103 protein-coding genes, 1 tRNA gene, 1 other RNA gene and 1 pseudogene (1 of these 106 running past the window's edge) are annotated in these 115343 nt (G+C 46.9%); 15 read left to right on the top strand and 91 right to left on the bottom strand.

Annotated features, from left to right (window positions below; translation table 11 throughout):
* The 19 genes from D3P08_RS00530 to D3P08_RS00435 form a co-directional block, all read right to left on the bottom strand.
* Positions 1-1427, bottom strand: the 5' portion of a protein-coding gene (locus tag D3P08_RS00530; protein ID WP_119597486.1) for an ABC transporter permease. It extends 922 nt beyond the left edge of the window; 1427 of the gene's 2349 nt are visible here — the first part of the coding sequence; its start codon is at positions 1425-1427; the stop codon falls past the left edge of the window.
* A 2-nt stretch (positions 1428-1429) separates the two neighbouring features.
* Entirely contained in the window at positions 1430-2194 is a 765-nt protein-coding gene (locus tag D3P08_RS00525; protein ID WP_119597485.1) for an ABC transporter ATP-binding protein, read from the bottom strand.
* Between the two features lie 128 nt (positions 2195-2322).
* Positions 2323-3588, bottom strand: coding sequence for a HAMP domain-containing sensor histidine kinase (locus D3P08_RS00520; RefSeq protein WP_119597484.1), 1266 nt, complete (start codon positions 3586-3588; stop codon positions 2323-2325).
* A complete protein-coding gene (locus tag D3P08_RS00515) occupies positions 3585-4280 on the bottom strand; it encodes a response regulator transcription factor (protein ID WP_119597483.1) in 696 nt (231 codons plus the stop codon). The genes D3P08_RS00520 and D3P08_RS00515 overlap by 4 nt, the downstream gene beginning before the upstream one ends.
* Before the next feature lie 741 nt (positions 4281-5021).
* A complete protein-coding gene (locus tag D3P08_RS00510; protein WP_240647172.1) occupies positions 5022-5870 on the bottom strand; it encodes an HNH endonuclease in 849 nt (282 codons plus the stop codon).
* Positions 5857-7485 carry an ATP-binding protein gene (locus D3P08_RS00505; protein ID WP_119597482.1) on the bottom strand — a complete coding sequence of 543 codons (1629 nt, stop codon included), beginning with the start codon at positions 7483-7485 and terminating at the stop codon, positions 5857-5859. The genes D3P08_RS00510 and D3P08_RS00505 overlap by 14 nt, the downstream gene beginning before the upstream one ends.
* On the bottom strand, positions 7482-7925 hold the full coding sequence (locus tag D3P08_RS00500; RefSeq protein ID WP_119597481.1) for an EcoRII N-terminal effector-binding domain-containing protein: 444 nt from the start codon (positions 7923-7925) through the stop codon (positions 7482-7484). The genes D3P08_RS00505 and D3P08_RS00500 overlap by 4 nt, the downstream gene beginning before the upstream one ends.
* The gene (locus D3P08_RS00495) at positions 7925-9817 is read right to left on the bottom strand and encodes a DEAD/DEAH box helicase (RefSeq protein WP_119597480.1); all 1893 of its coding nucleotides are present in this window, start codon (positions 9815-9817) and stop codon (positions 7925-7927) included. The genes D3P08_RS00500 and D3P08_RS00495 overlap by 1 nt, the downstream gene beginning before the upstream one ends.
* A gap of 171 nt (positions 9818-9988) precedes the next feature.
* A complete protein-coding gene (gene dcm / locus D3P08_RS00490; RefSeq protein WP_119597479.1) occupies positions 9989-11122 on the bottom strand; it encodes a DNA (cytosine-5-)-methyltransferase in 1134 nt (377 codons plus the stop codon).
* 509 nt (positions 11123-11631) lie between these two features.
* Positions 11632-11772 (bottom strand): very short patch repair endonuclease, encoded by a 141-nt coding sequence (locus tag D3P08_RS27565; protein ID WP_240647235.1) that lies wholly within the window; start codon positions 11770-11772, stop codon positions 11632-11634.
* Between the two features lie 92 nt (positions 11773-11864).
* The gene (locus D3P08_RS00480; protein ID WP_119597478.1) at positions 11865-13022 is read right to left on the bottom strand and encodes a type II restriction endonuclease; all 1158 of its coding nucleotides are present in this window, start codon (positions 13020-13022) and stop codon (positions 11865-11867) included.
* A 98-nt stretch (positions 13023-13120) separates the two neighbouring features.
* Positions 13121-15568 (bottom strand): DEAD/DEAH box helicase family protein, encoded by a 2448-nt coding sequence (locus D3P08_RS00475; RefSeq protein ID WP_119597477.1) that lies wholly within the window; start codon positions 15566-15568, stop codon positions 13121-13123.
* Positions 15549-15878: a nucleoside triphosphate pyrophosphohydrolase gene (locus tag D3P08_RS00470; protein WP_119597476.1), complete on the bottom strand. Its 330-nt coding sequence runs from the start codon at positions 15876-15878 to the stop codon at positions 15549-15551. The genes D3P08_RS00475 and D3P08_RS00470 overlap by 20 nt, the downstream gene beginning before the upstream one ends.
* 63 nt (positions 15879-15941) lie before the next feature.
* On the bottom strand, positions 15942-16205 hold the full coding sequence (locus D3P08_RS00465) for a hypothetical protein (RefSeq protein ID WP_240647170.1): 264 nt from the start codon (positions 16203-16205) through the stop codon (positions 15942-15944).
* 566 nt (positions 16206-16771) lie between these two features.
* A complete protein-coding gene (locus D3P08_RS00455) occupies positions 16772-17230 on the bottom strand; it encodes a hypothetical protein (RefSeq protein ID WP_119597474.1) in 459 nt (152 codons plus the stop codon).
* A gap of 92 nt (positions 17231-17322) precedes the next feature.
* Positions 17323-17739, bottom strand: coding sequence for a hypothetical protein (locus D3P08_RS00450; protein ID WP_119597473.1), 417 nt, complete (start codon positions 17737-17739; stop codon positions 17323-17325).
* 305 nt (positions 17740-18044) lie between these two features.
* On the bottom strand, positions 18045-18602 hold the full coding sequence (locus D3P08_RS00445) for a VUT family protein (RefSeq protein ID WP_119597472.1): 558 nt from the start codon (positions 18600-18602) through the stop codon (positions 18045-18047).
* A gap of 72 nt (positions 18603-18674) precedes the next feature.
* Positions 18675-19523 carry a DUF1444 domain-containing protein gene (locus tag D3P08_RS00440; protein ID WP_119597471.1) on the bottom strand — a complete coding sequence of 283 codons (849 nt, stop codon included), beginning with the start codon at positions 19521-19523 and terminating at the stop codon, positions 18675-18677.
* A gap of 149 nt (positions 19524-19672) precedes the next feature.
* On the bottom strand, positions 19673-21385 hold the full coding sequence (locus D3P08_RS00435; protein WP_162848309.1) for a methyl-accepting chemotaxis protein: 1713 nt from the start codon (positions 21383-21385) through the stop codon (positions 19673-19675).
* A gap of 192 nt (positions 21386-21577) precedes the next feature.
* Here D3P08_RS00435 and D3P08_RS00430 point away from each other — a divergent pair, with 192 nt between their 5' ends.
* The 3 genes from D3P08_RS00430 to arsC are packed head-to-tail and all read left to right on the top strand — an operon-like array spanning position 21578 to position 23641.
* Entirely contained in the window at positions 21578-21892 is a 315-nt protein-coding gene (locus D3P08_RS00430; protein WP_119597469.1) for an ArsR/SmtB family transcription factor, read from the top strand.
* 12 nt (positions 21893-21904) lie between these two features.
* Positions 21905-23200 (top strand): arsenic transporter, encoded by a 1296-nt coding sequence (locus D3P08_RS00425; protein WP_119597468.1) that lies wholly within the window; start codon positions 21905-21907, stop codon positions 23198-23200.
* A 15-nt stretch (positions 23201-23215) separates the two neighbouring features.
* Positions 23216-23641, top strand: a complete 426-nt coding sequence (arsC, locus tag D3P08_RS00420; protein WP_119597467.1) for an arsenate reductase (thioredoxin) — start codon at positions 23216-23218, stop codon at positions 23639-23641.
* Between the two features lie 71 nt (positions 23642-23712).
* On the opposite strand, the gene D3P08_RS00415 is transcribed toward arsC, so the two are convergent.
* From D3P08_RS00415 to D3P08_RS00395, 6 genes are all read right to left on the bottom strand, one after another.
* Entirely contained in the window at positions 23713-24228 is a 516-nt protein-coding gene (locus tag D3P08_RS00415) for a hypothetical protein (RefSeq protein ID WP_119597466.1), read from the bottom strand.
* A gap of 15 nt (positions 24229-24243) precedes the next feature.
* A complete protein-coding gene (locus D3P08_RS00410; RefSeq protein WP_119597465.1) occupies positions 24244-24696 on the bottom strand; it encodes a hypothetical protein in 453 nt (150 codons plus the stop codon).
* Between the two features lie 120 nt (positions 24697-24816).
* The gene (locus D3P08_RS27150; protein ID WP_162848308.1) at positions 24817-24969 is read right to left on the bottom strand and encodes a hypothetical protein; all 153 of its coding nucleotides are present in this window, start codon (positions 24967-24969) and stop codon (positions 24817-24819) included.
* A 21-nt stretch (positions 24970-24990) separates the two neighbouring features.
* The gene (locus D3P08_RS00405; RefSeq protein WP_119597464.1) at positions 24991-29934 is read right to left on the bottom strand and encodes an OmpL47-type beta-barrel domain-containing protein; all 4944 of its coding nucleotides are present in this window, start codon (positions 29932-29934) and stop codon (positions 24991-24993) included.
* A 263-nt stretch (positions 29935-30197) separates the two neighbouring features.
* Positions 30198-31451 carry an RICIN domain-containing protein gene (locus D3P08_RS00400; RefSeq protein ID WP_119597463.1) on the bottom strand — a complete coding sequence of 418 codons (1254 nt, stop codon included), beginning with the start codon at positions 31449-31451 and terminating at the stop codon, positions 30198-30200.
* A 274-nt stretch (positions 31452-31725) separates the two neighbouring features.
* Positions 31726-34512: a glycoside hydrolase family 3 C-terminal domain-containing protein gene (locus D3P08_RS00395; RefSeq protein WP_119597462.1), complete on the bottom strand. Its 2787-nt coding sequence runs from the start codon at positions 34510-34512 to the stop codon at positions 31726-31728.
* Positions 34513-34682: 170 nt separating this feature from the next.
* Between D3P08_RS00395 and D3P08_RS27480 the strand changes: the two genes are divergently transcribed.
* Positions 34683-34982: a hypothetical protein gene (locus D3P08_RS27480; RefSeq protein ID WP_206098902.1), complete on the top strand. Its 300-nt coding sequence runs from the start codon at positions 34683-34685 to the stop codon at positions 34980-34982.
* 89 nt (positions 34983-35071) lie between these two features.
* On the opposite strand, the gene D3P08_RS00385 is transcribed toward D3P08_RS27480, so the two are convergent.
* Positions 35072-35791 carry an S-layer homology domain-containing protein gene (locus tag D3P08_RS00385; protein WP_119597461.1) on the bottom strand — a complete coding sequence of 240 codons (720 nt, stop codon included), beginning with the start codon at positions 35789-35791 and terminating at the stop codon, positions 35072-35074.
* A gap of 90 nt (positions 35792-35881) precedes the next feature.
* A complete protein-coding gene (locus tag D3P08_RS00380) occupies positions 35882-38356 on the bottom strand; it encodes a sensor domain-containing protein (protein ID WP_119597460.1) in 2475 nt (824 codons plus the stop codon).
* 182 nt (positions 38357-38538) lie between these two features.
* Between D3P08_RS00380 and D3P08_RS00375 the strand changes: the two genes are divergently transcribed.
* From D3P08_RS00375 to D3P08_RS00365, 3 genes are all read left to right on the top strand, one after another.
* A complete protein-coding gene (locus D3P08_RS00375; protein ID WP_119597459.1) occupies positions 38539-39012 on the top strand; it encodes a hypothetical protein in 474 nt (157 codons plus the stop codon).
* On the top strand, positions 39012-39527 hold the full coding sequence (locus D3P08_RS00370; RefSeq protein WP_119597458.1) for a hypothetical protein: 516 nt from the start codon (positions 39012-39014) through the stop codon (positions 39525-39527). The genes D3P08_RS00375 and D3P08_RS00370 overlap by 1 nt, the downstream gene beginning before the upstream one ends.
* Before the next feature lie 161 nt (positions 39528-39688).
* The gene (locus tag D3P08_RS00365) at positions 39689-41065 is read left to right on the top strand and encodes a S41 family peptidase (RefSeq protein WP_119597457.1); all 1377 of its coding nucleotides are present in this window, start codon (positions 39689-39691) and stop codon (positions 41063-41065) included.
* A gap of 196 nt (positions 41066-41261) precedes the next feature.
* Here D3P08_RS00365 and D3P08_RS00360 read toward each other — a convergent pair whose 3' ends face one another.
* From D3P08_RS00360 to D3P08_RS00320, 9 genes are all read right to left on the bottom strand, one after another.
* A complete protein-coding gene (locus D3P08_RS00360) occupies positions 41262-41801 on the bottom strand; it encodes a hypothetical protein (protein WP_119597456.1) in 540 nt (179 codons plus the stop codon).
* A 222-nt stretch (positions 41802-42023) separates the two neighbouring features.
* The gene (locus tag D3P08_RS00355) at positions 42024-43442 is read right to left on the bottom strand and encodes an RtcB family protein (RefSeq protein WP_119597455.1); all 1419 of its coding nucleotides are present in this window, start codon (positions 43440-43442) and stop codon (positions 42024-42026) included.
* 343 nt (positions 43443-43785) lie between these two features.
* On the bottom strand, positions 43786-44562 hold the full coding sequence (locus tag D3P08_RS00350; RefSeq protein WP_119597454.1) for an IucA/IucC family C-terminal-domain containing protein: 777 nt from the start codon (positions 44560-44562) through the stop codon (positions 43786-43788).
* Between the two features lie 21 nt (positions 44563-44583).
* Positions 44584-45630 (bottom strand): FecCD family ABC transporter permease, encoded by a 1047-nt coding sequence (locus D3P08_RS00345; RefSeq protein ID WP_119597453.1) that lies wholly within the window; start codon positions 45628-45630, stop codon positions 44584-44586.
* Entirely contained in the window at positions 45627-46640 is a 1014-nt protein-coding gene (locus D3P08_RS00340; RefSeq protein ID WP_119597452.1) for a FecCD family ABC transporter permease, read from the bottom strand. The genes D3P08_RS00345 and D3P08_RS00340 overlap by 4 nt, the downstream gene beginning before the upstream one ends.
* Before the next feature lie 2 nt (positions 46641-46642).
* Positions 46643-47689: an ABC transporter substrate-binding protein gene (locus tag D3P08_RS00335; protein WP_119597451.1), complete on the bottom strand. Its 1047-nt coding sequence runs from the start codon at positions 47687-47689 to the stop codon at positions 46643-46645.
* Between the two features lie 232 nt (positions 47690-47921).
* Positions 47922-48254: a DMT family transporter gene (locus D3P08_RS00330; RefSeq protein ID WP_119597450.1), complete on the bottom strand. Its 333-nt coding sequence runs from the start codon at positions 48252-48254 to the stop codon at positions 47922-47924.
* 19 nt (positions 48255-48273) lie between these two features.
* The gene (locus tag D3P08_RS00325; RefSeq protein ID WP_119597449.1) at positions 48274-48828 is read right to left on the bottom strand and encodes a TetR/AcrR family transcriptional regulator; all 555 of its coding nucleotides are present in this window, start codon (positions 48826-48828) and stop codon (positions 48274-48276) included.
* 19 nt (positions 48829-48847) lie between these two features.
* Positions 48848-49222, bottom strand: a complete 375-nt coding sequence (locus D3P08_RS00320) for a DUF5360 family protein (protein WP_206098910.1) — start codon at positions 49220-49222, stop codon at positions 48848-48850.
* 206 nt (positions 49223-49428) lie between these two features.
* On the opposite strand from D3P08_RS00320, the gene D3P08_RS00315 reads away from it, so the two are divergent.
* Positions 49429-49977 carry a CBO0543 family protein gene (locus tag D3P08_RS00315; RefSeq protein WP_119597447.1) on the top strand — a complete coding sequence of 183 codons (549 nt, stop codon included), beginning with the start codon at positions 49429-49431 and terminating at the stop codon, positions 49975-49977.
* Between the two features lie 67 nt (positions 49978-50044).
* Here the strand turns inward: D3P08_RS00315 and D3P08_RS00310 are convergent, their stop codons facing one another.
* The 9 genes and pseudogenes from D3P08_RS00310 to D3P08_RS28120 all read right to left on the bottom strand — a co-directional run.
* Positions 50045-50593, bottom strand: coding sequence for a DUF3231 family protein (locus D3P08_RS00310; protein WP_119597963.1), 549 nt, complete (start codon positions 50591-50593; stop codon positions 50045-50047).
* Between the two features lie 60 nt (positions 50594-50653).
* A complete protein-coding gene (locus tag D3P08_RS00305) occupies positions 50654-52360 on the bottom strand; it encodes a GMC family oxidoreductase N-terminal domain-containing protein (RefSeq protein WP_119597446.1) in 1707 nt (568 codons plus the stop codon).
* Entirely contained in the window at positions 52353-53012 is a 660-nt protein-coding gene (locus tag D3P08_RS00300; RefSeq protein ID WP_240647168.1) for a hypothetical protein, read from the bottom strand. Before D3P08_RS00300 ends, D3P08_RS00305 begins: the two co-directional genes overlap by 8 nt.
* 220 nt (positions 53013-53232) lie before the next feature.
* A complete protein-coding gene (locus D3P08_RS00295) occupies positions 53233-54120 on the bottom strand; it encodes a carbohydrate ABC transporter permease (protein WP_119597444.1) in 888 nt (295 codons plus the stop codon).
* 14 nt (positions 54121-54134) lie between these two features.
* On the bottom strand, positions 54135-55025 hold the full coding sequence (locus D3P08_RS00290; RefSeq protein ID WP_119597443.1) for an ABC transporter permease: 891 nt from the start codon (positions 55023-55025) through the stop codon (positions 54135-54137).
* Positions 55026-55103: 78 nt separating this feature from the next.
* The gene (locus tag D3P08_RS00285; protein WP_119597442.1) at positions 55104-56822 is read right to left on the bottom strand and encodes an extracellular solute-binding protein; all 1719 of its coding nucleotides are present in this window, start codon (positions 56820-56822) and stop codon (positions 55104-55106) included.
* A 166-nt stretch (positions 56823-56988) separates the two neighbouring features.
* Positions 56989-58068, bottom strand: coding sequence for a response regulator (locus tag D3P08_RS00280; RefSeq protein WP_119597441.1), 1080 nt, complete (start codon positions 58066-58068; stop codon positions 56989-56991).
* Positions 58065-59708, bottom strand: coding sequence for a sensor histidine kinase (locus tag D3P08_RS00275; RefSeq protein WP_162848307.1), 1644 nt, complete (start codon positions 59706-59708; stop codon positions 58065-58067). Before D3P08_RS00275 ends, D3P08_RS00280 begins: the two co-directional genes overlap by 4 nt.
* Positions 59709-59970: 262 nt before the next feature.
* Positions 59971-60078 (bottom strand): annotated as a pseudogene (locus tag D3P08_RS28120) (helix-turn-helix transcriptional regulator); the annotation flags it as partial.
* 331 nt (positions 60079-60409) lie between these two features.
* Here D3P08_RS28120 and D3P08_RS00270 point away from each other — a divergent pair.
* A complete protein-coding gene (locus D3P08_RS00270; protein ID WP_240647166.1) occupies positions 60410-62170 on the top strand; it encodes a stalk domain-containing protein in 1761 nt (586 codons plus the stop codon).
* A gap of 111 nt (positions 62171-62281) precedes the next feature.
* On the opposite strand, the gene D3P08_RS00265 is transcribed toward D3P08_RS00270, so the two are convergent.
* From D3P08_RS00265 to D3P08_RS00195, 14 genes are all read right to left on the bottom strand, one after another.
* Positions 62282-63013: a CPBP family intramembrane glutamic endopeptidase gene (locus D3P08_RS00265; protein ID WP_162848306.1), complete on the bottom strand. Its 732-nt coding sequence runs from the start codon at positions 63011-63013 to the stop codon at positions 62282-62284.
* A gap of 283 nt (positions 63014-63296) precedes the next feature.
* Positions 63297-63572, bottom strand: coding sequence for a cold-shock protein (locus D3P08_RS00260; RefSeq protein WP_240647163.1), 276 nt, complete (start codon positions 63570-63572; stop codon positions 63297-63299).
* 93 nt (positions 63573-63665) lie between these two features.
* Positions 63666-63866, bottom strand: a complete 201-nt coding sequence (locus D3P08_RS00255; protein ID WP_119597437.1) for a cold-shock protein — start codon at positions 63864-63866, stop codon at positions 63666-63668.
* 239 nt (positions 63867-64105) lie between these two features.
* Positions 64106-64528, bottom strand: a complete 423-nt coding sequence (locus D3P08_RS00250) for a DUF3995 domain-containing protein (protein WP_119597436.1) — start codon at positions 64526-64528, stop codon at positions 64106-64108.
* A gap of 12 nt (positions 64529-64540) precedes the next feature.
* Positions 64541-65095: a TetR/AcrR family transcriptional regulator gene (locus D3P08_RS00245; RefSeq protein WP_119597435.1), complete on the bottom strand. Its 555-nt coding sequence runs from the start codon at positions 65093-65095 to the stop codon at positions 64541-64543.
* Between the two features lie 309 nt (positions 65096-65404).
* A complete protein-coding gene (locus tag D3P08_RS00240) occupies positions 65405-65971 on the bottom strand; it encodes a VanZ family protein (protein ID WP_119597434.1) in 567 nt (188 codons plus the stop codon).
* Positions 65972-66177: 206 nt separating this feature from the next.
* The gene (locus D3P08_RS00235) at positions 66178-66612 is read right to left on the bottom strand and encodes an HNH endonuclease (RefSeq protein WP_119597433.1); all 435 of its coding nucleotides are present in this window, start codon (positions 66610-66612) and stop codon (positions 66178-66180) included.
* A gap of 511 nt (positions 66613-67123) precedes the next feature.
* Positions 67124-68005, bottom strand: a complete 882-nt coding sequence (locus D3P08_RS00230) for a hypothetical protein (protein WP_119597432.1) — start codon at positions 68003-68005, stop codon at positions 67124-67126.
* A 2-nt stretch (positions 68006-68007) separates the two neighbouring features.
* Entirely contained in the window at positions 68008-68673 is a 666-nt protein-coding gene (locus D3P08_RS00225) for a TauD/TfdA family dioxygenase (RefSeq protein WP_119597431.1), read from the bottom strand.
* A gap of 143 nt (positions 68674-68816) precedes the next feature.
* The gene (locus tag D3P08_RS00220; RefSeq protein WP_119597430.1) at positions 68817-70715 is read right to left on the bottom strand and encodes an ATP-dependent nuclease; all 1899 of its coding nucleotides are present in this window, start codon (positions 70713-70715) and stop codon (positions 68817-68819) included.
* Between the two features lie 422 nt (positions 70716-71137).
* Positions 71138-72919 carry a helix-turn-helix domain-containing protein gene (locus D3P08_RS00215; RefSeq protein ID WP_119597429.1) on the bottom strand — a complete coding sequence of 594 codons (1782 nt, stop codon included), beginning with the start codon at positions 72917-72919 and terminating at the stop codon, positions 71138-71140.
* 225 nt (positions 72920-73144) lie between these two features.
* A complete protein-coding gene (locus D3P08_RS00210) occupies positions 73145-73414 on the bottom strand; it encodes a hypothetical protein (RefSeq protein ID WP_119597428.1) in 270 nt (89 codons plus the stop codon).
* 753 nt (positions 73415-74167) lie between these two features.
* The gene (locus tag D3P08_RS28000; RefSeq protein ID WP_420819008.1) at positions 74168-74452 is read right to left on the bottom strand and encodes a YgiT-type zinc finger protein; all 285 of its coding nucleotides are present in this window, start codon (positions 74450-74452) and stop codon (positions 74168-74170) included.
* 122 nt (positions 74453-74574) lie between these two features.
* On the bottom strand, positions 74575-74832 hold the full coding sequence (locus D3P08_RS00195) for a hypothetical protein (protein WP_119597425.1): 258 nt from the start codon (positions 74830-74832) through the stop codon (positions 74575-74577).
* 428 nt (positions 74833-75260) lie between these two features.
* Between D3P08_RS00195 and D3P08_RS00190 the strand changes: the two genes are divergently transcribed.
* Positions 75261-75443, top strand: a complete 183-nt coding sequence (locus D3P08_RS00190) for a hypothetical protein (RefSeq protein ID WP_240647161.1) — start codon at positions 75261-75263, stop codon at positions 75441-75443.
* Between the two features lie 51 nt (positions 75444-75494).
* Here D3P08_RS00190 and D3P08_RS00185 read toward each other — a convergent pair whose 3' ends face one another.
* The 3 genes from D3P08_RS00185 to D3P08_RS00175 all read right to left on the bottom strand — a co-directional run bounded on the left by D3P08_RS00185 (position 75495) and on the right by D3P08_RS00175 (position 77946).
* The gene (locus D3P08_RS00185) at positions 75495-76340 is read right to left on the bottom strand and encodes a hypothetical protein (RefSeq protein WP_119597424.1); all 846 of its coding nucleotides are present in this window, start codon (positions 76338-76340) and stop codon (positions 75495-75497) included.
* Positions 76341-76351: 11 nt separating this feature from the next.
* Positions 76352-76789, bottom strand: a complete 438-nt coding sequence (locus tag D3P08_RS00180; protein ID WP_119597423.1) for a hypothetical protein — start codon at positions 76787-76789, stop codon at positions 76352-76354.
* 104 nt (positions 76790-76893) lie between these two features.
* Positions 76894-77946 (bottom strand): hypothetical protein, encoded by a 1053-nt coding sequence (locus D3P08_RS00175; RefSeq protein ID WP_119597422.1) that lies wholly within the window; start codon positions 77944-77946, stop codon positions 76894-76896.
* Between the two features lie 85 nt (positions 77947-78031).
* Between D3P08_RS00175 and D3P08_RS00170 the strand changes: the two genes are divergently transcribed.
* The gene (locus D3P08_RS00170; protein ID WP_119597421.1) at positions 78032-78754 is read left to right on the top strand and encodes a hypothetical protein; all 723 of its coding nucleotides are present in this window, start codon (positions 78032-78034) and stop codon (positions 78752-78754) included.
* Positions 78755-78788: 34 nt separating this feature from the next.
* Here D3P08_RS00170 and D3P08_RS00165 read toward each other — a convergent pair whose 3' ends face one another.
* The 8 genes from D3P08_RS00165 to D3P08_RS00130 all read right to left on the bottom strand — a co-directional run bounded on the left by D3P08_RS00165 (position 78789) and on the right by D3P08_RS00130 (position 84738).
* Positions 78789-79943: a hypothetical protein gene (locus tag D3P08_RS00165; protein WP_119597420.1), complete on the bottom strand. Its 1155-nt coding sequence runs from the start codon at positions 79941-79943 to the stop codon at positions 78789-78791.
* 16 nt (positions 79944-79959) lie between these two features.
* A complete protein-coding gene (locus tag D3P08_RS00160; protein ID WP_119597419.1) occupies positions 79960-80562 on the bottom strand; it encodes a hypothetical protein in 603 nt (200 codons plus the stop codon).
* A 79-nt stretch (positions 80563-80641) separates the two neighbouring features.
* The gene (locus tag D3P08_RS00155) at positions 80642-80995 is read right to left on the bottom strand and encodes a hypothetical protein (protein ID WP_119597418.1); all 354 of its coding nucleotides are present in this window, start codon (positions 80993-80995) and stop codon (positions 80642-80644) included.
* Between the two features lie 280 nt (positions 80996-81275).
* Positions 81276-81842 (bottom strand): hypothetical protein, encoded by a 567-nt coding sequence (locus tag D3P08_RS00150; RefSeq protein ID WP_119597417.1) that lies wholly within the window; start codon positions 81840-81842, stop codon positions 81276-81278.
* 153 nt (positions 81843-81995) lie between these two features.
* On the bottom strand, positions 81996-82781 hold the full coding sequence (locus tag D3P08_RS00145; RefSeq protein WP_119597416.1) for a ParA family protein: 786 nt from the start codon (positions 82779-82781) through the stop codon (positions 81996-81998).
* Positions 82782-83107: 326 nt separating this feature from the next.
* Positions 83108-83464, bottom strand: a complete 357-nt coding sequence (locus D3P08_RS00140) for a hypothetical protein (protein WP_119597415.1) — start codon at positions 83462-83464, stop codon at positions 83108-83110.
* Positions 83465-83753: 289 nt separating this feature from the next.
* Positions 83754-83927 carry a hypothetical protein gene (locus tag D3P08_RS27145; protein WP_162848305.1) on the bottom strand — a complete coding sequence of 58 codons (174 nt, stop codon included), beginning with the start codon at positions 83925-83927 and terminating at the stop codon, positions 83754-83756.
* 127 nt (positions 83928-84054) lie between these two features.
* Complete coding sequence (locus tag D3P08_RS00130; protein WP_119597413.1) at positions 84055-84738, bottom strand: Fic family protein; 684 nt, start codon at positions 84736-84738, stop codon at positions 84055-84057.
* A gap of 218 nt (positions 84739-84956) precedes the next feature.
* Between D3P08_RS00130 and D3P08_RS00125 the strand changes: the two genes are divergently transcribed.
* Positions 84957-85286, top strand: a complete 330-nt coding sequence (locus tag D3P08_RS00125) for a toxin-antitoxin system TumE family protein (protein ID WP_240647159.1) — start codon at positions 84957-84959, stop codon at positions 85284-85286.
* 113 nt (positions 85287-85399) lie between these two features.
* On the opposite strand, the gene D3P08_RS00120 is transcribed toward D3P08_RS00125, so the two are convergent.
* The 7 genes from D3P08_RS00120 to D3P08_RS00090 all read right to left on the bottom strand — a co-directional run bounded on the left by D3P08_RS00120 (position 85400) and on the right by D3P08_RS00090 (position 95842).
* Positions 85400-86125: a M48 family metallopeptidase gene (locus D3P08_RS00120; protein ID WP_119597412.1), complete on the bottom strand. Its 726-nt coding sequence runs from the start codon at positions 86123-86125 to the stop codon at positions 85400-85402.
* Positions 86126-86137: 12 nt separating this feature from the next.
* Complete coding sequence (locus tag D3P08_RS00115) at positions 86138-89230, bottom strand: type I restriction endonuclease subunit R (RefSeq protein WP_119597411.1); 3093 nt, start codon at positions 89228-89230, stop codon at positions 86138-86140.
* A 42-nt stretch (positions 89231-89272) separates the two neighbouring features.
* The gene (locus D3P08_RS00110) at positions 89273-90514 is read right to left on the bottom strand and encodes a restriction endonuclease subunit S (RefSeq protein ID WP_119597410.1); all 1242 of its coding nucleotides are present in this window, start codon (positions 90512-90514) and stop codon (positions 89273-89275) included.
* A gap of 8 nt (positions 90515-90522) precedes the next feature.
* Positions 90523-92052 carry a type I restriction-modification system subunit M gene (locus D3P08_RS00105; RefSeq protein ID WP_119597409.1) on the bottom strand — a complete coding sequence of 510 codons (1530 nt, stop codon included), beginning with the start codon at positions 92050-92052 and terminating at the stop codon, positions 90523-90525.
* A gap of 786 nt (positions 92053-92838) precedes the next feature.
* On the bottom strand, positions 92839-93708 hold the full coding sequence (locus tag D3P08_RS00100; RefSeq protein WP_119597408.1) for a restriction endonuclease: 870 nt from the start codon (positions 93706-93708) through the stop codon (positions 92839-92841).
* Between the two features lie 113 nt (positions 93709-93821).
* Positions 93822-95081, bottom strand: a complete 1260-nt coding sequence (locus tag D3P08_RS00095) for an STAS-like domain-containing protein (protein ID WP_119597407.1) — start codon at positions 95079-95081, stop codon at positions 93822-93824.
* A gap of 20 nt (positions 95082-95101) precedes the next feature.
* Positions 95102-95842: a hypothetical protein gene (locus D3P08_RS00090; protein WP_119597406.1), complete on the bottom strand. Its 741-nt coding sequence runs from the start codon at positions 95840-95842 to the stop codon at positions 95102-95104.
* A 409-nt stretch (positions 95843-96251) separates the two neighbouring features.
* On the opposite strand from D3P08_RS00090, the gene D3P08_RS00085 reads away from it, so the two are divergent.
* The gene (locus D3P08_RS00085; protein ID WP_119597405.1) at positions 96252-96431 is read left to right on the top strand and encodes a helix-turn-helix domain-containing protein; all 180 of its coding nucleotides are present in this window, start codon (positions 96252-96254) and stop codon (positions 96429-96431) included.
* Positions 96432-96453: 22 nt separating this feature from the next.
* On the opposite strand, the gene D3P08_RS00080 is transcribed toward D3P08_RS00085, so the two are convergent.
* From D3P08_RS00080 to D3P08_RS00045, 8 genes are all read right to left on the bottom strand, one after another.
* Positions 96454-97587 (bottom strand): site-specific integrase, encoded by a 1134-nt coding sequence (locus D3P08_RS00080; RefSeq protein WP_240647157.1) that lies wholly within the window; start codon positions 97585-97587, stop codon positions 96454-96456.
* Between the two features lie 286 nt (positions 97588-97873).
* Positions 97874-98239, bottom strand: a transfer-messenger RNA (tmRNA) gene (gene ssrA / locus D3P08_RS00075).
* A 230-nt stretch (positions 98240-98469) separates the two neighbouring features.
* Positions 98470-98955, bottom strand: a complete 486-nt coding sequence (smpB, locus tag D3P08_RS00070; RefSeq protein WP_119597404.1) for an SsrA-binding protein SmpB — start codon at positions 98953-98955, stop codon at positions 98470-98472.
* Between the two features lie 1169 nt (positions 98956-100124).
* Positions 100125-100325 (bottom strand): cold-shock protein, encoded by a 201-nt coding sequence (locus tag D3P08_RS00065; protein WP_012772186.1) that lies wholly within the window; start codon positions 100323-100325, stop codon positions 100125-100127.
* Between the two features lie 299 nt (positions 100326-100624).
* On the bottom strand, positions 100625-103492 hold the full coding sequence (rnr, locus tag D3P08_RS00060) for a ribonuclease R (RefSeq protein ID WP_119597959.1): 2868 nt from the start codon (positions 103490-103492) through the stop codon (positions 100625-100627).
* A 169-nt stretch (positions 103493-103661) separates the two neighbouring features.
* On the bottom strand, positions 103662-103898 hold the full coding sequence (gene secG / locus D3P08_RS00055; protein WP_119597403.1) for a preprotein translocase subunit SecG: 237 nt from the start codon (positions 103896-103898) through the stop codon (positions 103662-103664).
* 145 nt (positions 103899-104043) lie between these two features.
* Entirely contained in the window at positions 104044-104739 is a 696-nt protein-coding gene (locus tag D3P08_RS00050) for a copper homeostasis protein CutC (RefSeq protein ID WP_119597402.1), read from the bottom strand.
* A gap of 102 nt (positions 104740-104841) precedes the next feature.
* Positions 104842-106026, bottom strand: a complete 1185-nt coding sequence (locus D3P08_RS00045; protein WP_119597401.1) for a YhgE/Pip domain-containing protein — start codon at positions 106024-106026, stop codon at positions 104842-104844.
* 182 nt (positions 106027-106208) lie between these two features.
* Between D3P08_RS00045 and D3P08_RS00040 the strand changes: the two genes are divergently transcribed.
* Complete coding sequence (locus D3P08_RS00040; RefSeq protein ID WP_119597400.1) at positions 106209-106871, top strand: TetR/AcrR family transcriptional regulator; 663 nt, start codon at positions 106209-106211, stop codon at positions 106869-106871.
* Between the two features lie 92 nt (positions 106872-106963).
* On the opposite strand, the gene eno is transcribed toward D3P08_RS00040, so the two are convergent.
* The 6 genes from eno to D3P08_RS00010 form a co-directional block, all read right to left on the bottom strand.
* Complete coding sequence (gene eno, locus D3P08_RS00035; RefSeq protein ID WP_119597399.1) at positions 106964-108256, bottom strand: phosphopyruvate hydratase; 1293 nt, start codon at positions 108254-108256, stop codon at positions 106964-106966.
* Between the two features lie 57 nt (positions 108257-108313).
* On the bottom strand, positions 108314-109852 hold the full coding sequence (gene gpmI / locus D3P08_RS00030; protein ID WP_119597398.1) for a 2,3-bisphosphoglycerate-independent phosphoglycerate mutase: 1539 nt from the start codon (positions 109850-109852) through the stop codon (positions 108314-108316).
* A 1-nt stretch (position 109853) separates the two neighbouring features.
* On the bottom strand, positions 109854-110609 hold the full coding sequence (gene tpiA, locus D3P08_RS00025) for a triose-phosphate isomerase (RefSeq protein ID WP_119597397.1): 756 nt from the start codon (positions 110607-110609) through the stop codon (positions 109854-109856).
* A gap of 30 nt (positions 110610-110639) precedes the next feature.
* A complete protein-coding gene (locus tag D3P08_RS00020; protein ID WP_119597396.1) occupies positions 110640-111824 on the bottom strand; it encodes a phosphoglycerate kinase in 1185 nt (394 codons plus the stop codon).
* Positions 111825-111971: 147 nt separating this feature from the next.
* On the bottom strand, positions 111972-112976 hold the full coding sequence (gene gap, locus D3P08_RS00015) for a type I glyceraldehyde-3-phosphate dehydrogenase (RefSeq protein WP_119597395.1): 1005 nt from the start codon (positions 112974-112976) through the stop codon (positions 111972-111974).
* A 93-nt stretch (positions 112977-113069) separates the two neighbouring features.
* On the bottom strand, positions 113070-114113 hold the full coding sequence (locus D3P08_RS00010; RefSeq protein WP_119597394.1) for a sugar-binding transcriptional regulator: 1044 nt from the start codon (positions 114111-114113) through the stop codon (positions 113070-113072).
* Between the two features lie 361 nt (positions 114114-114474).
* Between D3P08_RS00010 and D3P08_RS00005 the strand changes: the two genes are divergently transcribed.
* Positions 114475-114549 (top strand) — tRNA-Arg (locus tag D3P08_RS00005).
* Positions 114550-115343: the final 794 nt, after the last annotated feature.

The raw sequence follows: 115343 nt of genomic DNA, 5'->3' as shown, positions 1-115343 counted from the left end.
GCATTGACGATCACGTTCGATGTCTCCGCGCCGACGAGATGAACGAACGCCGTTTTGTCCGAGGCGACGTTATAGTACAGAACGACAGAGAAGATGGAAGCGAACGTAATCGCGGCAATAATAACGGCGACCATCATATTTTGCTTCTTGTTCATGATCATCGCTTTGCAGGCAAGCAGGAGCTGCAGACCTCCAGTTGCCCGGTCGAGCGGGAACCGATTGCGAAGGAAGCTGTGCGTGCGGATGCCCCCGCGCAATGCCGTGACGGGCTGGAGCGAACGGATACGCGCGGACGCGATTAGCGTCACGGCCAGCACCGCCAGCGTCACAACAAGCAGGCTTGCCCCGTTCATACCGGCATCGAATTTCGTCTGCCAGATCAGCCCCGACAGCGTCGTCACGATGCCCCCGAAGACGGGAAGAACCCCGTAAGAGAGCGCCGCCCCAACGATTGCAGCTACCGCCGAAATCAATGTAAATTGCAGAGCGGTGGAAGCGATAATCTGCCTGCTCGTGTAGCCGAGCGCCTTCAGCACCCCGATATTTACGATGCCGTCGTCGATGCTATTCGTCACGCGGAACTGGATTACCATGAGGGAGACCAGCACGATGACGGCCGCGAACGCGACCAGAATCATCGCCACGACGTTGATCGTTATCGAGCCCACGCTTTTGACGAGCTCGCTGTCTCCCTGCCAGAAGAGCGGATTGTTCACGTCCATGCTTTTATCCGGGAACTGCTTATCGAAAGCCTGGCGAACCTCCGACGACTGATTCGTATCGTGAAGACCTGCCGAGATCAGCATGCCCGCCGCAGAATCCCCGGCCGACTCCATCAGCTGGCGATAGGACGCGTCCGGCAGAAAATATTTCATAATCCCCATATTGGGGGTCCCCATCATCGTTGTTTCGTAAAAGCCTTTGATCCGGTAGCTGAACGTCTGGCCCTGATACGTCATTTCGAACGAGTCGCCCAGCTTGTAGCCCGCGCTGGATTGAAAGCCCAGCGGGACGAAAATATCGCCGGCTTGGGCGGGGCCCTCCAGCTCTTCGACGGTCCGAATGGGTCCGAACGTTCTGTCCGCATCCGCATTCAGAAAAGCGGCTCCCAAGCTGACGTCGTTGTCCCCGTATCGGAATTTCACCGAGTTCATCAGAATGATGGCTTCTTCTTCCGTCGCCTTCACCTCTGAACGGTTATCGAAATAAGCGCGGTAATCCGGCTTGTAGTTGGACTGCTTCGTCATAATGACGATATGCGGCTCGTCCAGCTGCTCCGACTTCTCGTCGAAGAAGGCGCCCATCTTCGTCAACACCGTCAACCCGACATTCAGCAGCAGCGCGGCGATCACGATAAGAATGAACAGCGAGAAGGCGGCGCTTTTGCCGCTTCGAATATTGGCCGAGGTTAGATGCCAGATCTTCATCCTTACCACCCCATCTCGGCCAGGAATGCCGTCAGCTTCTCATGCCGCGCGTGCTGATGCTCGGGCCGGTAAGGATCGAGCCTTAAGTCGCCGCAGATGACGCCGTCGCGGAGGTATAAGACGCGGTTGCCGCGCAGCGCTGTTTTCAAATCATGGGTCACCATCACGATGCTTTGACCGTTCCGGTTCACATCGGTGAACACATTCAGCACGCTGTCGCTCGCCGCGGAGTTCAGCGCCCCGGTCGGCTCATCCGCAAATACGACGTCGGGGCTGTTGATAAGCGCCCGCACAATGCCCGCACGCTGCGCTTCGCCGCCGGAGAGCTGGGAAGGGAACTTGCCCCATGCCGCTTCCGTAAGCCCCACCTGCGCGAGAAGCTGCTTGGCCTTGGCCGCGATCGCTTTGCGGTCTTTGCTCACGAGCAAGCCGCTCGCCAGCACGTTGTCCAGGATGCTCATACTGTCGAGCAGATGAATCTGCTGGAAGACGAAGCCGCAGTTTTTTCGACGGAACACCGCCAGCTGATCATTGTTCAGCTTCGAAAGCTCCTGCCCTCCGAAGTGAATTTCGCCGAGCGTCGGCTTGTCCATCCCGCTGAGCGCATAGAGCAATGTGGACTTCCCGGAGCCCGAGCTGCCCATAATGACCGTAAAGTCTCCTTGCACGAGACTGATGTCCAAATTTTTGAGTGCATGCTGCTGTATACCGCCGCTGGAAAAGGTTTTGCACAGCTTCTCCGTTCGCAATAATTCGGTTGTTGTCATGGCTATTTCCACCTTCCTGAACCTTTCGGTTTCATACGAATAAGACTGTAATGTCGATTACAGCCTCATCATACCGCGGCAATTCTTATTTAATCTCTGTCTGATTCTTAACGGATTCTTAATTCTGCCTACGCAAGCGGAATGAACAGCGTAACCGTGAACCCGCCCTCGCGGTTCCGACATGCGATATCCCCCTGCATGCGCTGCATCAGATACTTCGAAATGTACAAGCCGAGCCCCGATCCGCTTCTTCCCTCCGCGTTGCTGCCCCGATAAAATTTGTTGAACAGCAGCGGCAGCTCGTCCTCCGGGATGCCTGGGCCGCCGTCCATAATATCAAGCTCCAGATATGTGCCGGTTAGGCGAGAAGTGATCGTAATCGGCGTATTCGCGTATTTGTAGGCGTTGCTCACGATATTGTCCAGCACCTGCTGGAGACGGTTCGCGTCCGTTACGATCATGCACTCCGGAATCGGGTCGCAATGGATCTGGTCGTGAATATTCACGCTGTTAATCATGTCGTATAAGATGGAGCTGAGCTCCTCGGCAGGTGTGACCTTGAGCTCGTTCAGCTCCTCCAGCGTCGCATGGAACATGTCCGTCACGAGCAGATTGATCTGCTCCGCCTTGGCGTAGATCGTGTTCAGCTGCTTCGCTGCTTTCTCGTCCGTAGCTCTAAGCAGCATCAGCTCGCTCACCGCTTTAATCGATGCGACCGGCGTCTTAATATCGTGGCTGAGGCTGGCCACCAGCTCCTTCTTGCTGCGGTTCGCTTCGTATTCGCTCTGTCTGGCGGCAGCCAGCTCCTCTCGCATAATATCGAAGCTTTCCGTGAACGCGCCGAACGGATTGTCGCGGCTCATCGTCAGCGGCACGTCCAGCTTCCCCCGCGCCACATTCGCCGCAAAAGCCTGCAGCTCGCGGAACGGACGGAAGATGGTGCGGTTGAGGAAGGCCGTGTACAGCGCGCACAGAATGGCAAGCAGGCTGAAAGCTATGATTATGACCGTTGCAAGTCTGTTCTTGATGGAGTTGAGCGTTTGCTGATCGTCATATTGGATGATCAGCTTGCCGACGGCTGCGCCGCCCACTTCGATGTCGACAATCGTATCCCGGTTTTTCAGCGCTTCGTTGATGGATGTCGTAGCGTTGGCGTTGGCGGTGTTCTGGTAGATCAGCTCCCCGTCGTTGTTCAGGACTGTTATGGGCAGCTTAACTGCGCTGAAGTCTCCGTCTTGAAGACTGCCCCAATGCCGCTCCACCATCTTCACCGCCTCATTCACCGCCACGACATCCACCTCGACCTCCGTATCGGTGCGTAGCACTAGGACGGATAATAGAATGCCGGCAAGAAAGATCGTGATCAGGGTGGCATAGATACCCTTCGTCCTCATCGCGTACCGTCCTCCAGCACATACCCCGTCCCCCAGACGGTCCGAATATACTTCGGCTCGTTCGGGTCCGGCTCAATCTTCTCCCGAAGGTGGCGGATATGGACATTCAGCGTACCGTCGCTCGTAATGGAGTCCTCCCACACGTTGTAGAACAGCTCTTCCTTCGTCACGACCTTATTCTTGTTCTTGGCCAGGTAACACAGCAGCTTGTACTCCAGCTTCTTCAGCTTCGTATCCACGCCGTTCACGCTGACACGGCCAAGCGCCAGGTCAATTCTCACCGGGCCGAACTCTAGGATGTCGGCAGCTTGGCCATTGCTGCTTCCGCTCCCGTACCGCTTCAGCACCGCCTTCACCTTCGCCAGCAGCACGCTGAGCGTATACGGCTTCTGAATATAATCATCCCCGCCGATATTAAGCGCGATTAGAATGTCATCGTCACTGGACCGCGCGCTAATGAACAGGATCGGAATCTGCGTCTTCTGCCTCAGCTTTTTGCACAATTCAAACCCCGACGCGTTACCGAGGTTAATATCTAGCAGGATGAGCGAGGTATCGTGCTCTTGGAAGAAACGTTCGCACTCCTCTGCGGTTGTTACGTAAGTGGTGTTCACTTCGAACATATTAAAGTATTCGGACGTCGTCTCCGCCAGCGCGAGCTCGTCGTCTACGATTAGGCAGTCGTATTTCATGGGTGTGTGGCTCCTAGTGAGGTTCGTAGTAAATAAAAGATATGTAGTACTTCCTTAAGATACCATGAGTGGAGGTAGAGGAAAATCATTTAATAAATTAGCGTTATCAAAGAAAAAAATCATAGCCTGAATGGCTATGATTTAGGATGGAAATGGTTCCTTTGCTTTGGTAGTCGTAGTAAATAAGTGTGCATTCTGAACATGTACTGTATGCGGGAACATGTGGGAGTTGTTTGGATTCTGTATTATATGGATAAAACCCTTGATTTATAAGGATTTTATCCATAGCGTATTGTTCGTTTTGTTTGAGATTAATTGCTTGTTGACGCTGTTCGTCAACAAGTAGTCAACAACCAAGTAAACAGGTCGAGTACAACGCTTCATCGCCCTTTTGTTGTATGTTGGGCTTAAGATGTCATAATACTTCTGATCCCTAGCGATAAAAAAATTAATGCACAAAGCCTACTCCTTTTATAATCCTCAAGTAGAAGATCCTTAAATTTTATTGGAGAGTGCATTCCAATTCAATTAAAAGATAAATGGCATAAAACAACGAAGGATCAAGTATTGAGATACTTGATCCCCATTAGGGAAATTAACCTGCAAAGTATAAATTCAATAGTTTAAGAATACTTAGCAGAGGGTATATCTCCAATGTTCTTAATTGAATATCTCAGCTATTAAATACCACTTGTTTCAGATCATCGTATCGAAAATGGGTTGGTCTCAATGTAAGTGAATTCAGCCCGAATATGCAACTGGTGGATTCGATTGAATTATTGAGATCAGTTCATCAACCGTATATGGCGGTGTTTTCTTGTGCAGCATAGCGTGACAGTTTGGACATACAGGTACAAGATCAGTAACAGGATTAATAGTATAGTTTGGACCAAGCCTTGATACAGGAGTAACATGGTGCACATGAATAAAATCTCGTCCAATAGATCCATAGAATGATTCGAAATTGAAAGAACATACTTTACACTTTAAACCGTGGTGTAGTATGCATGCTTCACGATTTAGGATGTTACGTTCATAACGGTTAACTTCAATTCGTGATATTGCTCCCTCTGGTAACCCTTCGAGGTTATGTTCAATTTCGTTTTCCTCTAAAGGAAGAAGCGGTATGATTAAGGATAACATTATGCCTGCTATTGTTACCGTATGTTCTTGCAATTCGGATGATGTCAACTCTTCTCGAATAATCGGGCGTTTTGACACCATTATATACAATCTTGACCAATCTGAAGGCCACATATCGGGCATAGTATGATTTACTTCTACTGAATTAACCTTCATTTTAATTTCAGATATGTTTGTTAAGACACCATTTACAATGACCTTAAACCATTGTTTTTGATGATCACCAGCTAAGCCCATGATTCTTACGAGGTTCGCGGCAAACCTATCGGCTACAAACTCAGCATTTATATTTCTCCAACCAAGAGTAACTCGTATACAGAATCCAGTTCCTTTGTCCAAGTCTTCCGGTCGAATTTCTAAAGTATCTTCAGTAATTGTGGAATGGAGCCTGAGCCCAAATTTGTCCGTTAACCTTTTGTTTACAATTAGTAGATTAAGCCTGTTCATCCGCTATCTCCGGTTCGGGAAGATCATCAACTAATCTTCTTAATATTCTAGAAACCTCATATCTGAGATCTTTAAATACTTGTTCAGTTTTATCACTCATATTGTTTAACTCCGCTTCACCTAGTGCCCAAAGAAGAGAATCCATTCCTTGTATCGTTACACTGGAGTTAATGTTCGGCATATAGACTTTATGATAATAAGGATGCTTTGTATTGATTTTAATAGCATGATGTTCATAGTCTATGATCGCTGGCTCCCAAAGCATCCCATCATCAATGGAATCAACTGCAGTTACATAAAACTCACCGTCTTTGGCTGAATCGAGCAAAGGAAGTTTTATTGTGAATCTTCCTCCCTTGTTTTGAAGTTCAACCTCACCCGTAGCAGCATTGGTAACTTTAGTCTTTGTGACTTGGACATTTTGTTCTTGTGAACCAATGTTTTTATTGGAAGCATCGTGAGCACCATTTTTAGCCTTTTTGGATACTGAGTTATTAATACCCTTTCTATATCTTTCATTAGCCACTCGCCTTGGAGCTCCCAAGAATTTTTCTTTCAGCCAATTATACAGCTCACCTCTCAGCATGATCCTAGATTTTTTAATATCTACGTTAAAAGCATCATCAAGTGTATAGTCAAATGAAAACTCCACCCTGATCAACGAATAGTGAGGATCTTTTGTAAACATCCCCATCCACCCACCATAGTGAATAAGTCTATTTTCCCTATATACATAAAAGCCCTGTAAATCGTTATTAATCTTAGCATCCTGATACTCTTCATCGGTAGCAAATTCTTCTCTACGAGGAATAACATAAGCATTAATATTAAAGGACGATTTAACACCTTCATCAAATTCAACAGGTACTGCTTGTTTGGCAGCCAGTATGGTTAGCGAATTGTTCTTAAGAAAAGGATCCCAAGCAACAACAGGAACCTCATTAATATTAATTTTTACATTGGGAGCTTCAGTAAACGCTTCATCAAGAAAACGCCCGAACACGAGAGCGATGTGTTCATGAAGTTGCTTTTCAACTTTCTCTAATGCCCGACGAGCATTGGAGCCTGTTTTATCAGCATAATCACGAATCAATCTGTCTATCTTTTCCCAAGTTACTACTGTTCCCGAATTGTTATCCGCTACTTTATCAAACAACTCTAGTTCGAAAGGTTCTACGTCGGGATATAGTAATTCCCAATCTTTTGCCACATTTACGATAAAATCTAAATCCCAACGAGCTTTAACAATAGGTTCTTCCTTACCAGCTTTACTGGATACCGAAAGACACCTGCAGAAAGCAGTTGAAGCAGTTTTCAGACCAAGACCAAACTTTCCTAGACTTTTTGGATTCGGTCGTTCTGTAGAACCGTAAGTCATTGCTTCCTCTAGTGCGGCTTCGTTCATCCCGTCACCGTTATCTGCTATATAAATACTAACTTCACCGACCATGTCCATCTTTATGTGAATATCAATAATGTTGGCGTTAGCAGCTATACTATTATCAATAATGTCTGCCATTGCGGTGTTAAAATCGTATCCTGTATCCCTAAGTCCTTCCATCATCCTAGTGGCACGTGGAGGGACTTTTTTTGATCGAATTGAAGTTGTATTCATAGATTTACCACCTTCCATGATGATCCTAATTTTAAAATGCTCATGCACTCCGAATTATCTGATTCCTGTACTTGCGAGCGTTCATACTTAATACACAACTCCATACTAGAGTTTCTCTCTAATATGATTGAGTCATTTGGCTGCAAATTATTTTCTTTGATGAATCGTGTCATACCGGTTAAGCGATATTCATTCCTCTTACCTTTCTCGGAAAAAAATTTATTATTGTAGTAAATGAAATTAAACGTCCATACATTGCCTTCCTCGTCTCTGAACCTTAGCTTATAACGAGGATTCTTAACGCCATTCCCCAAATCTGGAAAAAAGGAAAGGACAGTTTTGGGAATTAACATGCCTCCTTGGTGCCCTCCAGTCTTTCCTGTGTCATTGGCACTAAGGATTTTTTTTATAGCAACAACATTTTGACTTGAGTTATCCATTACTTGTCTGAACTCCTCTCAAGCGGGGAACGAGAAAGTGCTTGGAGAATTTCTGCTTGATCCATGCTTCCGTCAGTCCCCACCACTGCCTCATCTGCTAAAACCCTTTTCCTTTGTACCCGGTCATTAATAACTTCCTCAACCGTATTCGCAATATACAATCTATGAACAGTAACCGGTCTAGTTTGACCTCTTCTGAATGCTCGTGCAGAAGCTTGATCTTCTACTGCAGGATTCCATTCAAGATTATAATGAATAACGTGATTAGCCGCAGTAATATTTAGGCCTGCACCTGCTGCTTTTGGATTAAGGATAAGAATTGCCGACCCGCTGTGTTTAGAAAATTTGTCAATTATTGGTTGCCTATCAGCTACAGCAACCCTTCCATCTATATAATCGATAAACACTTTAAATCGTGTCGAGAGATCTCTCATCATAATATCGGTCATTTTTATATAAGTTGTAAAAATCAATAACTTTTCATTTGACGATGTTATTTCTTCAATGAGTTCAACCAGCCGCTTGTATTTTGAAAACTCGGCAGGGTCATAATTTCCATTATCACTTAGTAACGGATGGCAGCAAAAAATTCTTAATTTTGATAAAGAAACAAGCTGACTATTCCCTCCATATTGCTCTAGAATGCTTTGTCTAAGCACTTCGTAGGTTTCGGCTTCATTTAAACTGAATTCTAGAAATTGTGGAACATCTATTCTTTCGGGTAGATCTCCCGCAACTTCAGAGACGCGCCTTCTCAACATCAGGGGGGAAATTATTGGTTCCAGTGTTAAGGCACTTGCCTCCCCCTCAGGGAAATTGCTGTGAAACTCTCTTAAGCTCCCCAAATAACCAGGAAAAACAAAATCCATTAATGACCAAAGATCAGTTAATCTATTTTCCACTGGAGTGCCTGTGACTGCAATTGCCATTCTTCTTTTAAGCATCTTTAACGATTGAGTTCTTTGGGCGTCAGGATTTTTTATTGCTTGTGCTTCATCAATGACGACCATATTCCATTCCGCCATTAAAAACATAGATAAATCTCGCATTACTGTTTCGTAGGTAGTTATTACAACATCATACTTTAGTAAGTTGCTGTACAATCCTGTACGATTGTTCCCTTGATGAATCAGGTTGGTCATTAGTGGAGCAAATTTTAGAAGCTCCCGCCGCCAGTTTTCCATTAATGTTACGGGTGCTACTACCAATGAAGTTTTATTGTGCAGATGTTTTTCCATTGCCAATAAGGCAATGACTTGAGCAGTTTTACCCAATCCCATTTCGTCAGCTAATATACAACCCGCATCCTCTTGAGAGACCATTTTAAGCCACTTATAACCTTGCATTTGATACGGAAATAAAGCCCCCGAAAAAAAGGGGATTTCCTCTGGATCAGCGGTTATAAATTGTTTTGTATTAAAGCTATGGTCCACTCTATCATCAAGGAATAACAGATTGCTTTTACGTAGGGTAAGATACTGTTTCAATGTCAATTGGCTATTTGGTACTATCGATCTGCTTTCCAATTCAACTAAAATCTCGTCAATTGCTCCAGGTTCAAAAGGAAACCACTCATTATCAGTGATTATGTAATCTCTCGATTCTGCAATCGCTATATATTGGTCACGAAATCGACAATAGAGTTTGGCTACTAATTGAAACGAATTAGATTTACAATCTTGCTCAATAACCAATTTTACAGGAACAGGGTATTTGGAAAAAGTAAGTCCAAGTTCGGTCGACGGTTTTTGAACCGTTAGTTCCGCAATGGGGGGGACGGATTTAAATTCACAATAAAATATCTCTAAGGCGGTAGGAAAATATTCGAATTCACCATTCACCAAGATACAAATTGTGCCATTATCTTTAAGCTGCCAGATCCCATTTTTCATATCCACAGTCCTTTTTCAAAAATAAATTTAAACGAAAGACTCGTATATATGCTAAAAGTACCACAGAGTTGGTCCTATTTAAAGGATTTTTTGGTACTTTTCTTGTCAAATATCGATACCGATTAAACGAAAGAGTAACAAAAAAAGGTACCCAAGGTACCTCTGGTCAAATTATACTGATTTTTGAGAAAGCAGCAAACCTTCCCTTTCATAACGCTCCATTGTGTTGACCATTTCCTTTGCAATAGCCTCAATCAGTGGCACAACAACTGAATTACCAAATTGCTTATATGCTTGCAAGTCAGATACAACAATTTTAAATGTGTCCGGGTATCCCTGTAATCTTGCACACTCTCTTGGTGTTAATCTTCTTGGATTTTTTCCGGCTCCCTGTGGAATGAGAATCTCAGAACCATCCTTGTAATAACGTGCACTCAACGTCCTAGAAATCCCATTTAAGTCCACCAACCCAAAACCAAAACCATTTCCATTTGCCTTGTGTTTAGCAGCATATTGCTGAAGGTATTCCCAAAGTTTTGGTGTTAATGTATATTTATCCTCGACCTCACTCATTAGTATAGATTTAATCGGTTTTGGCGGCTCTGTAGGTTGAGGGAATTCGAATGACTCCCAACCACCATAAAATCTTCTGTCAAACCCGACTATGAATATACGTTCCCTATGCTGCGGAACATAATATTTTCCATCGAGGACAGCGACGTGAAGATTGTAACCCAATTTCTCTAGAGTTTCACGAATTATTTTGAAGGTCCTACCTTTATCATGTGTTCTAAGGTTTTTCACATTCTCAAGCAGGAAGGCCTTTGGTCGCTTCTCCTCTATAATGCGAGCCACATCGAAAAACAGAGTTCCCTGTGTTTCATCCAAAAAACCGTGTACTCTACCTAAACTATTTTTTTTTGACACCCCCGCAATGGAGAATGGTTGACAAGGAAATCCAGCCAATAATACTTCATGATCGGGAATTTCTTTAGCATCAATTTTTGTAATATCCCCTTCAGGCATATCTCCAAAGTTGCTTAGATAAGTTTTCTGGGCAAATTTATCCCACTCCGAAGTAAAGACACAAGTCCCCCCAGCTGCCTCAAAGCCAAGCCTCATCCCACCAATACCAGCAAATAAGTCAATAAATCTAAAATTCCCTTTGTCAGTATGAACTCTTGCTTTCATATCTTTGATTTTATCTTTGATGGCAAACATAATAAATTCCGGAACAGAGCCGACACTATAACCTTGAATCATTTTATATAAATCATCATCGATACTTAGATGAACCTTTTTCATTCCGCTCACTCCTGGGAGAAAATATATACCTATTTTACTCCCTTTTTCGACTAAATACAAACAAATATTCGTGTATTTAAGATTTTTTGATCAATTCAAGCCAAGATTTAATATCATCAGTCATCTGTCCCAAGTCCTTGTGAAATGGGTACTGTTCTGATATCTCCGGTGGGACGATTGACCAATTCAACTTATTCCATACTTCTTGTAAATCATTGAGTACCGTATATAGTTCAGATACTTTCATTACTAGGTCTTCTTTCATTCGCTTTGACTTATCCTTTCTTTGTTTGCATTTAATAATATATTCATATATTCGTTGTACAGCCATTTCAAGGTTTTCCCTGAACTCGTGTTCCCATACTTGCAAGAGGTCCCGACCATTTATCTCATAAAAGTTGTTAACCTTATCATCCCTATCAGAGTTTACCTTGAATTTTTCAATCCAAAAAGAAGTATTACTTTTGGGGATAACTTGGTGAAGAGGACAAGAATGCCATAAACAAGAATCAATGAAGTTTGTACTTCTGTATAGATATATCCGGATTACCCATCAAGGCCTTTGTATTTCTTCTGAAGCGGGCCCCCTTTTTCCACAGTTCTTTTGCAACCAAAATCTCTATTTTGGAAATGGATCTGATGTTGCTCATCATCCATTTGATACAACATCTGTCAAGTAATTTCCTCCACTTTGGAAATATTGAGACTAAAGAGGACCACGCGAAAACGTGGTCAGACTAAATTACTGCTTGTTTTTTACCCTTAAAATAAAATTCTCCAATGATAGTATTTTGTCCCTGAATGATGCTGGGAAACTGCGTATATATAAACTAGGTACAACAAGTACAACCTTGTGCTTGTACATCTCAACTAATTGATTTTCTGAAATGCCTTGTTGGAGCGTAAACAAATGTTTATATTCGATTCGATCAGCTTCATTTAGAATCTGACGCCACCTATCCTTACATGTTGTCTTGGCTCCTAAAAAGAACAAGTTCTCCTTATTAAAAACTTTGTTATGATACTGCTCCCCACCAGGAAATATGAAATCAGGTTTTTTGTTATCTTCTGTTATGACTTGTGACTCAAAATTAAGCATGTTTATTTTGAACATTTCTGACAAATGATGCTCTAGTGATTTACCTGCGCGACTCTTTCTTCTGTTTAAGAGTGTATTTGCACATTCCACCAACTCGTCCACCGATGCAAAGGGAGTCGAAATCCGTTTCTCGTACCTGTCCAGTTCAATGGCTTTGAATAGCGAAAATTCAGTATTTAGCCAATTTAATATCAAATTATCGGGACTGACTATTAATCTTGGATTTATTGTTTGGTAAAACTCACGTGCTTTTGCAGATATTTGGGCGGTCTCAGGAAAATCTACAGTCAGGCCTGCTATATACTGTTTAAACAGCTCTTCCAAAGTTGGAAGGGTTTCCGAGCGACCAAGAGAAGTATTTATTAAATCATTCGTTTGGTTCGAAGAAATACCGAATGCCGCAAGGAAATGTTCAATATCTTCATCTGTTTCAAGAATATAGCCGCGATAATACTCATCGGAAACCTTAATAAGTACAAAAAGATCCCCTACATGATTCTGATTAAGGTACGGAAATCCCCTGCCAAACCGTGTGATACGGTATTCATTCCTTGTTCCCTGACCATAATAAATGAATCTGCTGTCAGTTTCAAAATCATCCTGCCATCTGATTTTCACCAGTTTTTCCTTGTTACTTCCCTTTATACCCACACTGTCAAAGAGAATGGTCCATGAATTTTTGGGTATGTAGAACCCTGATTGATGAGCACCCGTTGCACCTGCATCATTTGCGGAAATGAACTTACAAAAAGCGAGATCATAAGTCGTGCAATCCTTTATTGCCTTTTCAAGAACTGACAAAACAGCTCCCCCCTATTTAACCGGTAACATATTTCTTTCTATATTTATTCCCTTATTGTCCCTTTGCCGAATATGATGTAGGAAATGATGACCCCTCATTACTGAGGGAGTCCTTGCTTTTGCTCTTTGCGCTCAAAATGATGATGCAGCCTATAAAGGCAAATTTCTTTTGTCCAGCGATACAGGATTGCCCGATACTCATGAGCGGGCTCAATTCTTAGACTAAACATCCCATCCTCGAAGCGGGTCATACTCCCTTTAGCCGAGCCCCACTTCGTCATAGGCATACGTTCAATAAGCTGGCTAACTCCGGTCTCGTTATACTCCCAAAGCCGTTTCGAGTCATTATCTGAGAAATCGATTCGTCTCCGGTACTCCTTTTCCATAAGGTAACCGTGAAAGAACGGAGCTACCTCCTTAGCGGTAATGGACTCCGCCCAATGCTCCGGTCCCCGTTCGAGCATATACAGGAGAACAATCATTTTATAACTCTTGGTCATGACCGTCTTTTCAACATCACGGACCCAAGCTTCATATAGATAGTATACTTCCTCTTCTTCCTTCGATAAGCATTCGGCCCAATGGAGAAAACCAACGTAAGAACCGAATTCATTCCGATACTCCCAGCTATTTGACCTGCCATACAAGTGAAGCTCTAGATAAGTGGGAATTCGTCCGAGCTCATTCTTTAGATCAAGGAAAGTACGATGCAACCGCTCGCGATGCGGCAGCTTCTTACGCCTTAATTCATCGAGCAGATTGATAACTGCTGTCTCCAGATGAAGCTCACATCCGACCGGTACCGATGGAATAACAGATTCCTTTGCTGTTCCCTTTGTTTCCCCTTCAGTTGCAAATAATCGAAGCTTCACGTCCGCATTCCGGTAATTCCCAATTAAATCAATGATAGTACAATGTGACTTCTGCCCTGACAATCGCAACCCCCGGCCAACCTGCTGCGTGAAAACCGTTAAAGATTCCGTCGGTCGAACAAATAGCAAGGTATCTACACTAGGAATATCTACACCCTCATTAAACAAATCGACTGTAAAAATGACCTCCAAAATCCCATTGGTTAGGCGTGTAATCGCCTCTTCCCTTGTGATTCCTGCTGTTCCAGAGTGAAGACTGACCGCTGATATTCCCTTATCTTGAAAATAGCTCGCCAAAAAATCCGCCTGCCGTATGGACGAACAGAAACCAATCGTTCTTGTTTGCTTATGCTCTGTCCATGCATCATAGATCTTGTCGGCTAATGCTTGTCTTAGCTGCGCAGCAGTCAGCTGTTCATCATCATAGTGCGTTCCAAGCCAACGAATGGATGAATAATCGGTATCATCATAGACACCAAAATACTGGAATGGGGACAACCAGCCACGACGAATGGCCTCAATAAAATGGATTTGGTAAGCAACGTTTCCGGCACAAAGAGCATACACATCCTTGCCGTCCATCCGGTCTGGTGTTGCCGTGATGCCAAGTAAAAACTTCGGTTTAAAATATTGGATCACCGATTGATACGACACCGCGGCTGCATGGTGGAATTCGTCTACCACGATAAGATCAAACTGATCCTGATCAAAGGATTCACGGTGCTTCTTCATCCCGAGGGTGTAAATCGAAGCAAACACACAGTCTGCATCTCTCTCCTTCAAGACTCCGTTATAGATGCCGAAGGATTTGTCCGGCATGATGCGCTGAAACGATCGCTTCGCCTGAAAGAGAATCTCTTCACGATGGGCTACGAATAGTACACGTTTAAAGCGCTGAGCAAAAAATCCCGCAAGATAAGTCTTCCCAAGTCCCGTGGCCATGACAACCATGGCTTTATCATATTCTTCTTCTAACGTTCTCTCTAATGCTTCCAATGCATCGATTTGAGCAAATCTGGGATGGATAGGAGTTTGATCGTCTTCAACGATCGGTTTGTCTATAGCACTCCCCGGATTTTCGGTACGATACTCCTCCTCTTCCAACTCGGTAATCCTGCGGATAAGCTCCGGATTTTTACGATGATAGGTACGATACCCTTCTTCATAGAGCGCAATCGTATGTTCATTTAAGGGTAACGTAGAATCGTGATAGAAGTTCTGCATGAACTTGTCCAAAGCGACTTGGAAGGTATACGGCTCGGCCTTTGCATTCATCGCCAGGTTCCATTCCATTCCCATTCTCATAGCGGACATGGAGAAGTTGGAGGATCCGACGATAAGCAATCCTTCGCCGTTTTCATAGTCAAACAAGTAGGCTTTCGGGTGAAAGGACGTTCCCATACTTCGCCATAACCGAGCTTCAAGCCGAGGATCAATATCGAGTAAGGCTTGCAGGCCTTCCGGCTGCGTAACAAAAAGATAATCGCCTGCCAGAACCTTCACTTCAGCTCCCCGCTCGATGGCCCCTTTCAGATGGGGAGCCAATAAGCGAACTCCTGATTGCATGACGAAGGAGGTCATGATATAGATACCTGATGCATTCTGCATACCGGTGATGAGCTCGTCCGCTAGATTTTCCGTAATTAGCTTTACGTTAAGCGTTGTTGTCGACATCGATTAGATACACCCGATCCCGGAAACCACCGCGTGCTTCCGCCTTCTTCTGTCTCAAGGCTTCAAGCTGTTCCCACGTTGCACCATGCACGGTGGCCAACGCCCGAATAATCTCGAGCATATCCGCAAGTTCTTCTAAGGATTCTTTAGGACCTTGAGCCGCGAAATATTCCTCAGACTCTTCCTTAAGCTTTATGACCAGCTCTTTTTCATACTCTTCCTCATCCAAAATACGTGTACGGCATTCCTTACCAGTCGATTTGATCACCTGGGGAATAAGATCACGAACAAGTTTATTGTAAACCGGCATGGGTATTTCATCCTTTGCATTTTAGTTATTTTTTATTGTATCACAACCATGAAGTGGAAGAGATTAGTATAAATTGATAATGGGTCTAAATTGATGTGGGAACAAAAACAAATAACTGTCGATTACAAGTGAGCCCCCATTCATCACATTCGGCAAGTCTTCTTTTTCCATATCTAGTCCAACAGAAAACACATTCACCCACTTTAAGTTCAATGCCGTTATAGCAGGTACCCAGCATTCTTCCAAAAATGCTTCTGATGCCACAGGGATGAAAAACTTTTTTTCAAACTCGTCTTCTGAGTTTAATATCATAGCTGCTATAGACATTCATTTCTTCCCTCCATACCTATGTAATGCTTTTGCTAATCTCCGATTTTTACGGATTATCCCTTTTCAAAAAAGAAACCTTGAAAGGCTTTAACCTATCAAGGTTACCATCCCACCTTCACCTATCAGTGGCTTATATTTCCAGTTTTTTGGACGGACCATGGCACCCTGCTTAACTCATTGACTCTCCTCCAGAATTGTATCCACCTATTCGTAGAAGCAAATCCTCAAAATCACACGAACATTCAGCGTCCCATAACCCCGGCAACAAATTAGAAATCTGTTTAACATACTCACTATTCCCCACACTCTCTGTGGGTTCGACCTCAATGTTATACTTGTAAATAGAAATTTATCATTCCCTTGATTACTTTTAACTTCATTATAATCTTCGTTGTTAAAAATATAGATATCCGCTTGCTCCGTCGAAACGCATGAGCCGTTTGTAGTGCCGTATACGATCTTAGATACTGTATTTATGACCCAATCTTTACCTTCATTGCAATCGACAAAAAGCTTTGTATATAAATCAATGTTTTTATTCAATGAGATCTCCTCAGACCATCCTAAGTAAGCTTATTTGCATAAGACTCCTTGAACCATTCGTAACTATCACGGATGCGAGTCTTATCATCTTCACTTAATGTTAAATATCTCCCGACAACAGCAGATAGAAATTCGAATGAAAGAGCCTTCCCGAATGGCTGCAAGCTATCTGCGGATAAGCTTTCCATAATTGCCCCCAACAATGCGGGTGACGCACCTTTTAGTTTTCGGATGATAATCTCTTTAGCTTTCTCATTGTCCAATTCATAATATAAATGAAAAGCGACCGCTTGGAGAAACTCGTCTCCCAAATCTTCTTCAAGTATTCGAAGACACTGAGGAACTACTAATTCCTGATCTCTTATCGATAGCTCCGTTAGAGCAGTAGTAACTGCATCTAAATCTTCTAATTGATGAATGATAACAATTAACTCATCATTATTCACACTCTCAATATAGGTCTTATGATTCTGCGTCATATGAGATTGCAGTCACCTACTCGTTGTAAATTAGGGGTAGCAGAAAGCGTCTATTTGCATCTGTCCCAAATGTTTAATGCCCATTCAAGCTTCTAATTTTGTATTTTCCTAATAAAATCCTCCAATACTTTTTTTGTCGCTGCACCGCACTCTGGAAGCATCTTTTCAATCCGCTCCATAATTGGTTTATTGCTTGAAACGTTCGCTTTATTATTAGGATTAACCATAACTCGAAGTGAATCAACGCAGGTTGTAAACAGCTCGTTATCATCTATGCTTGAAAGTAAAATTAAGCTTTGTATAATGACTTCATCGTTAATATCACTATCCACACAATATGCGTATCTGATTTGCCAGTCGATAGGTTTTGAAAGAATGTTCTCCTGCAACTTTTCCCAATCAATATTGTTAAATCTCTCAAGTATTTCTCTAGCAATTGAAAAACCCTCATCATACCAGTAATCCTCTGTAAAATATCCTGATAAGTATTCGTCTAGTTCCTCATACATGCATAATTCCTCCTCAATAATTCTTAGTGTTTCTTAGCTCCGAATATCAATGAAAGCCTGATAGAAGTGACGTTACTCCTCCACCTGTTGGATAGCCGCTGACTACATGATCACCGATTTTAATTACCTCGATTTGTACTCCATCTACCATTCCTCTATGTAATGTTGCTCCATCAGATGCCCGTTGACCAATACTTGGAGCATATGGATACTTATCCTTTTAATGGTATTCGCCACCCCCTAAATCGTCAACCTACACTTTTCACGAGGCGAACTTTAACACCAACAAAAAAAAAGGACGCCCTCTAAGCGCCCTGTCTTTCACCGTTCAATTGATGTTTTCTTCTCTCCACAACCCCTATAACCAACGCCCCAATGGACTGCAGTATCGTCTTCACGATAACTTGGCCTAATATCGCATACACCACTGCATCCCACGGCAAGAAATTTGCGCCCAATGGAGACAGTCCTATTAGTACGAAGACGGCGCTGTCCAGAACCCCGCCAACAATGCCGCTATAGAATACTCTTAACGACATAGGCAGCTTCAGTCGTGTATAGATTTCGGTATCCGTGGTCTCTGAAAAGAGAAACGTGATCGCCGATGCGCATACAATCCACAACGTATCCCCTAGAGCTAAGGAGGTCAGCGCGGACAGCAGCAGAGCCAGACCAATAACATAGTAAGTACGTTTCCTTCCAATCGCATTTTGCACGAGATCCCGAAAGATAAACGTAACGCCGATGAAAAAAGTTCCGACCGGAACGATAAACGGCCCAACGCTCAGCGGAGCAAGAGTTGCGGTTAGAACGTTTGCGACTGTGATGGCCGCTAGGTAGATGAATATAAGGAAGACTCTCACGTAAACACCTCGAAGTCATTAATATCCTCCATTATATCCTCACCATGAGGTTCAGACAAAGACCTGAAAAACCTAAAGCTGTACCGTTTTTCCTTTATGAACCCAATACATGTTCACGGATACCGGATTCGGCATCACATGAAAGCTTCTCTTGACGATTTCGCTGAATTTGGACTTCTGGACGAGACGCTTGACCTGGGCCTCTGAATCCATCGGTTCATAGGAACGCAAGAGCATCATATACTGCCTGTTCGTATAGGCGATGACGTAATTATCCGGCAAGTATAGCGACCTCCACTCCGGCATCGAGAACTGATAATCGATAGGATGCGGCGGTTCGGAATAGATTTCAATGGTGCATGATTTGCAGAACGGGCTCGTCAACGATATGCGCGGCTTTTGCCATCCTGCAGCTCGCAAGTTGCGGTAGGCGAGACGCCTCATTTTCTCCTCACTAAGCCGTGGATTCCGCTCCAACATGCTTTTATTTACGATCTTCGTTACGCCGCCTTTAATCTCTAAATAAATGATTCGCAATCCCGGCAAGAACGGATCGGACAGAAACTCCATATCCCGTCCCGCTTCCGTTACATAGCGTTCGTCACGGACAGCAGGGAACAGATAGGAAGCGTCAAGCTTGCACATCTCCTCCTGGTATCGCTGCATGTACGATGACGTTTTGACAATCTGGTTTAAATAGTCCACCGCCGCATTCAAATCACCGCTGGCCATATAGCTTCGGTAGGTGTCATGCAGGCTGATCGTAAGCTCCTCCTCTGGCTTTCCAGCGTCCAATGAAACCTTGAGCAGCAGCGCTTCTCCCTCTGTTTGCTTTACAAGAGCCCCCATACTGCTCCTCAATTGGTTCACCATCATTTCCGCGAATTGCTCAGGGGTGTCGTACAGCCGAACTGCATTCATCGCTAATCCTCCTCATTTTACCGGGCAAAACAAAACACCCAAACGAAACGTCGACGACGTATCATTTGGGTGTGCTTCACCGTTAGTGTTTATTACGATTAATATAGCTCGTTTTCTAGGATTAGGCAACTATTTCGTATCAATTTCCCCTACGCCCTAAACCGTCCAATCTCCCCCTGCAGCTCCGCGGACATTTCCGCCAAATCGGCCGTGAACGAAGTGATCTGCTCCATCGAGGACAGCTGCTCCTGGACGGATGAGGTCACTTGCTCGGTCTCCTTGAACGTAGTTTCCGCAATCGTCGAGATGACTTCGAACGACTGCGCGACCTGATCCGTGCTTGCCGACATCTGCTCCGTGGCTGCGGTTACTTCTTGGATGCCGTCCTTCACCTCGTCAACCGCCTGCTGGATCTGCTCGAAGGCATAGCCGGCTTGGTGTACGGATTGGATGCCTGCCGTCACTTCCTCCGAGCCCGCTTCCATCCACTGCACGACTTGCTTCGTTTCACTGCGGATCGTACCGGCTAGCTCCGAGATTTGTTTCGCCGACTCGGCGGAACGTTCCGCCAGCTTGCGCACTTCATGCGCTACAACGGCGAAGCCTTGGCCGTGCTCGCCGACCCGCGCCGCTTCGATGGCCGCATTCAGAGCAAGCAGGTTCGTCTGGCTGGCGATCTCTGTAATGACGGCCACAATATGCTCGATATTCTCCGACCGCTCGCTTAACCCTTGAATGGAGGCGGCGAGTCCGCCTACGGTATCGCTAATGGCGCTCATCTGCTTGACCGTCGCCACGATGGTGTGCCGGCCATCCGCCGCTAGACTCGAGGCCTGCACGGCAAGCGTCGTCGCCCCTTCGGCGTTGGCCGCGATGTGGCGCATGCCTGCAGCCATTTCGCGTACGGCGGCGCTGCTTTCCTCAATGCTGCGGGACTGCCGTTCCGAGCCTTCGGCCACCCGCTCGACCGTGCCTGCGATATGCTCTGTCGCGCTGCGGATATACTCCGAGCTGACGGACAGCTCTTGCGCAGAGCCGGCAACCTGCGACGCCTTCGAATCAACCGTCCGGATCAGCGACCTCAAATTCGCCGCCATGTCTTGGAAGGCAGCCGCCAGATCCCGCAGCTCGTCGTTACCTTTTACTTGAACGACATCGACCGTCAGGTCTCCCCCGGCGATCCGCTTCGCGGCGGATGACAGGCGAACGATCGGTCTTGCGATCATTCTCGTCATGATGACGGATATGATCACCCCCGCCGCGATCGCGGCAATCGTTAACCATTGTGTATCCTTCAAGCTGAGATCATACAGCATCATCGTATCGTCAAGAGCTGCGGCCGACTCCGCGCCGGCGGCCTCCAGCAATTGATGGATGAGTTGCTGCGTTGCCTCGAACGGCTCCTCCAGCTCCCCCATAACACGCTCGACTGCGGCGCTATCGTTGTTATTTCCCGCTTGCGTCAGCTCCGCCGTCAGCGCCCCCATTACCTGCTCCTGCTCCAGAAGCGAATTGAAGCTTGCCTGCTGCTCATCTCCTTCGATAAGCGATTCATACTCCGACTGAACAGCCATTAAATGCTCAATGGTTTCATTCATCCGAGTTTCAAGCTCCGCCTTCTCCGCTGTATCCGACTCTTTGATGTATCGCAATGCCAATCTCTCAATATCAATTAAGTCCGCCTTCATTTCGCCCAACAGCTGCACGCTTGGAAGCGATACGGTTTGAATTGCTTTGGCATGCTCGCCTATGGTGATCATTTTGGCGTTCACGACCGCCCCCATTACGATAATAAGCAGCACGATAATAAAACATCCTGCGCTCAGCTTCTTCCCTATCGTCATTCTAAATTTAAGTTTCATATGTATACTCCTCCTGAAGCGGTCTCTACCGGTCCGAACCTTCCCCCTCATTCTAGATCCGCTAACTTAAATCCACCTTAAACGTTGCCCGATCAACCCAATCAAATATAATCATTTACTTATATAACAATCCGGTTATATAATATTTCCGTTATGCCCCCCGCCCCCATCAACCTTGAAAGGAGCGCGCCCATGAACAAGCTTGACCAGTTAGCGGAAGCGATGAAGCTGCTGTCGGATAAAACAAGGCTTACGATTCTGGCTTACCTAAAGGAACGGGAAATGTGCGTATGCGACATAGTGGAGCTGCTGGAGACGACGCAGCCGAATGTCAGCCAGCATCTAAGGAAGCTGAAGACGGGGGGACTTGTTCGGGAGACGAAGCGCAGCCAGTGGAGCTATTATGCCTTAAACCTCGAGGACAAGCCGTACTTGCAGCCCGTGCTGGACCAGCTGCCTTCGATGAAAAACAAGCTTGCCGCTCGAACGAATCCATCATGTGATTAATCAGGAGGAACTATGCTCGCGCTCGCTATTCTTATTTTTGTCGTGACGTTAACGTTTGTCATCTGGCAGCCCAAGGGCCTCAGCATCGGCTGGTCCGCATCGGCAGGCGCGGTGATCGCGCTTCTATGCGGCGTCGTCAGCTTCGCGGACGTGTGGGACGTCACCCAGATCGTATGGAATGCAACTCTTGCATTCGTCGGTATTATTCTTATTTCATTAGTGCTCGATGAGATCGGATTTTTCGAATGGTCGGCGCTGCATATGGCGCGGATCGCCGGCGGCAACGGCCGGCTGATGTACGTGTATGTCATATTGCTCGGGGCCGCTGTCACCGCCTTTTTCGCCAACGACGGCGCTGCGCTGATCCTAACGCCGATCGTGCTGGCGATGGTCCGGGCGCTGAAGCTGGATGACCGGTACATCCTGCCTTTTGTCATGGCCAGCGGATTTATATCGGATACGGCGTCGCTTCCCTTCATTATCAGCAATCTGGTCAACATCGTATCGGCGGACTTCTTCTCGATCTCGTTCGTGGAATATGCCAGCCGCATGCTTGTGCCGACTCTGTTCGCGATTGCCGCCAGCCTTTTGGTGCTGTACCTGTATTTCCGCAGGAACATCCCCATCCGCTACGAGGCGATGCAGCTGAAGGAGCCGATGGAAGCGATCAAGGACGTCCGGCTGTTCCGCATCTCCTGGATCGTGCTGGGCGTACTGCTTGTCGCTTATATGCTCAGTGAATTTATCGCGGTCCCGGTATCCTTTATTGTCGGCGCCGCCGCCCTTCTATTCCTGCTGCTCGCCAGACGGAGCGAGGCGATTCATACGTGGAAGCTGGTCAAAGGCGCGCCGTGGACAGTCGTTATTTTCTCAATCGGGATGTACGTCGTTGTATACGGGCTGCGCAATGTCGGCTTGACCGACGAGCTCGGCAAGCTATTCGGCTGGGTAAGCGAGCAAGGCTTATTCATCTCCACAATTGGAGCGGGCTTCATCGCGGCGATCCTCTCCTCCGTCATGAATAACTTGCCGACCGTCATGATCGATGCGCTCGCCATTAAAGCGACTGCAACCGAAGGCGTCATTCGGGAATCGCTGATATACGCGAATGTGATCGGCTCCGATCTAGGACCGAAGATAACGCCGATCGGCTCGCTGGCCACCTTGCTGTGGCTCCATGTGTTGTCCCAAAAGGGCGTCAAGATCAAGTGGGGCTACTATTTCAAAGTCGGCATCATTTTAACGGTACCGACGCTGTTCATCACGCTTTGCGGACTTTACCTCTGGTTATGGATCATTTCATCATAAAAAGGAGCTTGAACCATGAACAACAAACCGCTCGTCTACTTCCTCTGTACCGGCAACTCCTGCCGCAGCCAAATCGCGGACGGCTTTCTGAAGGCGCTCGGCGGCGATCAATACGAGGTGCGAAGCGCCGGTCTTGAAGCGCATGGCCTGAATCCCCGCGCAGTGGCGGCGATGCAGGAAGCCGGCATCGACATCAGCAGCCACACTTCCGATGTCATCGATCCCGAGATGTTGAACCGCGCCGATTATGTCATTACGCTATGCGGCCATGCGGATGAGCACTGCCCCGTTATCACGAACCGAAACGTCGTGAAATGGCATTGGGGCTTCGACGACCCTGCCAAGGCAGCCGGGACGGAAGAGGAAATTACGGCGAAATTCCGTGAAGTTCGGGACGCGATCAAGGACCGTATCCGCGAATTCGTGAAGACGGGCAAATAAGGCCGGCTGCTGCGGCCGCGCAAAAAACAGGGATCCCTCGCAGGATCCCTGTTCGCTTCTATGCTTCCTTTTTACTGGCCGTAAGGCGCTCCGTCATACCGTCTGCTTCTGTCCGATCTGAACCGGTTGTAGTAAAGCCCCGTTATCGTCTGGATCACAAGGAACACCACGATGTTATATTCCATCTTGTAGCCTCTTTGATAGTCGGTCAGTCTCATCCATTCGGACACCCACTGCATAGCGAAAGCTACGATCGTCCAGCCGACGATATAATAAACGAGCGTCTTTTTTCCGATTTTCAACACCTCGTAGAAGTAGATGAAGAAATAAGCGAACGTCGCAAATAGAATGTAGACCAGCAGGTCGGTCAATTCATACCGGTCCGAATCGTTCACAACGTAGAAATCGATCAATCCCCCGCCGATCGTAAAATCGAAAAAGGTCGAGCTCGCAAATCCCCACACCAAAGCAAGAATGCGCCATTTGGCCTCGACCCGCTTCGGCAGCAGAAGAACTGCCCCGTATGTAAGGATCAGCATCGCCATAATGTACCATTCGTTTCGGTCAAAATGCTCCCATAAAATCACGCTTTTGCCTCCATATTAAGCAGCTTTTCGATACAAGCGCAGCAGCAAATAGGTCGCCAGCTGCAGGGCCACAATTTCGATTGCTTCCAGCCAGAGGTTCCACTTCAAATAGCGGATGACCTCATAGGCAAGCATGACGCCGTCGAGCGCCAGCAACAGCACCAGAGCTCCGCCTGCGCATAACAGCCTTCCCGCGACCGACTGGAAGCGAAACACTAAGTTCATCAAAATAACATAGATAAACGGGATCAGCACGCTCCTGTGTAACACATACCCCGTAAACAGCAGCCCATCCTTTGTGATTGATATCAGCTTCAGCTCTTCCGCCACGATCCAGGCTATATTGATGCCGAGGGTGAGCACCACGAGATACACGAACGTGTTCTCAAGGACCGACAGCTTTTTATACATGCCATAAATAATAAACACCGCTAACCATGTCAGCACAAAAATAAGGACGAATCCCACCAGCCGCACTCCTAACCGATCGAGAGATATCCCCATTTTTCCCCATCCGCAAGGTGCGCATACTACGGCAAAAGGAAAAGGCGCCCCCTGCATGCAGGAGAACGCCTTCCATCCTATCCTTTAACTCTCATTCACCCATACCGATTGCCAAAAGCCCGTCTCCGGATTATAGACGAATTGCCAATACTCCGTATCCCGAATCGAGAGCGTCTCCAGCTCCGGTTTGACCCACGGCTTCCTCGCCAGCAAGGCGGTCTGCTCCTTCCGTTCCATGAACGTTTTCCCCTCCTTTCGTTAAAATGATCCCGCTCCCGTAAACACGCCTCGGACGAAATCCATCTTATTCATCGGCCCTTCCGTATTTCCCGCTTGGTCCACGCTGTAATATTCCACCGTCATCGTTGTTCCGGCGTGTACCTGGAACTGTCCCGTATAGGCGGTCCACTGTCCGCCGTTAATCCGGTATAGCGTCTTCGCAACGCCGGAGCCCGGCTCGGAATCGGATGCGCGCAGCGTTACCGTAAAGCCGCTGATGTACATCTGACCGGCGTTGTTGCGGGCAAAGATCGGGTCAAAATGGTACAGCGTAACCGGCGCGGACTTATCGAGCTTCAGCTCGATCGACTTCGCGGTCTCTACGTTCCCCGCATTGTCGGTGCTTCGGTATTCGTACGTATAGACCCCGTTCTGCTGAATGACGATCGGACTCGTGTACACGGTCCAGTCTCCGCCGTTCACGCGGTATTCGATATGCTTGACGCCGGAGACATACTCCTCAGGAGCTGCGCTGCTGACCCCATCCGTCGCCGTCAGCGTCAGCGTAATGTCAGCGCGGTGCCAGTTCGTTGCCGGGTCGGCTCCTGCTGCGGACGAGGCTTCAGCCGTCGTCACCGGCGCGACCGTGTCGACAGGGTCCGGATCCTTCAGCTCGTATAACTGCTCGATCTCCTGTTCGGTGAGCGGATAGTTGAACATCCGGAAATCATCCATGAGTCCCTTATAATATTCCGTCGCTCCCGGCGGGTCGAAGCCGATCGTCAGCTTATAATCCGTATTCTCGAAGACGCCTTTCCATGGAAGCTGCGCTTTGAACTCGCCATTAATATAGTATTTGGCCATTGTGCCGTCCCATGTCACGGTAGCCATATACCATTCCTCATCCGGCATCGGCGTATTCGGGAACAGATGGGTATAGCCTGAACGGTCGCCGCTCACTAGACGCATGCCCGGCGAATCGCCGCTTGAGTTATGCAGGAAGGAATACGGCCCATATTCCGCGGTATGGCCTTTGGATAGAATCGGCGCATAGTGGCCGCCTCCATCTATTTTGTAAATCCACATTGAGAAGCTGAAGGAATCTGACAGGTCGAGCGAATCGCTGTCCGGCACAAGCACGCCGCTTCGGCCGTCGAACTTCGCAGCCTGACCGATAATGCCTTCTACAAATGTCGGTTTGCCGATCGTCTCCGTTCCGTGATTGCCGTTGCCCGAGGAATCCTGGAAGTTGCCGTCAAAGGTGTAGAACGCGATCTGCCTCGGCGTCTGCTTCGCGCGAGCGGTAATCTGGACCGTATCCTTCCCGACTCCTCCGTCTTTATCCGTGACCGTTAGCGTTGCGTTATAAATGCGGTCCGGCGCATCCTTCTCCAGCTCCGGATATGTGTGGTCAAATTGGCAATAAGGCGCAACAGAAGTAGAGGTTGTTCCGTCGTCATAATCCCAGTGGCACATTAGTTGTTCATTTCTTCCCGGATCTTGCATACGGACTGTATTTCCTTGATATCTTTGGCCGCCAAGAATAGTTGCATCGACGCCTGCATTAACGGTAGGCGCGACATTTTCAATGGTTACCGGTTTCGTCACTTGATAGGTCTTGCCGTCTTTGGTAACCATCGTCAGCTTCGCGTTATAGCTGCCGTTGTCCGAATAAGTATGACCGACGGTCATGGGTTGGCCTGTCGCGTTCGATTTGTCGCCGAAGTCCCACGTGTTTTTCGATACGATGCCCGCGTCCCCGCCTGCCGTCGTATTAATGAAGGTTACGTATTCGCCTTCCTTGTTATTCTTCGGCCAGACCTCGAAGTCGACAGGCTCTACCGTTTGCTCCAGCGTAAAGCTGTTCGACTGACCGTCGGCATCCGTTACGGTAAGCGTAACTGGGTAGGTGCCTGGACCCGGGAACGTATGCGTCGGCTCCCGCTCGGTGCTGATCGGACTATTGTCGCCGAAATCCCATTTCCATGACACAATATCGTTATTTTTATCCGTGGACAAATCCTTGAACGTGACGGTTTCCCCGCCGATTTGCCCCGTCTTCACCTTCAGCTGCTGGGTTGAAATAATTTGGCCGCCTCCTTGCGCGGAAAGAGGTCTGTACAAAATGTATTTCGCCTTCATCGGCTTCGGCAGAAGGAACTCTTGCTGCTCCCCGTTGTTGGCCAGCGTACCGGTAATGACGGTCGTGAACGCCTTCGCATCCAGCGTGCTATCCGAAACCGCAATCTCAAAATCCTTCACCCGCTGCTCGGCATAGGAAGTACGCGGTTTGATCTGAATGCGGTCAATGAGATACGATTCGCCGCCCGCTAAGCCGATTTGAACCCACTGATTGTCTTTCGATCTAGTCGCCCAAGGGTTGTGGTAGCTGAACTTCAGCATATTCTCCGCGCTGTGGCCGGAGTCGTAATTGCTTGATACCGCCGCAACCGAGGCGCCCTCTTCCAGTAGCGCGACGTTTTTCCCTGCGGTCACGGGATTAAAGAAAGCTTGGGGCTTCTCGGAAGCGCCGATTTTAAAAGAAATCTGCTTGTCGGCCTCCACATTGCCGGCGTGATCCGTACTGCGGTAAGAGATGGCGTATTCGCCGTCCTCGCTGTACGTGAACGGAGCCGTGTAGGTCTGCCAGCCGCCGCCATTCACCCGGTATTCAGTTTCGGCAATCCCGCTGCCCGCATCCTCTGCCGTCAGCGTTACGGTAACCGGGGTTCTATAATAGCCGCCCGTACCGTTCGGCTCGGATGGAGACAAGGTAGCGGCCGTAACCGGCGCCGTCACATCGTCCGTAGTCCAAGCTGCGGCTGCCGTGTTCGAGGTGAGCCCAGCAACCTGTGCGACGATTTGATCTTCGCCTTCATTCGTTCCCGTATAGTGGAACGTCGCGACGCCGTTATGATCCGTCTTCTCCGTTAACGATGTCGGATTCGCGCCGGTAACGGTAAGCATAACCGGCGTTCCCGCGACCGGCTGGCCTTGCTTATCCAGCACCTTCGCCTGCAGCGTATGAACCGCGCCAAGCGAAAGGGTCTTGCTCTCCGGAGCGAGGCTGACCGATGCCGGCGGCTGCTGCTGCACAACCTTCGCCGTCCAGCTCGCCAGAACCGTTCCGCCCAGCGGATTCGAATCGGAGATGAGGGCATCGATCGCATGAATGCCAACCGTTGTCGGCGTATACGTAAACGTCGGGCCTTCATGCTCTGCAGCCGCTCCGTCGACAAACCATTGAATCGTAATCGGATCGTTATTCAAATCGACAGCGGTTACGCCGTAGACTTGCGCTTCTCCGACATGCTGCTCGACCTGACGTTCCGGCGGTGACAGCTCCACGATGGCCGGAACCGTATTGACGTCGGATACTCCGATTTGCGCATAGTGAATGGCTTGTTTGCCGTTGGCTGCCGTTACCTTTAATCCGACGAGTCCAATAAACGGCTTCGTGTAGGTGTAAGTTACCGATACGCCGGCTGCATCATCAAAAGCCCCGTCGCTGTCCAAATCCCATTCATAGGCGGTAATGCCGCCTTTACCGGTAGAGCTCGCACCGCTGAACGTAATCGGGCTGCCTTCCCGTCCGGAATAAGGACCGCCGGCGTCCGCGTAGGGTTCGTCATTCGGTACGGTGGGATCCTGCAGCATTTGATTAATGAGCGTCACGACATGATTGCTGAAGGCAACAAGATGAGGACCGAATTCATTATAAGTATCAATAAGAGCAGAACCTTCCGCTAGCATTGCCGATTTGGCGAACTCGAAATCCATTGCGAGAAAATCGGTTTTAAATTGCGCGATCTCACTATCGGTGAAGCCAAGCGAGGCAAAGGCTTGCAGCTCCTCCTCCGTAAAGTCCGATGCCGCTACTCGTTGCTGAAGCTCTGCCAAACTGGCGGCTTTCTCGTTCAGCGCTGCGCTATCCTTGGCAAAAGCTTGATTGAATTGGTTGATTCTCGTGTTCGTTTGCTGAATCTGATCCAGCAGCAATCCGATGTTGTCGCTAAGCGCCTTGCCGTGTGTCAGCGCCCAGCTCACATCGCCCGTCGCTTGCGCGCCTTGGTAACGCTCGAGCAGCGTCCACATCTGCCGGGTAATGGCCTGCTCATTGGCCGCCTCGTTCGCTAGAGTCTGCATCGCGATCTGCAGCGGAGCAGGGTCTTGAAAGTCGATAAGCGGCCTCTCTCCGAGCGGCGTAAGATGCTTGTAGTCGGGATCCGGCGGATCATCCTTGATCCCTTTATAATGTTTGGCCTGATTGGCGAGCTGAAGCAGCGCCATCGTGCGCGGATCTTGAAGTCCGCTGCGCATGAGGAAGTCGACAAACTTTTCGTTCGGATTTCGGCCCGCATCGGCCGCTTTCTGCAGCTTGAACAGTTTATCGGCGTACTCCCTATACTTCTCCCATCTCTCCGCCAGCTTCCCGGCATCTTCCTTCAGCTGCGTCAGATCAAGCGGAGGAACCTGGCCTACCGTGTACTCGACCTTAAACGCCGGGTCGATTACGCCGTCGATCAGAGCGTTGTACTTGCCGTCCTGACATTCATCGAATACGATCGCGTATTCTCCGGGAGGAATTTTCCCATCCGGCCCCGTAAAGCCAATCGGCTCCGAGATGAAGATGCCGCTCGATATCGACATAACGGTATTCGGATCACCGCCTCCCACATCCTTGAGCTCATCCCCGTCGTTCAGAATGCCGAGACTGCCGCTCTCTACAATAAACAAATCTGTCCATGCGTTTAACCCGTCCGGGTTCCCTTCCGGACAATGCGGGATGATCTGCATTTTGCCGGTATGGATCACGATTTCCGTGTTGCCTCCGAACGTCTTATACGCATCCCCCTCACCGGTCCACCAAATCCACTGGCCGAGCCCCGTGCTCGCGCTCGCAGCGCCTGGAAATATAGCGCCCAGCAGCAAAGCGCCCGATAATAAAGCTGCTGCTATTTTCTTGCGTAAAATGTCATTCACTCCCTTTCGATTCTGAAATTTTATTTCACCCCGCCTCAGATTGGATGAAATAAAATATGCCCTCAATAACTCTACCAGTCGCTTCCATAATTAACAATGTTGGAAAAAGCAAGAAAACCCGCTCGAAAGTTCGTTATAAAGAACAATTTCACCCTCTCTCTCCTTCTCGCTAATCCGCACGCATTATTTCACGAAATTCTGCGGGGAAAGAAAGAACGGCCAACCCCCATTCGGGAATTGACCGTTCCTGAAGCTTTATTCCGTTACAGCCTAACCAGTTGCCATTTCTGCGCGCCCGTTCCGTTATCATTCCAGATCTGAACGTTCGTGCCGTCCGCGGTGCCCGACGACGAGACGTCGAGCGCCTTGCCGCTGTTCACGTTGATCAGCTTATAGGTCCCATCCGCATTTCGAATGATGTTCCACTTCTGCGCCCCGTTGCCGAGATCGGTCCACGCTTGGACATTCGTCCCGTCCGCCGTTCCAGAGCCCGCCACATCAAGCGCCAAAGCGCTGTTCACATTGATGAGCTTATAGGATCCGTCCGCATTCTGATAGATTGTCCATTTCTGCGCGCCTGTGCCGTTATCGGTCCAGATTTGCACATTGGTTCCCGGTGCTGTCCCCGCGCCGGACACATCCAGCGCTTTGCCGCTGTTCACGTTAATCAGCTTATAGGTTCCCCCCGATACGATGGCGCTGGAAGGAGGAGGCGTCGTGCCGCCTTCTTGGTAGACGCGCACATAGTCGACGTACATTTTGGCCGGGAAAGCGGTGGAAGCATTCGGAGAGCCGGGCCAGTTCCCACCTACCGCCATGTTCAGAAGGAGGAAGTGATCCTTATGGAACTCTTCCGTCGAATTAATGTTGTTCGCGATATTCGCCTCTCTGAACTGTACGCCGTCAACGAACCATTTGATCGAGCTCGGCGTCCATTCGACGGAATACACATGATACTGCGTCACGTCGATCGCGTGGCTCGGTCCGCCGTAGGAGGCGTGTCCATTCGCATCCCAGTGCATATAACCATGCGTGTTGGATTCGTTGTTCACATGCTCCATAATGTCGATTTCGCCGCTTCTAGGCCAGCCGACCGTCGTAATGTCGGACCCGAGCGTCCAAAATGCCGGCCATAATCCCTGCCCAACAGGCAGCTTTATTCTGGCCTCGATTCTTCCGTATTTAAAGCTCTTTTTCCCTTGAGACTTCAGGCGAGCCGACGTATAATTCATCCCGCCGTACGATTCCTTTCTTGCTTCGATAACCAGGTTGCCGTTCTCGATTCGCGCATTCTCCGACCGGTTCGTATAGTACTGAAGTTCGTTATTGCCCCAGCCCCCGCTGCCGGTGCCGATTTCAAACGTCCAGTTATTCGTGTCGATCGTCGAACCGTTGAACTCATCGCTCCATACCAGATTGTACGCCGCTTCAGCTCTCGTTGCAGGCAATAAGGTTACTAACAATGCCAAGACCAGAAATAAAACATACGGCTTCCTGCCTTTTAACGCATGAATCATACGATCACTCCTCTTTCCTTTGAGATGGTTTCGCATACTCGCAGTGCAAGGAAATCCATATTCATAACGTCTCAAGTCTATTAGTGAAGCGCTTTCACTGATTTGAGTGTAGCACGCCCGCTATGCATTTACATGGGAAATTATGACTGAATACGAAATAATATTTATGTGCGCTAAGGACTAGCGGAACGGCTCTCCACCCTCAGCTTTTGTCAAAAATAGAAGAAAACCCGGCCATCGAGCGACCGGGTTTCTGCTTGGAATATTATAGCCATTACACGTTCTTGAACGCAATCCATTCCATCTGCAGGCCTGGCTTCACGAATTCAAGCTTCAATTCATAAGAGCCCGCCTCCAGCTCGACCTTCCCAAGCCTCTGCTGAATCCAGTTGCCTGCCGTGCCGTTCGTTTGAACGGTCGTCATCAATTCGCCGTTCAGGAGGACATTGCATACGCTCTGCGACCAGAACGTGTCCGCGGACATGACCTTCACCACGATGCGGTATTGTCCGGCCTCGTCGACCCGGAAAGACGCAGGGCCTTCCGCCGTTAGACGAACCTCCGCGTTTTCCGAAAGCGCCTGCGCGCCAGCAGCCGCAAGCGCCGGGTTTGCCGCGAACGAAGGAACCTTCTCTTCCGTCTCCGGCTCTCTAGAGAAGACCGGAGCGCTCATTAAGAAGCGGCAAATATTCATCGCGCAGCGCTGCAGCTCGCCGCGAGTCAAGGCGCCGCTTTCCAGGGAACGGATCGTATTATCGTTAAGCACATTAAACTCCGCGCCGTAGTTCGTCACAACCATGAACAGATCGTTCTGCGAACGGACCATTGCGCTCGTATTCTGAATATCGGAAGGCCCGCCTTCGACCGGATCGTTCATTCTCGCCCACCAGTCCGTCATGACGATGCCGGAGAAGCCCCATTCTTTGCGAAGAATCGTCGTATTCAGGTCGTAATTGGAGGCTGTCCAATGACCGTTCACCGGGTTGTACGCCGTCATGATGGAATTGGCGCCGCCCTGCTTCACCGCGATTTCAAAGCCCTTCAAATAGATTTCCCGCAATGCGCGCTCCGAGACGACGGCATCGACTTGTGTCCGGTATTTCTCCTGGTTGTTGCATGCAAAATGCTTCAGCGTGCCCGTAGAGCCGCCTTTCAATATCCCCCGCACACATGCCGTCGCGAACGCTCCCGTAACGAGCGGATCCTCCGAAAAATATTCGAAGTTGCGTCCATTCAGCGGATTGCGGCGAATATTCATGCCAGGCCCCAGCAGCGTATCTATATTATTGCTGAGCAGCTCTTGGCCTTCCATGAAATACAGCTCTTCCACCAGCTCCACATTCCAGGTAGCGGCAAGCAAAGTGCCAATCGGAACTTGAGTCGCTTTATGCCCGCTGTCCATCCGAATGCCTGATGGCCCGTCCGCCGCGCATGCAATCGGCACGCCGTAATGCTGAAGGCGCTCGCTTACCCCGCCGAATGCCGAAGCCGTACCCGGCGTGACGAGCGGACTGCTCATGCCTTCGCCCCTCACCATCGCGGCAAGATCCTCATCGCTGAGCTGCGCGATGAACGTCTCCAGGCTGATTGTCCCGTCGTGGACATCCTTCAGCTTGTAGCCTTTATCGCCGGTCTGCTCCAGCGTCTCAGGAAGGCTGCTTGCGATCCGGTCAGCCAGTGAAACGCTGCGCTTCGGCACCTCCTCATACATCAGCTCATACGAGCCGTCATCCTTCCGAGTCCCCGGCTTCATTCGGGTGAACGCTTCATTCGGCGCCAGTGCCTCCTCCAGCTGCTCTACAACTTGCAGCGACTCTACGAAGAAGCCGACTTGTCCGTCGACCGCAATTTCCTTAACATTCCGAACGCTGTTCCCCGCATAAAGACGATAAACTCCGGCTTCCAAGACGTAAGCCGAACGATGTCCGGTCACGCCGCCGTCATCATACGAAGCCATCGAATGGACAGGGAAGCTCACGGTGATAACCTGCGCTTCTCCAGGCTGAAGCTCCTTCGTCTTGCCGAATGCCGCGAGCGCCTTGGCCGGCTTCCCCAGCAAGCCTTGAGGCGCCTCATAGTAGACTTGGACAACCTCTTTGCCCGCATGCTCCGTGCCTGTATTCGTAACGGTAACGTCAACCTCGATATAGGCTTTCCCGTCCTTTACCGTGCGCCTCGCTTCCTTCGGATTCAGTTCGAATGAGGTGTAAGACAGCCCGAACCCAAATGGGAACTGCACTTTATCGGGACAAAACGTTTCAAAATACCGGTATCCGACATAAATATCTTCCTGGTAAAGGTTCTTAAACTCATTCCCATAATTGCGGGTCGAAGGATAATCATGAATCGAGTAGGCAATCGTATCGGTTAGTTTGCCGCTTGGCGTCACCTCGCCGGCGAGCACGTCGGCAATCGCGTTGCCGCCTTCCATACCGCCCTGCCACGCGTAGATGACACACGGAATCGGATGCCCGTACGCTTCGTCGTTCAACCAGCTCATGTCAATGATGTTCGAGACGTTCAGCACGACCGCCGTTTGCTCGAAATGAGCCGACACAACCCTCAGCATTTGCTTCTCTTCTTCCGTCAGCTGATAGCTTCCCGGTTCATCCGCGTTATCCTGGTCCTCGCCGGCGGTGCGGCCGATGACCACGATGGCCTTGTCGGACTTGCTTCTGGCTTCCTTCACCAGCTCGTCGGTGAGCGGCATCTCCTTCTGATGCCAAGGCTCCGCGGCCCAGCCCCCTCCGCCATTGTCGAAAGGATTCTGCTCGATCCACTTCTCATAGACCGAAGCCAACTGCTCATTTACGGTTATATTCGTTTTGCTCCGGAGACCGTCCAGCAGGTTGGTCGTATACGCCACATTCACGCTTCCGCCCGAGCCGGTGCCGCTCCGGTAATAGTTCACCTGCGTGCGGCCGAAAATGGATACGCTTTCGTTCGGACGTATAGGAAGAACTTGTCCGTCATTTTTCAGCAGGACGGCTCCTTCCGCCGCCGCTTTTCTGCTAAATTCCGCAAAGCCCTGTAAAGGAATTCCGTAAGTTGTCGCGCCCACCGTATCTCCTCCAAATTTTGTCGTCTCTATCAGTATAGCAAAGATGTATGTTTAGGAGGAATAAGAGTCTCCTAATCTAAAAATCAATGAATCTACCGCTTCATTTATCCAATCCTCTTAATAGTTTCGGAATAAGATAGATTATCTCCGGTGGAAGGGGGGAAATACGCATGAGTAAAGCAGAAATTAAGCATCGCGGCGGATTCGACGACTTTGATGATAACGGTGACGTTATTTTTGAAGGCGACGAGTTCGTATTCGAGGACGACGGTCTCGGCGGCGGTTTCGGCGGTCTCGGCGGCGGCCGCAGACGCAGAAGAATCCGCAGACTGAGACGTATCCTGAGACGTCTTATCAGACGCCTGCGCAGATTGATTCGCCTCGGCGGACGCCGTCGTGAGATCCGCAGACTGAGACGTTTGATCCGTCGTATTATCCGCATCATTCGCAGACTCGAAGACGAATTTTAAGTTTAAGTAATTTGAACGGCTAAATACAGAGCCCGTAAAGCTGGACATGCGTCCTCTTTACGGGCTTCTGTTTTACTGCTGCATTATTACTACGGCGTTGCTCCCATTCCAGTACCGCCTGTGCCGCCGGTCGTTCCGCCAGTTGCATCGCCGGTAGTGCCGCCAGTTGTACCGCCTGTAGTGCCGCCGGTTGTCGTTCCGCCCGTAGTGCCCCCGGTCGTTCCGCCATCCGTCGTGCCCGCGGTGTCTGGGGTTGCCGTCGGCGTCGGCGACGTTGTCGGCGCCGGCGAAGTCGTCGGCGTTTCCGTAGCGGACGGAACCGTAATAAGACCTCTTTCCGCCATCGTATTAATGATTTTGATGACTTCGGCTCTTGTTACCGGTTTGTTTGGCTTAAAGCTGCCGTCCGGGAAGCCTTCAACGATTCCGAGGTCGGAGCCCCATTGCACATTGTCGGCATACCATTCGCCAGTCGTAATATCGTTAAATTTTTTGCCGTTGTTCCCTGCATTGCCGCCTGCATTGCCATTGTTCCCGGCGTTGCCGTTGTTGCCCGCGTTACCATTCGCATTGCCATTGCCGTTGTTCGTTTGGTCTAACCCTCTGTAGTTGCCATTGTTATAATTGCGGTAATTCCCGTTGCCTAAAAGGCTTCGGTTGCCATCGTAATAAGAACGTGTCGTCATGCCATTTTGATTGTTCGTGCCGCCATTTGTACCGTTTGTGCCATTCGTGTCGTTGGTGCCACAGCCTGCAAGCAACATTGTAGACAAAGAAATGACTGCGAAAGGAATACCGATTTTTTTCAAGACGAACCCTCCTTAATGGGATTGGCTAATAGCTTCTCACCTTAGAGAGGGCTTTACACACTTAGATATTTCCTGCATTGCAAGTGCAAGCTATTCCGGAGGCTGCTCATAGACCGCGTACGTATTTCGTCCCGCTTCCTTGGCTTGATAAAGGGCAAAGTCCGCGTGTTTAATCAATTTCTTCGGATCCAGGCAGTCCGTTCCATTAAAGAAGGCTACTCCAATACTTGTCGTAATCCGCAGGTCTACGCCCTCGATGCTCCATGGCTCGCGAATCGCTTCCAAAATTCGTTCGGCAACATTGAGCGCATGCGCCTCCTCCCGAAGGTCCTGCAGAAGAATAACGAACTCATCTCCGCCGAGACGGGACACCGTTGTTGTCGAACCGGAAATGACATCGCTTTCCCTAATGCAGCTCTGAAGACGCTTCGCGAACCCCTTAATGACTTGATCTCCATAATCATGTCCAAGCGAGTCGTTAATATCCTTGAAGTGATCGCAATCCAGCACAAGCACGGCAAATGTCTTTTTACTTTCACGGTTCGAAGCGATTAACTGCTCCAGCCGACTCATAATCAAGCGCCGATTCGGCAGACCGGTTAATGAGTCATGATAAGCCATGTACTGCAGCAGCTTCTCATGCTCCATATGGTCGGTAACGTCACGCGAAACGACCAAGATATGATTCAGCCGGCCGTCTTTGGTTAACACCGGTGTCATGCTTGCATCCATCCAGATCCAATCTCCGCCCGCCGTCTGCTTGCGGATCACAACCTTCTCCGCTTCCTTCGATAACGTTAACCGGACAAAGGCCTGCTGCAGCTTCATAAAGTCCTCGGGATGCGTATCCATAAAGATCGTCTTCCCCAAATAGTCGGACGGCTCAAAGCCGAGCACGATATGATGCGACGGAGACGCATACGTATGAATGCCGTTCGGATCGAGCAGTTTAATGACATCAAGCGTATTTTCCGCAATCAACCGGAAACGCTCTTCGCTTTCCTTCAAGGCTTCTTCGATAAGCTTCCTTCGGCTGACATCACGCGAGACGCATAATATTTTCTCAATATGTCCATCCGCATCAAGGATCGGATTAGCGAACGTCTCTACATATAACGGCAGCCCATCCGGATTGTTCAGCTCTAATTTCGTTTCAAAAGCGACGGGCCTTTTGGTTTCCATTAGTTCTTTATATTTTGCCAAAACAGCCTTCTGATAGGCCGCATCGACCAAATTGCCGGCCATGTTCTCTTCATACTCAATCGGATTGACGCCAAGCACCGTCAAATACGAAGGCGAAGCATAGGTCACCTTCAAGTCCGGATCCACAATCGCGATCAGATCCGTCATATTTTCCGCGATCAGCCGGTATTTCTCTTCGCTTTGTTTCAGCTCTTTCACGGCGAGCTTCCGCTCGGTGATATCGCGGTAAAATACCGTTGTGCCGAGAATGGTGCCCTTCTTATCGTAGATCGGCGTATAGGAAGCCAAAATGTCCAATAGACGGCCATCTCGCGTCATACGTTTCGTCTCGTGATTGACGATCTTCTCTCCCCTTAAAAGCCGGGCGATAATCTCCTCGCGGTCATCATCCATACAATCGGGGACGATCGAAACTTGAGGATCCCTTGGGTCTTTCCCGATCATCTCTTGCTCCAAGAACCCGAACATCTTCTCAAACGCTTTATTGGCCTTTAAAATATGACAGTTCCGATCCAGCATAAAGACAGCCTCGGTCGTATTCTGCCAGAACGTTTCGAGCTGCTCCTTCACTTCGCGCAGCGCCTCCCGCTGCTCCTTCTCGACCGTTATATCTTTGGCAATGCCATACACGCCGACGATATTGCCGTCTGTCACGACGGGAATATTCTGCACATTGAGATCGACACGGCGCCCGTCTCGATGAATAATAGCGGATTCATACGATTGCGGCTGGCCTTGCTTCGCCAGATGAAATTGCTTAATCGTCTCCGCAATATACTCCGGCTGCACGATCGGCAGGAGCGGCTTGTCCTGCAATTCAGCGACGGCGTAACCTGCGACCTTCTCGAACGCTTCGTTCGCGCTCAGCAGCTTCCCTTCCAAATCGAGGGTGTATACGGCATCAGGGTGACGATAAAACAGAGATTCATAGCGCTGGCGGCTGATCTCCAGCTCACGCTCGGCGTCTCTTCGCCTCGATATATCCCGTACCAGCGTAAACACGTGGGTGCAGTTCCCCTGTTCATCGAAGATCGGATGGATGATCGATTCGCCATAATAATCCGTATTTCTTATTTTGTCCTCAAATATGACCGGCTGTTTCGTTCGGACGGCGCGAGCGGTCTGCTCTTGAAGGAACTCACCGAACTCGTTCGGGAACACCTCTTCGATCGTTTTGCCATAGGACTCTTCCGTCATGCCCGTAGAATGGAATGCCGCTTCATTCATCAGCTCATAGCGGAATTGGATGGCGCCGCCGTCTTGTTCGACGCTCATTAAGAAAATAAGGTCCTTCATCTGCTTAAAAAATTGATAGATCAATGGAGCATTCTGGATGAAAATTTGTTTGGAAAAGGATAACATGCCGCTCCACCGCCTTTATGTGTTTTACTATCCACTCTACATGATTCGACATGATTCGCCAATACGGGTTCTTTTTCCAAACGCGGACTCCGACTCTTCCGTCTCCCATCCTTACGGATATTTAGTCGGATGAAAGGCAAAAATACGTATGACTGCTACACCTGGAAGGAAGAACGCCGCCTATGGTCGTTGTGCTGTTTATTTGTTTGGCGTGGATATTCATCCTTATCTTCATCGGCCTGTTCCGCAAGCTTCCGCTTGTCGTCAATTCCTTATTATTTATGGCGATCGATATCGTCCTCACGAATAAGCTGACGATTATCGGTTTTAATTCGAGATCCTTCCAGCTGAACACAGGCATTCTTCCTTTTATCGCCCTGATTTTACATAACGACTTTATCGTTCCCTTCGTCCTGCTCACCTTTGCCAATGTTTTTCTCGCAACGCCAAAAATCGCCGTCCGCATAAGCATTGCGCTCTACGCGTTCTTCGTCCAGCTCCTGCTTGGTCTGGCTCTCCGCTGGCATAATATTCTCATCGATAAAGATTGGAATTTCGTCAAAGAATCCGTCATGATCTTGTTGCTCATGTTATTTACCTTGGTACTCGGGAGGCTCTTTCAACGAATGGCTAGGAAGGAGGGCTGGGTCCGTTAATGAAAACCATCATTTATGACAATCAATTTAACGGTAATGAACTATTTGTTCTTGGATTGATCATTGCAGGCTTCTCGATGATCTGGCTGCTGCCGAAAACCTTTTCGCCCCTGCAGACCATTTTTAATTTGATGATTGGCGTTACGTTCGGTCTTATTTTTGACCATACCCTCCACGTCCCGCCGTTCGATCTATACGATACGGGCGATTCGTCCAAGTATGAATGGTTCGATATTCTATCCTATTTGATGTATTCGCCATTTGGCTATCTCTTTATATATGGCGTTGAGCGGCTCAGGATAAATGGAATAACCGTTATCGGGTACATCGCCTTATGGACTTGCTTCTCCATATTGGTGGAGTGGCTTGGCGAAGAGGTTGGATTATTCCACTACAAGAACGGTTACAAGCTGTTATACTCCATCCCCATCTATTTGGTTCTGCAGAGCATCCATCTGGCGGCGTACCGTGCAGTGTTTTCGCCAAAGCGCTGGTTGCGCCGCCGAGTGAGATAAGCTTAATCCAACACGCCATCGAGCGTGTTTTTTTTCTTTTCTCCCCGTTCTGCAGGCCAGTGCGGACTTAGACCTAAGGCCAGCGTAAAGGAAATGCCCAGGAAGGTATAATCTGGATAAAAGAGAGCGGAACTGTAAACTAAGGAGCGGGAGAACCTTTTATGAAAAAGAAGCTTTGGCGGATCGCCGGCGGAATACTGGGCGCGCTTATCATAACGGGGGCCCTCAGCCTCTACTTCGTATGGCAGAATCAATTAGGGAAGGCGCCTGATCTGGACCCGGCCAACCGCGAGTTGTGGAAATCGCAAGCCTACCATTATATTCTCGAAACGGATTACCAGCATGTCACGCTTTACAATTACACGGCTAGCTCCGTTTTGCCTTTCGCCTACGGCCATATGGAGCAGGATGGAACGGTATGGATCGATAAGCTTCACGGAAACGCCCTCTTAAACCTGTTCATGTGGAGCCCGATGCCGATCGGCCGGTTTCAGAATGGCGAATTGATCGATGACATTGGCTATACGAAACATTTCGAACGCATAGATGATATGCCTGAAGCCGGTATTAATCGTTTCTCTAAGGATCCGGTCCAAAGCTTTGAGACATTCTGGCGAATCTTCGATGAAAACTATGCCTTGTTCGAGATTCATCCGGCCGACTGGAAGAAGCTTTACGAGGAGTACCGCACGCAAGTTACAAGCGATACCTCCGATAAGGAGCTGAAACGAATCTTCAAAGAGATGCTTCAGCAGCTCAATGACGGCCATACGCAGGTGATTGTCGGGATGAAGGGGATCTCCTCCAAGGCGGAGGAAGACCCTAGAACGATGTTTTATAGGAATCACAGTAAAGAGATAAAAGAAATCATTCGAAAAACGTACTTCCCCGAAGGCTTAAACCGTCAGCTTGGCGGGGATATCCGTTACGGACTGACTGAACAGGGCATCGGTTATGTTGCGGTCGACTCGCTCGACCATTTCGATATGAAGGAAGTGAACCCGGCTCTCGATCAAGTCGTCCAGCATGTAAGCGGCGCGGATCGCATCATCGTGGACTTGCGGTTGAACGGTGGCGGCTCGGACGCCTTCGGTTTGGCGCTCGCCAGCCGCTTCGCTTCCGGCGAAACATTGGCCTATACGAAAACAGCCAGGCACGATGCGGAATACGCCAGCTTCCTTCCGCCGACGCCAATTTATATCGAACCAAGCGAACAACGGTTTACTGCCTCGAAGGTCATCGTCCTCACCAGCCGCTTGAGCGCTAGCGCCGCGGAGACGACCCGTATGGCGTTCGGGGAGCTTGACAACGTCACCGTGATCGGCGAGACCACGTATGGCATATTCAGCGATATGATGTTCGGCATTCTTCCGAATCAATGGTTCGTTACGTTAAGCGGCGAAAAATATACGGATGCTAGCGGAACGTCCTATGAAGGCGCCGGCATACCGCCGGATGCTGAAGTCATCTACACCGAAGTCGATTTGGACGCGGGAAGAGATCCGGTCATGGCGAAAGCGATAGAACTCGCGGAGTAGAACTGCCGTGTTGGACAAATTCGTTGTCCGCAGCAAAATGAAGCAAGCGGTTTCCGGTAACATGCCGGAGACTGCTTGCTTCAGCTTTTTAATAGAGGATAGGTAAACTTATATGGCTACTCCTCCGCGTAGCGGTCGAATAGAAATCCGTCAATCATGCGGCGATCTGATTCCCATCAGCCAGCTATGCCCTTCCTCACAGCTGCTCGCCGCAAGCTTTCATAAACCGCATGAACATAACCATCAGCACGATCGACCAAATAAAATAAGCGATGGCCGCTGCGACGAACAATGGCGGAATGAGAATGAGAACATAAAGCAAAAGACCGGCGGACTGAAAAACGAGAAAGTACGTCCATTTTTGCGAAGCTTCCTGCTTCAGGTCGTACCGCCCCCGATTCACCGCCATCTCCTTGATGCCCATTAGCAAATGATGCATGATAACGAGGATGAGCACGAGCGACACTAGGCCTACTAGGATCCCGAGCGGATTAACGTTAATGCCTCCGCCTTGGGCAGGCCTTTCATAAACGCTGAACAAGGAGACGATTAGCATAACCAGATTATACATCTTTCCCTTAACGAAATAACCGCTATAACCGGAAAGCGCCTGAAATCCTAATGCGAACAGAATAAACCCCACCACGTCCGGCAAAATATCAAAGCCCTGAATCCTGAAGTCGAGCATCACGAACAAGAAGCCCCAAAAAAAATAGTTGAATCCTTCTTTTGCCATATGCCCCTCCTTTAATCCTTATTTAACCTATATACGGATCAAGGGTGGAAACATTTCACTTTTTTGTAACTTACATAAACCCGAGCCTTCGTGACTCCTCGTCTGTTAACCATTCACGGCTCTTTCCTTTGGCGTGATCCGACTTCATTTCGTCAATGATCCGTTCAACGTTCGCTTTGCCCTCATCATGCATCTTCCGCCGGCATCATTTTTAGTGTCATCTTATACTCCTTTCACCGCCGCAAGCGGACGGCACTTGGCGACGACGTCGGCAAGCCGCGCCTGCACGACGCTGTCGATAATTTGGTCTACATCTTTGTAAGCCTGAGGCGACTCGTCGATGATCGCCTCCAGCGCCCGGTGATTCACGACGATTTCATCGTCTTGGCCGATGCGCAGCGAAGAAGCGAATTCATTCACGGTAACAAGCTGCTTCGTCGCGTTGCGGGAGCGGACTCGGCCGGCTCCATGGCAAATCGAGTAGTAATTGCGGGCCCCCTCCGGAACCCCCGCCATCAAATAAGACGCCGTCCCCATCGAGCCGGGTATAAGCGCGGGATGGCCCGTTTCCTTGTAAGGCTCCGGGTTGCCGGGATGTCCGGGCGGCAGCGCGCGGGTCGTCCCTTTGCGGTGAACGAGATAAGAATCTGACCCGTGCGTTTCCTCGCAAGCGTAATTGTGCATCAGGTCGTACAATGTCGTTAGCTCCGTCTTGGATCCGAACGTTTCCCGAAACGCGTCCCGCACGGCGTAAGCGAGCAGGTGCCGGTTCACAACGGCAAAATTAAGCGCCGAATACATCAGGTTGGCGTACATCCGCCCGGCTTCGCTGTCCAGCGGCGCAAAGACAAGCCTAGGATCGGCCGTGCCAAGCCCCAGCCTGCTCATCGTCTTGGCTACCTCCGATCCACTGAACTGATTCACCGCACCGCCCCAGGCCCGGGAGCCGGAGTGGATCATTACGACGACCTGGCCGTCCTTCAGCCCCCACCGCTCCGCAATAGAACGATTCGCTTCATTCAAGCTGACGGCCTGGATTTCGATAAAATGATTGCCGCCCCCAAGCGTGCCCAGCTGGCGATGGGAGCGGTGCCATACCGGCTCCGGGATACGGTTTAACGCGTCTTCGTCAAAAGCAAAGCGGCTGCTTTCCACATGCGTCATGGATGTCGCCTTCCGCGGCGTATAGGCGTCCGGGACATATTTGCCCGGCAAGCCATGCAGTCCTTTCAGCAGCACATGCTCCAGCCGGATATCGGAAAAATGGCCTCTCGCGTGGTTTTCAACCGGAATCCGCCTCTCGATCGCCTTGACCAGCTTCCTGCGGAGCTTCACGTCCTGAAGATCCCTCTCCTGTAAGCTCGTCAGATGCACTCTCATCCCGCAGCCGATATCGCTTCCGACGATAGACGGCGACACGAATCCCTCCTCCGCTCTCCATACAGCCGTCGTTCCGATACAAGTCCCTACGCCAACATGGGCGTCCGGCGTGTAGCTCATATAACGGATATTCGGAATTTGCAAATTGTTGTTCGCCATCTCGAGCACCTTGGCCCCCATGGCATGGTATAAGTCATGATGAGCGAATACGTGAAGCTCCCCCGCAGGGAGATCGATTCGCCGATAATAGTTGGTATCCATATATACAGATCGATTCCTTTCCTCATTCGATGGATTGGCTCCAAAAAACACAAAAAGACCGTAAGCCTAGGTCGCTTACGGTCTTCATGCATGTGAAAGCAAAGGCATCCTCCGCTTTGGAGCGCGCGGAAAATTCCCTGTCATTTCAATGCTTGGGCCCGTAGAGGCCGAAGGACAATGAACAAACGATTCAGTTGCGGCATTACGGCGTCTAAGCAGTTGTACATTCCGATCATGTCGAGTCGGCCTCCTTTTCTGTAAGATATGGATAATAATAAACGCATCGGCTGACATTTTCAACGCAGAAAACAGCTATGAGACATTCTCTACCTGGGCTCCCCGGTTACCCTTTATCCTTCGGGCAAATCGAACAATACGAGCGCTCGCCCTCCGTCTGATAATAGAGACAACAGGTCTTGCGGATTCGAAGCGGCTGCTCATAATCCGGCAGCGTCACTTTGGGCGAGTCGAACTTGGCCAGCGGGTTCGATTTCTCGCCGAACAATTCGCCCGGCGCGGAGAGCAAATAATGATAGTCTTCTCGGATGCGCGCCTGCTGGCTTGAATCGGCCGCTTCGCCAATTCTTTTCTCATACAGCCAGTAGATGTTAACGGCCGTATTCTCCCACAGGGTGGCGGCCGAGACGCGGTTCGCCTTCGATATCGCGCGCCACAGCTTGGCTATGTTGCCGGCGAACAGGCCGCGGAGTACGCGGTCCCGCCATTCATGGCGGCCCCCATCCTCAGCAACGCTCATCTGCCAGTCGTTCAAGCGGAGCTTCGGTATCCAGACGCCATCCTCTCTAAACATCGACTCCACATGGCAGTTCTCGATCGACGCGTCCAACCCTTTGTTATACATGGTCATGGCGTACAGCACCGGCGTCGCGGCCATATAGCTGTACCGCTTGGCGAACAGCGACCCGCCCACCGAGCCTGCGGTTGCGCCGAACAGTCCGGATATCCGGCCAATATAGCCAGCACATTCCGTTTCGTCCAGCAGACGAGCTGAAGCTACGGAATGCGCCCGGTCCGCCGAAGCCTCGGAAGTTAACCGGAATTGAGCGGTTAACGGTTCAAGCTCTTCTCGTGTAAATGATGTTTGCAAGGCGATTGGCATCTCGCAGTTCTCCCTTACAGCTTATTGATGTCGGTTGCGGTAAAGCAAATAGATAAAGAACGGAGCCCCGATACCCGATACGAACACGCCGGCCGGAATATCCATAGGCAGAAAAGCGGTCCGCGCGACGATATCCGCAATAACCACAATCATGCTTCCGATCAAGGCCGATACGGGAATCAAATACACGAACGAGCGCCCGACCAGCTTCCTCGCCATATGCGGCGCGATAAGCCCGACGAAGCCGATCCCTCCCGCGAACGCGACGGCCGAGCCGGCCAGCCCCACGCTGATCGCCAGCATGACAAGCCGGTGCAGCTGCACCCTGACGCCAAGACCGGATGCCGCCTCATCCCCCAGCTCCAGTACGCCCGATGCTTTGGCGAACAATACAGACAGCGGAATGAGCGCCACGATCCAAGGTAAAAGCGAAAAAACATCGCTCCACTTGGCGCCGTATACGCTTCCCGTCATCCAAAGATATGCGCTGCTCGTCGAGTAATTGTCTCCCATAACAATCATCATCGTCGTCAGCGCCCCCATGCAGGCAGCCAAACCGATGCCGACCAGCACAAGGCGGACGGGCGTCACGCCCTTTTTCCAAGCCAAGGCATAGATAAGCGCGGACACGACCGCCGCGCCGGCGATCGCCGCAAAAGGCAGCCACTTGATGCTTACGCTGCCCGACAAGAACGTGATAAAAAAGACGGCGGCAAAGGAAGCGCCTCCCGTTACGCCGACCACATCCGGCGAGCCGAGCGGATTGCGGACCACCCCCTGCATAATCAGTCCCGCGGCGCCAAGCGCTGCTCCAGCCAGCATCGCCAGCAGCATACGCGGCAGCCGCAGCGTATCGATCACAAAGGTATGCTCGCCGTTTCCCGCGCCTAGCAGATGCTTCACCACTTCAAGCGGGTTCAGCATCGTGCTGCCGACCGACAATCCCGTCAGGAACAGAAGAGCGGTCAGAATGATCAGGACGGCGAATACCGTAACAAATTTTTTGAGCAGCATCGAGGTTACCGCTTCCGAACGGCTGCGATTCTCATAACGGAGGTCAGGATTCATGTTCGGCCGGCCCTCCTTCGTGCCAAGTAAATAAAAAATGGCGTTCCGATCAATGCGGTCATGACGCCGATCGGCATCTCCTGCGGCATAATGACGAATCTAGCCGCTATATCGGCCAGCAGCAGCAAGCTTCCTCCCAGCAAGGCGCAGTACGGAATGATCCACCGGTAGTCGATCCCTACCAGCCCGCGCGCGATATGAGGGATAATGAGACCGATAAATCCGATCGCGCCGCCGACCGAGACGGAGCCTCCGGCCAGCAAGACGATGACCACGATCATCGCGGTTTTGACCCAAATCGTTTTTTGCCCCAGTCCTTTGGCTACATCCTCGCCCGATGTCAAAATATTCACCGAGTGACCCATTACCAAAGCGGCGATCCAGCCGCCGACCATAAAGGGCAAAATCGGAAGCAGCATTTCGACCGACCTGCCGGCAACGGAGCCGGCGAGCCAGAACAGCACGCTTTCCAGACTCTGCTCGTCGGTGACCAGCACGCCCTGCGTTAACGAAACGAATAATGCGGTAATCGCTGCGCCCGCAAGCACGAACTTCATCGGCGACATCCCGCTTCTCCCGGCGGAGCCGAGCCCATACACCATCAGAGCGGCCGCCGCCGCCCCCGCGAAAGCGATCCACATATAATGAACCATCGAGCTTACCGAAAAGAAGGCCGCGGCCGCCACGATAAAAAAGATGGCGCCCGAGTTAATGCCGAAGGTGCTGGGCGACGCCAGCGCATTCTTCGTCAAAGCCTGAAGGAGCGCCCCGGCTATCGCCAGGCTCGCTCCAATGACCGCCGCTATCGCTGAGCGCGAAAGACGCGAAGTGGTAATGATGACGTGCTCCTGCACCGATTTGTCGTAATGGAACAAAGCTTCCCACACGACGCTGAGTCTGATCGGCGTTTGGCCAAAGGCCAGACTTGCCGCAAAAGCGGACAGGAAGAGAAGCAGCGCGAATCCCAGCCCCAACCATTTCGCTCCTGCTCGGGGAAATAAATGCGTCATCTTTATTTCTCCAGTTCAAAATGTTCGTACAGCTGATCCAGCAGCAGATTCGCGGAAGTGATTCCGCCGCCCAGATTCCATACGACCTCGTCGATCTGATAAACCTGGTTCGCTTTCACGGCTTTCAGGTTTTGCCAAAGCGGGTGATTCGTCCATTCCTCATACGTTTTCTGGACCGCCTCTTCATTGCCCGGATCGGATAGGAAGACGAAGAACACATCCGCATCCATACTTGGAATGCTCTCTTTGTCCGTCAGCTTCACAACGACTGTTCCTTTCTCGGCTTCCTCCTGCTGATAGCCCGAACGGACAAAGCCCAGCTCCTCCAGAATATCTCCCGCATAGCCCGTCACGTATATACGCGAATGGTCGGATCTGAAATTGAGCACCGAGGTTTCGATCGGCCACTGGTCGCCCAGCTTCGCCGCAATTTTCGTTTTGAAATCGGCAACCCGCGCATCCCAATCGGCAAGCAGCTTAGCCGCCTCGTCTTCTTTGTTCAACGCCTGGCCCATCATCTGAACCGTATCTTTGAATTTGAATACCGTCTCGTGCGTAATCGTCGGAGCGATTTGAGACAGCTGCTCGTAAATTTCCTCATGACGAAGCTTGGATGCAACAATTAAATCCGGTTTCAGCTTCGAAATTTCCTCCAAATTCGGCTGCGTCTCCTCGCCGACAAGCGGAATGCCGTCCAGATCCGCCCTCAAATATTCGTATACCGGCTGCTCAGCCCAAGACTCCACGATGCCGACAGGCTTGACGCCTAGAGCAATCGCGATATCGTTTGCGCCTTGATACAGCGTAACGACTCGCTGCGGCGTGCCCTTAATTTCCGTTGTTCCCATCGCGTGTTCAATCGTGCGAACATCCTGCGCTTCCGCTTTATTCCCGGCATTTTGCGCATTTTGGTTCTCGCCGGCCGTTTCCTCTTGCTGCGTTTGCTGCTCTCCCCCATTTTTCGGACTGTTTTGTCCGCAGGCCGCGATGACGAGCGCAACCATCAGTAATAACACCATAATGGCCGTTCCCTTTTTAGACTTGAACATGATAAACTTCTCCCCTTCAAAAATAGGTATAGAAAATATCGACCGATAATCATCTCGCAGATGCTTACATGGTGACGTGTATCAGAGAGGACTTGCAGCCTCATAATTGATAATGATTATCATTCTATGCATGATCATACTGGAAGGGGCTTCTAGTGTCAATGGCTTTTAATTAAATTATTTTCCAGTCATGCAAAAACCCGGCCTTGAAAGGCCGGGTCTAATGTCAGGGTCATCCTGATTGCGAAGCGACTTTTAAATTGAGAATGACTACGCCCGCGATTATGAGCAGAATTCCAGCGACTGTCGTTACACTGACAGTTTCTTTCCAAATCACGACTCCTACGATTGCAGTAATCGCGGTGCCTGCCCCTGACCATATCGCGTAAGCTGTGCCTAGCGGAATATGCTGCAGAGACAAGGAGAGCAAGTAGAAAGCGAGACCAAAGCTAATGACCGTCGCTATACTTGGATACAGCTTCGTAAATCCGTCCGATGCCTTGAGCATGGAAGTGCCCAACAGCTCACTCAAGATTGCAAACGTTAGAAATAAATAAGCTTTTATGCCGATCGCCTCCTAGTCTTTAGCGTCTACTGACAATACCCTCCAATAAAATGTCGACCATGTTCCCTAATGCCTTTTCGAGCGGCAGCTCCTTCCCGTCTTTAACCTCATCATCCATTAGCCGGTGCAGCGCCCCAACGTACATTTGAATGAGCAGCTCCATATCGAACGGGCGATAATCCCCGCTGTCTACCCCCATCTTCGCCAATTGCCGAATCTTATCCCATCCGTGATTAATATGATGATCGACCTCTTTCCATTGCTCCGGGTAACGCAATTTGAGCTCTTGCAGAAGTCTCACATCGATAAATACGCCGCGAGGCAGCAGCACTAGCATTTTTTTAAGCTTTTGTTGAATGGAGAGCGAGCTGTCGCGGTACACTTCCATTTCCGCTTGCTTCATATCTGCTATGGATTGCTCGACGATATAGCCGATGATCTGCTCCTTCGACTCGAAGTACTGATAAACCGTCTTCGTGCTTATGCCAAGCTGGCCGGCAATATCTCGAATGGAAAACTTCAACCCCCGCCGCATCATTTCCGAAAGGGCGGTCTGCGCAATGTTGTCTTTCATCCTTCACATCCGTTCATTTTTATTGTGCGGCTAAGCTAGCCCTCATTAACTTAGGAATAAAAAACAGCGGGTATATAAGCAGGAACACATTCGGAATCCACCAGAACGGGTCAAAATCATGCCGCAGCGCCCAGAACGCTATCGCTTGAAGTCCCGAGCAGAAGGTCAGACTTAACGAAATCATACATAGGGACGACCACGACGCGAGCTTCCTCTTATACATATAAAGACTTAAAAGCCCGGTCCATGAGATGACAAGGTCCAAAGGGATAAAGGACATATTCCACGCTACGAGCAATTCATTGTCGTAATCTTTATAAAGAAATTCCTTAGGAATAAGGTGTAAGCCGACAATGATCCAATACACGATAAACCCGACATCCGTCACCAGCATGAACGACCTAAGTACTTTGCTCACACGTCTCCCCCCTTCAAGAACGCGGAAAACAAGTAAACATTTTTGTTTTCTCTGGTTTCCAGACTACAACAAAAGTTTGATCGCGTCAAGGCAGCTTTGAAAAGACCGCACGCGCTCGCGCATATAACAGCTCGTCATGGGGAAATATGATGTGGAAGAAAATGTTAAAGAGGATGCTTGCTATGAGTAACGATGAGCTTCTGAAAAAAATTAGAGAGCTTTATCAGCAAAATGCTGAAACCAATGCGCAATACATGTCCTTGTGGACGGAAGAAATTTTGTTCTCCTGGAGATGGTGGGTCAGCGTTGTGCTCACCATTGCCCCTTGGGTTATTTGGGCTATTTTCCGCAAAAGAGGCAGTACGCTCCGGCTGCTTTCGATCGGCTTTTTTACGATGTTTCTGACCGCATGGATGGATTTTATCGGCGTCGATCTCGGCTACTGGTACTATCCGGTCGATGCCATTCCTTTCGCGCCTTCCTACATCCCTTATGATTTCTGCCTGTTCCCTGTTCTTATCATGACCTTGCTTCAGTTCAAGCCGCGCATTTCTCCGTATTGGAAAGCAGCTTTTTTCGCTATTTTCAATTCTTTTGTCTCAGAACCTCTGCTAGAATTTTTGGAGTTTTACGAAGAGCTGCGGTGGAGTCCGATGTACTCTCTTCCTATTTATTTTGCGATATACTTGCTCGCGTCATGGTTATACCATCGGAGGAGCTACAATCTATAACGAGGCTTCTAATCTCCCCAAGCATAGCGAAACCCGGCTTCTTTTCGGCCGGGTTTTATCATTCATCTCAAGACCCGCTGCCAGCAGAGCCTGGCTTGAAATCAGGCGGCGCGAGCAGCCAGCCCTTCTCTTGCAGCAATTTCTTCAGCGTAACGGAAAAGGCTAATTTTTTCATTTGAAATTTTGCAAATAAGGCCGCCACATCAGGACGAACCGACTCCGTCAGTCCCCTGCAAGCATAGTTAATCCCAAGCACAATATTGAAGCTTAGCAGATGCGCTACTTCTGCATCGGATAACTTGGCATTGTCCGGAATCGTTCGAAAGTCGCCCACCGCTTTCTCCGGCGTTGGCTTTGGAAGCGGAACCCCCTCCTTATTCAAAAACTCCTGCAGTTCATGAAGAATAGGACGGTGCACGTTGTTAATGACGTCTTCGATTCGATCCCTCAGCTGGGGGTCTTGCACAATATTGAAGGACACCTGCTCCCCGCGCATCGTCTGTTCGGTTGCCGTCAAATAGAACCAAAGATTCATCACTTCTCCGACATTCAGCGGCGGCTTTTTATCATCCATAAACGGATCGATCATGTCTTTCAATATCTCCAAAAAGTTCATTACCAAAGCTCCTTTTTTCGTTAGCTTCATCCTCCGCTTGCTTATTTATGCATAATTGGGTTAATCCCCAAAATATTTGTCAATCAGCTTCTCAGCCGTCCTTGTCGCCAATGCCTGAGTGGTCAAGGTTGGATTGACGCCGCCCAATCCGTTGAAATGTACGCTGTTATCGGCAATGTATAAACGGCTTACCTGAAAAGCTTCGCCGTTTTCGTCGACAACAACCCCCATCCTCATCGTGCTTTCGATATGAATCAATAAGGAAGCCGGCCAATCCGAAAGCTGCACTTTCCTGGCTCCCGCTTTATATAATAGATCTATTGCGATTTTAATAAGCTCTTTACGGTTTCTCCTCGCTTTCCGTCCAGGAACATATCTGATTTTTGGAAGAGACCCATGCTCATCCTTCAGCATAGGGTCGAGCGTAACCCCATTTCGCGAATCAACGTCATCATCCGTCAAAATAGCTATGCTGAGCGTTCTCCGGTAATTGAACATCCACTCCTGAAACTCCGCCCCAACAACCCAGCCTTGTCCGAATGCGGATATTCCGGCGGAGTAAGGGTGCGAGGCATAGCCGGCCTGGCTCAATCCAAAGCTCATAGAGCCGGTTAATCCGGGGCTTAATCCTGTCACCAGTATCGAACCTAGTCCCGGATAGTCTAGCCGCGCTCCCGATGTATGGCCAACAAAAGGCTCCGTACTCGTGCTACCCAGGACGGACATTAAATCTCTTTCGTCAAAAAGTCCCGTGACCCAATCCATATAATGGTTAACCATGCCTTTGCCTACCCACGGATTTTGAGGCAAGCCCGAATTCAGCCAAAGCCGCGGGCTTTCGATACAACCGGCAGCCATGACTACAGCTTCCGCCCGCAGCTCTTCCGTCTCGCCGGTCCACGTATCCCGGAATTGTACCCCGATAGCGGTCAGCCCATCTGCGGCGTGACGATCCGTCATAATCCGGGTGGCGAAAGCATTCGGCCTGATTGTAACATTTCCTGTCTGCAGCGCTAACGGGACGTAGCTGACATTCGTCGAGCGCTTCGCAACCTTATCCATAGAAGGGCCATGCGGACATCCATTGATACAATGACCGGCAAGCGTACATCCTTCCATTCTTGCTAGCTGCTCCAAAGAATAGGCCGGGTTCATTAAGCTTTTATTGGGGGGAAGAATGGCATTCGGCTGAGGGCGATAGCCCGGACTTGTCACATTCAGCGTCTTGATCAGCGGCCATCCCGCTTTTTTTGCGCCGTAGTAAAAAAGCTCTTCTTTCGCCGTCGTCGGGGCAAACTCAACCGGCAGCGTCGCTTCGACCTTCTCATAATAAGGAATCAGCTCGCGATAAGAGATCGGCCATATATGTTCAACAGCCTCGGGGAAAGCGCGGGGCGAGTTGGCCAAATACACCTGCGTCGTCCCTCCAACGCCGGCAACTTGCCATACAAAGCCCCGTTCTGATAAATTCCGAAACCATGGCGGCCGGTTTCTGTCCGCAGGCCCCCACCGCAATCTGCCCGTTATCAAGTCATTCATTTCACCTTCAAACTTTGTATATTGATTTCTGAAGAGCGCGATATCCAGATCCTTAGGACTTGAGCTGCTCCCAGCCGCGCCTCTCCGGCCCGGATCAGGCCACTGTGAATTGCCGTACCACGGGCCCGCTTCGAGGACTACCACCTTTAATCCCTTTTCCCCGAGCTCTTTGGCGACGACCGCCCCCCCGCCGCCGGAACCAATTACAATAACATTGGGATTATTCATAACCGTCGGCTCCTTTTTGATGCGGATATTTTAATAGGAATCCCCGAAGACCCCGGTACCCGAACGAAGGCCCCGGATACCCGCTCATCCGCCAGCCCGGCGGAAAGCATTCCACCCTCTGTTCTTCCGGCGGCAAGCAGCGGGTCCTTCCGTAGCCGAACCACTCCGAATAATAACCAAACATCGTTAATTGGTGTAACGATTCCATCATCGTTTGGATCAATCCGGGGTTGTTTTGATAAGGAAACGGCAGGGCATGAATAGGGATGGCAAGCTGGTTTATTAAAGCAATGGCCTTCAGCCTATTGATTCGCGATAGCGCGGAAAACGTTCCTCCTTCAGGATAAAGCATGCGGCTCACCGGATCGGTCATGGCGCCTATATGAACAAGCTCTTCCGCACCGGCATCCAGCATCACGGCTGTCGACATGGATAAGCTCATTAAAGGCTCGACAGGCATGCCGACGGGAATAAATTGCGAATGGTCGAGCTGCCGGATCACATACTTATGTACCCCCAGCTGAGCCGCCCCCACTATCTGAATGGAGCCGCCGCTTCCTTGAAAGACAGGGGGTATGACCGCGTCGACGGCCGCTTGAAAGGTTGCCTGCACATATCCGCTCGCCGTTCTTTTAACGCTTATTGAACGCAAGATACCGATCCCCCTTCATCTTCAAGCCGTTCCAACATCCTTTCCTCATTTTATAGATTTCAGGCAGCAATCATGTCTTTCATCGAAGAAAAAGGAGGCAAAGGCAAATTGGTCTTCTGATTAACGAAAGCACTTTGTCTCCAATCAGTTCACAAAAAAACCGACCGGATCCGGTCGGTTTTTCATGTTTAGCAGCGGCAAATCGCGGAAAGCGCCGGTTTTACTCCTTCACGGCGCCCAGCATAATGCCCGATACGAAGTATTTTTGCAAGAAAGGATACACGATCAACATCGGCACCATCGCAATAAACACTTTAGCCGAATTCAGCGTCCGGTTAGACAGCTCCGACAGCTTCTTATATTGCTCGGGGGTGAGATTGGTTCCGACCGGAATGTTGACGACAAGCTGCTGGATATAGGTTTGAAGCGGATAATTGGCGGAAGTGTTCATTAACACTAACCCGTTAAAGAACTCGTTCCAATGGTACACGCTGAGGAACAGCGCCACTGCGGCCAGTACGGGAATGGAGCATGGGATGTACACCCGAAACAGGATGGACCAAGGGCCGGCGCCGTCTACGACAGCCGCTTCATTCAGCTCCTTCGGCAAATTGCGGAAGAAGTTCATGATGAGAATCACGTCGAAAATCGGCACTCCGCCGCCGAGCACTAACGCCCATATCGTATCGATCAAATTATAGTTTTGAATGGTGAGATACCACGGGATCAATCCCCCGTTAAACAGCATGCAGAAGACCAGGATCCACATGAACGTATTGCGCAGCTTGAAGTCTCTCTTCGGCCTTGCCAGCGGGTAAGCCATTAATACGATCATCAGCAAGGAAAATCCAGTGCCGAGCACGGTGCGCTGGATGGAAATCCAGAACGCGTTAAAGAATAGGCTGTCGCCGAGAATTTCCTTATACGCCGCTAAGGAGAAGCCGATCGGGTAAAGCGTAACCAAGCCTGCGTTAGCGGCCGATTTATCGGAGATCGATACACAGAAGGTGTACCAAAGCGGGTATAGGCAGCTAATCAGCAGAAGGCCGAGGATGACGATATTGGCGATTTCGAACGTCCGTGAGCCGAGCGTAGTATTTCTGACCAATGCGGCGCCCTCCCTCAGAATACCGTGTAATCGGCGTAACGATACGCCAGACGGTAGGATATGAATATGAGCACAAAGCTGACGACCGACTTGAACAGACCGGCAGCCGTGGCGAGCGAGTATTGCAGATTTTGCAAGCCCAGCCGGTACACCCATGTATCCAAAATATCTCCGGTCGAATACACGAGCGGGTTATACAGGTTATACACTTGTTCGAAGCCGGCGTTCAGCACGTTGCCTAGACTTAAGACGCCCAGCAGCACAACCGTAGTCGACAGCGCTGGCAGCGTGACGTGCCGGATCAGCTGCCAGCGATTGGCTCCGTCAATGGCGGCGGCCTCATACAGATTGAGATTAATGCCCGTTAACGCCGCGAGATAAATAATCGCGCCAAAGCCGAACTCCTTCCACACATCCGTGCCAATGATCAGCTGCCGGAATATCCCCGCATCCGCCATAAACAATTTAGGCTCGAAGCCGAACATGCCAATCACCGTATTGACAACGCCGTAATAGCCGAAGATTCCGATGACAATCGTGGACATAATGACCCATGACAGAAAGTGCGGCAGGTAGACCACGGTTTGCACCAGTTTTTTGTAGCGCAAGCTGCGAAGCTCGTTCAGCAGAATGGCGAAAACGAGCGGCACGAGCAAATTAAGCACAATTTTACCGATCGCGATGATAAAGGTATTAACGATAACCGTCTTGCTGTCATTCAGCTGAAACATATATTTGAAATTCTCGAGCCCTACCCATTCGGATTTGAACAGTCCCGCTCCCGGATTGAAATTCTGAAATGCCATCAGAATTCCTACCATAGGCACAATACTGAACATCACAAGCCAGACCATACCCGGCAGCAGCATCAAGTAATAGTGTTTCTGATGGCCCAATTTTCTCATTACGGCTAACCTCCCGTCTTCCACTAGGTCAGTAAAGCTTTCGGAAGGCGTGGCTGCCTTCCGAAAGCTTATGCATGGTTACTTCTTCAAGAGCTCCGCGACCTCCGCCGTGATCTCGTCTCCGCCCTGCGCCTTCCAGTCCTTCACGAACTTGTCGAAGGTATCGATGGACGCTTGGCCCAGGATGATTTTCATCACGGTCTCATCCTCCATCTTCTTCAGGTTGGCCCATTTCGTTTCCATTGTCGGGGTCTGGTTGTACGTCACGCTATAGACCTTCTTATCGATCGGAATCGTTGCGAACGGACGATCCCCGATCATGATAGAGTACAAGCGCTGGAAGTCGCCGAAGTTCGTCATGTTGAAGTTGCCGACACCTAGATCATCGTACGGAGGCTTAATGACGTCCTTCACCTTTTTCGCGTCCGCATACATCAGCTTGTACAAGCTGTTCGGCTTATTGTAATCCTCCGGGTCGGTCTCGCCTTTCAGTACCTTCAGAAGCTCGGCATACTCGTATTCCGTCTCATTGGCCGCGGCCATGACGTTGCGAAGCGGATACCATCCTACGGCAACCGACAAATCAAAGGTCGCTTCATCGCGCACAAGGGCGTTATTCATGATAAGGATGGCCTTCACGACGTCCGGCTTCGCGTTTTTGCTGATCAGCGTGTAGGTGCTGCCCGTCGTCTTCATATGCACATTCCACTTGTTGTCGTCGGAATAGACCGGGTAAGCCTGCCAGTTCGCAGTCGGGTCGTTTTTGAAGGAGTCCCCGTTGCCGTAGCCGCCGTTCCACCATGGACCGAAGAAGATCCCGGCTTGATTGGCATTGATCGGATCTCCTACGTTGTCGCGTGTCCCCACCTCGGGATCAATAAGCCCTTTTTTGTACCAGTCGGCCAGCAAAGCCAATGTCTTCTTGGTATTTTCCGTCGTCGTTCCGTACGATACCGTTCCGTCGCCATTGTCAAGCCAGTAGCCCGGATACGCATCGTTTGCGCCAAAAATCGGATCAAAGCCCCCCATATTGTTGGAGGAAACGAGGAATGTGGCATAAGGGAACGTATTTTTGGAAGGACCGGCAATGCCGATTGTTTTGTCCCCGCCCATCTTGTTATCGATAAACGCTTTCGCCGTCTTCTCGATATCCGCCAGCGTCTTCGGCACCGGCAGATTCAGCTTGTCGAGCCAGTCCTTGCGGATCCACATAATATGAACGCCGTCGGTGTCCACCGTAATGTTCGGAAGCGAAACCATTCGGCCGTTGTAGCTGGCGTTCTCCATCGCCCGGCCCTCGGTGCTTGCCATAATGTCCCTTACCTGCGAGGACTGATACTGCTCGAACAGATCGGTAATATCATACAGCAGTCCCGCGCTGGCGGCTTTGGTCATGAAGGAGCGGTCGTCGACGACCATGCCGTCAGGCAGCTTGCCCGATGCGATCGTCAGGCTGACCTTCTGCTTGAAGTCGTTGCCGGTGGCGGCGGTCCAATCTACAATCACGTTAATGTTGTACTTTTCCTTCAAGTAACGCGTGTATTGGTTGTTGCTTACGCTGTCGCCTTCCGGCAGCGTTTTGTCCGTCGGATCCACGACCATGCCGATATGCACGTCGACAGGCTCCGGAAATTTGTAGAAGGCCAGGTCATCCCCCGAAAGTGTAGATTCTGGCGAGCTCGAATCCGGGGGTGAAGACGCTTTCAAATCATTCGATGAATCATTGGCGTTCGTACAAGCGGTTAAGCTTAGACCGAGCATTGCGACGGAAAGCAGCATTGCCATTTTCCTTTTCATCAAATCCCTCCCCTAATGAATGATGAACAATTGTTGCCTCGTAAGCGCTTGCATCACTTCCTGCCTTTTTATTGTACATTGGAAGCTGAGAAAAAAAGTCAGACGGATGTGCTGTGTTTTGAGGGCAGATATGGGGCTGGGTAGATATTTGTTCGATAAGCAGCTGTCATTCGTCCCCCCGGTGAAATTGGGCCCGGAATTCAGAGGGCAGGAGACGGGTCTGTTCATAGAAGAGCTGGGAGAAATATTTGGAATCGTTGTAGCCTACGGCATGAGCTACCCATGCGATCGACTGATTCGTTTCGCACAGCAGCCTTTCGGCGGCTCTTATCCGCTCTTGCCTTAAGTGGTCGTTAAACGTCGAGCCCGTCAGCTTCTTAAAGCATTGGCAGAAATAACTTCGGCTCATATGCACATGGTCGGCGACATCCTCGGCATGCAGCGGCTTCGACGCGTGCTCGCGGATGAACAAGACGGCCTTCAGGATGCTGGTTGTCGTATTGGTGAAATCGGTGGAGGCCGCAACCTGCGCATAAATGCGTTCCCTGTAATCGCGAAGCCATTCAACTGCCTCGCGTACGCCGCTAACATCTGAGCGAAGCTCGGCAGGAAGCGGAATAACGGCTTCGATTTGCGACAGGACGCGCATGAACAGCCCTTCCAGACGGCGAATTGAAACATGGGCTTCTACGGTCTGCTTGCACAAACGCTGAAAGACGGATTCGTTATAGAGCCAGTAGAGCAAGCGCCATTCCCGCTCCAGCCTTTGCCACTCCCCTTCTTCCTGCGAGCCGGCATTCTGCCCTGCTGCAGGCTCGGAAATCGTTAACGTTGGAGGCGCCGCTGGGCGTCCCGTCACTTCTGATATTCCTGTCATTTGCTGCTGAATTCTTTTTAAGATTTGCTCATCGTCCTCGGACTCCAGACGCACCTTCGATATATAATCGAGCACTCCCATGCGGTAAGCGGTTTGCACATTCTCGAATTCTTCGTGAAAAGATAAAATAACGGCTCGCAGGTCCGGAAATCGCTGCCTCGTCACTTGCAGCAGCTCCATTCCCGACATAACGGGCATCGAAAGATCGACGAACATGAGATCCACCTCATGCTTTTCCATAAACTCCAGCGCCTTCGCGCCGTTCGCCGCCTCCCCGACAACCGTCATCCCGTGATTGGACCATGGCATGATCGAAATCAAGCCTTTGCGGGCAAGCTTGTCGTCATCAACAATTAATACACGGATCAAATCGCTCTCTCCTTTCTAGGATGGAGAATAGGAAGAGTTAACGTAACCGTTGTGCCTTGATTCGGGGTGCTTTCTATACCCATATGGGCCTTCTGGCCATAAAATGATTCCAGCATGGACCTTACGTAACGAAGCCCGATCCCCCAGCCTGTCTGCTGCTGATCCGGCGTGTCGCGCTGCAGCAGAGCAAGCGTCTCCCGGCTAAGCCCCTTGCCGTCATCGCGGATCACGATGCGCACCATCTGCGCCGTTTCATCGGGATACATACGGATGTCCAGCTTGCCGTTATCATCTAGGCCATGACAAACGGCATTTTCCACGATGGGCTGCAGGATAAATCTCGCGACAGGGCTGTCGAGATAGCCGCCTTCCGCAATATCCAGCGTCACCTCGAAATCATGCCGCATCTGCTGGAGCTCCAAATAGGTCCGCATAACCTCTACTTCCGACCGAAAGGTCGCTTTGCCTTCCGATTTTCCCAAGTTGTAGCTCAGCAAATAAATTAACGAGGACACAAACTTCTCAATCTCCGCCTGCTTATGCATAACCGCCAGCCATCGAACCGAATTGAGCGTATTCATCAGAAAATGCGGGTTGATCTGATAAGCAAGCTTCTCGATCTCCAGCTGATGCCGGCGCTTTTCCTTCTGCTCCACATCCATAATGAGCTGCTGAATTTGCCGCTTCATGATGGTGAACTGGCCGAATATCCGGTCAAATTCGTCGATCCCCGTATGATATTGCCTCGCGCCCATGTACCCTTTGCCGAACGTCCTCATCTCCTTCTCGATCAACTGAAAGGGTCTGTTAATGAGCCTTCTCAATAGCAGCGTGAACATAAACATCATCAGGAGGGCAATCGCCAGAATCCAATACATATGATTTTTCCACGTATAGAGCTCGTGATTGTAGTAGGCGACGGGAAGAAGCAGCGTGAGGCCATAGCCGTAATCGCCTGTCATCCGGTTCCATACATAATCGCCCGTCATCCCCGATTCCCCGCTCAGCGCGAGGCGTTCGCCGGCCTCGAAAGCGGAAGCGTTGCTGCTGTAGGTGACCCTGCCCGCCGTATCGGAGAATAGAAGCGTATAGGGCATATTCAAGCTTTCGGTAAGCGAGTTCATTTCGAAGGTGATATCCGATTTGGCTTCCACATAAACGACTAGCTCCGTTCCATCCGAGAAGGTAACCTCCCGCGTCACCGACACAACCAGATCATCGCTGAATCGGCATAACGACTTATGCGGGGAGTGGTATTTGAGCTCCCCGCTACCCGCAACCGCCGGCAGCGATTGCAGCGTGAAGTCGCCGCGCAGCGGCAAATTCGAATACGGGGCTTTCCCGCTTGCGGGGTCATAATACATCACCAGCTCCAGAGCCGGATTCGAGAACGTAATCAATCCGATATTGTAGGAAATGTCGAGGGAAAGAAGACGCTGGCTGTACGTATCCTCGGTTGAGATATACGTCTCCATCAGGTTGCCCACCGTGCCTTCCGGAGTCATCTGCTGGGTGACCTGAAGCAGGTTATTGTACATCTGATTCAGCTTTGATGTTTGCTGGTACAGATCAAAAGCCATAGAGGTTTGAATTTTATCGCGCTGCATCGTGTAGATCGCATTGTAGGATACTGTCGCCATCAATACGGCGCATCCTACAAAGCCAATGGTCAAAAACACCATAATTCGTTTGCGGAGAGAGGAGAAAACAAAACGGTTACGCAGCATGGACAGGAGAGTTATCTTCCTATGAGCATTTCCCGGAGACTTTACAGTTCGATTCCCGTGCACCTCCACCACCTCACAACAAGTATGGAACACAATATTCGCTGTCCGGCAGGTTTATCCTTCCTTGCGTGCGAGCGAAAACCTGCGATTCAACTATCTCGCGGCGTTAATATCAAACCTCTTCCCGGCGCAGCCCCGGCGATCTTCTGCGTGTATGCCCTTCCGGCAGGCCGAACAACTTCGGAGACAAATTCGACCTTCGAGCTTTCAAGAAACCCCCAATATTTTACATTGATGAACCATTTCCACTAGAAGCTCGACTCCAATCTAAATGATGATCAGCGTACCCATAACGATTCACAACGCATACGCCTCAGAATAGGAGAAACCGACCTGAACCGGTCGGTTTTTTTGCTTTGTTTTGCGAGGGCGGTTAGAGAATGGCTGCACGACGGCACTGGTAACCGTTGGTATACCAAATATTATCCCTTTGGATAATAGGCAGGAAGCGGCTGAGCCAATAAAATTATGGTTGTATCAAATTGGAAGGGGTTGGAATCGTTTCTATTAGCAGTAAGTATGGTCGAATACAACATTTCAGGAGGAATACAATCATGAACTATTGGCAGTCCCATTTTCGAAACAAAGTGTTGGCTTTAGTGATGACCGGCTGTTTTATCTTTTCCGGATTCGCTTTTGGGTTCGGCGAGACCAAGCCGCAAGGTATTGAGATTAAGGAGTTTAGTTTGCTGGATACGGCTTCCGACATCGTAGGCTCCGATTACTTTGAACCGGAGGGCTATAAGGACGGACATTTCAAGCTGAAGCTAAGTCTTGAGCAGAAGACCGTTATAAATGCCATCGTACTGCGGACGACGGATGCTTACGGGAAGGACAACGCTCATGGAATATGGCGAACGAACCGCGTTACCGCAGGTTGGCTGCTTGGCATCGTGCAGGAGAAGACGGTCAAAACGGCAACGGGCGAAACGACGGATCGTGTCATTATTAACCCTGGTTTCCGAAAGGACGTCAAGGAACCGGTCGGCGAGTTCGAAGGCGACTTAACATTCGATCTGTATGCCAGCAACAATGGACACAATGGTTCCATTAATGAGTCCCAATATTTTGTGCTTGAAATTGAGACGCCGCAAGGCACGGTCTCATCCGAGCCTATCAAATATAAGGAGCCGATGACCGCGAAGGATCCATCCCCTCCTAGCAGCTCAAAGCCAGACCCTGCTCCTAGCTCAAAACCAGTCCCAACGCCTAGCTCGAGCCCATCAACTCCCCCTGCTGCAGAAGCCCAAAAGATTCACGTTTTCTTTAAGGGGAAGGAGCTGCAATTTGACGGCACGCAGCCCATTATTAAAAATGGAACGACGCTGGTTCCGTTCCGTAAGCTGTTTGAAACATTGGGGTTCAAGGTGGACTGGATCGAGACCAAAACGTATCGCCAGGCGATCGGCACGAAAAGCAGCCTTACGATTAAGTTAACGATCGACAGCAAAACCGCGAAAGTAAACGATAAGGATGTCGCACTTAGCGTACCGGCACAAATCATTTCCGGCAAAACCATGGTTCCTCTGCGCTTCATATCGGAGAATAGCGGATATCAAGTATCATATTCCCGCACGGGCAACATCACCACGATTGAAATCAACAATCCGGGTACGGGCACGGATCAAGAGCCGTCTGCTCCTGAACCGACAACGCCGGACCTCACCGTTGAGCCTTATGTTGTGAAAGGTTATCTTCTTGACGCTGAAGGCAATCCTATTGCGGGCGCATCGGTTTATGCGGACAATACCTTGCAATATGACAGCAATATTTTAGGCACTACCGACGATTCAGGATATTACCGCTTGGAGCTTCCTCCTATCGCAACGACATGGCGTATGGGCGCGCATTTCAGCAAAACCATTGAGGGTAAAACCTTTACCTACGATATTTATGCGGATGGCGACCAGCCTTTTGCCGGCAATTCCGGAGCGATTCGCAATTTCACCTGGGTGAACGGGGATGGTTATATCTTTGTTTATCCTGACTTTTACTCGTTTGGCGACGATCTACCCGAATTTGACATCAACGATGTAGAAATTACGCTTACGCCTATTCAAAACGGAAAAGCCGGCAAACCGATCACGAAACGGGTGGGACAGGTGAATGACGGCAATGGCATAGACCAGCTGCCGATCGCCCGTTATAAGGCGACGGTAAGATGGCTGCCGGAAGGACATGATCCTATTCCTATGCTAGTTCGACTCAACAACAAAGGCGAGTATGCGGAATCGGTCGAATTTACTTTCGGAGACTCCGTATCGGGGGCAAATACTCTAGACTTTAAGCAGGAGCTTGAAATAAGCGCGCCGTAGCACGCGGGACGCCCCTATTCTCCTAGACTTCTTGAAGTTCAAATCAAACCCCAGACAAAGCAAGACCCGACCTGAACCGGTCGGGTTTTCATGTTTAGCGGAAATCTTGATCTAGCTGCTTGGATGCGAAATCAGCGAGGAGCCGCTACGTCGAGCGGTTTTATATAGCTTAAAAACTAGACAGATCAGGATCAAATTTACGAATACCGAAGCCCATCCGGCTACATTCGACCAACCGAAGGATGACGGCTGCTCGGTCCAAACAACCGTATCCGTATGCTCAATCAGCATAAATGCTCCCATATTCCAGCCCCAATGAAGGGCAATACTATGCCATAATGTTTTGGATCTTATACATACAATGGAAAACAAGAAGCCCGACGCTGCAAGGTGAAATAAATACGGTGAAGTCACAAGCGATTCCCATTTGGGGAGATGAAACAAGATGAAGAGAACCAAGGATCCGGCCACTGCTGTAGCTGCCGAATATTTGCGCAATAAATTCGAAAGCACAAATCCCCGGAAAATGACCTCCTCCGTCAATGCAATATAGAACGTCATCAGGATGCATTCCGCTATGGCAGCCCCGACCTGCATGAATGGCGGCATGCCTATAAACTGAATCCCGCCAAGTCCAAGCCGTATCGCAAAAACCGCCCCATACGATACCAAACCCAACAAAAAGAGATAAATAATGGTTCGCTTTCGCCAACCCTTCAGTTCAACATATACTTCGGATAGCCCTCGCCTATTAGCCCATTTAACGAGCAAAAGAATGATACTTGCGGCAATAAATGCGCCGCCCCACCAGATCCACGTAAATTCCCCTTCTCTGGCGAACAATCGTTCACCAATCCAAGGAGACATTTGCAGCAAGCATAACACTAGGAAAATCAAAGTCCTCAATTCAAATGTCCAACTCTCGTTATGGAATCAATCGGTTTATTATATACCGAATCTTATGGAGTCACAATCCATAATAGCTGTATGATAAACGCAAAAACCCGACCTGATCCGGTCGGGTTCTTCATGTTTAGCGGCAGCGAGGGGAGTTGGTCCCCTGTCCGATGAAATCGCTGCTTAGGCTTCTAAGAGCGTGGCAGGTATAGAGGTCATCGTGAACCGCTTACTGAGGCGCCTCTTTTGGATCCTGCAATACCTTGTCCGTCACTTTCGCTTTTTGCTGGTTTTTTCTGAAACGCTTTACCTGCTGATCCGACGACATTAAGATGGGCAGACTTCTCTGACTGCTGACCATGGGCGACTTGCATAGCGAGCATACGGGAACTTCTTTGAACGAGAAATCTTCTCTCATCCAGCTAGCGCAGCCTGTATTCGTACAGGACCAAATCACGGTCATTTCTTCAGGCAGATTTTCCAGCGGTTTATTCCAAGAATGCAATGGACCTTCCTCCTCGAATGAATGTCGCCTGGTGCGCGTCATTTCTTAAAATAAAATCCCCAAACACCAAGTTTGGGGATTTGGGAACTTCTCTTACAGTTTTACGACATTCTCAGCTTGCTGCCCGCGGTTACCCTGAACAACGTTAAACTCTACTCGTTGGCCTTCGTCCAACGATTTAAAGCCGTCGCCGACGATCGCGCTGAAATGTACGAATACATCCCCGCCGCCTTCAACCTCGATAAAACCAAAGCCTTTTTCCGCGTTAAACCATTTAACTGTTCCTGTTTGCATAAAGAAACACCTCCAAATTTTACATGACCTTTCTTATTCGGCTACAAATAAAAAATTCACATATTGCACAAGGTTAATATAACGAATCAAAACATTAACCCTCTGCAATATGTGAATTCAGGTCAAAATTCCAATATGTTTATAATAGCACGTTTCTCCCTGAATAGCAATTCTTACAGCATCAGAGTAAACCAACTTTATTTTTCCATACGAATGTTCCGGCCTGATCCAGCCGCCCGTCACGCTTGCGCAATGGCCAATAGCCCGATTCCAATACAAAGACATAACGGAGAATACAAAATCGTATCCCACTGCGCGAACAACGTCCCTTTCCGTTTTTTGAAAAAACCGATCCACCTAAAATCTCCAATCGCTCTTAGGATAAAAACAGCGGATAAACCCCATCGTCCGTACGTAAGCAGCCATTTCGGAAAAACAAGCTGCTCCACCGCTCCTCCGAATTCCAGCACAAACCATGCCGCCATTAGCAATAGCCCCGCCACAACACCTGTCGCAAGCTTCGAAGGCCGAAACAACTTCGTCGAACCGTCGCTTGGGACCGCCGCTTGAGTCCCCCTTCTTCCGCCCGCCACCCAATACCAATGAACGGCACTCAGAAATAACAATATTCCGCCTATAGCCCAATTAAGCACAATGATCATCGCACTTCCTCCTTATAGGCCGAGTAACTGCATTCGTAATTGTTCGATATGAAGACGCAGCTCTTCCTCGCCAATCCGTTGGTTTTTATGCCGCTCATACCATCCCAAATAATAATGATAGAGGATGAAGGACTTGGACTCAGCAGTCTCAGATGACATTCCGGCTCTTACAAAAAGCTCTTTTGCGTAATTCATCCTCGTTCGCTCGATCGTAGCCAGTTCGGTTTGGAAGGACTGCGATTCCTCGCTCCATTTTCGCAAATAAAATAAGAAGTCGCCTTTCCGCGTCGCGGAAAACATGTGCTTCAGCATGGTCGTTATTCTCTCCACCACATTCTCAGGTGCGGAGGAGGAGCGTATCACATCTTCCGTCGCGATCTCGCTCCAACGTTCGACGATACGCGCGATAAAATCGCTCCGGTCTTCGAAATACCAATAGAAGCTGCTTTTGCTGCACCCCAGCTCCTTTGACATTTGATCGATAATCAACCCTCTTTCTCCGCTATGGGCGAATTTCTCTATCCCTTTCCGGATCCAATCCTCTTTGGTTGCGATTACCTTCGGCATCCTCTCACCTCTTTTTCTGTACGATATCGTCTATAAAAATAACTATACCCTCTGAATGCGAAGAAAAATATATCTGTACGTTATCGTACACAAAAAATACATAAAGGCCGCCTCCTCCCTGGGAGCATGACGGCCTCACTTTAAATAGCAAAAACCCGACCTGATCCGGTCGGGTTTTTCATGTTTGGTGGAGGCGAGGGGGATTTGAACCCCTGTCTGTCCGAAGACCACGCCACACGGCTTTCTACGGGTGTAGTCACGAATTAGATGTCATCACACGGACCGGCTGCTTTAGCCTAGGATTTAACCTCATGACTGAAATCGATGGAACAGGCTCTTGAATAGCGGCTGCTTGAACAATGACTTCACAATGAGATACCCAATTACTGCACCTAATGTGTTCGCCAACAAGTCATTAATGTCTGTGCTTCTTCCGTTCCCTAAGGTAACCCGAATCAGCAACTGCAACAACTCGATAGAAAGACTCATCATAAACCCGAATTTTGCCGCCGTCTTCGCGGAAGCAGCCGTCTTCATACGGAGAAAGGGAACATACATTCCTAAGGGGATTAGCATAATGACGTTTAAGACGAACGTCTTTACATCGATCGTCAAGATTGGAATCCAATTCACCGTCTTATACCAAGGAGTCTGATTCGCATAAAGTCCTATATTCACGTCGATCGGGAAAAATACGAAGTGAATCACTCCGCATAGATATATTAGCAACGAGACCAGCATCACGAATTGAAGTGTCTTTTCCTTCCTTCCATGACGTTTCATCCAAAAAAATAATCCCAACAGCCCGATTATAAATATGGGACCAATTACATACCAAGACGGGATCGTAAACATCAACGCCGTCGACTCGTTCATATGATTTTCCTCCTGTACAACTTTCTTTGTACACGAGTATAACGGGTAGAAGTAACTATTTTATAAAGAGGACCTTAAGAAAACCTGAAGGTATATCCGCAATGAACAAACGGGCGTAAACGCAAAGAAACACCTGTACGGTGCCGTTTCACTAGGAACACAACAACTATTTCGTTTGGACGCCCTATAAAGATAAAAAGCCGCCATCAGGCGGTGGAAGAGTACTTGCATCGGTTCGTTTGGCGATGATTTCGTCGAGCTTTAATGATGCGGTAAGAGAGCTTAATAAGATTCGGCACGGAAAATACTTTTTCAATTAAATAGGAGAACGCTGAACGGTTTCCTCGTTTCGTATTGCATGCCATACAAGCAGCGAGTAAGTTTTGGGGAAGATCTGAGCCGCCTTTGCTTGAGGGGACAATATGATCTACCGTCGTTGCGGGACGTCCGCACCACAAACAAGTGTATTTGTCTCGTTTTAATGCAGTTTTTCGATAGTCACGAAATGAAAATGGGTTGTAAAGTAATTGGATTGTCTGCTCGTCGATCCAGACGGCACGAGCTCGGTTAACTTCCCGCCAAGCCCGGTCAAGCACGCATGGGGTTAGTTTCTGACCATCCACATTGAGCACTGTTATCATATTCAATCGCCTCCCGAGGCCTAATTTAGACATAACCACAGAAAAATAGATTATTAAATACGTGGTTATGTAAGTTGGGGACGATACGTTTAATCTGCAATTTCACTCTTAAGATGGCAAAAACCCGCTCTGGGAGCGGGTTTTCAGTATGGAGGCGAGGGGATTTGAACTCTCGTCTCCATCTTTTTAATTAATGTTATCGAGTTACTGATTAACCCAAAAAACCTTACTTCATACGGGTTCTCAGCAATCTATTTGTTATCCAGTATTAAATGATTTTAGCCATATTTATCTCTTTTTAGAGCTCTTGTCGATCATTGTCTACTCAAAACAGAGGGGAGTTTCCGACTAAAAACGCATTATTTCATTAGATCTCATCCTATTTTGGGCTTAGATTTACTACTTAGCTCGAATGGATTAAGATATCAATTACATTTTTTTAGAAGAGACTTCCTTAAATCTGCCGTTGTAACGACATATCCACCAGAGCTCTTTTCACTACAATGCTAATTTAGTCATTTCCATAATCATAATCGTAATCAGGTTCCTCTTCGGTAGTTTTTGTAAAAACAATATCTTTAATTACAATTTCCACTTCTTCATAACCAATTAACTTCAAATCACAATACCTACAATGTACTTCTGTAGTGTCATAATAATAAGTATATACCGCATGCCAAGGGTTATCTTCGCTTTCTCCCTCGCAAACTTTGTCATTAAATTCCCCGTATGCTAATGCAACATTATTACACGCTGGACAAGGTATCAATTCTTTATTGTCATCTACGTCATAAATAATATGGGGTTGGTCAAATTTATATTTTTCTCTATAATTATTTCGGCAAGCATCCACCCTTGATTCAACAATGGTTTTAAGAGTAGCCGAATGATCAGTAATAATTTTCAAAGCTCGTATTGCTTCATCACTGCCTATCCACTCGTCTAAATTTTTTCCTTGAAACTGAAGAAGAATCACACAGATTTCCCAAAAATGAGGTAGTATTAAATCTAATCTAAGTCCATCAAAAGGTAACAATCCTGAGTGCAGTTCTGCATTCCTTTTGTTTGCTAACGACATGCAAAAATCCTTTTTCTTATGATCGAATTTTGGAATCGAAAGATTTACATGTAGTCGTTCGAAAACTGTTTTTGCTTGAATCGTTTTGAAGTCGTCATGATTTTTATAGCCACAGGCAACTAATAATCCCTTAGGGTCGTTTGGATCAACCACTAATGAAGGGTGAATGAAAGCCAATGTTGCTTTACCTAATAGTTCTAAAGATAAACTCGCCCATAGCAAAAATTCTGACATGTCGGATTCATTTCTCTTAGTAATTCCTTTATTAATAAAAAGCTTAGATTTATTGTATAGATCCATGTATTCAATTCCCAAAGCTATCTCTCCCTAATCGAAATTCTGAGCAGTAACCTATCGGTATCTGTCATTTTACTATTACCTCTACCGTGTAGAAGCCTCCAGTTATCAATGATCAAAAGATCTCCGCAGTTCCATTTCACTTCATTGAGATCTCTCGGACATATTAAATTATCGATTTTAGTTAATAGTTCCGTTCCAACTGACGACGTTGCTTCCATGCAACCTTTATCTAATCTAAAATAGTATTTACTTTGATAGCAATTATATATGGTTGTTAAAAAACTATACCTTCCATTAATAACCTTAAATAACACGTTGGCCAAATCAAAACGAAGTTCTTTATCGTAATTGAAAAGTTTTTTTGCATCATACAGATACGTTGGTCTATCTCCAGAACCTGGATTGATTGAATATAGTAATATGTATCTGACAGGTATTTTAAAGTAAGCTGTATCAGTATGAAGTGGAAAGCTATTTAACCCGTAATTTCCACTCAGCGAATTTTTATGTGCATCTTTCTTTTCTGTAGGCGAGAGGTGATCAATAACTTTCGCCCCTCTCCTTGTTTCAACAGGTATACCAATTTGTTTAGATATTGCTATCAGGTCTTCTTCAATCAAACCAGGTATATTTAGTTTAATATAGCCTATCTCTTCAAGTTTTTTTAATGGAATTCCGACCATAGTCACACTCCAATACCAATTCGTTGAATCAGCACATGTTCTAAATCTCCGTACCCTGTTATAACAAGTTTTGTTTCTACCTTTAAAGTTTTCTGATTCATCGCTTCAAAATTGACAAGAATCATTTTCGATCCTTTAGGTTTTCAAGGTCTTGATTCACCTTCTTCCGAAGGTGCGGCCTCCAATATTCCACTTTGTATTTCGTGAATAACCTGACTCTTTGTTCCAGCCATTATAACTAAACTTTCGATTATTTGTACTATTTCTTCACTAATGGTTTCGATTGGCATATTCTCAGCAATCACTTTACTATGCTCAGTCTCTTTATACCTTTTGGCTGTACCGCTCCCCGCATCTATCGCTGACTTCGTTGCCTCTTTTAATGCACTTTTTGGATCCGATAAGTATCGGGCATCATCTATATATTCTCTTGGAAGCCTTAGAACAGAAGCTACAGTATCAATACAGTAATAGTTTTCAAGTTCACCTTTTTGAAGAAGTACAAAACAATCTTGCTTTAATCTTGGTATTTTTTCTTTTAAGATTCTTATTCTCTCTGCACTGTTGGATTCGCCGTGGCTGTCATTATCAAGGATTATCATAAACGGTACATTAAAATCATTTAAAATTGAAACATTAGCGAAGTAGTCCATATTGTGACACCCATCCATTGAAATGAAGTGTATTCCTTGTCGTTTCGAATCGTACCCCAATTTAGTTGCCCATCGCTCAAAGGCATACTTATCTGACAATCCCTCGACTAAGCAACATACTTTACCTGTTAACAATTCACTCAATTTAACTCGTTCTCCGAGTTGATCCTTTATGTCCTCATGCGGAATGTGCTGTCTTGAAATTGTCTTCCCCTGTTCTCTTACTAACAAAACCACATCATCCATGTCAGACTCATCTATAAAAAGGGTTGAATGGGTTGTAAGAATAATCTGGTTGTTTTGATTAGCCAAATCTCTTAGTGAGTAAAAAAGATCTTTCTGTGCTGATAAATGTAAGAATGCCTCGGGCTCCTCAAAGAAGTATAGAGTGGGTTTTATTAATTGACCTCCTCCACTCTCCTGTCGCATTTCAGGACTATCTGTTCTATTCATCAGCTTCTCAATTTCATTGTTAATATCACTTTGTGCCCGAATTATTGCTACAAGAACAGCTCGTTGCAAGCCACTTCCTCGTTGATTTAGTGGGGTTCTTACTCCTTGACTATCCTCGACTTGCATGGTGAAAGAAAACCCCTTACTTATATCGAGAGGGTCAATTTCTTGACTTAATCCTTCGGCTAATGGAAGCTGTTCTTTTAGCTTCCCTTCAACAATCCTTAGAAACTGATTATTTATTGTTTCGACTTTAGAACTTATCGTGTGTAAAGCCGAAACACTTTCTGGATCAGTTTTCAACCAATTACGTATTCCGACTCTGAACATTTTACCGAATAATGAAGACTCGCTTGACATTTTTTGTTCCGACTCATGATCTTGTGTTGCGGGGATTATTATCAGCTCAGGCAGATGTTCCTGAATTATATTCCATCCCCCATCTAACCAATCCTCACTTGGAGTTGCCGCAATTTTTTCACTTACCATTCTTCTTAGATTATTAACTCCTTCAGAATTTGGTTTTCTTAAAGGCACTTCAATGCCGAATGATCTTGCCAGACTTTTAACTACGCTATACTTTTGTAACTCCTGCTCATCAGGGAGCGGCATGGAAGTAAAAACCTTCTTTTCAGATATGACTCTTTCATTAAATTTTTTATGTATTTGCTTCACTTTGATCAAACCATCGTGCTTTAAATGATCTAAGCCATCATATTCAAAATGAATTTCAATTTCGATCGGACTACCTTCATTACCTTTTTGAAAGTCTTCTTTTCCTATTTTCGATTTTTCGAAAAACGCACATAAAGCTTGTAGCACTGAGGATTTACCCACGTCATTTTGACCGACTATAGACAAGAGGTTTTTAGACATGTTCGCTTTAAATTCACTAATACCTCGATAATTTTTGATAAATAGATAACGAATATTCATGATAGCCCCCCTTAATCAACTTACCATTATTCGACAGAAAAACAGAAAAATCCTTTATGAAAACTCTCCTGCCGATCTTATTTGATTTTGAGGATATTTCTTTGATAAATTCCATTTGGATCGCATCGCATCTAAGTCAGCTTAGCATTCCAATTATGTTTCTCCTTGTCCATATAAGCTTCGCATAATGATCATTCATTATCAGAGGCAGTATTGAAAATATAAAAGAGCGTCTGCATATATCCTATTGAATAATAATTGAAAGCTATTATATCAATTATATTAATTGTTTACTTATTCGCATTCTCTCACTTCGCTCTCACACTGTTATTATTATTAGTATGAATAAATGACCCTTATAATCGAAAACCCCCGATGTATCAAGGGGTTTCGACGATTAAAAGTACATGAATAGATGATCCTTAATAATTCAAATTGTAAGTTGAGTGCTTAATACCTTCTTTTTCTTCTGTCCTCTTGGTAATAAACCCTTTTCGTTGCAGGCTGTCAGTCATTTTGGAAATCGAACTCTGACCCTTCTTCCCAATCTTATCTGCAAGATATTTCTGGCTTGTCCAGCATTCCTTTTCACCAACAATTTTGCTCAAAAAGCTATAGAGCTTAATTTCCCCGTCTGTTAATGCATTCAACATCAATCTCACCACAGCATTTTCCAACAAGGTGAATCCCTTTATAGAATTGAAATACGGATTCAGATAATATACATAATCCTCGCCTTTTCTTCTGCATGCCCTGCGTTTGCTAACAAAATTCAATGCCACTAAATGTTTCATGTTACGCTTGAAGGTACTGACTGAAATCAGTGCATATTTTTGTATCTCCGCTTTATTAAAAGTCTTGACCCCATCGAGACTCTCAGCAAGTTTCATTGCCAGGTAAATCCGAACTGCACCATCGGGTAGAATGGAGAACTCATCCAAAAAAGTGTTAGAGATGATAATTTTATTCTTTTTTGTATATTCGTCGAACTCCAAATACCCATATGCTTCCCTAAGCTCTTCCGTATACTTCCCGAATTTACCTTTAAAGCCCTTTGCATAAATTCGATCAACTTCAGAAAGAACATACTGTTCAGAGAGACTTGACGAGCATCTTTCACCCCACAAAACCATAATTTCTTTGATTGTCTGAATGTTTAGGCCAAGGCTATTCCGCAGAAACGGAATCAAGAACATCATGACTTTATTCCGTAGCCCTTCTTGGCTTCCAGCCAACATTTTTTGAATTCCGAGTGGGAGCCTTTCAAAATTAAGCATACTATATACAGCTTTCAATGCTTCAACTTTAATCTCCTTGACCTCTTCAATTTCCCGTTTGATTTTTTCTTTTTTTGCTCTCTTCTTCGTACTTGTCAGTGGTAGGGTAGAAATTGTTTTCAGATCGATCTCAGTTAACGGCTCGATTGGCTTGATTACATCAGGCAAGCTGTTTAGCTTTTCAAAAACCTCAGTGACATGATACCGCTTCTCTGTCCAAGAAACATCCGTAGTAGCAACAATTTGAGGTGTCGCCGAATGATAATATTTGCTTTCGGGATCAAGAGCCTTGCAATTGAAGCTGAAGGGCATTCTGAGTACCCGTGCAGGGTCTTGTACTGCCTCATCGACCTTGAATCCCTTTGCCAGCATCAGAGTAGTAAATTTCTTGTATATATCCTTGTCTGTAACCCTATGACTTAGCAAAATAAAACTTTGGAAACCATGCCCTGAAAAAATATCGATTGTTTCAATATCCAACTCCAATATCCGTTGTTTTTGAGCCTGAAATTCCTCTGCCGAAATACCATCGAAGTCCATCGGCAAAATGCTTGTGAATAGAGCATTCTCGTTGTTAATCTTTCCTTTTTCATACTTCTTTCCATCCTTTTTAAATACATCCATGCTATGATCAAATGCAAATCCAGAAAAATACAAGTCTACTCCTTTACCATTTAATTTCAGGAGAAACTCCTTTAGTTTAGCAGTATCCTTCTCGCTAAAATGCCACGTTCCATAACTTCTCAAAAACTCTTTTAGATCTGGATCCCGTTTGATTGGTCGAAGCTCAACTCGGCCTTCATTCCAATGTGCGTCCCCCAACTGCGGATGTATAGCCTTCAAAAAACAAACTTGTTTCTCAACTTGCTTGTCAATCTGTCCTTCATTAAAGACAGGCACATGATTAAAAACCTTCTTTTCTTTCATTAAAAATAGCCCCCTTTGCGGGAGGCTTCAATTAACCCTATTCCTCTCTTCAAGTCATATGCTAAACCTAAAACCGCCTCAAGCAAGCGGTCGATTATATTTTTTAGCTCACAATAGTATAATTGCTACATATGGATGAGGAGAGGTTTTGTGAACACAAACTTGGCGGGGCGTGTTGAAGCCTCTCTTTTTTTATTTTTGTTGTTATAGTCGAGGGCGACCGATTTAATAACCAATGATGTTTGTAAGAAAGTCTGACCTTTTGACAGATGATAAAGAAGCATGTTCTGTTTTAATCTGCACGAAGCATTTCAGCTCCGCAATGTAGTACCAACCATACATAGCCAAGTCTGATTTGAGATCATCTTCAGCAATCATCAGACTATCGACCAGTTGATGAAGCTCTTGATCTTGATATTCCGCTTTCCTCAGCTCTCGATTTATGAGTTCTGCTCGGTTCCCCGCCGTTAACCGAAAAATTTGATGCCCATACATACAACTGCACCCCCTTGTTTTTGAGTTTCTACATTTTATGCAGAAACCAAAGGAGACAATCGGAGAAAAGCATTTATCATTTATTAATAAAACATTGAAATATAATTAAATAACTTACAAACTGAATGATCGAAAAGAACGCTTCAATAATTCAGAATGCTGGTCAAAGTTAGTTCTGGGTGATAAATCAGAAACACTATTAACGCTAATTAAAGGTACGACTAATTTCTTTTATTACCGAAGACGAAAAAAGAGGACTTCGATTGAAGTCCTCAAAGAATTATTGTATCCAGTTGAGATATCACATCATAACTATGAGCTTTCATATACTGCGAATGTTTCCAATTATTTTGGCTTTTACAATAAGACAAGACTCCCCAAGGTCGTCCTCTCTGTTAGGAAATAACCTAATAACTCACTCAAAACTCTTATGAAGAAACTGTCTGCCAGTATTCTTTCGCCAATACACTAAAAAAGAGTTCAAGTCCTTATCAAACTCTTTTAATGGATATCCCTCAACGCTTTGGTCAGCCATGTCTGCATTTATTTGAAGAAGATTGATTAACTCTTGCTTTACTTGTTTTTTTTCTCGCTCGTTAAACAGAGCATTTATTATTGTATCGAAGATGAAGCTAATACTAAGCTGTGCTCGCATTTGATAATAATAATGGAAAGTTTCCTGATCTTTCAGCAGGTACATAGCAAAGAAACGTTTTGCTCGATGGTTATCGTTTATCTTTTCGATAATTTGGTTTAGAGACATATCATCAATAAGTGTTTCTGTAATTTAATCAAATACTTGTTGAATGCTATTTGATCAAATCCCTCATCCTCCTGGAATTCAAGTTCATTAACACCCAACTCAACAGCTTTTCTAACTTGTTCTGCAAATCGTAAGCAATTGGGTCCCGTCATATAGCCATCCTCACAGTCAGGGCAGTGAAATATAGGCACGTTCTTTATTGTCACAATACTTTCCTTGATCCGACCAATCTCATCCTTGTAGTGCAACTGAGCCTCGTTTCCGCACAGACACATAGTTTTTTGCACGAGCTATTGTTCTCCCGCTAATATTATGATAAATGAACCGTCGCTTAGACTGTATCGGTAGACCTGATCGAAATCATCAAATGTTTTATGAATCGGATGGTACTGCAACATCACTTATCTTCTCCTTGTAAGAGTGTTAATAGAATCTCCCTCGACTCTTCAGGCAAAAGTTCCTTTACAAAATATTCAAGACCAGCCGAATAGAGCAAACAGATTAATAAGCGATCACGCTCGAATGGTTCTTCAGGGGAAAAGGGTTGCCCTCCCCAGAATTCCCACTTATGTTCCTCACTTGTATGCTCGTCCCACACTTCATAATCAAACAATTGTCCCTCTCTTTTCGGTATTAAGTAGCTCTTTTCCAACATTCAGGTATCCCCCTCATCAACAAAAAACTTTTAAGTTTTCCTACTTAAAAAAGGGTCGCCTTTGTTGGCTAACCCTCAGTGCAATCTATGAAGATGTGATAGTTTAATAATCGTTGCATCGCACCGTTCCTCCTTCACACTGCTATATGCGATGAGCCTATAATATCGTCTAAGCCAGCGTCCGTCAACCAATATTTGGATGGCGTTTTCTTGTAAACAGGATAGGATTTCTGAGTGCAGGAAAGCGTCAAAAGTGCTACAATCCTTTCCAAATACCGAAAGGAGATTAGTCATGTCTAAGCATCTGATACGTAGAGGATTTCGTAGAGGATTTCGATGTGAGTCCTTTTGAATCTATAGACATGCTCCATCGGAGAAGTGCGTTGGATCGAGTAATACCTCAACTAAATCATTAGGAACGTATGAAATTGTTGAACTACGACATGCTTCTTATTAAAAATGCCAAAATGATGCTTGAGCATATTTCTGAGGTTTATGACTTCTCGTTGTCTGACGAACCGCTCAGTCAATGGTGGTGGCATCTGGACCAAGTTGCAAGCGGCGAGATCGCTTTCCAATTGATTCCAGACATCACACAGGATTTCATGTAGAAAAGGCTGTGCTCGATTTCTATGAGGTAACGCATAGAACTCTCACACTTATTAGGCACATAGCATTTTCTGTACCATTGGTAGTAATAATTCATATGCACCTGAGACGATTTTTCGATTTAATCCCGAAAAGTCACCATGATTAACCTTGTTTCGAATAATTTGAATACATTTTAACAGGTTGAAGGCAACTTCCTCATCAATCAAACTTGAATTGCCTAAACGTTGTTTTGAATTCTTTAACAAGGATGAGTAGTTTTTATTAGCTCGGACATCTTCAAGATTGGCGTTACAAAATTCATCCACGATGTCGATATACCTACCGATAAATGCCCCTTGATAGCGTACTGCAATTTCAGTGGCATAGCCCGTTTTTAATGCGTGATAATCAATGTGACCTTGTGCATTTTTCGGACTTAAACTATCAAAGACTGAGAAAAGCGAACGAAAACGATGAAGCATATCAATGCTATTATTAGACTCAACAAGATTATGGTACAAAGCTGACTTTTGAGGATCAAGATACTGAGATGCCACTTTACCCGTTTGAGCATTGATTTTACTACCGTCTACTACTGGTTTGGGTGGACTTACTTCAATATGGCCAGTTAAAAAATCCGTAGTCGTATCTATTTCAAACTCTTTAATCCGACAACTCACCCCAAACAAAGAAAACAATTTAATAAAATACTCTTTTAAGTCTTCTGCGATCAAAAAGTTTTCATTTTTATCCTCACCGTTGATAATTCCAGTAATAACAACAGTCCCTCGTTCTCCAACCTTGCAATTTACATCGCAGACATGATTGCCGTGGGGGGTATCGTTCATTATAAAGTCTGACGAAAGGTTAATACCTGAAATAACAATTTTAAAATGGGATTGTATGTTTCCTACCATGAATTCCACTCCTACCGAGTCTTGTTTATTAATAATGATTGCTCTTTCTCCTGCGGATACTTCGATCCGAAAAAATACGAATAGAAGCCCCACGCCGTCTGAACATCCCCTATGGATACAGATAACAGTTCTGCCTGTTGCTTAAAGCTGTCGTACACTTCAGGTCTTTTCTCCATTAGTAATAGGATTTTCGGCAATAGCGATAGAGGCGTATCTTGTATTACTTTCTTTTCAGTACACAAAAATCCACCATCGACCTGCTCCAACAGTCTGTATTTCAATAGAAACCCCAGCTTCTTACATGTTCCTGTATATGACAACCCGTATAACTTAGATATTTCTTTCTTGGTCAACATGCAGACATTATTGGGACCTGCATTTTCCCTTACGATTTCAAGCAACCGCTCGTAACCATCGATAGTATCATAAACCTTTTGAATTCCGTCCATTTTCATCACTCCAGTATAACCATTTTACAAAATGAGCAGAATGAGTGCCGTACGCTCCTAATTTCTATGTCCCACGTGTCGTTTCCATTACAAAGTTTACTCGATCAGGCAGGATATATTTTGATATATTCGACCCCGGTAATTTGATCTTCAAGCTCTTCTATTTTTTCATTCCACACCTCATCAATGACGTAAAATGATGACCAGAGTTCGTCAATATGTCCTGGAATCTGAATGTTTTGTAGGATCTCCTGCATATTGCTTTTAAAATAGTGGTTCTCGTTCTCGATTAGCAATATTCGTTTGTATTCACCCGACATATAATCGGAAAATTTCAGTTCACAATCTTCAAAATGTTCATTCATTCTGACTTCAATTGCTTCTTTTTTAGGAATGAAATAATCTCTTGTGCCAGACGGATACTCAATGTACCTAACATGAAAATCGCTTTCAATATCTGCTTTATAAAGCATAAAGGATAACTTATCAATTGTATATTCGTGATAGAAACTGAATCTGTCAGCTCCATTCAATCCACAATCAAGAATATTTTTAACGAGGTGCTGAACGTTTTTTTCTACTATAGCATCAACCAATCTCTTTTCTCTTTCACCTTTGTACGATAAGATTTCTTCAACTACCGAACGGCTAACTCCAAATCTCTTTCCCATAATCTCTACATTTTCTGGGATTCTTGAAATGCTCAATACATAACCACGTAAGAATATGCTTTCAAGGTCAGGCGGTAATACAACATTGAGCTTCTCTAATAAACCGCTGGCTTCTGCAAAAGTATTTTTTGCAATACCATGGATAATTTTCTTCTCAAATCTTTTTCTCCTACTTGTCTCTTTTATGTCCTTTTTAATATCTGTGGCGAACATTTGTTGCTGTGACTTAGCCTCTATAGCAATTTTTTCATTTGGATTGGACTTATTTACGAATATTGCCTCTGGCTGTTTGCCTCTATTTTTTATCTCAACTTCACAGCATCTTTCCAATCGAAAATCTTTATAATGCTCATTCATGAAGAATCTTAGTGAAGTAAAGTATTCACATTTTTTGCACATGTTTTTCACAAGACTTGTATTACCTTTATAAAAGATGTGGTCCCCATTTCCTTCAAGACAGGGAAGTATTAATTCCAAATTAAGCATTCTTATCCCCTTTCGAGTGTTATTGAATAACCAGTTCCATAAGTATAAAAAATAGCTTAGAATCATTATTAGGGAGGAATAGACTATGTTTAAATACATGTTGTCCAGTATTGATACTCATGCCGACAAAGGATTTGGCGTTACCGCCGAAGCCTTTAAAAAAGCGGCTGATCATTTATGTAATTCCGACTTTAAAGAGGGCATGCTTGTACAAGGGGAAATGCCCGTTTTGTATTTATATCGACATTCAATTGAATTATTTTTAAAATCATTGATTATGCACATACACGAAGAACTGAGTATTACGTATATGAATGTGACTGCCAGTGGGAATCACCAATTTTTGGTTAACGATAAAGGGAAGCCACTTTATATTGAAAACTGCCACTCGTTAAAGCTTCTTTTTGAATATTTCTGCAAGATAATAAAAGAGAATGAAGAGAGGCTGAGAACGCAAGCCTCTAAAGCAAGTTGGCTGATTACAGGGAGAATCCGTGGCTACATGAAATCAATCTATGAACTTGACGATAAAAGCGATTATTTTCGATATCCTATCTCCCGTGATCAATCCAAAGACAAAGCTAAATATTCGATGAAAAAGATTAAGAACAAAGATTTCGGTCGCTTGACGAAAAGTGTAGGTGGGAAAGTAATCTTCGCTACAAAGAATGGTAGTGGGGAACTAAAGGACATTTATATGAAGGATGAGAATGTTCTTAATGAAATGACCACAGCTTTAAGAAACACAGCTGATTTTTTTAGTGGCTTTCATATTATGACACGCATGGAATTATGTAATGGATGGTAATCATTTTTCAATCGAATGATAACCATCCTCTAAATTAGCGTCTAATAAGATTCGCATGCTTGATACCATCGAGGAACTGATTCGTGATGTCATAGTCTACAAAGTGGACCTTGATCTGATATTGCATTGCTTCGTCAATCATCCAGCTCTTTAAAAGAGAAGACTGTCTCGTACCCTTCTTCTCTTTTGAAACAAAATCAATAGCCGCTGATTCCGATTGCATTTTTAAATGACTTGATGCGAACTCGTCAATTGAAACGATGCCGACTATCAACTCAATCTTGTCCCTGAAATAACGAGTAAACATATGATACATACATGCGATATGGGTTGCTATTTTATAAATGTTTGACCTGTTGTGGATATCAAAAATCAATGCCGTAATCTTAATGTGACCCTTCTCCAGTCTGATCTGGGCGATATACGCATTAAAGGCAAGCATTGTGTCGAGAGTATAATTATCTATCTTCTCTTCCTTGCTTAAATCCCGATTTCTCTCATAAACATTCTCAACACGATCAATAGAGGACACTTCAGAGAGACGAAGCCTACCTCGTCCTTTCCCGTCCGATGTTTTCGATCCTTTCTTCAATCCTTCTTCTATTCTCTGCTTGATTCCCTGCATTTTCTCGATATCTTGTTCGACTGATGTCTCATCCAGGTACTTCTGAAACGTTGCTTCATTTCGCAATCTCAGTAAGAAGGATAGCCCTTGATTTTTGTTGTATAGGAATGAGCTTTGATCACGATCCAACAGTTCTATGATTGTTTCTGGCTTGATCGCCTTGGATTCTTTTTGAAGGCGTGGAACAACTTTGTTGAGAATGTATTGGTTCTTAAAAATGCTGACCATAATCCGTTCGTTCCCCAAAGCTTTCTTGACCGATGCAACGCTATAGCTGTCTGGTTTCCCTTCCAGGAAACGAATTCCGTATTTCCGCATTACGAGCATCTGAAGCTGGGTTTTCTTTTCAAAAGCATAAAACGACTCTTTTCTTAGGACTTCAGCGTTAACAAGCTCCATTATGGAGCTATAAAACTTTGAGAAACTTCTTGCTACACCCATCAGCTCTGCGTACTGGTACAATTGCTTCATCAAAATAACTTTGTTTCCAAAAGCATAAATGATTTCAAGGTAACTCCTATATTTTTCGCAAACCGCTTGCTTATTTGCAATGGAAATAGCCATAATACCATCCCCTCCTTTATACTCTAATAGTTTCGTATTGACAGCCTGAGATACCGACATACATTTCTTTGGATCTTATCTCTTCAATTCCATATGAATTTGTTAGGATTTCAACCCCCACTTCGATTCCCGCACTATTGGTATATAAGCCATCTGGCATCGAAATTAGGTTCTTGTTAAGCATATCTTCATACAACCTTGCCTCTACTTCTTTACCTTCTTCTCGCATATTGTGAATCCGCTCTTCAAATTCTTTCCGAATTAGCGTCTCCGTTTTCCATCTTTCCCTTAAATCCTCCGACAAGCCGAAATATTTTTCAGCCAAGGCTAAATCATGGATTGCTGATTGAGCGTGATAAGCATGACTTATTCCCCACAGACGAGCGGCTGTTTCTCTCCCCAACCTCGTAAGCTTGTAGCACTCCTTATTCTTTCCTTTCTCTTTGTACACCACCTTTTCTAAATGTCCGTCTCGTATGAGATTTTTAATACGCCTATCCGCTAATCCACATAAGAGGAGATGATCGTAAGAGACATGACCGACTCTGTGCATTGCGGAAAATGCCAGCCGATCTCGGTTGAAGAATTGTGTGACGAGCGGCTTACTCCTTCTTGCCATATATGTAGCACCCCCTTCGTAATTTAATTTGTTGTATTTGCGTCTCGAAGAGAGACGCTTGTCGCATCATACAGATGCGTCAACATGCTTTTTGCGGCTTAAAAAAGCCGCTTGACACATCGGCAGATGGGGCAACATGCTTTTGCGTTTCGAAAGAAACGCTTGCCCATGATAATGGGCAACAGCTTTTCCCCATAGGGGCGAGAAAATCGGCGACCGTTTCGTAGTGAGTGCCGTAGGCCGAACGGTCGGCAAAGCCGAACGCAACGGAAGCGTGCAGATGCTTAGCGAGACGATTTTCCGAAGGAAAGAGTTCGAGCTTAGCATTCTGCCGATTTTTGAAGCCCCTGATCTTGTTGATGTTTGCATTATAGATATTTTGTAGCGGCATTATAACGTTTTTTGGAAGAACGAAAAAAAAGGCTCCATGCACAAGGCATAGGAGCCTCTTCTCGCTTGCGAGAAGCATTCTTTTCATATTGTTGAGACGGGGCAACAAACCCGAGCTGTCTTTAGTTGAGAGGTACACTATAATGTTGCATAGAACATACTTTTTCAGTATAGTTGCCGCATCCACACTGTCTCAAGTGGATAAGCCTTAAAAGATCCCTATTCATCCGACTCAACTCGGCGGATACTTTTGTGGTCGATCTATCAGTCAGACGTGCTATTTTTCGTATATTAGTCGTGTTTGCCTTAGTCGGCATATTAGGCTATTCCCTCTTTTTATCATCTACTTCTCGCAATTCCTCAATTAAATCTTTCCAATGCCTAATGTCATCACCATCGTCCAGTAAAAGGATCTCACCTTCAGTCAGATGCCCAAACATCTCTTCAAACTTGCCCTCAAACTGCTCTTCCAACTCCAATATCTCATCTCGGATTTCCTCAATACGTTCCTCTTCTATTTGGTTTTTCAGTTTATTTTCCTGGTATTCCCATTGCATCAAAAAACAAAATACGGGGTCTTTCATTATACCAACGGCATAGCGAGGGATTTTTCCGTTATGCATAATAAGTCCTCGCCTAATATATCTTCGTAAACTCTTCTCGGACAATCCAAGTTCGATCATCGCATCTTCAAAAGATAAATAGCTACGGAGTTCCTTTATCTCCGTCAAAGGGCAGGATGTAATTTTAGCGATAAAATCATCATCCTCAACGCCCTTATAGATCAATCGATATGCAATCTGATGCATCGCTCTTTTGTCGGCGTTTTTGAGATATTCAAAAGCTGAAGCTCGGTTATTAATATCAATTAATTGCTGAATTTCATCCATTTTGTGCTTCTCCCCTTCCGCTCTGAACAATTACAACTCTCGTCAGGATTCAGCAATAGCTCCTTAGCTTTTCTCAATAATTCAAGTTCATGTCTACCAATCAATGTTGTCTGCATCTCATACTTTATTTTTTTTTAGGCTTACGATTGCGATTTACTTTAACCTTATTTCACTTCCTTTTTTCGAGTTCAAGAGCCGAAGCATCAGTTCAGCATATATGGGTTCAAAAGTAGATTTTATCTCTGTTTTCCTAATAGTTTCATGGTCAAGAAAGGCGAAACGAGGGGAGTTAGGAAAAACGCTTTTCCAGCAAATTTTAGGATAATCCCTTAGCACCTCCTCGTAATAATACTCATGCAGAGCCTCAATTTTGTTAAATCGTGTTCTCAGGATTCCCCCAACTCGCAGATTAGGGTTAAATGTGGTTTGTACATGATTAATTCTATTTATCCATTGATTGATGAGACTGAGTTTGTTAGGAGAGTAAGTCATAATTGCGAAATCGGAGATAGATAAGGATAAGTCAAATAATTCTGGAGCGGACGTACTGGGTGAATCTACAACGACAAAATCATAATCTGTCTTAGCTTGATTCAGCAGATCTCTTAAAGCGATAACAATCTCTGTTTCTTTATTGCCTTGAATATAGAGGCTGGCTGGTATGGAACCGATCCACATGTCGCCAGGTAAAATATCAAGATTTTCAGTGGTGGGAACGATATATGGAACAACATCGCCTGTTATGAATGCATCCCAAATCGTACTCGTCACCGTATGATATGTTTGATTGTTTATCAACGTCTCGGTTAAGTTACATTGACCACTTAGGTCTATTGCCAATACTTTATAGCTTGAACTTAGTAATTGTGCAAACATACAAGCAACCGTCGTCTTGCAGGAGCCGTCTATAGTGCTACTTACGCTGATTGTGATTGCCATTCCTCTTCCACCACCCTATGTTTTAGGGTAGTTTATATTGATAATAGAACAAAAGTCAAGGAAAAATTAAAATTATATATTATAATACAAAAGAACTTCAAAAGTAAATAAAATTATTTCATACATCTTATGCATATGTTTCATACAATCTCATAAATGTTATGAACATGTTATGAACTTATTCATACCTCCTCATACAAGTTATGAACGTGTTTTATGCCGTGCTGTTTTTATACATGAATTCCGGCAAATTTGGCAACAAAAAAGCCGATCAAGGGTCAGAGAAACTTGTCGGCAAAGAGCTTTTCACGATGAATATCCATTCTTCACTTTTTATACATCGAATAGATATCAAGGATGATATCTAAACCATTTAAGAGTTCTTGAGTCCTTGCACTTCTTTCAGTTTTTGTAGGGGGAGCTGGAGGTGAATAGTTGGGTTTGGGCGTTTCCTTTAAGAAATAGTCCTCCGCAAAACCAAATGTCTGATTGATCTGTATAATATATGAGTTATAAACTGACTCGTTTATATTTTCGCCACCTCTCAATAGCAATGAATCAATCGCTGATCGAGGAATATCTGTTAATTTCGAAATCGTTTGTCTTGAGTAACCCTTCTTCCGCATAATTGCTATCAGATTTTTCGCAACGGTTTCCTGGTGATTATAATAGTTGACTCCCATTCATATCCCTCCTGTCCCTATTTCCCACAATCCTGACCTTCCTACTTCCATGTCTCCTCAAGGACAACGTACCTCCCTTTGTGCCAGATATGGATAAGGGAGAAATTATTATTGTCGTCCATGATTAAGAATTCATCGTCATATCGATCATGAAAGATTCGATACAACTGAAACGGTGTAGTTTCATATTCTTCAAATCGGTTGCCGAGGATAGGCAACCAATGAGTAGCTTCCTCTACTGTTTTTACTTGTCTGCATTTGAACCCTCTCGGCTCAATCCTGAACTGTTTCAACTCATCTTCCTAAGCGGACCCTCTATCCCGTTTTCCACCATATACTGTGCGATTCTGCGTATACTGTATTGCGGCATGCACTTTGGGCTTGGAACCGCATATATTCCATCAGAAGAATCATCATCAAAGTCAGATTTCTCCACTGTCAAATTCTCTTCCATGTCTTCCATCAGCCTCCCCTCCCAATAATTATCCAAATCGCTTATTTACGTGGATAATCAACACCAGAGACCTAATTTGCCACCTACCACAATTGTTTCAAATTTATCATACGTCTGCCCACGCAATCTCTCTTGGTTATTGCTCTGGAACTGAATTAAAAAATGCGTTGTACCGTTGTTGTTCTTTATCAATATTTCCCTTGGCATACTCCGTAAATGCTTCTGCCTCTTGATATTCAAGAAATTGAAAATACTCTTTCTTGTGATCCTTTAGAATAACAAAGGGTACAATATGATTTCGCAACAATAGATGCATCATAAGCAATCGACCAGTTCGACCATTTCCATCCGCAAATGGATGGATTCGCTCATATTCAATGTGACTGGAACAGACTGAAGCAATGATATCATATTGAGATTTCGCTTGTTGAATCTGATCGTTAAGCTTTTGGAGCCATTGATGCATGAGAGTAGGCGTTTCTGTCGGAGAGGCCGTTTGGAAGCTCGCCCCTAATATCAAATTTTCCTTCGATTTGAATCGTCCTCTCTCATGATGAAGGCGATCCATTAAGAGGGAGTGAACTTCGCGGACCATAGCTATCGAAAGCTCTTGATCGATATTCTCAATAATGTAATTGAAAGCCATCCGATGATTCTCAATCTCGAAGAATTCACGTACCGCTACTCTGGCAGGAATCATGCGATGAAGTAGGATGGCAATGGTTTCGCTAAGCGTGGTGGTGTTATTCTCGATTGCAGAAGAATGATGTGTCATTCGAACTAAGAGATCATCCAAATAATCTTTAGGAAGATGCATCATTTATATCCCCTTTCAGCAAAATGGACGGTATTTCGTATCTTTTACACCATGCTCATCCCTCAGATTAAGAGCGTTCTATAGACCTACTCTACATGAACATACTCAAGCAAGTCGATTTCGTCAATAAAAATTGGATGTCGTTACAAATATTGAACTTGCTTTTTTCTCAGAATGGTAATATACATGATGTAACGAACAGACAAAGGAGAGAGATAGGATTGGAGAGGTTGACCGATCTTGAATATCTAACAAAAGAATTTGCCCATGCTATTAAGGCAGTGGAGGATACAGACACCACTGGACTGCGGAGTTCTGAGGGTGTCCAACGTGCAACGATCGTATTTATCGACGATACCAGACTATACGTTACCGAGCGTCTCAATGAAGGCTATTCATATGATTGGGTTTCGAAAGATGGAAGGTTGCTGTTTCATCACGACAATGAGGATAAAACACCGAACTTTTACCACAGGGATCCATACTCCATAGTAAGGGGGATTGTCACCTTTCACCTTATGATAGGAGAAAGCAAAGAATACAGGGTTTAGAGGGATATAATTCGGAGTAATTGACCTGAAAGTAAAAAAGCCGAGTGAAATCAGCTTAGCTAAATCAACTCGGCTTAGATGAATATTATATTGATCAATTCTACATTCAGCACCTACAGTTCCCTAACAATTTCTTCGTCCAACATTGCCTTTCTCTTTTCCCAATCGGGCATTAAAGAAAAAAGCATATTGTAGAAGCTGTCCTTATGATCGTTAAATTGAAAGTGAATCAATTCATGTAACATTACATAATCAATGCAATGTTTAGGGGCTTTTATCAACTCTGAATTAAGAAGGATTGTATTTGAATCAATTAGTGCAGACCCCCACCTTGCCTTCATAATTCGTAAATCAATTCTCGGTTTTTTAACCCCATATTTTTGCACCAGTGGATACTGCTTATCTAACGACATTTCAAATGTTTTGATCGCCTTCTCTCGGTACCACTCATCCATCAACTTGGCTTTTCGAGCACGATCATTTGGGTCTTTTACGATGAGAATTATAAAGCCTCGGTAATACTTAACCCGCTCTTCTTCAATAGCAGTTTCCACACGCAAACGGTACTGCTTACCTAAATACTTGTACGACTCACCGCTGACAAATTCACGTTCACTTTGTTTATAGGACTGAACCCGTTCGAAGTTCTTTACATTCTTCAAGATCCAGCCGCCCTTACTCTTTACAAAATCGTAGATAAAATTAAGCGGGACTTTCTCCGAAGCCGATACCATAATCGTCATGTTAGGCTTGATGTTGAGATTCACATTTTTCACGTTTTTTCGTTCAATGAAAAATTCAATTATTCGATTGGCATATACAATCTGATGTTTTTCCATGTTGTCACTACCTTAATAACGACGTAATGCTACTGTCTTTATTTGCTCAATAATTTTGTCGACCTGATCGAAGCCCAGACTAACACTATGCTCTTTCGTAAAGTCAAAAATAAGATCGTCTAATTCCTGTGCAATCCGATTGTGTACTTCCATGTTATCATGCCAATCCACCTTGGTATAAGCACGAATGATGTCTTCCATCTTCAATGCTAACTCAGCTAATAATTCTTCACTCATCACTTGCTCTTTCATGATGTCTTTCGTCACACCATAGAAAGCCTGAGCATTAGCATTTTTCTTGATGCTATCAGGATAATCCTCAACAGGTTCCCCTTGCTGATATTCTCTTTTGAGGTCATTCATTCTCTGCAAGTATTCAGCCTCGGAAATGCGTTGTTGTTTATAAGCCTCAATTGCTTCCTTTATTCGTTCAGAGAACTTCTTGTAATACGCAGGGTTCTCATCCCATTTTGTATTGATACTTTTTGTAAGACGAGTACGAATTGCATCTGCTTTGGCCCGTTTCGATTCTAATCGCTCCAGTTCTTCATTAAATGCCTTTTGATTGAGAATATCTACTGGATTAGTGATACGAATAACCTCTTCAGCAGAGATGTAATGGTCCATTAGATTCTGCATTTTTGCTTCGTACTCTTTATGGTCAATGGTATCGGAGTACCTAAGCTTTACTGCTCTACGAAGCTCTTGGAAATACTTCAAATCCTTCTTATACCTTTTCAATTCCTCTGGTGGCAATGCATTGTAGATTTTTTCAGACTCTAAAGCTATACCAAGATTTTGTCCAAATTTAGAGAGGACTCCATAGAACTCCTGCCTACGTTCCTCATCTTCCAACCATACTTCATATTCTTCAGTATCCTGTTTGTTCTTGATTGGAGCGAAGATTTGAAGTAAGTCGGAGTGGTACTGCCTCAATGAACCAATTACACTTATTACATCATATATAGCACCCTTCAAATCTTTCGGATCGAAGTTTTCAAGCCCTGCACCCGAATACATCTCCAATGCTTGATCGAGCCGATCCAGCAATCCTCTGTAATCGATTATAAAACCATAATCCTTACCATCGTATAATCTATTAACTCTGGCGATTGCCTGTAATAACGTGTGCTCTTTCATTGGCTTATCAATATATAAAACGGTTGCCCTTGGAGCATCAAAACCTGTGAGAAGTTTGTCGCAGACAATTAACAGCTCAATCTCATCACCTTCAATGAAATCCTCTTTTATCGCATCCTCATAGGATTCGTCGTCACCATAACGATTCATCATTCGATTCCAAAAATTTAAAACCTTATCTCTTGATACCTCATCAACTACCTCATGTCCTTCACGTTGGTCAGGAGGGGAGATGACAACTGCACAGGTAAGATCACCAAGCTCTTCGAACGCCTCTAAATAACGAATTGCTTCGATCTTACTATTTGTCGCCAGCATAGCTTTAAACTGACTGCCTTGTGTTTTATAATTGTCCAGAAAGTGCTGATTAATATCGAAGGCAATCATACTAATCCTCTGATTAGAGGACGCAATTCGCTCGAATTGACTCCACTTTTTCATTACTTCATCTTTTTGCTTGTCATTTAGATTGCGTGTAATCATTTCAAGGCGGTTGTCGATTGCTTTCTGATTAACAGTTTGATCGACCATTTTCCCTTCATATAGAAGTGGAACAATTGCCTTATCTCTAACCCCGTCTGCAATTGTATATGTATGAATTAACTTGCCGAACTTAATCATGGTGCTCTTTTCTTTCTTCATGAGCGGCGTGCCTGTGAAACCCAAATAACAGGCATTTGGAAAAACCTTTTTCATCTTGATGTGAAGTTCACCATACTGCGTCCTATGAGATTCATCAACCAAGATGAAGATATCCTTCGACTCTACAGGCTTTAACTGTGTCGATGCCGTATCGAACTTGTGAACCAATGTCGTTACGATATCCGCATTGTTATCTTTTATAAGATCAACCAGATGTGACCCTTTAGTTGCCCTGCTTGCCTTTAACCTGGTGTGCTTGAATGTCTTATGTATCTGTTTATCCAATTCCACACGATCAGTAACAACAACCACTTTCGGATTATGCTCATTCATCTCAGAAAGGATATACTTTGCCAGCATCACCATTGTTAAGCTCTTTCCTGAGCCCTGAGTATGCCATATGACACCAGATTGACGATTCCCATTTTCATCAAATTCCTGGATCGTCTTGATGATTTCCTTAATCGCAAAATATTGCTGATAGCGAGTGACCTTCTTAACATCCTTATCAAACAAGGTAAAGAAATGAGTAAGTTCCAGCAACCGTTCAGGATGAAATAGCGAGATGATATTCATGTCTTGCATAGTTGGCAAGCGTCCTTCGATGGTTTCATCTAATAATGCTTGCAACCATTCTTCTTTCTCTTCCTTCCATACCGACCAAAACTTCTTTGGCGTGTTGCAAGTTGCATACTTCGTCTCATTTTTGTTCGTTGACATGACGATTTGCACAAACTTAAAGAGTTGAGGAGCATAGTCCTTCCCCTGGTTACGGATCATTTGGCTAATCCCTTGCTCCATGGAGATGGATGCCTTCTTGCATTCAATAACCGCAAACGGGATCCCATTCACGAACAACACAACATCAGGACGTACCGTACCACGCCCATCCATCCGCTCTACAGCAAATTCCTCAACCACATGGAAAACGTTGTTATCGAAGTTGTCCCAATCGATGTACTGAATCGTGAAAGACTTCTTAGAGCCATCGGGTAAGAACTCCGTGTAGCTTCGCCCCAACATCAATGTTTCGAAGATCTTCTCATTCGTTTTAACAAGTCCGTCTGTTAATGGCTCATCCAAATCCCGAATAGCCTGCTTGATGTTATTCTGACTAAATTTATATGCAACACCTTTGTATTCATAAGAATTGAACTCTATTAATCGTTCTTCCAATACCGTTTTAACTAAAACCTCATATGAACCACCACGCATTAACTCAGCTTGTTCAGGAATAAGAATCTTATATTTCAAACCTTGCAAAACCTCAAGTGCAGGCTGTTGACTTATATATCGCTCATCATAGCTATTTGGTCGTTCCACATTCACACCTCCAAGGTAGGAGTTAGATAAAAAGGGCAAAGGTTATACCTTTACCCGCACTTTTCCTGTCAATAAGAGTTGCATAAGACCCTTCTTTTGTTCTTCTAAGGCTTTAACTTCTGTTATTAATAGACCAATCTCTTTATCCATCACATTCATCAAATTCGAAATGCTTTCTTGTTCATCAATTGGAGGAATATGCAGTGTTAAATCAGAAAGATGTCCCCAATCTGCTCTTGGCATTTTGGATCCCGTGGTTTTATTGCAGTTCATTATAAACATTTCCGTTTGGACAATGTATCTTAAATAATTGACAGATAGTATTTTAGAATCTGCTGGTTTTAATACCCATATTTCAGAGGAACATACTCCATCAAAAGAAGCTTGCCAATACTTTCGGAGGTATGGTCTTAATTTCCCAAAAAGGATATCGCCTTTATAGAAAACATTTTTCATACTTTTTGATTCATCTGATCCGATGTATCCATTAATAGTTGCAGTTTCAGAGTTTATGTGTTCCAACTCAACACACTTCCTTACTTCCTGCTCTTTACTTGAGTCAAATGACCCCGACTTGTTTGATACAATCGTTCCAAGCGTGTAGTGAGTCCAATCACCCTCATACCCAGACAATCTGACCTTCCCTGTCATCAACAACTGCATTAACCCTTTTTTCTGCTCTTTTTTCTGTTCGATTAGCTTTTCTTTTAGCTCAATTGCTTTATCCCAGGTGGATAGGATAGAGGCTATTTTTTGTTGTTCTTTGATAGGGGGAACAACCATGTCAAAGTCTTCAACTACTTTGACATTCAAATTTTGAACGCCTCCTCCTTGAAATACAGTCTGGCGAGCTATAGAAACATATTTATCCGAATTAAGGAGATAAGAATAGAATATATTATCATAGTTCTTCTTCATCCTTATTAGAGTTAAACTAACATACACACTAAACTCCCAATCAACATCAACAACTGCCGCTTTACCAAAGCTTGCCCCAACTCTTGTATAGAGAATATCTCCCTTTTGAGGTTTATCTTTTTTGGTTAGTTTTTCATGGAATTCCTGAGACACGTAATTAAACTTATCCAGAACAAGTTTATTTTCTTTAACATTCTGTGATGAAAGAAAGGGCACTCCTTCGTCCACATAAGTTGGTGTGCTTGCTATCCCACACTTTAATATATCTGTGATTTCTTTGAACTTTTGAATCCCCCAATCGGAAGGTATCATTCCAATAGCTGTTTTCTTGTAGCTATCAGGTGGACTAATATATATATCGTTCACGATCTCACCTACAATCCCAACTCTATTAGATATTTATCCATTTGCAACTCAACCTCTTGAAGCTCCTGCTTAATTCTCACAATATTCTCTTTCACTTGTTCCATGTCTACCTTCACTTCTTCTGCAATCGTATCTACATACCTTGGAATGTTCAGGTTGAACTCATTCTCTCTAATTTCACTTACTGTGGCAACATACGAATACTTATCGATGGATTCATATTTCTCATACACTTCCATAATTCTTTGAAGATCTTCTTCCCGCAATTTGTTCTGATTCTTTCCTTTTTCATAATTACCTTCACTTGATGCATCAATAAACAATACATCTTTACGATTACGGTTCTTCTTGAAGACCATAATACAGGCTGGGATACTTGTACCGAAGAATAGCCCTTCTGGTAATCCTATAACTGCATCCAGAAGGTTCATTTCGATAATTTGTTGACGAATCTTTTCTTCGCTCGATCCACGGAATAAAACCCCATGGGGAAGAATTGTAGCCATACGCCCATTCTCAGCTAACGAATAAAGCATATGTTGCACAAACGCATAATCACCCTTGGATGCTGGCGGTACGCCCCACTCGAATCTTCTGTGCTGATCCAGACTTGCTTCCATCTTGAACTTCTCGTCAGTATTCCCTTCGCCTGCAAACCCCATAGCCCATTTATCCAAAGAAAAGGGAGGATTGGCAACTATTACCTGAAAACGCATCAACTTGCCATCTTCCAAGTGAAGTGGATTCGATAACGTGTCACCCCATTCAATCTTTCCATCATCAATTCCGTGCAGGTACATGTTCATGAGAGCTAAGGAGTGCGTTTGCCCGTTGCGTTCCTGTCCATAAATGGCCACCTTCTTATTCGGTACTTGATTTGCTACCTTAATAAGCAGGGAGCCTGAACCACAAGCTGGGTCGTAGATACGGTCGTTTTCTTTCGGCTTTACAAGTCGGGCAAGAAGTTCGGAAACCATGGAAGGTGTAAAGAATTCTCCACCCTTCTTACCAGCATCCGATGCAAAGCGTTCAATCATAAATTGATAGGCATCACCAATAACGTCTTCGCTACCTACAACGGATGGCTTCAAAGTAAGTTTGTTGAAATCCTCCAACAATGCACGGAGCATCGCATTTCTTTCTTTTGCCTTACCCAGTGTTGCTTCACTGTTAAAGTCGATATTACGGAATACTCCACGCAGTTTCCCTGTGTTCTCGTTCTCCAAACGTTCCAATGCTTTATTTATGATCTCACCGATTTCAGGATCAGTTCGTTTGCTATATAAATAATCGAAAGTAGAAAGCTCATCTAATACGAAACGTTCCCTGGATAATGCACGTTGAATCCGTTGCTGATCACCATTATAACGTTTGGTGTATTCTTCTACGTGCTCTTTATACGCATCACTCAAATACTTGATAAACAACATCGTCAGGATGTAGTCCTTATATGTACTGGAATCAATTTTCCCTCGGAATGTATCCGCCGCTTGCCATAAAACTGAGTTTATTTGCTGAGAAGTAACTTGCTCACTCATCTTTATTCCCCCAATGAACTATTTCTCTTATTTTCAGAAACTATATCATTATTATACATGATAGCGAGGAGAGCGAATATCTCTGACCCTTTAACAATTATCGGGATTGGCCAACCTTTACATATGGTTGTAAATGAGATTTAAGGCACTAAACGAGCCAATACAGGTCAGATAACCAGAGATGTAGTCAAAGGTAAGCAAAGACAGCTTACAGCCTTAAACCAAGCCATAAAGCGGTATAAACAAAACAATAGCAATAGCTATCAACTTATTGAATGGTATCTTAGATTTTTATTTACTCACAAGAATTCCAAAAAAACATGACCTTATACTTGTCTATTCATGCCATTTGTTCAGGAAACCTATGTTGAACCTCTGCATAACAACAATCACACACAATAATACTTTTTTCGCTCATACCAATAAACTTCGCCTTAATTTTGAAAGTCACGTCCTTTTGAAATTCTCCTGGCATTAAGCTCTCATTACAAACTGAGCAAGATGCTTGAATCTTCATGTAACACTCTAAGCAGAGAGATCCTATGTCATGAATTAAATGATTAAACAACCTTTCGGGCTTTTTAAAACAAAATGTACAACATTTCATATTCATCCTCTTTTTTTTCAGAAACGCAAAAAGACCGCAATATCCCCTTGATCGAGTATAGGGAAATTGCGGTGCTTCCGACAAATCTAATCATTATTTTATTCAATTAAATAATACTTCAAACTAATATTCACTACAAGCATATTTGGTTTTTTTATCTGTGCTTTAAAAAGGTATTATCATTCATCATCAAGTAATTTATCTCTAAGTGTCTCAGCATTATTATTTATATAGAACTCAATGTTTTTCTCATCTTTTTCGTTATTTCGTTGTCTACATAATCGATAATATTCAGGTATAAAATAATGTTTAATTAAAAATTTGAACTCCGCTTGAACAAGAGGCTCTGCACGTTGAATCAAGCCAGTAACAAAGCATAAGTTTGATGAGAAATTATCTAACATGTAGGCAATTGATGAATTTCGAAATTCTAAGTATGAAGAAGCCTTCCATTCTGCAGAAACGATTTTCATAGTCTCAAGTTCAGATATCTGAAAATAATCCTTACCACTCTCGAATTCAGATATTATCGGTCTGAAACTCATCTCAAAAGTCTTTCGTGATTTCTTAAATGGATCTTTAAATTGAAAATAGTGATCATACAGCTTATATTTATGCAGTAAGTTAAGCAACGCATCTTCATGCCATAGCTTAAATTGTATCTCTTTATCCGAATGTTTTTCGCAAAAGCCATTCCACCAACGAAATTCATTTATATCCAAAGTCTTTGGTACCACCAATATCCACTTTTTTAATCCTTTATTTTTTTTATATGCAGTCAAAAATGAATCTGTTATTTTTTTTCTTTGAGCACTACCTAATCTTCCTGTATAAAATTTACATTGATAGATATACTTCTTATTCTTCGGTGTTATAACAATCACATCTATTCCATCATCCCCACCAGAACCATCGATTCTTGTGACTGTATGCTTTTTATATCTACAATGAAGTATTTCTGAACACATTTTTTCAAATGATTTTCGCCACTTCTCTACCCCCTCAATAAACTCAAGTAACTTAAATGGTTCTTCGACCCTCTTTGCCATGTTGAACTCTCCTACTATTTGTAATAAGCCTGTAATAGACAATTAGAGCATCACGCCTGTCAAATATCGTGTGCTCTTAACTTAGTTCATACAAATTGCATTATTGCTTAAATTCATAAAATAGGAGAAAAGTTCTGTTGCATGACAGTGTCGATCTTAAATCGAATATCAGAGGAACAATTTACAATTTTAATTTTATTAAATGCAAATACCCCGCATTTTTTTGTTGCATCTGCGATCAAGGCATTTATAAAACTATGAGGACAGTGAGTAACGTTATTAAAGTCTAATAAAACTTCCTTTCCTTTCTCAATTGCTGGAAGTAAATACACATCCCTATAGCTTATTGCATCATCTTTATTATTCGCATTCTCCCCAAAACTATTTAGGATATTTACAACTAAAATATTATTGTCTTTTTCACTTCTCTCTTTCTCTGCTTCAATATAATCTCTCTCTAACGACTGCTTTAACTCCTCATCACTTAAAGAGCCTAACCGTAAAGAAAGTTTTACAAATGTTCCTGGCCAAGCTCCAGCAATTTTTTTGCTGTTTAAATCTGTTGCACTAATATGGAGGACTCCTTCGCCAGAAAAAATGTACATCTCCCCTTTTAAACGCCTCATTTTATCTGTAGCATCATGAAGTCCCATCCCAGCGTTATCTGTTTTATCATTTGGATCAATTACCTTTTTAAAAGTTCCAGAAACAAGAGGTTTTATAGCCTCATTAATCGCTTCCGCATCACTTTGAAACGGAGGATAGAACTGCTCTAAGTGCCTTTTTATACCGATTCCCAAGTCACCGATGAGTATTGATATCTCGTTTCTTTTCTTATACCAGTTAAATTGACATATAGACGGAAATGCTTCATTTTTACCATGTTCCAATGTATTGTAAATTAGTTCTGAAACAACATCATTCAGAGTTTTACTATACTCTACGTTAAATCCCTTCGTATACTCTTCGAGACGTTTTGTGACCTTTTTCAAGTCTGCGTTAGTCCTTATTGAAAATAGAGGTTTAGTGGGGTCAGAGTAAAAATCTCTGTATTCATCCGCATAAACTATTTCCCATCCTCCCCCACGCATTCTCCTCCACATTGCTGATGCTCCATCTTGAGCGTCTTCAATCCTCAGTATGTTAACTTCCTTACCTATAGATTTGAGATGCCAGAGATACAACACCACTAACGATAAAGCCTGGTAACTTGCTGATTTGCATTCTCGTAAGTCAATTGAAACCTTTTTATGCGGGGGATTCCATTTGAAAGTCTGTAAGACTGTTTCAAAAGAATCAGAACCATTAAACTGATGAAAATTAAAATTATGCGGAATTACAACCATTAATTCTTCAAGATTTGTTTTACTCATAAAACACCTCTATGTATAATTTACACTTTATCAGAACTGATATTATCAATTTCATTTACAATATCTGTTTTCAATTCACTTAACTGATCTATAAACGAAGATGATAAAATAAGATCAATTAGTTTCCGTTTCTCCTGTTGAAGTAATAAAATGTTATTTTGTTCGTTTCGAATGTCTTTTCTTAGCTCTGCTAATTCTTGTTTTTCCTTCCCGCTTGCTAATAACATTTTCAATTGACTATTAAGCTTTTCTTTATTTAATTCCATTTGATACAATTCTATTGGAATATAACGATATATTCGTTCGAGTTGACCGTATAATTGTATTAGTTTAGTCTGTAACGGAATATTGATTAATGGGATAATATTATCTTTCAGGACGTCAAGTCTTTCATCGATCGGATAATAATAGAACTGATCATCCCCGTATAATTTAAGAGAATCTCTCAATTGTTTCATAAGGGTATCTATTTTCTCAATCTCGAATTTTATAAAAGATAAGTATGGTAGTTGTTGTTTTCTTTTGTCTTCTTTTAGTAATAATAGGTCATTTTTAAATTGCTGATTAACAACAATATATGCAACAATCCCCCCTATAACCCCTCCCGCATAATTACCAAAGAATCCGACCCATGACGCTTCATCTCCAATAGTTAAGTTCCCTGTAGGTATATTAAGTATCAGACCTATTCCTATAGGGGATAAAACAGTTAACAATGCAATTTTATAGTATTTCTTTAAGAACCGTTTGAGTCTATCCACTAAAATTACAACTCCTTATCCACAAGAAAGCTTAAAAGCAAATGGCTACATATACATATTCTTACACGTTTAGCCCCCTTAATCAATCTGTCTCCATAATAAATTTGTTTCTCCCAATGTCAATTGGATTAATAGCGATTTTATATGGGAGGGCGGGTATGATAATTAAATCGTAAGGTTTTATGCTTCTCGGTATACGCAAAACTCTCGCCCTATGAAATACCTAAGTAAACTCAACTACCAGCATATCGTAAGATGAATGATTTTATGTAACTATTCACTTCATCCTATTAAACCACAAAAGCTAAAGCAACATAGACCCATTTTTTTAACTTATGCCCTCTTGCTTTTCTTATAATTGATACATAAAACAAAATGATCTCAATTAATAAGATAGGAGCTAATTACCATGAAAAAAAATCACGATCTACTTACCGTTGAAGAAGCAAGAGAAATTTTACGAATTGGTCGAAATGCCATTTATAATTTGATTAAAGTTGGCTTACCTCACATCAAAATTGGTAAGCAGATTCGAATTCCAAGAGAATTACTTTATGTCTGGATTAATGAACAAACCATTACATCATAAGAAAAAAACTCCAATGTGGTCTTTAAACCACGTTGGAGTTTTTTAAGTTTAGAGCTTTGCTCATTGCCATGGCTGGTTTTTCATGTACAATATCAAATCGATGAGTGTAGATCTTAATCGTGGTTCCTACATTCGAATGACCAAGAACTTCAGAAATTGCTTTTAAATCAAGCCCTTCTGCATATAGAATGGAGGCGAATGAATGTCGCAAATCATGTAACCTAATTTTTGGAAAATTATTTTGCTGAAGGAATTTACTGAATTGTTCCGTCACCGAATTCACACGATATGGCTTTCCGTTATCTTTCGTAAATACATAATCGGAATCTTCATACTCACTTTTTAAAATGTCTTTAAACCGTTTTTGCGTGACCTTCTGTCTAAGCAGGACTTCCAAAAGCTCATCTACAATATAGATAGTACGTCTGCTCTCTTTTGTTTTTGGTCCCTTAGTAATTACATTCTTACCTGCAGAGGTTCTAACTTCTACAATGCTAATACTTCGTTTCTCCAAATCAACGTTCTTCCACTTCAACCCACTGATCTCTTCTCTTCGCAGACCAAGATAACTCGCCAGATAAACGGGCACTTCTAATTTCGTACCTTTTACTTTCTGGAGCAATTCATTTAATTGTTCTTTGCTATAAGACACACCTTCAAAAAACTCCTTTTTAGGTAGCTCGACCGCATCTGCAACATTGCGATGCACCAATTGTTGCTTCATACCAAAATCAAGAGCCTTCCGAATGCAGGCATGATGTTTATGAACGGTATTAGGTGACAATCCTTTAACCTTCATTAAGTGATCATAATAGTCCTGTACATGCATCGGTTGAAGCTTACTTAGTTCCACATCAACAAAGTATGGAGCAATATGCTTGGAAATGATGTTGTTGTATCCGTATCTTGTGGTTTCTTCACACTTATATTTTACATACTTTTTCATCCAGTAGTCCAAAAGCTCAACCAAACTCATATTATTCACGGTCACTAATAGGTTACGTTGTTTATTATATTTAAACTCAGTAAGTGCCTTCTCCGCTTCACCCAATGTATCAAATACTTTCGTTGACTTATGCCGTACTCCATTGATAATCCCTTGGTCAAATGTAACCTGATACTTCCCACTTTTTGTTATTCTAATACCTTTCATCATATTGATCTTCCCCTTTTTCTTATACTTAATGAGATATCAATAATCTAATATAAGAAAGTACGTTCGTAAATATCAAACGAGTCGAAGCCTGTTTTAATCCGTAGAGGAGTCTTTAACCCGACCTGAGTGTACGGTAACACGAACTTAGGGGTAATACAATAGCCCCCCTGTCGACAAAATGTCTACCTCGGAGGGCTTTTATTATTTTCGCTGTATTAGTTGTCTAACATTTGTCTACTTTTTAAGGGCATAGAAAAGCCCAGTCCTCTTGCGGACTGGGTTCTCATGGTGGAGGCGAGGGGATTTGAACCCCTGTCCGAAGACCACGCCACACGGCTTTCTACGGGTGTAGCTGCAGTTTTGATGTCACCCAGGGAGGCCCCCTGCAACACGGTTCTCTCTAGGTCAGCCTGATTGTCTTATTCAGCTAGCCCCAGGCGGAGACTAGACAGCGTATCCCACTAAAGTTGGGCCCTCATCCCGGCACATGGGCGATGCAGAGCGAGAGCACGCGAGCAGGTTATTAAGCTGCTACAGCGTAAGTGTTTGTTTGTTTGCCATTTAATTGGCTTTAGCGTTGATGAAGCAGACGACTCCCTGCTACCCGCTGGCACGCGCTCGTCCAATCCCCGTCGAATCCATAAACGCCCCCTTATTGGCATAAACGCTGCGTGTATCCGAGACCGGACAACCAAACGTCTAGCGCATGAAGCAGGGACTCCAGGATTAACGATGTTTGACTTCACACGAGTCAACTCATCTGTCTTGTGTCTTGCTTGTTTCTGTGCTCTTTGGCACAAACTTAGTATAACACGAACGCATTGCAAAAATCACGGGAATGTTACTGGCAGCAATGGCCCTTCCATCCATGGAAGCTGCGGATTATCTCGCCACCTTCTGCTTCTCGCGAAGCACGCGTTGAATATCGCGCTGCGCATCCCGCTTCGCAGCCGTTTCGCGTTTGTCGAACTGCTTCTTGCCTTTGCCGAGACCGATCAGCAGCTTGGCGTAGCCGTTGCGCACGTAAATCTTCAGCGGCACGATTGCGTAGCCTTCTCGCTTCGACAAGCCCAGCAGCTTGTGAATCTGCTCCTTGTGCAGCAGCAGCTTCCTCGTCCGCGTCGGATCGCTCGGATTATGGATATTGCCCTGCTCGAAAGGACTGATGTGCATGTTATGGATGAACATTTCGCCGTTACGGATGGTCGCGAAGGCGTCGCTAATGTTCGCCCTGCCGCTCCGAAGCGACTTAATCTCCGTGCCCGTCAATACCATGCCCGCCTCGAAGGTTTCCTCGATGAAATAGTCATGGGAAGCCTTCTTGTTCTGGGCGAGCAGCTTGTCGTCGTTCTTTTTTTTGGCCGCCATGCTAGTTCACCTCTTTCCAGAAAAATCCTCGAGATCACCGTCTCTGTTGGTTCATTGTAGCAACTTTGCAAGGCAAAATCAACAGATCGGCGCGGTACTCTTTGGGTTAAACTGATCTACACCAATCTTCCCAAGCCAGAGCAAATTCCTGCGATAATGCAGCATTTTGAAGACATAAACAGTAGTTGGAGGACAATTCCTGCAAATGTGCATCAATTAAAGCGATAATATGCTGCTTGAGAGCAAATCCGATCAAAATTACTGCACATATGCAGCAATTCTTTGGAAACCGGCTGCGGTTAATCGAAAATCATGCATTTTTGCATTAATTGCAACGATGAGCAAATTCCTGCGTTAATGCAGCATTTTGAAGACATGAATAGCGTTGGAGGATAATTCCTGCAAATCTGCATCAATTAAGGCGCTAATGAGTTACTTGAGAGCTCGTCCGATCAAAATTACTGCACATATGCAGCAATTCTTAGGAAACCGGCTGCGGTTAATCGAAAATCATGCATTTTTGCATTAATTACAACGATGAGCAAATTCCTGCGTTAATGCAGCATTTTGAAGACATGAATAGCAGTTGGAGGATAATTCCTGCGATAATGCAGCATTTTGAAGACATAAACAGCAGTTGGAGGATAATTCCTGCAAATCTGCATCAATTAAGGCGATAATATGCTGCATGAGAGCAAATCCGATCAAAATTACTGCACATATGCAGCAATTCTTTGGAAACCGGCTGCGGTTAATCGAAAATCATGCATTTTTGCATTAATTGCAACGATGAAGCTCGCTACAAAAAGCTGAGATCTGCGACTTTGCATTATTACCATGAGCTTGCTACAAAAAGCCGAGATCCTGCAATTTTGCATTATTTACGGTGAGCTCGCTCCAAAGCTGAGTAATTTGCATTATTATAATGAGCTCGCTACAAAAAGCTGAGATCCTGCAAATTTGCATTATTAGGATGAGCTTGCTGCGCTTTTGCTTTAACTACGATGAGCCCGTTCCAAGAGCCGAGACGGCTTCCGTTCAGCAGCCAATAAAGCGACGTATATGCAGGATACAAGCAACAATTACGAAGCGTAAAATCGAAGTCCTCCATTACAGCAAAAGACCGCCCCGGCACGATGCCGGAAGCGGTCCTTCCGAGGGTTAAGCTATTACAGCTTAACTACGTTTTCAGCTTGTGGTCCGCGGTTGCCTTGAACAACGTTGAACTCAACGCGTTGGCCTTCTTCAAGAGTCTTGAAGCCTTCGCCAACGATTGCGGAGAAGTGTACGAATACGTCGTTTCCGCCTTCAACTTCGATGAAGCCGAAACCTTTCTCAGCGTTAAACCATTTAACTGTACCTTGTTGCATGTGGAATACCTCCAAAAAAATAAAATTAATATGCGCCTCTTGTCTTTAAACAAAAAATTCACACATTGAAAAAGGTGTCATGACGCTAATGATACCCTTTTCAATATGTGAATTCAGGTTCATCTCATCCGATTGCCTTGAGTGTACTATACCCGCCGCTAAAAAGCAAGCGACAAGCTTAAATATATTTTCCCAGTATGTCCAGTTGACGGCACTTCGATACTTAACAGTCTAGAAACCTAAAGCACCAAAGCGCCGCCCACCTATACATTGTCTTCGTCAGCTAGCTGTCTACCTGTTTACTTGCGTTTCTTACGGACAAAAGCAGCGGTTGCGTTGTTCGCGTCGCCCTTTTTCTTGCGCTTTTTCTTTCTGCCTCCGCCTTCCGCTCCGCCGCCTGCGCCGCTAGGAGCCGCGCCGGCAGCGTTAAAGACGCCGCTTGTCGTTGTATTCTTCCGGCGGCTTCCACCACCGCCGCCGCCACCACCGCCGCTGCCTCCGCCTTTGCCTCTCTTGCCTCCGCCTTTGTGGCCGCCTCTGCCGCCGCGGTCTCCTTCGCTGCTGCCTTCATAACCGCCGCCGTCACGCCCGTTCCGGCGTCCTTCGCCATTGCCGGCTGCGCCGTTTCCGCGGATTGGCAAGCCCCACATATCGATTCGCGTCACTTTGCCTTCCGCTTCAAGCTCGCTGGCTCTTGCTTCAATCCAGTCGTCGCCATCGTCCAGTGGATCGACGCCTCTCTGCCACGGGTTGCCTTCGTTCACGCCGGCCGGCGGAGCTCCCTCAGCCCCGCCGCGCTTGAACTTCCCGCGGCGTCCGCCTCCTTGCCCTCCGGCCGCGTTCCCGGGAGCGCCGGCTCGGCTACCTGCGCCGCGTCCGGCCTTGCCGCCGCGGCCTATCGCAGCCGCGCCGCTTCCGCCACGGTCGTCGCCGCGTTTGCCATAGCCGCCGCGTTTGCGCGGACCGCCTGCGCCGAAGCCCGAATCGGCGACGCCTTTATATTTTCCGCGCGGCTTCATGTCGACCATCTCGAAGTCGATATTATATTCCTCCATATCGACGCGCGAGACGCGAATCTTCACTTCATCGCCGATGCGGTATACTTTGGACGTGCGTTCGCCGATCAATACCATGTGCAGCTCATGGAAGTGATAATAGTCGTCGTTCATGTCGCTGAGGCGGATTAAGCCCTCGACCGAATTTTCCAGCTCGATGAACATGCCGAAGCTGGTCACGCTGCTAATAATGCCGTCGAACTCCTCGCCGACCTTATCCAGCATATATTCGCATTTTTTCAGCTTATCCGTATCCCGCTCCGCGTCGACAGCCACGCGTTCCCGCTCCGATGACTGCTGCGCGATGTCCGGCATGCGGGCTGTCAGCGCTTCTTGCCTCGCTTCCGTCAACATCCCGCCATTCTCGATGACCTCGCGAATAACGCGGTGAATCACCAGGTCGGGATACCGCCGGATCGGCGACGTAAAGTGTGTATAGAACTCAGCCGCGAGACCGAAATGCCCGAGGCATTCCGCATCATATTTGGCCTGCTTCATGGAACGCAGCATCATCGTCGAGATGACCGTCGCTTCCTTCGTGCCCTGGATCTCCTCAAGCAGCGTCTGAAGCGCGCGAGGGTGAACCGTGTTGCCTTTGCCGCCCTTCACCACATAACCGAAGTTCGCCGCGAACTGCATAAACGTCATCAGCTTCTCCTGGTCCGGGTCCTCGTGAATCCGGTAAAGGAACGGCACGCGCAGCCAGTGGAAATGCTCCGCCACCGTCTCGTTCGCCGCCAGCATGAACTCCTCGATGATCATCTCCGCAATCGAACGCTCGCGCTTGACGATATCGACCGCTTTGCCGTTCTCGTCCACGATAATTTTCGACTCCTGGAAGTCGAAATCGATCGCGCCGCGCTTCATCCGCTTGGAGCGAAGCCGCATCGCCAGCTTCTCCATCAGCTCGAACATCGGAACCAGATCGGTGTAACGCTCCTTCAGTTCCTCTTCGGGCTCTTCCTCCGTTGCGGTCAAAATCCGGCGCACATTCGTATAGGTCATCCGTTCCTTCGTCCGGATCACGCTGGTGAAAATATCATGCCGCACACGCTTCAGCGTCTTCGCGTCAAACTCCATGTGGCAGGACAGCGTCAGCCGGTCCACTTGCGGATTCAAGGAGCAGATGCCGTTCGACAACCGGTGCGGCAGCATCGGAATTACGCGGTCTGTCAAATAGACGCTGCAGCCTCTGCGGAACGCCTCCTGATCGAGAGCCGACCTCTCCTTCACGTAATAACCGACGTCCGCGATATGAACGCCTAGCAGGTAGTTGCCGTTCTCCAAAATTTTGACATGAACGGCGTCATCAAGGTCTTTGGCGTCTTCGCCGTCGATCGTTACGATCACTTCATCCCGCAGGTCGCGTCTGCCCTGTTCGACAATTTCTTCCTCTGTTATCGTGTCAGGCGCCGCCTCCGCTTCGGCCATCACCTCGTCCGGGAAGCCCTCCGGCAGCTGATGCTTCCGGATAATGGAGAGGATATCCACGCCAGGATCATTTTTATGACCCAAAATTTCTAAAATTTCGCCTTCCGCCGCGCTCCGGCCTTCCGGGTACACAACGATGCGCGCCACTACCTTTTGCCCTGTCACAGCCCCATGGAAAGCGCCCTTCGGAATAAAAATATCCCGGTTAATCCGCTTATCGTCAGGAATAACGAATCCGTACGCTTCATGGTTTTCGAATGTGCCGACGATCTGGGTGACTGCGCGCTGCACGATCCGAACGACCTCGCCCTCCATTCGGCCGCCGCCTTCGCTTTTCGAAGTGATGCGCACAAGGACAATGTCGCCGTTCATCGCGCTTTTCAGGTCATTGGCATGAATGTATACATCAGGGTGATCCTTCTCATCCGGCAGCAAAAACGCAAAGCCCTTCGCATGAGCCTGCAGCTTCCCGCGCAGCAGATTCATACGCTCCGGCACGCCGTAGCGCTCATTGCGGGTGCGGATGATTTTGCCCTCGTCCTCGAGCTTATTCAACAGCTTCAGAAGCTCCTTGAACTCCGCCGCGCTTTCGATACCGAAGTTCGTCTCAAGCTCCTGATACGTCATCGGCTTATATGCCGTTTCTCTCATAAAATCAAGCAATTCCTGTTCGCGATTCATCATAACGCCTAATCTCCTTAGGGAAACCGTCCCAAGCTGACAACTCTTGCAGACGGTTGATAGATTGCCATATACCATGTAGTATACACGAATTGCCAGCATACCATCCCAAATATCCGAAAAAAACAAAAAAAGCGAGGTATGCACCTCGCTCTTCATCGTAAACGTATTATGGTTGGACGAAATAGGAAACAACCAGCGCCAACACAAAGAATCCAACTGCGAAAGCAACCGTCAGACGCTGCAGGAACAGGTCCAAGCCGCGAGCTTTCTGCTTACCGAATAAGTGCTCCGCACCGCCGGTAATCGCTCCGGACAACCCAGCGCTCTTGCCCTTTTGCAGCAATACGACTGCGATCAATCCGATTGAGAACAATACAAGCAGGATCTTCAATGTGATTTCCATTCAATCCACCTCCAGCGTAGCCGCTCGTAAAAACATATAAATCGATTGTACCACAGCCCCTTGTCTTTTACAATAGGACTAGCTTTTGAGAGAGCTGATCGTCTCCACAACAAGATCCCCTTCAGCTCGCCAAGATGCTTGTCACTTACTCCTGCAACCTGGACAACAGCTCACGGATTCCCCGAATCAGCTCAGGGTCCACCTTCTCCTTGAAGCTTCCTGCTTGCCGAACCCCTCCGCCGAAATGAACCTCCCGTACGCCGGTCTGCCGTACAAAGCCGGCAATATTATTTGCGTGCAAGCCGTAGCCGCCGAGTATGCAAATGCCAAGCGCGTCGCCCGCCATGCGCAGCTGACGAATTTTATCCGCAGACTGGGGAGCCGGCTGCAGTCCGCCGGCGGTCAGCACCCGGCTGATCTGCGGATATTCCGCAAGCTGTCTAAGCGCGTTCACCTGATCCGCAATCTCGTCGAAAGCGCGGTGGAATGTGACATCCAGCCCTTCGGCGGCATTCAGCAACCGCTCTAAAGCCGCACGATCGATCCCCCCATATTCATCCAATACCCCGACTACGATTCCTGCGGCTCCCGCTTCCCGAACCGCGCGTATATCCCGAAGCATAATCGATAGATCTGCCTCGCTGTACCAAAACGATTGACTGTGCGGCCTCACCATCACGTTGACTGGAAGCGGAGCCGTCTTCACCACGGCCTCAACGAGTCCAATGCTAGGCGTTAAGCCTCCCTCCGCTATGCCGCTGACCAGCTCGATCCGGTCTGCCCCGCCCGCATAAGCCGCTTCCGCATCCTCAGCCCGAATCGCAATAACTTCAATCAGCATATGCGCTTCTCCTCCCAATAACCGACTCTATGATTCTTTTATGATACGCAACGATTCTCTTATACGCAAAATAAAAGAGGGGCTCCGCGAGCCCCTCCATCCTTATCGTTGTTTCGCTTGCGGCTTAAATACCGACAGAAGCAGCACAATCAAGCTTACGCCGGCAATACCGCTCAGCACAGCGGCGGATCCGCTCCAATGAAAACCCTGTTCGAAGAAAAACAGCTCGCGAAGCCCATCCACCATAAACCGCATCGGCAGCCAAGAATGAACCCAGTCCCGGTAGAAGCCGTTCATGAATTCCGGCGGCAGCGCAAGCAGCGGCGCTCCGAAAAATAACAACAGCACGAACAGCACAATGCCTCGGATTCCCGTCCAGCTCAGCACCGCGGATATCATCAAGAAGAAGGCGAGCACAGCAAGTGCGAGGAACAACCCTACATCGCCAATATTCGGCACATCCAGTCCGAGCATCTCATCTGCTAACCATGACATGCCGAAGCCCGCGAACAGGGCGACGACAACGCCGATAGCAAGCTGGATCAGCCTTGCCCCTAATTTACCGCTGCAGCTTGCGTTAGAGCGCTCAATCGTCTTGCCGATGACGAAGGTGCTGATCGCCGCTCCCGCAATGCTCGCCATCCAGATCGGCTGGAACAGCGACACCGGCGCGTTCCCTCTTGCGGCGCTCGTACCGAATGCGTTCACATTCGTTACTTCAACTGCGATCGGAGAGGTAAGCGCCGCTGCTTGCTTCGGCGTCAAGGTCGCGCCTTTCGCCTCCAGCTCGGCAAGCAGCTGCGCGCTGAGCATCCGATTCATCTGATCCGCCACGCCGCCGACCATCTGCGTAAGCATCGTCGACACCGTCGCATTCATTCCTTGATTGACGAGGACCGTCAGCTCGGCCGGCTGCGGTTCAGGCGTGCGCAGCGATGCCTGCTTTGCGCTGAAATCTGCCGGTAAGATAAGAGCCGCATAATACTTGCGGTCATTCAATCCGTCGCGAACGGCTTGTTCGCTGTCAGCCTCCACCCATTTGACGGGCAGCCCGGCTCCTTCTCCCCCGCCAGAGGCAGCGCGAATTTGTTCGGAGACGGTGTTGCCCATCTTAAGCTTCGTTCCGTCAGGCAGATTAACGCCTTCATCCAAATTCACGATCGCAACCGGCAGATCGGCCGGTTTCATCCGAGCGGACGGATACAGCGTAAGCGTAAAGATAAAAACGGCAAGCAACGCGATAAAAGGCGCGGCAAGCAACAGCTTGTTTTTGATTACGTTTTGCATCAAAATCTCTCCCTCTCCATTTTTCTAACCACCTTAATCATCAATCCCATTAAATGAACATCGTGTTGATTAATGATCACAATGTACATTATAATTAGTTTCAACGAATACTCAATGACCAGTTTCATGCATTGTGCCGTTTAATCAACACGATTCGGATATATGTTGAGGGGAGAGCGAAAATGACGGAAGAACAGCAGGTTGACCGGCGGGTCACGCGTACGAAAAGAATGATCCGGGACGCGCTTACGGAGCTTATGGAGGAGAAAGGCTTTGACGGCATTACGGTCAAAGACCTAACGGAGAGAGCCGACATTAACCGGGGCACCTTCTATATTCATTATAAAGACAAATACGATCTGCTGGAGCAAAGCGAAGCGGAGATGATTACGGCAATTATATCGCTCGCGGAATCCGGCATTATCAATATTGCGGCTAGTTACAAAAAAAGCCCTGCGCAATGGGTCCTTCTTCCCTTCATAGAGAAGCTGTTCGAGCTGCTGCAGGAGAACGCCGCGTTCATGCGCGTCGTGCTCGGTCCCAAGGGCGATCCCTTGTTCCAGAAAAAGCTGAAGGATGTGATTCGCCAAAAAGCGCTGCAGGTACTGACGACTTTCGGAGGAGATTTGATGGTGCCGGCCGAATATTTAACCGCCTATATCAGCTCCGCACATTTGGGCGTTATCCAGGATTGGCTGGAAAACGGTATGCTGACATCCCCTAAGGAAATGGCGTATAACTTGGCGCAAATGACGCTTCTCGGTCCCGGCTATGTTGCGGGGGTTACGAGAGGCTATTTGAACGCCATGAACAAAAAGCTGGAAAGCGAGCGGCCACGCTCCTAAGCTAAGCACCAGACATAAAAGAAAAAGAGCATGCCCGTACCCTCGGACATGCTCTTTGTTATTCCAGCATTCAGCAGTCAAGCTGCCTAAGCTTATTTGAAGTTTTTCAGGTTGTAGAACGCTGTTTTGCCGCCGTATTGAGCAGTCGAGCCCAATTGGTCCTCGATGCGAAGCAATTGGTTGTACTTCGCTACGCGGTCCGTACGGGAAGGAGCGCCTGTTTTGATTTGACCAGCGTTTGTCGCAACCGCGATGTCCGCGATTGTGCTGTCTTCGCTTTCGCCGGAACGGTGGGAGATAACCGCTGTGTAGCCAGCGCGCTTCGCCATTTCGATCGCGTCGAAAGTCTCTGTCAGCGTACCGATTTGGTTTACTTTAACCAGGATGGAGTTGCCTACGCCCTTCTCGATGCCGGAGGACAGACGCTCTGTGTTCGTTACGAACAGGTCGTCGCCGACGAGCTGAACTTTGCCGCCCAGCTTGTCAGTAAGCAGCTTCCAGCCTTCCCAGTCGTCTTCGGAGCAGCCGTCTTCGATTGTGATGATCGGATACTTCTCCACCCACGAAGCAAGCAGGTCTACGAACTCAGCGGAAGTGAACGATTTGCCTTCGCCGGACAGCGTGTATTTGCCGTCTTTGTAGAACTCCGTGGAAGCAACGTCCATACCAAGGAATACGTCAACGCCAGGCTTGTAGCCGGCGCGCTCGATCGCGGAGATGATCGTTGTGATGGCTTCTTCGTTGGAGCCAAGGTTTGGAGCGAAGCCGCCTTCGTCACCTACAGCTGTGTTCAAGCCTTTGTCATGCAATACAGCTTTCAGGTTGTGGAAGATTTCCGCGCCGATGCGAAGAGCTTCTTTGAATGTAGGAGCGCCAACCGGCAGAACCATGAACTCTTGCACGTCGATGTTGTTGTCGGCATGCTCGCCGCCGTTGATGATGTTCATCATCGGTACAGGCAATGTTTTAGCGTTGAATCCGCCCAGGTAAGTATACAGAGGCACATCCAGAGCGTCGGCAGCCGCGCGAGCTACAGCCATGGATACAGCCAGGATCGCGTTAGCGCCCAGCTTCGCTTTGTTAGGCGTGCCGTCCAGCTGGATCATTTTACGGTCGATTGCAACTTGGTCAAGAGCGTCCAGACCGATGATTTCAGGAGCGATAATCGTGTTTACGTTCTCTACTGCTTTTGTTACGCCTTTGCCCAGGTAACGGGATTTGTCGCCGTCGCGAAGCTCAACCGCTTCGTACGCGCCTGTGGATGCGCCGGATGGCACGATCGCACGGCCTTTGCCGCCGGACTCAAGAGATACTTCTACTTCAACAGTCGGATTCCCGCGGGAATCCAGCACTTCGCGTGCGTATACGTCAACGATAATGGACATAGTGGATACTCTCCTTTTTCATGTCAAAATTTATCTTTCCAACTCAATAGTCTACTATTATTTGCCCAGCAATGTCGAGCCTGTCATCTCAGCAGGCTTCGCAAGCTCGAGAAGATCCAGCATGGTCGGCGCGATATCCGCCAGAATGCCGCCTTCGCGAAGCGCTGCTCCTTCTTTCGTGACGATAAAAGGAACCGGGTTCGTCGTATGCGCCGTATGCGGACGGCCGTTCTCGTCGAACACCATATCCGCGTTGCCGTGGTCCGCCGTGATGATGCAGACGCCGCCCTTCGCGAGCACCGCTTCCACCACTTTGCCGAGGCATTCGTCCGTCGCTTCCACCGCTTTGATCGTCGGCTCCAGCATGCCGGAGTGGCCGACCATATCCGGGTTCGCGAAGTTCAGGATGATGGCGTCGTGCTTATCGGCTTCGATCTCGCGAACGGTCGATTCCGCAAGCTCGTATGCGCTCATCTCAGGCTGCAGGTCATACGTTGCAACCTTCGGCGAGTTGATCAGCACGCGAGTTTCGCCCGGAAGCTCCTTGTCGCGTCCGCCGCTGAAGAAGAAGGTGACATGCGGATATTTCTCGGTTTCCGCCGTACGAAGCTGCGTCTTGCCGTTCTGCGCAAGCACTTCGCCAAGCGTATTGTCGAGGTTCTTCGGCTCGTAAGCGACATAGCCGCCTACCGTTTCGCTGAACAGCGTCAGGCATACGAAGTGCAGTCCTGTCGGATGGTTCGCGCCGCGGTCGAAGCCGCGGAAGTCTTCATTCGTGAACACCTGCGACAGCTGAATCGCGCGGTCCGGACGGAAGTTGAAGAACACAACCGCGTCTCCCGACTCTACCAGACCTACAGGCTTGCCGTCTTCTCCGACAATAACGGTCGGCATCACGAACTCGTCATAGACGGACAAAGCATAGGATTCTACGACAGCATCGATAGGGTTCGTATATGCCGGACCTTCGCCGTATACCATTGCGCGGTAGGACTTCTCCGTACGCTCCCAGCGCTTGTCGCGGTCCATCGCGTAATAGCGGCCTTGCACAGTTGCGATGCGGCCCACGCCAAGCTCGTCAATCTTCGCTTGCAGCTGCTCCACATAGCCCTTCGCGCTGTCCGGCGCCACGTCGCGGCCGTCAAGGAACGCGTGAACGTATACATCCTGCAGACCTTCCTTCTTCGCCAGCTCGAGCAAAGCGAACAGGTGGTCAATGTGGCTGTGTACGCCGCCGTCCGACAATAAGCCGTACAAATGCAGCTTTTTGCCATTCGATTTCACATGGTTAACCGCGTTAAGGAGTGTTTCGTTTTGGAAAAACTCTCCCTCGCGAATCGATTTGCTGATGCGGGTCAAATCCTGATACACGATGCGGCCTGCGCCGATGTTCAGGTGACCGACTTCAGAGTTGCCCATTTGTCCTTCCGGCAAGCCGACCGCTTCGCCGCATGCCGTTAGTGTCGTATGCGGGTATTGCGACCAGTACCGGTCATAATTCGGCTTTTTCGCTTGCGCAACCGCATTGCCCGTTACGTCGTCGCGAAGGCCGAAGCCGTCCAAAATAATTAAGGCTACAGGTTTGCGGGAAGCCATCTTACTTGGCCCCCTCGATCAAAGCGATGTAGGAAGCAGGCTCGAGGCTCGCTCCGCCTACCAATGCGCCGTCGATATCCGCTTGGCCAAGGTATTCCGACACGTTGTTCGGCTTCACGCTGCCGCCGTATTGGATGCGGACCTTCGCGGCAACCGCTTCGTCGTACAGTCCCGCGATAACGCTGCGGATGTAGCCGATGACGTCCTGCGCGTCCTCGGAAGTCGAAGATTTTCCAGTGCCAATTGCCCAGATCGGCTCGTAAGCGACAACCACTTCTGCCGCCTGTTCAGCGGACAAGCCTTTGAACGCGCCTTCCGTTTGCACTTTGCATACTTCCTTCGTCGCGCCGGCTTCACGCTCTTCCAGCTTCTCGCCTACGCAGACGATTGGCGTAATGCCGTGTTTAAACGCCGCAACGGTCTTTTTGTTTACGATTTCGTCCGTCTCGCCGAAGTAAGCGCGGCGCTCGGAGTGACCGATAATGACGTATTTGACGCCAAGCTCCTTCAGCATTGGACCGCTGATCTCGCCTGTGAACGCGCCGTTATCCTCGAAATGAACGTTTTGCGCGCCAATTGCGATTGTCGTGCCTTTCGCCGCTTCGACCAGCGCCGGCAGCGCCGTGAATGGTGCACAGATGACGCTTTCTACGCCCGCGACTTCCGCTTTGCCTTTCACTTCCGCGAAAAACGCGGTCGCTTCAGAAACGGTTTTGAACATTTTCCAGTTGCCCGCAATAATCGGTGTTCTGCTCATTGCCAAACCTCCTCGATCTATGAGTCAAACCTATTTATCGTTAAGTGCTACTACGCCTGGAAGCTGCTTGCCTTCCATAAACTCCAGCGAAGCGCCGCCGCCAGTGGAGATGAAGTCCATGCGGTCAGCGAGGCCGAACTTCTCAGCAGCCGCAGCGGAGTCGCCGCCGCCAATTACGGTGTAAGCGGATGTTTCAGCTGTCGCTTGCGCTACCGCGCGAGTGCCATGGGAAAACGGTTCGATTTCGAATACGCCCATTGGCCCGTTCCAAACGACCAGCTTGGAGTTTTTGATAACGTCGGCGTATAGCTCGCGTGTTTTCGGTCCGATGTCAATGCCTTCCCAGTCAGCCGGAATGCTGTCTACGTCTACGATCTGCGTGTTCGCATCCGCGCTGAAGTCGTCGGTTACGACGATATCGACCGGGATCAGGAAGTTTTTGCCCAGCTTTTTCGCTTTCTCCATGAACTCAAGAGCCAGATCCAGCTTGCTGTTGTCCACGAGGGACTTGCCGATTTCATGGCCTTGCGCCTTGAAGAAGGTGTACGACAGGCCGCCGCCGATGATGATGTTATCCGCGATTTCGAGCATTTTGTCGATAACGGCAATTTTGTCCTTAACCTTGGAACCGCCAACGATCGCCGTGAACGGACGCTCAGGGTTGTTCAGCGCTTTGCCGAGCACTTCAAGCTCTCTCTCCATCAGCAGGCCGGATACGGCTGGAAGGATATGAGCGATGCCCTCAGTGGAAGCATGCGCGCGATGAGCGGCGCCGAACGCGTCATTCACAAACAGGTCAGCCAGTTTGGCAAAAGCTTTCGCCAGCTCCGGATCGTTTTTCTCTTCGCCCGGGTAGAAGCGCACGTTCTCAAGAAGCAGCACATCGCCGTTGTTCATCGCAGCGACTTGCGCTTCAACCGCTTCGCCGATCGCTTCATTGGCTTTTGCAACCGGTTTGCCGAGCAGCTCGGACAGGCGCACAGCGGAAGCCGTGTGGCGGAGCTCTTCGACAACCTCACCGTTTGGACGGCCCAGGTGGCTCGCCAAAATCACTTTTGCGCCCTTTTCGATCAAGTAGTTGATCGTTGGAAGCGTCTCGCGGATTCTTTTGTCATCCGTAATTTTGCCGTTCTCGATCGGCACGTTAAAGTCAACGCGGACAAAAACGCGTTTCCCTTGCAGTTCAGCTACGTCACGCACACTCTTCTTGTTCATGGTATTAAATCCTCCCCGATAGTAGGTATTTAGAGAAAAAGGCGCCCCTTCACAAACAGGAAGGAACGCCCTTAGGCCAGGCCTTGCGAGGGCGCAAACCAAGGGCCGAAGCTCGGTTTAGGAGCCGCGGCCCGTCAGCTTTTTTCCTTACAGACCTTTGCTTGCGATGTAAGCAGCAAGATCAACTACGCGGTTGGAATAGCCCCACTCGTTGTCGTACCAGGAAACGACTTTAACCATGTTGCCTTCAACTACCATCGTCGACAGAGCGTCGATTGTGGAGGAAGCTGGGTCGCCGTTGTAGTCGCTGGATACCAGCGGCTCTTCGCTGTAGTTCAAGATGCCTTTCAGAGGACCTTCGGAAGCTGCTTTGAACGCTGCGTTAACTTCTTCAGCCGTTACGCTTACTTTCAGCTCAGCAACCAGGTCAGTTACGGAAACGTTAGGCGTAGGAACGCGCATAGCCATACCGTTCAGTTTGCCTTTCAGCTCAGGCAGTACCAGCGAAACAGCTTTCGCAGCGCCTGTAGTGGAAGGAATGATGTTTTCTGCAGCAGCGCGAGCGCGGCGCAGGTCTTTGTGCGGAACGTCCAGCACGGATTGGTCGTTTGTGTACGAGTGAACGGTTGTCATCATACCTTTAACGATACCGAATTTATCGTTCAATACTTTTGCGAAAGGAGCAAGACAGTTGGTTGTGCAAGATGCGTTGGAAATGATCGTGTGAGCGGCCGCGTCGTATTTGTCTTCGTTAACGCCCATAACGATCGTGATGTCTTCGTTCGTAGCAGGAGCGGAGATAATAACTTTCTTAGCGCCGCCTTGCAGGTGAAGCTCGGCTTTCTCCTTCGCTGTGAAAATACCAGTGGATTCTACAACGATTTCAGCGCCAACGGAACCCCATTTCAGGTCAGCAGGGTTGCGCTCAGCGAATACTTTGATTTCTTTGCCGTTAACAACCAGCGCGCCTTCTTTTGCTTCAACAGTAGCTTCCAGCTTGCCATGAGTCGTGTCGTATTTCAGCAGGTGTGCCAGCGTGTTCACGTCTGTCAGGTCGTTAACCGCTACGATTTCAACCTCAGGGTTGTTCAAAGCCGCGCGGAATACGTTACGGCCGATGCGTCCAAAACCATTGATACCAACTTTAACCATTGTTTGTTCCTCCTAAGCGTTTTTAAAATGCAAAATATATTTCAAGACGTGTCGCGGCCGACCCCTTACGGCAGCCGTTCTTCGTCGTGATGCCTACTTCTCATTATTGCCATTCTCGAGCAGCGCAACCATTTCGAGCGCCGCCGCTTCGTCCGTTACGAGCACATCATTGTGCCCGAACCTCATCACGGCCGCAATCGCTTCGCCCTTGCTTTTGCCTCCGGCAACGCCGATAACAAGTTCAGTGTTCACAATATCTTCAAGCCGTAACCCTACGGTTTGCATTTTGTGAACGACGGCTCCATTCCGGTCAAAATAGAACCCGAACGCCTCCGCCAGCGCCCCGTCCGCCTTCATCTCCTCGACTTCCTCACGCTCCAGCTTGCGCCTTCTTGCCATCACCATAGCGTCTCCGATTCCATGAATCACAATGCGCGCGCTTCGGATGACCTCTACAATCTCCCGAATATTCGGCTCTTGCATTAAGGAGGCGAAAGCCTCTTCGCCCAAGTGGTCCGGCACGTGCAGAAGCCGGTAATGCCCGCCTGTACGCTTGGCCATCGTCGAAGCGAGCGTATTCGCTTGGTAATCCAAGCTTTCGCCCAGACCGCCTCTCGCCGGCACAAACCAGACATCCTTCAACGCCACCGGCGATGTGAGCTGGTTCGCTACGTGCGCGATTGTCGTGCCGCCTGTAACAGCCACCACATCTTTCGGCTTTAGCGCCCCGCGCAGCACTTGACCGGCTGCCCGACCAAGCTCCCGCCTCGTGCGGTCTGACGTTTCGGAGTCTCCCGGCACAATGACAACCCGCGTAAGCCCGAACGCCTTGCGAAGCTTCTCTTCGAGCTCCGACAAGCCGAGCATCGACTGATAAAGCGGCTCAAGCTGCTCCAGCAATTGACGTCCCTGCTCGCTGATCCGCATGCCTGCCGTATGGATCTCGAGCAATCCTTGTTCTTTTAAGAATTCGGTTTCCGCTCTCAGCACTCTCTCCGTCATTTCCAGCGCATTCGCCAGCGTACGTCGGCCGATCGTGCCCGATAGCATAACCTGATGCAGGATCATGTACCGCTTCCTCATGACGTCCAGAAGATCCGGCACAAGCTGCTGCTGCAGTTCAATGAGCTGTCGCATTACCTTCACTCCATTGGTCGTCCAAGCCGTCTTGCTTGGGATTGTAAAGGAACATCATACAGGTGTGCACGCGTGCATGTTAGCGAGCCTTCCTGCGAACGTGTTTCTCTCCACTTTTCTTTTTTAACCGTTCGCTTAGGGTCGGTCGCATGGGACTGAATGTAGTTTGGGACTCATTGCGTCCCGCATGTTCCTTTTAAGTCCCACCTCTATTTTAACCAATATACGGCTCTGCCGCAAGTGGCAAGCTTCCGATGAAAACGATTACTGCCACGATTTTCTCAAATTTAATTTCTCATTTTCGCTTGCTTTCAACCTGCGAATGTCATATAATCATTTTTGCTACTGTTTTTTCATATATGCGCCCGTGGTCCAATGGATATGACGTAGGCCTCCGGAGCCTGAGATCTAGGTTCGATTCCTAGCGGGCGCGCCATACTTACAATAACCAAGCCTCTCCGTGTTATACGCGGGAGGCTTTTTTGTTGCCCGATCGGTGGTTCGGCGGGCTGGTAGAACCGGCTTAAACCGCCACTGGTCGCTGGTTGCTGCTCCCTACTCACTGCTCACAGCTTGCGCCCCTTCTGCGTCTCGGTGCTGTTATGCACGTGTGGCGTTACTATTGCGTTTGGAGTACCCTCCGATGGAGATTTAAGCGCGTGTGGCGTTACTATTGCGTTCGGAGCATCCTCTGACGGGGACTTTAGCGCGTGTGGCGTTACTATTGCGTTCGGATCACCCTCTGATGGGGATTAAGCGCGTGTGGCGTTACTATTGCGTTCGGAGCACCCTCTAACGGGGACTTAAGCGCGTGTGGCGTTACTATTCGTTCGGAGCACCCTCTATTGGAGATTTAATCGCATGTGGCGTTACTATTGCGTTCGGAGCATCCTCTGACGGGGACTTAAGCGCGTGTGGCGTTACTATTGCGTTCGGAGCATCCTCTGACGGGGACTTAAGCGCGTGTGGCGTTACTATTGCGTTCGGAGCATCCTCTATTGGAGATTTAAGCACGTGTGGCGTTACTATTGTGTTCGGAGCATTCTCTATTGGAGATTTAAGCGCGTGTGGCGTTACTATTGCGTTCGGAGCATCCTCTGACGGGTAGCGTCAAGAAAGTTGTGTAGCAGGGTTTTCCATCGGGACGATGGATATTTTTAGTATTTAGTGATGGTTTGCCGGGGGCTTCGCCCCCAGCTAAGTTTCTTGCTTCTCTTTGAGTGGGCCATA

Source organism: Paenibacillus nanensis, assembly GCF_003583765.1.
Taxonomy (GTDB): domain Bacteria; phylum Bacillota; class Bacilli; order Paenibacillales; family Paenibacillaceae; genus Pristimantibacillus; species Pristimantibacillus nanensis.
This window is presented reverse-complemented; position numbering and strand designations above follow the sequence as displayed.

Coding starts and splice junctions, on each gene's coding strand:
- D3P08_RS00175 (WP_119597422.1), bottom strand. CDS start 77,946: ATGCTTAATTTGGAATTAATACTTCCCTGTCTTGAAGGAAATGGGGAC.
- D3P08_RS00195 (WP_119597425.1), bottom strand. CDS start 74,832: ATGTTGGAAAAGAGCTACTTAATACCGAAAAGAGAGGGACAATTGTTT.
- D3P08_RS00320 (WP_206098910.1), bottom strand. CDS start 49,222: ATGCTGGTGACGGATGTCGGGTTTATCGTGTATTGGATCATTGTCGGC.
- D3P08_RS00335 (WP_119597451.1), bottom strand. CDS start 47,689: ATGTTCAAGTCTAAAAAGGGAACGGCCATTATGGTGTTATTACTGATG.
- D3P08_RS00010 (WP_119597394.1), bottom strand. CDS start 114,113: ATGCGACAGCTCATTGAACTGCAGCAGCAGCTTGTGCCGGATCTTCTG.
- D3P08_RS00020 (WP_119597396.1), bottom strand. CDS start 111,824: ATGAACAAGAAGAGTGTGCGTGACGTAGCTGAACTGCAAGGGAAACGC.
- eno (WP_119597399.1), bottom strand. CDS start 108,256: ATGTCCATTATCGTTGACGTATACGCACGCGAAGTGCTGGATTCCCGC.
- D3P08_RS00380 (WP_119597460.1), bottom strand. CDS start 38,356: ATGTTATCCTTTTCCAAACAAATTTTCATCCAGAATGCTCCATTGATC.
- D3P08_RS00245 (WP_119597435.1), bottom strand. CDS start 65,095: ATGCCGAAGGTAATCGCAACCAAAGAGGATTGGATCCGGAAAGGGATA.
- D3P08_RS00355 (WP_119597455.1), bottom strand. CDS start 43,442: ATGGATACCAACTATTATCGGCGAATCGATCTCCCTGCGGGGGAGCTT.
- secG (WP_119597403.1), bottom strand. CDS start 103,898: ATGGAAATCACATTGAAGATCCTGCTTGTATTGTTCTCAATCGGATTG.
- D3P08_RS27565 (WP_240647235.1), bottom strand. CDS start 11,772: ATGAGCAACATCAGATCCATTTCCAAAATAGAGATTTTGGTTGCAAAA.
- D3P08_RS00165 (WP_119597420.1), bottom strand. CDS start 79,943: ATGGCTATTTCCATTGCAAATAAGCAAGCGGTTTGCGAAAAATATAGG.
- D3P08_RS00505 (WP_119597482.1), bottom strand. CDS start 7,485: ATGAATACAACTTCAATTCGATCAAAAAAAGTCCCTCCACGTGCCACT.
- gap (WP_119597395.1), bottom strand. CDS start 112,976: ATGGTTAAAGTTGGTATCAATGGTTTTGGACGCATCGGCCGTAACGTA.
- D3P08_RS00040 (WP_119597400.1), top strand. CDS start 106,209: ATGACGGAAGAACAGCAGGTTGACCGGCGGGTCACGCGTACGAAAAGA.
- D3P08_RS00520 (WP_119597484.1), bottom strand. CDS start 3,588: ATGAGGACGAAGGGTATCTATGCCACCCTGATCACGATCTTTCTTGCC.
- D3P08_RS00080 (WP_240647157.1), bottom strand. CDS start 97,587: ATGATGAAAGGTATTAGAATAACAAAAAGTGGGAAGTATCAGGTTACA.
- D3P08_RS00370 (WP_119597458.1), top strand. CDS start 39,012: ATGAAAACCATCATTTATGACAATCAATTTAACGGTAATGAACTATTT.
- D3P08_RS00120 (WP_119597412.1), bottom strand. CDS start 86,125: ATGGAAAAACATCAGATTGTATATGCCAATCGAATAATTGAATTTTTC.
- gpmI (WP_119597398.1), bottom strand. CDS start 109,852: ATGGCTTCCCGCAAACCTGTAGCCTTAATTATTTTGGACGGCTTCGGC.
- D3P08_RS00495 (WP_119597480.1), bottom strand. CDS start 9,817: ATGAAAAATGGGATCTGGCAGCTTAAAGATAATGGCACAATTTGTATC.
- D3P08_RS00105 (WP_119597409.1), bottom strand. CDS start 92,052: ATGAGTGAGCAAGTTACTTCTCAGCAAATAAACTCAGTTTTATGGCAA.
- D3P08_RS00510 (WP_240647172.1), bottom strand. CDS start 5,870: ATGAACAGGCTTAATCTACTAATTGTAAACAAAAGGTTAACGGACAAA.
- D3P08_RS27150 (WP_162848308.1), bottom strand. CDS start 24,969: ATGGAACGGAAGGAGCAGACCGCCTTGCTGGCGAGGAAGCCGTGGGTC.
- smpB (WP_119597404.1), bottom strand. CDS start 98,955: ATGGCGGCCAAAAAAAAGAACGACGACAAGCTGCTCGCCCAGAACAAG.
- D3P08_RS00435 (WP_162848309.1), bottom strand. CDS start 21,385: ATGAAACTTAAATTTAGAATGACGATAGGGAAGAAGCTGAGCGCAGGA.
- D3P08_RS00515 (WP_119597483.1), bottom strand. CDS start 4,280: ATGAAATACGACTGCCTAATCGTAGACGACGAGCTCGCGCTGGCGGAG.
- D3P08_RS00085 (WP_119597405.1), top strand. CDS start 96,252: ATGAAAAAAAATCACGATCTACTTACCGTTGAAGAAGCAAGAGAAATT.
- D3P08_RS00145 (WP_119597416.1), bottom strand. CDS start 82,781: ATGGCAATCACAATCAGCGTAAGTAGCACTATAGACGGCTCCTGCAAG.
- D3P08_RS00360 (WP_119597456.1), bottom strand. CDS start 41,801: ATGGCAAAAGAAGGATTCAACTATTTTTTTTGGGGCTTCTTGTTCGTG.
- D3P08_RS00455 (WP_119597474.1), bottom strand. CDS start 17,230: ATGACGCAGAATCATAAGACCTATATTGAGAGTGTGAATAATGATGAG.
- D3P08_RS00240 (WP_119597434.1), bottom strand. CDS start 65,971: ATGAACGAGTCGACGGCGTTGATGTTTACGATCCCGTCTTGGTATGTA.
- D3P08_RS00290 (WP_119597443.1), bottom strand. CDS start 55,025: ATGAGAAAATTGGGCCATCAGAAACACTATTACTTGATGCTGCTGCCG.
- dcm (WP_119597479.1), bottom strand. CDS start 11,122: ATGAAAAAGGTTCATCTAAGTATCGATGATGATTTATATAAAATGATT.
- D3P08_RS00130 (WP_119597413.1), bottom strand. CDS start 84,738: ATGATGCATCTTCCTAAAGATTATTTGGATGATCTCTTAGTTCGAATG.
- D3P08_RS00255 (WP_119597437.1), bottom strand. CDS start 63,866: ATGCAAACAGGAACAGTTAAATGGTTTAACGCGGAAAAAGGCTTTGGT.
- tpiA (WP_119597397.1), bottom strand. CDS start 110,609: ATGAGCAGAACACCGATTATTGCGGGCAACTGGAAAATGTTCAAAACC.
- D3P08_RS00050 (WP_119597402.1), bottom strand. CDS start 104,739: ATGCTGATTGAAGTTATTGCGATTCGGGCTGAGGATGCGGAAGCGGCT.
- D3P08_RS00305 (WP_119597446.1), bottom strand. CDS start 52,360: ATGAATAATCCCAATGTTATTGTAATTGGTTCCGGCGGCGGGGGGGCG.
- D3P08_RS00345 (WP_119597453.1), bottom strand. CDS start 45,630: ATGAATCCTGACCTCCGTTATGAGAATCGCAGCCGTTCGGAAGCGGTA.
- D3P08_RS00375 (WP_119597459.1), top strand. CDS start 38,539: ATGGTCGTTGTGCTGTTTATTTGTTTGGCGTGGATATTCATCCTTATC.
- D3P08_RS00150 (WP_119597417.1), bottom strand. CDS start 81,842: ATGGATGAAATTCAGCAATTAATTGATATTAATAACCGAGCTTCAGCT.
- D3P08_RS00525 (WP_119597485.1), bottom strand. CDS start 2,194: ATGACAACAACCGAATTATTGCGAACGGAGAAGCTGTGCAAAACCTTT.
- D3P08_RS00095 (WP_119597407.1), bottom strand. CDS start 95,081: ATGAGTAAAACAAATCTTGAAGAATTAATGGTTGTAATTCCGCATAAT.
- D3P08_RS00285 (WP_119597442.1), bottom strand. CDS start 56,822: ATGAAAAGGAAAATGGCAATGCTGCTTTCCGTCGCAATGCTCGGTCTA.
- D3P08_RS00220 (WP_119597430.1), bottom strand. CDS start 70,715: ATGAATATTCGTTATCTATTTATCAAAAATTATCGAGGTATTAGTGAA.
- D3P08_RS00340 (WP_119597452.1), bottom strand. CDS start 46,640: ATGACGCATTTATTTCCCCGAGCAGGAGCGAAATGGTTGGGGCTGGGA.
- D3P08_RS00450 (WP_119597473.1), bottom strand. CDS start 17,739: ATGTATGAGGAACTAGACGAATACTTATCAGGATATTTTACAGAGGAT.
- D3P08_RS00465 (WP_240647170.1), bottom strand. CDS start 16,205: ATGTCTATAGCAGCTATGATATTAAACTCAGAAGACGAGTTTGAAAAA.
- D3P08_RS00170 (WP_119597421.1), top strand. CDS start 78,032: ATGTTTAAATACATGTTGTCCAGTATTGATACTCATGCCGACAAAGGA.
- D3P08_RS00180 (WP_119597423.1), bottom strand. CDS start 76,789: ATGGACGGAATTCAAAAGGTTTATGATACTATCGATGGTTACGAGCGG.
- D3P08_RS00210 (WP_119597428.1), bottom strand. CDS start 73,414: ATGTATGGGCATCAAATTTTTCGGTTAACGGCGGGGAACCGAGCAGAA.
- D3P08_RS00475 (WP_119597477.1), bottom strand. CDS start 15,568: ATGTCGACAACAACGCTTAACGTAAAGCTAATTACGGAAAATCTAGCG.
- D3P08_RS27145 (WP_162848305.1), bottom strand. CDS start 83,927: ATGGAAGACATGGAAGAGAATTTGACAGTGGAGAAATCTGACTTTGAT.
- D3P08_RS00310 (WP_119597963.1), bottom strand. CDS start 50,593: ATGAACTTTTTGGAGATATTGAAAGACATGATCGATCCGTTTATGGAT.
- D3P08_RS00365 (WP_119597457.1), top strand. CDS start 39,689: ATGAAAAAGAAGCTTTGGCGGATCGCCGGCGGAATACTGGGCGCGCTT.
- D3P08_RS00275 (WP_162848307.1), bottom strand. CDS start 59,708: ATGGCGACAGTATCCTACAATGCGATCTACACGATGCAGCGCGATAAA.
- D3P08_RS00440 (WP_119597471.1), bottom strand. CDS start 19,523: ATGAATGCAGTTCGGCTGTACGACACCCCTGAGCAATTCGCGGAAATG.
- D3P08_RS00185 (WP_119597424.1), bottom strand. CDS start 76,340: ATGGTAGGAAACATACAATCCCATTTTAAAATTGTTATTTCAGGTATT.
- D3P08_RS00270 (WP_240647166.1), top strand. CDS start 60,410: ATGAACTATTGGCAGTCCCATTTTCGAAACAAAGTGTTGGCTTTAGTG.
- D3P08_RS27480 (WP_206098902.1), top strand. CDS start 34,683: ATGAGTAAAGCAGAAATTAAGCATCGCGGCGGATTCGACGACTTTGAT.
- D3P08_RS00325 (WP_119597449.1), bottom strand. CDS start 48,828: ATGAAAGACAACATTGCGCAGACCGCCCTTTCGGAAATGATGCGGCGG.
- D3P08_RS00250 (WP_119597436.1), bottom strand. CDS start 64,528: ATGATCATTGTGCTTAATTGGGCTATAGGCGGAATATTGTTATTTCTG.
- D3P08_RS00500 (WP_119597481.1), bottom strand. CDS start 7,925: ATGGATAACTCAAGTCAAAATGTTGTTGCTATAAAAAAAATCCTTAGT.
- D3P08_RS28000 (WP_420819008.1), bottom strand. CDS start 74,452: ATGTGTCTGTGCGGAAACGAGGCTCAGTTGCACTACAAGGATGAGATT.
- D3P08_RS00100 (WP_119597408.1), bottom strand. CDS start 93,708: ATGGCAAAGAGGGTCGAAGAACCATTTAAGTTACTTGAGTTTATTGAG.
- D3P08_RS00425 (WP_119597468.1), top strand. CDS start 21,905: ATGCTCGCGCTCGCTATTCTTATTTTTGTCGTGACGTTAACGTTTGTC.
- arsC (WP_119597467.1), top strand. CDS start 23,216: ATGAACAACAAACCGCTCGTCTACTTCCTCTGTACCGGCAACTCCTGC.
- D3P08_RS00400 (WP_119597463.1), bottom strand. CDS start 31,451: ATGATTCATGCGTTAAAAGGCAGGAAGCCGTATGTTTTATTTCTGGTC.
- D3P08_RS00315 (WP_119597447.1), top strand. CDS start 49,429: ATGAGTAACGATGAGCTTCTGAAAAAAATTAGAGAGCTTTATCAGCAA.
- D3P08_RS00160 (WP_119597419.1), bottom strand. CDS start 80,562: ATGGCAAGAAGGAGTAAGCCGCTCGTCACACAATTCTTCAACCGAGAT.
- D3P08_RS00045 (WP_119597401.1), bottom strand. CDS start 106,026: ATGCAAAACGTAATCAAAAACAAGCTGTTGCTTGCCGCGCCTTTTATC.
- D3P08_RS00430 (WP_119597469.1), top strand. CDS start 21,578: ATGAACAAGCTTGACCAGTTAGCGGAAGCGATGAAGCTGCTGTCGGAT.
- D3P08_RS00350 (WP_119597454.1), bottom strand. CDS start 44,562: ATGCCAATCGCCTTGCAAACATCATTTACACGAGAAGAGCTTGAACCG.
- D3P08_RS00470 (WP_119597476.1), bottom strand. CDS start 15,878: ATGCCGGTTTACAATAAACTTGTTCGTGATCTTATTCCCCAGGTGATC.
- D3P08_RS00215 (WP_119597429.1), bottom strand. CDS start 72,919: ATGAAAGAAAAGAAGGTTTTTAATCATGTGCCTGTCTTTAATGAAGGA.
- rnr (WP_119597959.1), bottom strand. CDS start 103,492: ATGAATCGCGAACAGGAATTGCTTGATTTTATGAGAGAAACGGCATAT.
- D3P08_RS00140 (WP_119597415.1), bottom strand. CDS start 83,464: ATGGGAGTCAACTATTATAATCACCAGGAAACCGTTGCGAAAAATCTG.
- D3P08_RS00235 (WP_119597433.1), bottom strand. CDS start 66,612: ATGATAACAGTGCTCAATGTGGATGGTCAGAAACTAACCCCATGCGTG.
- D3P08_RS00225 (WP_119597431.1), bottom strand. CDS start 68,673: ATGGTCGGAATTCCATTAAAAAAACTTGAAGAGATAGGCTATATTAAA.
- D3P08_RS00065 (WP_012772186.1), bottom strand. CDS start 100,325: ATGCAACAAGGTACAGTTAAATGGTTTAACGCTGAGAAAGGTTTCGGC.